Genomic DNA, 110847 nt, shown 5'->3' with positions numbered 1-110847 from the left:
CAGCCGGGAGATGATCCTCAACTACATCGCCATGCACACCCTGGGGCTCCCGAAGTCCTACTGATCCCGCACCAGAGAACAGAAACAGGGCCGGTCGCGTGAGCGACCGGCCCTGATGCGTACGTCTGCCTCTACTTCTTCGGCTCGATGATCACGATCGTGCTGAGGATCTTGTCGGCGAAGGTCTGGCGCTTGTCGTCCCACAGCGGCCACAGGTAGCCGATGTAGCAGGCGAGCTGGTCGAGGTAGTGAACGAAGAAGCGCCCGATCGAGAACCAGGTGCCGAGGACCTGGCCGTCGGCCTCCTTGACGACCTTGATGCCGAGGACGCCCTTGCCGATCGAGTAGCCCGTCTTGCCCTGCTTCAGGCCGTAGTTCCAGTACAGGAAGGCGAGAGACACGAGGAAGCCGATGAACATGAGGAGCCCGCCGATGGCCATGAGGGCCCCGTTGGGCTCGCCGGCGGACGTGTACATGCCGGTGTTCGGGTCATACTCCGAGACACCACCCGCGGCGGCTCCGCCGATGAGCAGGCCGTAGCCGATCCAGAACGGGATCATGGCCACCGCGCCGACGAGCCCGTCGATGATGAAGGCACCCGCACGTGCACCCCAGGAGGCGTACGGCGGGGTCGGGGCGCCATAGCCGTAGCCGGCCGGGGCGGCCCCGTAGCCGGTCGGAGCGGCGGGGGCGGCGCCGTAGCCGGGCGCGGGCGGAGGCGGCGGAGCGCTGGGCTGACCGTAGGCCGGCGCCGGCGGCGGAGTCGGCGGCAGGGGCTGGCCGGAGGGGTCCTGCGGGGCGCCAGGAGGCGGGCCGTAGTTAGACATGGGGCCGAGTATGGCCACATCGGAACGCAAATGTCAGCGCACACGCCTGAGACCGTCAGGTCTGCGACCGCGGCTCCACGACGACGAGGGTCCCGACGAGCTTGTCGGCGAGCGTCTGCCTCCGCTTGTCCCACAGGGGCCACATGTAGTTGACGAGGCAGATGGCGGCGCCGAAGAACAGGAAGGCGAAGCCTGCGTAGTACGTGAGGAAGATCAGCACCCAGCCGATCGCGTTCAAGGCCTGCCGGAACAGCGTCAGTGGAACGCCGGCTGTCGCACCGGGGTCCTTCCCGACGAGCTTGATGCGAAGTAGACCCTTGCCGATCGTGTGCCCGGTGCGGCCCTGCCGGATCACCTGGTTCCAGATCGCGAAGGCGAGGAAGCCGAACCATCCCGCCACGATGGCCAGGACCCCGAGCCCGGTGACGATGATGCCGGACTCACGAGCCAGGCCGCCGCCCACACTGGCGACGAGATAGAACGGCACCAGCAGCACGGCGTCCACGAGACCACTGGCGAAGCGCTGAACCCAGGGCGCGAGCGGCGGGCCGGAGGGGACGTACGCCTGCTGTGCCCAGGGTGGGGCCTGCGGCTGCGGTCCACGAGCGGGGTCCTGCGGTGCGCCTGGCGGCGGCCCCGGGGGCGGGCCGAAGTTGGACATCTGGTGGGTCATCTCCTCGAGTGTGCTGGCCTGCTGACCTGACCGAGGTTCAATCTATCGGGTCGCACAGGGGTTAGCCTGACCCTTATGGCTGGAGCGGCGACGGCAATGGATCGGGCTCAGCGCCGGTTCCCGCCGGTCGCGTTCCCGCTGGCTGTGATGTACAAGTTCTGGGACGACCAGGGCAACAACCTCGCCGCGATCATCACCTACTACGCCTTCGTGGCCGTCTTCCCGCTCCTGCTGCTCGCCTCCTCGATCCTCGGTTTCGTGCTCGAGGGCAACCCGACCCTGCAGGAGGCGGTGCTCGACACGGCGCTGGCGCAGTTCCCGATCATCGGCGACCAGCTCGGCCGCAAGGAGCTCACCGGCTCGACCGGGGCGATCATCATCGGTGGTATCACGGCCCTCTACGGTGCGCTCGGCCTCGGCCTCTCGTTGCAGAACGCGGTCAACACCGCCTGGTCCGTGCCGCGCAACAGCCGTCCCAACCCGATCCTGCTGAGGGTGCGGGCGCTGCTCATGCTCGCCGCCGGCGGTCTGGCCATCCTCTCGGTGACCGCGTTGTCGCTGGTGCTGAGCCGCACCGACTTCCTCGGGTTCAAGGCGGTCGACGTCGGCTACTGGCTGGTGATCCTCGGCACCGTCGTGATTGTCACCGGCATGCTCTGCGTCGTCTTCCGGATGGCGACCACGCGCGACCACGCGCTCGGGCACGCCCTCCCGGGGGCGTTCACGTTCGCGCTGCTGTGGCAGGTGCTGCAGTACTTCGGCGCGGAGTTCGTCCAGCATGTGCTCGCCGCCACCCGTGGCATGAACCAGACCTTCGCGCTGGTCCTCGGTCTGGTCGCGTTCCTCTATATCGCGGCGCTGATGGTGGTGATCTCGATCGAGGTCAACGTCGTCTACTCCCGTCACCTGTGGCCGCGCGCGCTGCTGACCCTCTTCACCGACGACGTCGAGCTGACCGAGGCCGACCGCCGCGCCTACGCGAGCTATGCCCTGATGCAGCGCCACAAGGGTTTCGAGACGGTCGCGGTCACCTTCGACGGGCCCGACGGCAACAGCCACGAGATCGTCATGGACCCCTCCTGGCTCCGCAAGACCGCTCGGCAGATCCGTCGCCGCGACGAGTTCAGCCAACCCCTGCCGCCGACCAAGCCGCCGCCCCCGGTGCCGCCGGGCCAGCTGCGCGCGCTGCCGCATCCCGACGACGACGAGCCGACGCGGCGTACTCCTTAGGGCTTCCTGCGCAGCGGCACGAAGCGATACCAGCCGTGGCTGCTGAGCCGCGCCGTGCCGGTCTCGTTCCGTTCGACCAGCATCATCAGGCCGGCGACCGGGACCACCATCCGACCGGGCGTGGCCAGCTGGTCCATCAGCTCGTTCGGCAGCGCATCGGCCTCGGCGGAGACGAGGATGCGGTCGTACGCAGCCTGCCGCGGCCACCCCAGGACCCCGGGCTTCGCCTTCTCGATGCGGGCCCACGGCTGGGCGGTCGCGGCCAGGTTCCGGCGGCCGAACCTGACCAGGGACGGCTCCAGCTCGACCCCGATGACACTGCCCTCGGGACCGGTCAGGTGGGCGAGCAGGGCGGTGGTCCAGCCCGACCCGGAGCCGACGTCGAGCACCTTGTCGCCCGGTTCCACCTGGAGAAGTCGCAGCATGTCGGCCACGGTTCGAGGCTGCGAGTTGGTCTGCCCGTGGCCGATCGGAAGCGGCTCGTCGAAGCCCGCGAAGTCGCGTTCCCCGGGAGGCAGGAAGCCCTCCCGGGGGATGGCGGAAAATGCATAGAGGACCGGGTCCACACGTCCAGTCAAGCACCGTAAGGTCTGCCCCATGACTGAGTCGCCCGAAACCCCCGCCGAGCTCGTTCACCTCGACGTCGCCGACGGTGTCGCCACCATCACCCTCGACTCCCCGGCCAACCGCAATGCGCTCTCCCGCCAGCTGGTCACCGAGCTGTTCGAGGCGCTGCACGCGTCCGACAAGGACGCCTCGGTCAAGGCGGTCGTGCTCCAGGCGACCGGCACCGTCTTCTGCTCCGGCGCCGACCTCTCCGAGGCTGCGACAGTGCCGATGGAGGAGGGCACCCGCGGGATCGTACGTCTCCAGCGCACCATCGTCGCCCTGACCAAGCCCGTCGTGGCGAAGGTCCAGGGCCCCGTGCGCGCCGGCGGCCTCGGGCTCGTCGCCGCCGCCGACATCGCGATCGCCGCCGACACCGTCTCCTTCGCGCTCACCGAGGTCCGGCTGGGTCTGGCTCCCGCCGCGATCTCCCTCTCGATCCTGCCCCGGATCGACGCCCGCGCCGCCTCCCGCTACTTCCTCACCGGCGACAAGTTCGACGCCGCCGAGGCCGCCCGGATCGGCATCCTGACCGCCGCCGTCCCGGCCGAGTCGCTCGACGACGAGGTCTCCGCCATCACCTCCTCGCTCCTCGAGGGCTCCCCCCAGGGCCTGCGCGAGACCAAACGCCTCATGGTCCGCGGCTTGGTCGAGCACATCGACGCCGGCGGTGAGGAGATGGCCGCCCTCTCCGCCCGCCTCTTCGGCTCCGACGAGGCCCGCGAGGCGATGACCGCCTTCCTGTCTCGCAAGAAGTAGCCCAAGAAACAAGAACAGCGTGGGGCAACCATTCTGGCCACCCACACGGTCAGGGTGGACATGACGACGGATGCCATCGCGCCGACCAGGCGCGAGCGTGAGGTGAGCGTCGCGGCGGTCGATTTCGACGACTTCGTGGCCGCGCGGTCGGGTGCGCTGCTGCGTACCGCCTATCTCCTCACGCGTGACCACGCGCTCGCCGAGGACCTGCTGCAGACTGCGCTGACCAAGGCGTGGTTCACCTGGGCAAAGATCGAGAGCCACGAGGCGTACGTCCGCAGGATCTTCGTCAACACCTACACCTCGTGGTGGCGACGGAAGTGGAACGGCGAGCAGCCCGTCCTGGAGTTGGTCGAGAGCTCCGTCGACCACCCCGAGGAGGGCGCCCACGACCTGTGGACGGCGCTCGGGAGGTTGCCCCGGCGGCAGCGTGCCGTCGTCGTGCTCCGCTACTTCGAGGACCTCACCGAGGTCCAGACGGCCGAGATCCTGGGCTGCTCGGTCGGCACCATCAAGTCCCAGACCTCCAAGGCCCTCGCCAAGCTCCGCATCGACCCTGCCCTCGCTCCGGCCCAGGAGGAGAACTGATGAACTCCATCGAGGATCTCCGTACGACGCTGGCGACCCATGCGGACCGGGCCGGTGATTCGGCGGCCGTTCGCAGCGGTTCCGTCCATCGACGGATTCGTAAGGTTCGTACGCTGCGGCGAGGGGTTGTCGCCGCTGTCGCTGCCGCAGTGATCGCGGGGGCCGGCCTGGTGGCACTGCTCCCGGGCCTCGGACGCCCACCCGTCGCTGGGCTGCCCGGCGAGGTGACGGCCCTGCACTTCACCTACGACCTGGCCGAGACCGAGGTGCTCGAGGTCGGTGCGGATCGGGATCAGATCAAGGTGGCTGCGCCGAGCGACGACGGCCATTGGGCGGTCGCCGCACGCGCGACGGGCCTGGAGACCGGCACCGCGACGGTCTACATCAACGACGAACCGGTGCTGCGGATCAGAGGCGAGGAGCGATCCGCGCTGTATCCGATTCCCTATCACGACCGCGGTCGCATCAGCGTGGAGGTGACCGATGCGCCCGACGGTGGGAAGGTGTCGCTGGGCCTCTACGAGAGGACCGGGTTGGTGGTCGGCGACGGAGTCAGTCGTGCAGGTCGGCTGTTTCCGACGACCTATGGGGGCGCGACGCTTCTCGGTGGGGAGTTCGGCGATCCGGACGACACCCTGGTCCGCTACTCGTTCAGGGCGAGCGGTCGGCCGATCGCGATTGCGCCTCTCTGTCAGGACCCCGCCGGCGCTTTCGAGTTCGGGTATCGGATCGACGGCAAGGAGATCGGCCGCGGCAACTGCAGCGACGAGTCGGTCGACCTGTCGGCGCCCGACCTGGCGATCAGCCAGATGTTGCAGCGACAGCTGTCCCGGGGCCGACACACGGTCACGCTGGTCGCCGAGCGCCAGGACGGATCGACCAATCCGCCTGAGGACGTCGCCGTGCACCTCGGGGTCGCCGTCTACGAGGTCGGTGAGCAGGTCGACCTCGGGGCCATGAAGACTGACCGGATCACCGAGCAGGACGGTCGCCGCTGGCAGGTGGACCGGGTCGTGCCGATCTCGAAGACTCGTACGTTCTCGACGATGGTGAGCACCGGGCGCCGACCCGCGCTGGTCGGATACCTGACCTGTGGCTGGTCGGTCACGGTCCGCGTGACGTCGCGGAACCTGGACCGGGGTACCGACCCTTTCACCTCGTCGGACAACACCGGCGGGTGCGGCTACACGGTAGGCAGCCATCTGCCGGCGTACGACACCTACAACGTCGCTCTCGAGACGACCAAGGACGAACTGGGGACGAGTGCCAAAGAGCAGAAGCCCTTCGAAGGAGCCGTGGTGGTCTACCGCCCGGTCGACTGATGGCACCCGTGCCCGCATAACACCACGTCGGGGGTAGAGTTACCTCCTTGCCGTGCGCCATGGGGGGCGCACGGCGGGTGTGGATCTTTGTGACGGGGGAACATCCAGTTGAACGACAAGCTGGCTGAGCGCGAGATCGCTCAGGAGCAGGGGTTCGTAGATCGTGTCTACCTCCAGCTGGGGGAGTCGGCGCGCGCTGCGCAGGAGTTGGCCAACGAGGGCCGCGAACGTGGGGCCCTGGGGCATGAGGGTGGTCTGGTCGAGCGCGACGCGTTCGCCTTCCAGGCGGCGCGACGGATCGCGCAGCTCGATGCCGCTCACGAGGGGCTCGTCTTCGGCCGCCTCGACCTCGACCCGTCGGTCGACCCGGAGCCGCGCTACGTCGGCCGCATCGGCCTGCGCGACGCCGAGCGTGACTCGCTGCTGATCGACTGGCGGGCGCCGGCGGCAGCGGTGTTCTACCAGGCCACCGCGGTCGAGCCGAGGTCGGTGATCCGGCGGCGGGTGCTCCGCTCCGAGGGACAGAGCGTGATCGGTGTCGAGGACGAGCTGCTCGACGCCGACGCGCTGGAGAGCTCCGGCGCCGACCTGCCGATCGTCGGAGAGGGCGCGCTGATCGCCCAGCTCAGCCGCGCCCGGGACCGCACGATGCACTCCATCGTCGCGACCATCCAGGCCGAGCAGGACAAGGCCATCCGCGCGCCCGGCAAGGGTGTCACGACCATCTCCGGCGGTCCGGGCGTGGGCAAGACCGTGGTCGCTCTCCACCGGGCCGCCTACCTGCTCTACACCGAACGTCGCCGCTACGAGTCCGGTGGCGTGCTCATCGTGGGGCCGTCGGGCGTCTTCATGCGCTACATCGAACGCGTCCTGCCGAGCCTCGGTGAGACCGCGGTGGCGCTGCGTTCGCTGGGTGAGGTCGTGGACGGCGTACGCGCGACGTGGCACAACGACCCCGCCGTCGCCGATGTGAAGGGCTCGGTCCGGATGGCCGAGGTGCTGCGCCGTGCCTCGCGCCAGCAGGCGCCCGGCTCCCCGCGCGAGTTCAAGGTCTTCTACCGCGACGACTCGCTGCGGCTGGACGGCAAGCGCCTCGGTGACCTGCGGCGCCAGCTGATGGGTCAGGGTCGGCGCAACCAGCAGCTGCGCCGCGTACCTCAGCTGCTTCTCGACATCCTCTGGCGTCAGGTACGCGGCGAGCGCGGCCGCGAGCGAGGCCGCGAGGTCTTCAACGACGAGATGCTCGACAACCCGGCCTTCCTCGAGTTCGCCGCCACCTGGTGGCCGGCGCTGGAGGCGCGCGAGGTGCTCGGCTGGCTCCGTGAGCCCGAGTTCCTCGCCCGTGTCTCCGAGGGGATCCTGACCCACGACGAGCAGCAGCTGCTCCTCAAGTCGTGGGCCGGTCGTGGCCTGACCGATGCCGACCTGGCGATCGAGGACATCCCGCTGCTCGACGAGCTCCGCTACGCGATCGGTGACATCCCCGAGCAGGTCGCCGACGAGCGGGACGCCGACCAGAGCGGCATCGACATCGCCGAGCTGATGACCGCCTCCGACCGCGAGTTCTCCTCGGGCCGGGGCTGGCGCCCGCCGACCTACCGGATCGACGACGACCCGTTCGCCCACATCCTCATCGACGAGGCCCAGGACCTCACCCCGATGCAGTGGCGGATGGTCGGTCGCCGGGGACGTACGGCCTCCTGGACCATCGTCGGCGACCCCGCCCAGTCCTCGTGGCCGGTGGCGGAGGAGGCCGAGGCCGTCCGGGCCAAGGCGCTCGAGGGCAAGCCGGTACACGCGTTCCACCTGTCCACGAACTACCGCAACTCTGCCGAGATCTACGGCTTCGCCGCCGCCTACGCCGAGCGGGTCGGGCTCGACGCCGACCTGCCCACCGCGGTCCGCTCCACCGGCGTCGAGCCGCAGGTCATCGAGCACGCGGCCGACCTGGAGAAGGCCACCCGGGAGGCAGTCGGCGAGATCGCGTCGCAGGTCGGAGGGACCGTCGGCATCGTGGTCCCGGTCGCGCGCCGCTCCGAGGTCAACTCATGGCTGGCGTCCTGGTCGGAGTTCGCAGCCGACGCTCCCTCGGCTGCTGCCTCCGCCGCCGATCCCACCTCGGTGCCCTCCGGTGAGGACCGCATCGTCGTCCTCACCGGCCTGGACACCAAGGGCCTCGAGTTCGACGGCATCATCGTGGTCAGCCCCGACGAGATCGAACGCGAGTCGGCCACCGGCCGCGCCACCCTCTACGTCGTCCTCACCCGCGCCACCCAGCTGCTGACCACCGTCTCCTGACGCAGAATCCCGCCGAGCCGGCGCGTCATAACGCGCCGACTCGGCAGGGTCCGCGGTAACGCGCCGACTCGGCTATGGCGGGTGTGACTAGAGGGCCACGGTCCAGCGGTGGCCGGGCAAGGTCTGCTCGAGCACGCGATGCAGCCAGCGTCGGCGTCGGTCATCGAGCAGCGGCAGCGTGTTGTCGAAGTCGAGCTGATCCTTCGAGCGGAGCCCCGGGGCCTTGTAGAGGAGCTGGATCTCGGGCTGGAGGTAGAGGATCCCGTCGCGCTCCCAGACCGCCTCGGACATCGGCATCCGGATTGACTCGTCCCGCCGGTAGACCCACTCATCGGCGGTGCCAGGGTTGAGCAGCAGGTCATACTCCCACGGATCATGAGCGCTCCGCCGCGTCCAGACCTGACCCTCGGTCTCCCAAAGGACATCGTCCGCGGCGCCGTCGGGATCGTCGTCCGGGAGCAGCGGACGCAGCGCCGTGGTGCCGGCCGCCCAAACGTCGAAGCGCTCCGCCAGATGCTTGCGCAGCGCGGCGAGCTCACTGCGGAGCACACAGGTGTCGGTGTCCTCGTGGTCGCGCCCGACGCCGGTGAACGCCTCGATCGCCCAACCGCCCGCGATCCACCAGGTGCCGGGATAGCCCTCGAAGAGGGCGGCCACGTCAGTCGGCGTGTGCGTCGCCCAGGGGCCGTAGAGCCGTTCGAAGTCGTCGTTGTTCAGATCGTTGACGCCCACCCGCGAAGCCTAGCGGCGCGGGTGGGCGTCGGGAGCAGGGTCAGCCGACGGAGGGCTTGGCGTCGGCGGTGACCTCGACGCCCTCGGCGAACTCGACGAGCTGCTCGTCGGTGAGGTGGATGGTGTTCCACATCTGGATGACGACGGTGAGGTCGCGGTAGGCGTACTTGAGCATCGTGGCGCCGTCGGGGGTGGTGACGAGGGTCGCGGGCTGGCCGTTGACGGTGGTGTCGCTGCCGCCCTCGGCGGGCGACGAGGCCGATTCGAGGGTGACCACGATCTTGTCCTGGAAGTCGCTGATGGACGACTTGTCGTCGGGGCGGGCGACGGCGAGGACGTAGTGGTCGGATCCTTGCAGCACGAACCCCTCGGGCACCTTCGCCACGGTGTAGCCGGGCATCTGGGTCCCGTTGTAGTCGACGAGGCGTACGTTGTCGGCAGCCTGGACCGTCGGCGTGCCCCCGTTGTCGGAGGTCAGGGCGATCCCGCCGAACGCGCCGCCGACGGCGAGGGTCAGGGTGGCCGCGCCGAGAGCGCCGCGCTTGATCCGGCGCCGGGAGAGCGCCTGGTGGCCGCGGCGGAGGTCGGCGGCGGCATCCTCGGTCGGGGCGGCCGGGGACGGGGTCAGGCGGGCGAGGCGGTCGATCACGTCGTTCATCGGGAGTCTCCTGTCAGTTGGGTGGGGGTGAGCAGCGCCCGGAGCTTGTCCAGGCCGCGAGCGGTCTGGGACTTCACGGTTCCGGTCGAGCAGCTGAGCGCGTCGGCGACCTCGTCGACCGAGAGGTCGTGGACGTGCCGGAGCACGACGGCGGCGCGCTGCCGCGGTGGGAGCTCGGCCAGCGCGGCGACCAGCTCGGGATCGACCATCGCCGGGTCCTCGACCGGAGCCTCGGGCAGCGAGACCGCGCCCTGCTCCCGCCGGAAGAACGGGCGCCTGCGGTGGTCGATCAAGCAGTTGACCAGGGTCCGGCGAGCGTACGCAGCGGGCTGCTGCGACGCTCGTCCCCAGGCCAGATAGACCTTGACCAGCGTTGTCTGGACCAGGTCTTCGGCCAGGTGGGCGTCGCCGGCGGTCAGCAGCCGGGCAGTGCCGACGAGCGGCGCGCGGTGGCGGCGTACGAAGGCCTCGAATTCGGCGTCTTGGAAACGTCTCACGCACTGTCAACGGTTCAGGGGCGTCGCGGGGTTGCACGGGCGCCGCTTTCACCATCCGAATCGAATGGGTCACGCGCGATCCTGCGGATTAGGCTCATCCCATGACGACCAACAGCCCTGCCCAGACCGCGATCCAGGAGATCACGGGGCACGAGGCGTGGGCGATCATCCGGCGCTCTTCGCGGGCGGGTGATCGCGACACGGTCGGCATGCTGGCGGGCACGCGATCGGTGGTCGAGTCGCTGCTCGACGTACCTCTCGAGGAGGGCACCCCGGAGCCGGGGAAGGTGGCCGACCGACTGCTCGCGGTGCCGTTCCGGCAGGTCAGCGAGCGGGGCTTCGAGGCCCACGACGACCGCACCCCGCTGGTCGTCGTCGACGTGGAGCGCGAGTGGGAGTTCTCCGTCGCCGAGGTGATCGAGGCGCTTCCCGACGTCCCCGTGGAGTTCGTGGACCGCGGCGGGTTCGACGTCGACGACGACACCTATGCCGACCTGGTCAAGACCGTCATCGAGGACGAGATCGGCCAGGGCGAGGGCGCCAACTTCGTGATCGGCCGCCACTACCGGGCCCAGCTCTCCGACTGGAACCACGAGCGCGCGCTCACGATCCTGCGTCGTCTCCTCGAGCGCGAGCGCGGGGCGTACTGGACCTACTGCTTCTTCACCGGCGACCGCTACCTCATCGGCGCCTCGCCGGAGCGACACGTGAGCGTCCACGGCGGCGACGTCCGGATGAACCCGATCTCCGGCACGTTCCGGCTGCCGCGCGATCTCGAGGGAACGCCGGAGAAGATCGCCCACGACCTCAAGGGGCAGCTGACCGACTTCCTGACGGATCAGAAGGAGGTCTACGAGCTCTTCATGGTGGTCGACGAGGAGCTCAAGATGATGTGCGACATCTGCGACCAGGGCGGCCAGGTGCTCGGGCCGTTCCTGAAGCCGATGTCGCGGCTGATCCACACCGAATACCTCCTCGCCGGTCGCTCGGCCCGCGACCCGCGCGAGATCCTGCGCGACACGATGTACGCCGCCACGGTCACCGGCTCGCCGGTCGAGAACGCGTGCCGCCTGATCAAGAAGTACGAGCCGGAGGGCCGTGGCTACTACGGCGCCGCCCTCGCGCTGCTCGGTCGTGACGAGTCCGGCGCGCCGACGGTGGACAGCCCGATCGTGATCCGCACCGCCGACGTGTCGCTGAGCGGCGAGCTCAAGGTGAGTGCCGGAGCGACCCTGGTGCGCGACTCCGACCCCGTCTACGAGGTCGCGGAGACGCACGCCAAGGCCGGCGGGATCCTGTCCGCCTTCGGGCTGGTGCCGGCCGCGCCTGCTTTGGCGCAGGATGTGTCCGAGCTGGTCAACGACGAGGACCTGCTGCTGACCCTGGCCGCCCGCAACCGCCGGCTGTCGTCGTTCTGGCTCACCGACCAGGCCGACGAGGAGCCCTCGGCCCACCTCGCCGGCAAGCACGCGGTGATCCTGGACGGCGAAGACGACTTCGTACGCATGCTGCGCCACGTCCTGCGGGTGCTCGGGATGACCTCGTCGGTGGTCCGGCACGAGGACTACGCCGATGGTGCCTTCGAGGGTGCTGATCTGGTGATCGTCGGGCCCGGGCCGGGCGACCCGCGCGACGGTTCCGACCCGAAGATGGCCAAGCTGCGTGCGGCCGTCGCGTCGCTGCTCGAGACCGAGCAGCCGTTCCTGGCGGTCTGCCTCGGCCACCAGGCGCTGTGTCACCAGCTCGGGATCGGGCTGCACTACAAGGACATCGTCTTCCAGGGCACCCAGACCCGCGTCGGTCTCGGGTTCGGTGGGCGGCCGCGCCGCGAGCGGGTCGGCTTCTACAACACCTTCGTCGGCCGGGTGGGATCCACCGAGCTGCCAACGGGGGTGTCGGTGGACGCCGATCCCGAGACGGGTGACATCCACGCCATCTCCGGGCCCCACTACGCCGGCATCCAGTTCCACGCGGAGTCGGTCCTCACCGAGCGCGGCTACGACCTCATCCACGACGTCGTCAGCGACCTGCTCGCACAATGAGCGCGCGGGTGGTGGTGGTCGATCACCACGACTCCTACGTGTGGAGCCTCGTCCACATGATCGCGCAGGTCAGCGGGGTCCTTCCGGACGTGGTGGAGCACGACGAGGTGAAGCTCGGTGACCTCGCCGGCTACACCCACGTGGTGCTCTCGCCCGGGCCCGGCCACCCTGCCGACCCGGCGGACTTCGCGGTCGGGCGGGACGTACTCCTGGACGCGGGGCGGCCCGTCCTCGGGGTCTGCCTGGGCATGCAAGGGCTGGTGACCGCCTACGGCGGCGTCGTCGACCGGATCGAGCCGGCACACGGAGAGGTCGCCCAGGTGACGCACGACGCGCGGGGAGTCTTCGCGGGCATCCCGTCGCCGCTCGAGGCGGTCCGCTACCACTCGCTCGCGGCCGTCTCGATCCCCGATGTCCTGGAGGTGACGGCCCGTTCCGAGGACGGGGTCGTGATGGGGGTACGTCATCGTGAGCTGCCGCTCGAGGGCGTCCAGTTCCACCCCGAGTCGGTGCTCTCCCAGCACGGGGCGGCGATGGTCGCGAACTTCTTGGGTCGACCGGAGCCACGATGAGCGTCGAGGACCTCTTCGCCGAGGTCGCCGCCGCCCACCCCCGCTGCGTCTGGCTCGACGGTGGCGGCGCCCGCGAGTGGTCGGGCACCCGGTCCCTGATCGGCTGGCTGGAGGACGACGACGTCTCGCTGACCTACTCTGCCGCGCGCCGCGAGGTGCTACGTCACGCCGGCGGCCGGTCCGCGGTGGTCGGCGACGACATCTGGCAGGTCCTGGAAAGCGAGGTCGGCCCAGGGGAGCAGTGGTTCGGCTACCTCGGCTACGCCTGCCGCGCGGACCTCCCCGCGACCCCGTCGGCGGACGTACCTGACGCTGTCTGGATGCGGCCTTCGCATGTGCGGCTGTTCGACCATGTCGGGGTAGTCCGGGAGCGAACTGCCCATATACCCGCCAGTAATAGGCAGTTCGCTACCGGACTACCCCGACGCTCCGCCTACGCCGCCGCCTTCGACGAGGTCCAGGAGGCACTCCGGGCCGGCGACACCTACGAGGCCAACCTGACCTACCGCACCACGGTCCACGCCGAGGCCGACCCGGTGGAGACCTATCTGCGGCTCCGGAGCATCAACCCCGCGCCGTACGCAGGGTTCCTCCAGCACGACGTCGCGAACCATCGAGCGTGGCTGCTGAGCTCGAGCCCCGAGCGATATGCGCTCATCGACGAGGACCGCACGATCGAGACGAGGCCGATCAAGGGCACGACCCCACGTGGCGCCACCGCGCAGGAGGATGCCGCCAACGCGGAGCTGCTGCGGACCGATCCGAAGCTCCGCAGCGAGAACCTGATGATCACCGACCTGCTCCGCAACGACCTGGCGATGGTCTGCGAGCCGGGGACGGTGGAGGTGCCGGGGCTGATGCAGGTGGAGTCCTACGAGACCGTGCACCAGCTGGTCACGACCGTCAGGGGCCGGCTCAGCGAAGAGATCACCACGATCGAGGCGCTGCGCAGGCTCTTCCCCGCCGGGTCGATGACCGGTGCGCCCAAGCTGCGCACGATGGATGTCATCGAGCGCGCCGAGCGCGAGCTGGGTGGCCCGAGGGCGGCGTACGCAGGTGCTTTCGGCTGGATCTCCGGCGACGGGCCGGCCGATCTCGGCGTCATCATCCGCACGCTGACGACCCACGACACCCACACCTGGCAGATCGGCACGGGCGGCGGGATCACGGTCAGATCCGACGTCGCCGAGGAGGCCGCAGAGGCACGCTTGAAGGCCGATCGGGTGCGCGCTTCCCTCGGCAGATGATCAAACGGGTGAAAAGACGGCGACACGTTGAGACGGCGGCCGTTGTCTATTGGATCGTTCATAAAACGAGGACTACCGTGGACTCATCATGGCGACCATCGATGACAAAGCCCTGCCACATGTGATCGTGCTCTTCGGTGCGACGGGTGATCTGGCGCGCCGCAAACTCCTTCCTGGCCTGCTCAGACTCAACGAGGCCGGGCTGATGACGGATGCCCAGATCGTCGGCACCTCGCTGGAGGATCTCTCCGACGAGCAGTTCATCGAGTTCGCTCGCGAGGCGTGCGAGGAGTTCGGCAAGGGCGACATCACCGACGAGCGCTGGGCGGCGTTCGGGGGGATGCTCTCCTACGTCTCGACCAAGGAGGGTCCGCACGCGCTCGCCGACGCGGTGAAGCTCGCCGAGAAGAAGCTCCAGGGGCTCGGCAGCGACGTGCGCCGCCTCCACTACCTCAGCGTGCCGCCGAAGGCCGCTCAGGACGTGATCCGTCAGCTCGAGGAGGCCGACCTCGTCGAGCGCGCTCGGATCATCATGGAGAAGCCCTTCGGCACCGACCTCGAGTCGGCCAAGGAGCTCAACGCGAAGATCCACGAGGTCTTCTCCGAGGAGCAGATCTTCCGGATCGACCACTTTCTCGGCAAGGAGGCCGCGCAGAACATCCTGGCCTTCCGCTTCGCCAACGGACTCTTCGAGCCGATCTGGAACCGCAACTTCATCGACCATGTCCAGATCGACATCCCCGAGACGCTGGGCCTGGAGGGACGCACCGCGTTCTACGAGAGCACCGGCGCCTACCGCGACATGGTCGTGACCCACCTGATGCAGGTGCTGGCGTTCATGGCGATGGAGCCGCCGACCTCGCTGGCCCCCGATCCGATCGGCGAGGAGAAGAACAAGGTCTTCCGGTCGATCCGGCCGCTGGACCCGCGCAACGTGGTGCGTGGTCAATACTCCGGCTACCGCGGCAAGAACGAGGTCGCCGACGACTCCGACACCGAGACCTTCATCGCGATGAAGGTGATCATCGACAACTGGCGATGGGCGGGCGTGCCGTTCTTCCTGCGCACCGGGAAGAAGCTGGCCGAGGGTGCGCGGATCATCTCGATCGCGTTCAAGGAGCCGCCGCTGACGATGTTCCCGGCCAACTCCGGCGCCGGCACCCAGGGCCCCGACCACCTCACCTTCGACCTCGCCGACCAGTCGAAGATGTCGCTGTCGTTCTACGGCAAGCGCCCCGGGCCCGGCATGAAGCTGGAGAAGCTCTCCATGCAGTTCGCCACCCAGGAGACGAGCTCCTCGACGGGCGTCCTCGAGGCGTACGAACGCCTCATCCACGACGCCATGCGTGGCGACCACACGCTCTTCACCACCGCCGAGGGCATCGAGACGCTCTGGGAGATCTCCCAGCCGCTGCTCGACAACCCTCCGCCCGTGCGCCTCTACGCCCCCGGCTCCTGGGGCCCCAACTCGATCCACCAGCTGATCGCCCCCCACGCCTGGCGCCTCCCCTTCGAGCGCTCCTGGCGCGAGACGAAGAAGCACTAGCCGAGAAGTCGCCAGCGTCGGCCGAAGCGTCGCTCCGGTCGGCCGAGTTGGCATGCGTACGCCATCTCGACCGACGCGCGTGACGCCTCGGCCGACGGGGCTGACGCCTCGGCTACGGGGCGTTGGCGCTCAGCTGCTCGAGGAGGGCTTGGGCGGCGCGGTCCATGGCGTCGCCGTCGTAGGGCTCCAGGTCGACGGAGTTGAAGCTCTGGATCAGGGTGCCGTTCTGGACGAAGCCGGTGACGGCGTACGAGTTGACGCCCTGCTGCTTGACCAGCCGGGCGTCCTCGGCGCCCTTGACCTCGGGCTCGCTGACGTCCCCGGACTTCACGTCCATGGTCTTCCACGCTTCCGCGAGGGTGCCGTCGAAGGGCAGGTAGTTCAGTTCGTACGCGGTCCCGCCCGACTCCTCGGGAAGCAATGCGCAGCGGGGTGCCGCCGAGGTGCCCTTCTCGACGCGGAGCTGGGCGCCGAGGGCCTTCTCGACGGGGGTGATGTCGAGCCCGTCGCACGGGTTGAACGTCTCCTTGGACGCATCCCCCGAGGCCGACGCGGAGGCGGAGGCCGCCGGATCGGCGGGCTCCTCGGCTCCGCAGGCAGCGAGGGAGAGCAGCGCCAGCAGAGCGGGCGCGAGGACGGCGTACTTCAAGAGTTCAACCCTCAATCGTTCAACACAGTCGTGGCCGTTTCGGTCGGCCGGGGAGAGGTCGAGCCGGGCAGTCGCATGGTCATCCGTGCGCCACCGTGCGGGGAACGGGCTGCGGAGACCGATCCGCCAGTGCGCTCGGCGACCTGCCGGACGATAGCGAGCCCGAGCCCGGAACCGGGCATCGAACGGGCCTCGGTAGAGCGGTAGAACCGGTCGAAGACGTAGGGGAGGTCGTCCTCGGCGATGCCCGGACCCTCGTCGTCGACGTTGAGCACCCCGTTGTGGAGCGAGACGTGCACCGTGCCCGACTCGGGTGACCACTTGGCGGCGTTGTCGAGCAGGTTGGTGACCGCACGCTCCAACGAGCTGGCGTCGCCCAGGACCCACCACGGCGCCATCTCCTCGGTGAAGGTCACCGAGGGTGCGCGCAGACGCACCCGGGAGATCGCCCGATCCACCACCTCGGAGAGGTCCACCGTCTCCAGCGTCGGCTCGGCCGGCGCGTCGCGGGCCAGCTCGACGAGATCTCCGATCAGGTTGGTGAGCTCCTCGATCTGGGCGCGGATGTCCCCGAGCAGGTCCGCCCGCTGCTCACCCGAGATGGAGGCGTCGGCCTGCGTGAGGAGCTCGACGTTGGTGCGGAGCGAGGTCAGCGGCGTACGCAGTTCGTGCGACGCGTCCGCCACCAGCTGCCGCTGCCGGTCCTGGGAGGCCGAGACCGCTGAGAGCAACCGGTTGAACGACGTCGCCAGCCGGGCGATCTCGTCGTCGCCCTCGACCGGGAGCGGTGTCAGGTCCTCGGTCGTCGCGATCCGGTCGACCGATGCCGTCAGCCGACGCACCGGACGCAGTCCGCCGGCCGCGACCACCCACCCGGCGAACGCTGCAGCGACGACACCGGCGGCGCCGAAGAAGAGCACGACGAGCCCGAGCCGCTTGTACATCTCCTGCTGCGGCCCCAGCGACTGCGCCAGCATCAGCGCCGAGTTGCTGTCGGGGATCGGGACGGTGACGACCCGGAAGACGCCGACCTTGGTGGAGACCGTCCGGACCGACTGCTTGGCCTCCCGCTTGGCCACCGCTTCCTCCGGCACCCCGGGCCGCGGGAACGTGCCGAGCGTCGGCGACCAGTAGTTGTGCGAGTCGTCGACCTCGGCGACCTGGATGTCGCCTGCGTTGAGCACCCAGGTGGGGAAGGCCGCGCCTGTTCGCGCGTCCTGGATCGACGCGGTGTTGGCTGCGGCGGAGGTGGCCCGCTTGAGCAGCGACTCATCCATGTTGGCCTGCAGCTGGATGCGTACGACGAAGTAGAGCCCGACCGCGATCAGGGCGATCGACCCGGCGACCGCGAGGGTCGTCAGCAGGGTGACTCGGCCCGCCAGGGAGCCGCGGTAGCGCGAGCTGGTTGCCGGCGTGGTCACGGCGCTGCTCACGGCTCCTTCAGGACGTAGCCGATGCCGCGTACGGTGTGGATCAGCCGGGTCTCACCCTCGGCCTCGGTCTTGCGGCGCAGGTAGCCGACGTAGACCTCGAGCGAGTTGGCGGTCGTCGGGAAGTCGTAGCCCCAGACCTCTTCGAGGATGAACGACCGATCGAGTACGCGGCGGGGCCGGCGCAGGAACATCTCCAGGAGCGTGAACTCGGTGCGGGTGAGCTCGATGGCGCGCTCGCCCCGGGTCACCTCGCGGGTGGTGGTGTTCATGGACAGGTCGGCGAAGTGCAGCGTCTCCTCGTCGTCCTCCCCGACCGGGGCCGCCCGGCGCAGCAGCGCGCGCAGCCGGGCAAGTAGCTCCTCGAGCGCGAATGGCTTGGTGAGGTAGTCGTCGGCTCCTGCGTCCAGTCCGTCGACCCGGTCACCGACGGCGTCGCGCGCGGTCAGCACCAGGATCGGTACGTCGTTGCCGGCGGCTCGGAGCGCCTTGGTGGCCTCGATGCCGTCGAGGCGGGGCATCATCACGTCCATCACGACCACGTCGGGGTCGTGGTTGGCGATGCCGGCAAGAGCCTCGGCGCCGTCGCCGGCCAGGGCGACCACGTAGCCGTTGAACTCCAACGACCGGCGCAGCGACTCACGCACGGCCTTGTCGTCGTCGACGACCAGCACGTGCGGCTTGTCGCCGGTGCTGTCGCTGGACCCATCACGAGGGGTGGCGGGGCTGTTCACACTCCTACCTTGCCACCCCTCGCTGAGTCGCTACTGAGAACGGCCCCGGCGTTTTGCTAAGCGTTCTCCTTGCGGAAGGTGGAGATGCCCCACCAGACCGCGAGACCGAACAGGGCGACGGTCCAGCCCAGGCCCCAGCCGATGTCGGTCATCCCCAGGTCACCGAAGAACGAGGCTCGCACCGCGTCGACGATGTGCTTGGTCGGGATGACGTCGGCCAGCGCCTCGAGCCACCCGGCACCGAAGCTCATCGGCAGGAAGATGCCCGACAGCAGCAGGATCGGCATCAGCAGCATGTTGGTCACCGGCGCCATGACGTCCTCGCTCTTGACGAGCAGCGCGAACGCGTTGGAGGCGGCGGCTCCGGCACCACCGATCATCACGGTGATCGCGATCCCGACGAGGATCCCCACCGGCCTGAAGTCCATGCCCATCACCAGGCCGAGGGCGACCAGGATGATCGCCTGCACCAGGATCTGCAGCAGGTCGCGGTAGAGACGCCCGAACAGCAGCGCACCGCGCGAGGCCGGGGTGACCCGTTCCGCCTCGATGACGCCCTCGCGCCACTCGCCGATCAGCGAGAAGCCGGCGAACATCGCGCCGAAGATGCCGAGCTGGACGAGCATGCCGGGGACGAACCAGTTGTAGGCGTTGCCGCCGAGCTCCTCGATGAGCGGCTCGAGCAGTGGGCCGAAGAGCAGCAGGTAGAGGATCGGCTGCATCACCCCGATCAGCACCCAGGCCGGGTTGCGGAGGTTCATCCGCAGCTGCCGGTTGAAGACGACCATCGACTCCCGGAAGAAGCCGGACTTGAGGACAGGCTGCTGGAACTCGGTCATTATTTGGCCTCCAGATTCTGCTCAACGGCCTCGTCGGCCTCGGGTGCACCTGCGTCGGCATCGCGCAGCGATCGTCCGGTCAGCGTCAGGAAGACGTCGTCCAGGGTGGGACGGGCGACCTCGATCGACTCCAGCGAGACGCCGTTGGCCTCCAGGTCACGCAGCAGCCCGGGGACGGCCTTCCCGGCCCGCGGCACCCGGCCGCTGACCAGTCGCTCGTCGACCTCGATGGTCTCCGAGATCGAGCCGAGCTTGTCGCGCGCGATCGCGACCTGCTCGTCGGTGGCGACCTCCAGGGAGACCAGGTCGCCGGAGACGGCGGCCTTGAGGTTCTCCGGGGTGTCGTTGGCGACGATGCGGCCCTGGTCGATGACGATGACCCGATCGGCGAGGGTGTCGGCCTCGTCGAGGTAGTGGGTGGTCAGGAAGACCGTCGCCCCGTGGTCGGTACGCAGCGAGGCGATGTGGTCCCACAGGTTGGCCCGTGCCTGCGGGTCGAGGCCCGTTGTCGGCTCGTCGAGGAAGACCAGCTTGGGGGCGTGGATCAGCGCCATCGCGATGTCGAGGCGGCGCTTCTGCCCGCCGGACATGTTGCGGGGCTTGCGGCGCCACAGCCCCTCGAGCTGAAGCCTCTCGAAGAGCGCCTGTCCGTGGGCGACGGCGTCCTTCTTGGACATCCCGTAGAGCATTCCGTGGTCGACGACCTCGTCGCCGGCGTAGGCGCCCGAGAAGGTCGATCCGACCTGGGAGCAGTAGCCGATGCTTCGCCTGACCTCGACGGACTGCCTGGCCACGTCGAAGCCCGCCACCGTGGCGGTGCCTGCCGTGGGCTTGAGGAGGGTGGTGAGGATGCGCAGGGTGGTGGTCTTTCCGGCGCCGTTCGGGCCCAGGAAGCCGACCACCTCGCCCTCTTCGACATCGAGGTCGACTCCGTCGACCGCGACGACTTCTCTCTTCTGCTTGCCATGGCCGGAGGCGAAGGTGTGCCTCAAGCCGCGTGCGTGAATCATGTGTCACTCCCTTGTGCGTGCAAGTCCCAGACAAGCACGGACCACCGACAACAATCACCCGGTTTTACCCGGTTGTTCAAAATTGAATACCGCGAGTGTTCAATTTTGAACCCGGGTTGTCAAACCAATTGGAGCGCGACCCGCGACGGCTCAGCCGCGCAGCATCTCCCGGTAGCGCTTCCGGTCCGCGTCCATCTGCCACCCCGGGTCGTCCGCGGCGGGTGCCCAGTCGGGAGTGTCGCCGGCGAAGAAGAGCTTGCCGCTGCGTACGTCGTCCAGGACCTCCACCAGCCACGCCCGCTCGGAGCGGAGCTTGTCGAGCTGGAGGTGGAGCGCGGCAACGGTGTGGGGCGGCACCATGCGGGCGTTCACACGGACCGCGGCGTCGAGCTCCTTGATCGTGCGCTCCAGGGTCTTCAGCCGGGCGCTCAGGTGCTGGATCACGGCCGGCCGCTCCAGCAGCGGCACGAGCGAGAACGCGGCGTAGAAGGAGACGCCGTTGTAGACGTCGACGGCCTGCAGCGAGCGGGTGACCAGCCGCTCCAGCTCGACGCGACCGCTCGCGCTGATCTCGTAGACCGCGACCGTTCGACCGTTGTCGACCAGATCGTGCCTGGTCAGATGGCCCTTCTCGGTCAGCGAGGTCAGCGCGTGGTAGATCGAGCCCGGGTTGATGTTGGCCCACTGGTCGACCTGCCACGACATCAGCTCGCGCCGGATCTGATAGCCGTTGACGGGCTCGAACAGCGCCACTGCTCCCAGCAGCAGCATCCGTGTGTCGTCTCCGGCCATAGGGAGATTCTAGGGGCGGCAAGACCGGACCTCAGCGGGACGTCAGCTGCCACAGGTGCCCGTCGGGATCCGCGACGATCGCGCGGTATTCACCCCACGGCGCCGACTCCGGCTCGATCACCCCGTGCCCTAGCGCCGTCGCGGCCGCGTAGCGGGCCTCGACATCGCCGCGCGAGCCGAGCTCGATGGTGACCAGGCACTGCTTCGTTCCCTCCGGCAGGGTCGCCGCGTCCATCGGCTCGTCCCCGAGCTGTCCGGTGACCCACTTGAACCCGCCGGTCGGGATCATCATCACCTCGCAGGAGTCCGACAGGGTCGCGCGAAGCGGCTCGGGGACCCCGTCGTCGGCGAGCTCCCCGGGGGTCTCGAGGCCGAGGCCGTCGCGGAGGAACACGTGGGACCGGGTGCGGTCCCGGGTGGGCAGGGCGATCGTCGTACGCATCCGGAGCTCCTCAGTGGCAGCAGTGGTCGGCGGTGGGGGCGGTGTCGGAGCCGAGGTCGTCGTTGCGTCCCGCGGTGAGCCGCGACCACTGCGCCGTCGGGCGACCGCTCACGCCGGTGCGATGGTTGGTCGTCGACGCCTCCTCGCTGCGGAACTGGCCACCGTCGACACCCGTGCGCTGCGGCCAGCCCTGCGGTGAGTCCTCCCAGGTCTCCTGCCGTCCGTAGACGGTCATGTCCAGGATCCCGTACGACGCCGACATCGGCTCCACGCCACGTCCGGTCGTGCGGTAGGTCTCGAAGACCCGGTCACCGTCGCGCAGGTAGCAGACCTTGCCCCCGAAGAACCCGCGGGCGTCGAGGACGTCCCACGACTCCTCGGGCACGGAGAACCACGGCATCTCCCACCCCATGAAGTCCCGGTAGCGGGAGCTCTCCGGATAGGGCCCCTGGCAGAAGACGGCGTACGTCACCCCGCGCGAGTGCAGGTAGCCGAGCTCGCTCACGCCGCCGCTGAAGAACGTGCACCCCTCGCACTGGTCCGCCGCGGCATGGCCGGTGTGCCACATGTGGTAGCTCGCGAAGAGCTGGTCGCGCCCCTCGAAGGCATCCAGCAGGCTCACCCGTCCGGCGGCGCCGACGAGCGGTGCGGCCGGGTCGACCTCGGTCATCGGGAGCCTTCGCCGGGCCGCGGCGATGGCGTCGCCGGCACGGGTGTGGGCCTTCTCGCGGTCGAGGAGCGCTTCGCGCTCGTGCAGATAGGTCGTCCGGTCGACGACCGGTGGCAGCGGGATGGTCGGCTTCAATGGGAACTACGTTAAACATAGTTGATACTCTTGTGAAGAGAGTTTGGAGGATCGATGCCGAAGAAGCAGACCTACGCCGACCTGGGTGATGCCTGCGCGACCGCGCACGCCATGGACGTCATCGGGGATCGCTGGAGCATGGTGATCGCGCGCGAGCTGCTGCTCGGTCCGCGCCGGTTCGCGGACCTGGCCTCGGCCGTCGTCGGGATCACGCCTGCCGTGCTGACCTCCAGGCTGAGGGCGATGCGGGAGACCGGCGTCGTCGAGCAGGCCCGGCTCGACGACCTCGGACAGACCCGCGTCTACCGGCTCACCGAGTGGGGGCAGGGGCTGGAGGACGTGATGCGGTCGCTCGGTCACTGGGCGCAGCGCTCGCCCGGCTTCCCGGTGCCGGAGGGGAGCATGACCCCCGACGGGGTGATCGTGGCGATGCGCACCATGGCCCCCTACGCCACGATGGCCGAGTGGGATGACGGCCCCGTCCGGATCGCGATCGAGCTGCACGACGAGCGGCGTCCCGCCGCAGGCGTACGCCGCTACCGGCTGCGCTGGGACGCGGACGGATTCGAGCTGACCGAGGGTGCGGACGATGCGCCCGCGGCGACCGTCTCCGGTGATTCCTCCGTTTGGGCAGGCGTGGTCTTTGCCGGGGCGCCGACCAACGCGGTCGGCATCGAGGGCGACCGGCGAGCCGTGGAGCGGGTCGCCGCTGCGTACGCCGCGATTGCGTAGCACCGGCATTTCACTGGCACGCCGGGACCTCTGGCACTGATGACGCGTAGTCCGGGATCACTACTCTCGATGGGTTCGAATGACTCGGAGAGGATCGACGTGACCCTGAACCTGACGTACGGGGACCTGGGAGACGCGTGCGCTGCCGCGCACGCCCTGGACCTGATCGGTGACCGGTGGAGCCTGATCGTGGTGCGCGAGCTGATGTTCGGGCCGCGTACGGCACGTGACCTGGAATCCTCGGTGATCGGGGTCAGCAACAACGAGCTCAAGGACCGGCTGCAGTTCCTCGAGCACGCCGGCGTCGTGGTCGAGACCGAGCTCGGCTACATCACCAAGACGACGGCCTACGCGCTCACCCCGTGGGGACGCGAGCTCGAGTCGATCCTCGGGGCGCTCGGCCGCTGGGCCCACGGCTCGACCCGCTTCCCGATCATGTCCGCCGGGATGACGCCCAGTGGTGTGATGGTGGCGATGCGCACGATGGTGCCCGCCGGCAGCGCGACGACCCCCGAGCCGATCAGCGTCACCTGGGAGCTAACCGACGCCCGCCGTCCTGACGCCGACCCGCAGCAGTTCCGGCTCGTGTGGCAGGGCAACCAGTTCGACCTCGCCGAGGGCACCCTCGAGGACGCCGACGTCACCATCGCCGGCGACTCGACGGCTTGGACCGGTGTCGTGTTCATGGGCTTCCCCGTGGATGCCGCGATCGCCGAGGCCGGGCTCGTGGTCGAGGGTGACCGCGCCGCGCTGGAGCGCGTGCTCGGGCTGTTCGCGGACACGCTCGCCGAGGCCAGCTGAGGTCTCTTCGGTCGGCCGTCTCGCGGACGGGGCGGCAGCGTCGCGTCCGACGTGGTTCACTGGACTCGACGGATCCGGCTGCTCGGAGAGGATCGACGTGACCCTGCACCTGTCCTACGGAGACCTGGGAGATGCGTGCGCGGCCGCGCACGCGTTGGACCTGATCGGTGATCGGTGGAGCCTGATCGTGGTGCGCGAGCTGATGTTCGGGCCGCGTACGGCTCCTGATCTGAGGTCGTCCCTGATCGGGGTCAGCACCGAGGAGCTCAACGACCGGCTGCAGTTCCTCGAGCGCGCGGGCGTCATCGTCGAGACCGAGCTCGGCTATCTCACCAAGACCACGGCGTACGCCCTGACCGACTGGGGCCGGGAGCTCGAGAAGGTCCTCAGCGTCTTGTCGCTGTGGGCCTTGGAAGGGTCGGCGCACTTCCCGGTCCCGTCGACGGGGATGACGCCCAGCGGGGTGATGGTCGCGATGCGCACGATGGTCCCGCCCCAGAGCCTGCCCACCCAGGCTCCGCTCCGGGCCACCTGGAAGCTGACCGACGCCCGCTGCCCCGACGTGGAGCCTCTGCAGTTCCGGCTGGACTGGAACGAGTACGGCTTCGATCTCGACGTCGGCGAGCTCGCCCGGGTGGACGTCACCATCTCCGGCGACTCGACGGCCTGGGCGGGCGTCGCGCTCCTCGGTCAGTCCCTCGAGGAGGCCTTGGCCAAGGGCGACCTCCACGTCGAGGGCGACCGGGAGGCGCTGGCGCGTGTGCTCCGGGTCTTCGCCGACGCGATGGCCGCGGTGGGCTGACCCTGCGCTTCTAGGGAGCCGGGTCGGCGCAGAAGGCGATCAGCTCGCCGCGGGCCTTGCCCTGCTCGATCCGCTGGCCGACGTCGAGCGGGACGTGCTTCAGCTCGCCGAGCGGGGAGCGGATGATGGCGCTCTGCCGGCGCCAGGGCGCGATCGTCGGAGGAGCCACGCAGTGGTGCTGCTCGAGCATCGCGGCGAGCTCGGGCTGCTCCCGCTTCGCCAGCGACCGAGGCTCGGACGGCGTGGTGACGGCGACCAGACAGAAGGCCGCCAGCGCGGTCAGCGCGCAGACCTTCATGGCGACGACGACCAACGTCATGAGTCGCGGGGTGTCCGAGTGCACGCCTGTCCAACGACCGATGAGCCCGACGGTGACGGGCTGCGCCGGGCAGTATGACGAAGGTCCCATCCGGACACCGGGGGCAGACCGGGTGCAGAGTCGCTAGTGTCGCGTCATGCCTTCGCGTACGTCTTCCTGGTTCTCCTCGCCCGCCGAGGCCGTCACCCGTCTCGGAGACGTCGGTTACCTCGCGGACGACTCCACCGCGTTGACGAGCTACCTCGCGGGGGCGCTGGAGAAGCCGGTGCTCATCGAAGGACCGGCCGGCGTGGGCAAGACCGAGCTCGCCAAGGCGATCACCCGCGCGACCGGGGCCGAGCTGGTCAGGCTGCAGTGCTACGAGGGCCTGGACGAGGCGCGAGCGCTCTACGAGTGGAACTACAAGAAGCAGCTCCTCCGCATCCAGGCGGCCAACGACGGCCAGGCGTGGGAGGAGACCCACGACGACATCTTCTCCGAAGAGTTCCTGCTGACCCGGCCCCTGCTGACCGCGATCCGCCGCGAGGAGCCGACGGTGCTGCTCATCGACGAGGTCGACAAGACCGACGTCGAGGTCGAAGGGCTGTTGCTCGAGGTGCTGTCCGACTTCCAGGTGACCATCCCCGAGCTCGGCACGATGACCTCGACCCGCCGTCCGCTGGTCGTGCTCACCTCCAACGCCACCCGCGAGCTCTCCGAGGCGCTCAAGCGACGCTGCCTCTACCTCCACCTCGACTACCCCGACGCCGACCGGGAGCGCGAGATCGTGCTCTCCCAGGTGCCCGGGCTCGACGACAAGGTCGCCCGCCAGCTGGTCTCGGTCGTCGGCCGGCTGCGAGAGCTGGAGCTCAAGAAGGCCCCGAGCATCGCCGAGTCGGTCGACTGGGCGCGCACCCTGATCGCGCTGGAGATCACCGACCTCTCCGACAAGGCCGTCGCCGACACCCTCGGCGTCGTCCTCAAGCACTCCTCCGACGTCGACCGTGCCGTCCGAGAGCTGCGGTTGAAGAGGTGACTCTCCTCGACCGGCACATCGAGTTCCTCGAAGCACTGCGGGGAGCGGGGCTGCCGGTGTCGCTCTCCGAGGGCCTCGACGCGGTCACCGCCCTCGGCCTGATCGGCTGGACCGACCGGACCCAGGTCAAGGAGGCGTACGCCGCGACCCTGGTCAAGCGCGCCAACCAGCGGGCCACCTTCGACGGGCTCTTCGAGCTCTACTTCCCGCGGATGGTCGGCTCCGGCATGGACGCTGAAGCAGCGGCTGCGGGCGTGGCGAAGGACGGGCCCGAGGCACTCTCCGAGTTCAGCTCACGGCTGGCCGAGGCGCTGGAGGCCGACGACGTCGAGATGCTCCGCCAGCTGGCCGCCGAGGCGGTGGCCCGCTTCGGCGCGATGCCCGGCCGCGGGCCCGGGCTCAGCTCCTGGTCGTCCTACACCGCGCTACGCCGGCTCTCGACCGACGAGCTCACCGCCCGGCTCATCGAAGGTCTCCAGCAGGGCGGCTGGACCGAGGAGGAGGCCGCTCGGGTCGGGGGTCGCCGGGTGGACCGGTTTGCCGGCCTGGTCGAAGCCGACGCCCGGCGAAGGATCGCGGAGGAGAAGGGCCCCGAGCAGATCGCCAAGATCGCCGTACGCCCGACCATCGAGAAGCTCGACTTCCTGCATGCGCGGCGGGCCGACCTGGAGGCGCTGCGGCGCGAGATCTACCCGTTGGCGCGCCGGCTGGCGACGCGGCTCACCCAGGAGCACCACGCGCGCCGGCGAGGAGCGGTGGACCTGCGGCGTACGCTCCGGTCCTCGATGTCCACCGGCGGCGTCCCCGTCGACCTGCGGTTCCGGCCCAAGCGGCCGCACCGCACCGAGCTGGTGATCCTGTGCGACGTGTCGGGCTCGGTGTCCAACTTCGCGACGTTCACGCTGATGCTCGTCTTCGCGCTGCGCGAGCAGTTCGGCAAGGTGCGCGCGTTCACCTTCGTCGACGAGATCCACGAGGTCACCTCCTACTTCCGTCCCGGCGCCGACCTGGTCGACACGATGACCGAGCTGACGAAGGCGACCGAGCACTCGGCCCGGATGGGGCGCACCAACTACGGTCGCGCCTTCTCCCTCTTCCAGGAGCGGCACGCCGACGCACTCGGCCCCAAGTCGTCGCTGCTGATCCTCGGCGACGCCCGGTCGAACTACTCCGACCTCGCCGTCGGCTCGCTGCGCGCGATGGTCGAGGGGAGCCGGCATGCGCACTGGCTCAACCCCGAGGTCCGTACGCAGTGGGACACCGGCGACTCGGAAGCGACCCGTTACGGATCGATCATCGAGATGCGGGAGTGCCGCAACCTCACTCAGCTCTCCGAGTTCGTCCACGATCTGGCCTGATCGCCCCCGCTGATCGCCCCCGCTGGTCGAGCCGCGAGGCCGCCCGCGGCCGAGCGTGTCGAGACCAACACATTCCCATCGAGCGCGACAGGGACCGTGTTGGTCTCGACACGCCTACGCCTAGAGGCTCCGGCGGCTCGACCAGCGGGGGTTCACTGAAGCTTGAGGTCCAGTCCGTAGACGATCCGGTCGGCGACCCCGACGGAGTCGGTGATGCAGACGACCCGGTCCTCGGCGAGGAACCGGCGCCGGTCGGAGAGGACCGGGGTGCCGTCGGGGATCTGCAGGTCGTAGGTCTCCTGCGGCGTCGGCATCCGCGACTCGATGTCCATCGCGACCGTGGTCACCTTCACGCCGACGGTGGCGAGCAGGTCCTTGATCGGAGGCTGCGGCCAGTCGTCGGTCGGGGTGGCCAGCGGGGTGTCGATGACCAGCGGATACGGGATGTAGGCCGTGGTGCGGTATTCGGCGGTGTCGTCGCCGCTGATGTAGAAGGTGTAGGTGGTGCTGAGGAGCTCGCTGCGGGGATCGATCTCGAAGGCCGCCCCCAGCTTCTCGCCGGCCGCGATCACCTCGTAGGCGTGCTCGATCGAGAGACCGTCGTCCGGGCCGCGCGGCGGCTGGTTGTAGGCCGCGTCCGGCTTCGCCGGGTGGCTCCGGTCGGTGATCAGCATGCTCATCAGGTCGTAGCGGGTCTTGGTGGCGTCGCGTACGAAGACGCCACGGCCCTGCTCGCTGGTGATCAGGCCTTCGTTGCGCAGCACCGCCAGACCCCGCCGGATCGTGGCGCGGTCGTAGGGGAAGGTGTCCATCAGCTCGGGTTCGGTCGGTAGACGCTCGCCGGGCTGGTAGGTGCCGTCGTCGATCTGGGCCCGCAGATAGTCGGCCACGTGGAGGTATTTCGGCAGGCCGCGCGGACGGGGGTTGCTCATGGGAGAACACGTTACTGAGGCGTACAGATCCCGAATAGCCGCATAGCCCCACCCTTTCAGCCTTGACCCATTGCAATGAGTGGACTTAGGGTCGAACAAGCCTCGGGGCGTTGGGCACCTGGCCCCCGCTGGAGACCGGCGTCTCGAGGCACTCAACGACGAGAGCCATCGACATTCCTTGGGGGGAATTCGTGTTCGTAGACGACAGACTCAGCATGCGATCCAGTGAGAGGCCGCCGGTCCTGTCCAAGGACCCGCTGGTCTACCGCACCGACCGAGGCAGCTTCTGGCACCTTCGCTCGGTCAAGAGGAGCAACGGGTACGTGATGACCATGTGCGGCCGCCGGCTGGGCACCTGGCACGTGCTGCCGCCACGAAGGCTCAGCAAGGTCGCGCCCCACCAGGTCTGCGTCGGCTGCCTGCGCAAGACGCCGATCGGTGAGGTGAAACGCCCGAGCGGGTCAGGCAACCTCGAGAAGGCTGAGGTCGGTGAGCCACTCGACCGGCGCGACGTCATCGGTGTAGACCGTCCCGCCCCGGACGCCCGGCTCGAGCCGGGCGGCGGAGTCGGTGAGGGTGCCGGCGAGGTCGGCGGGCTGCGACGTCGCGGTGGCGACGAGGCTGGCGGCGGGATCCGCATCCGGGTCGACGGTCGCGATCAGGTGGGTGTTGGTCGGGCCCGAGTCCGACCGCCACACGGCCTCGCCGAACGAGGTCCGCAGGGTTGCGGTGAGGACCTTCTCCAGCGCTGTCGAGCCCTCCGGGTGGGCTGAGTTCACGACGAGCACCCCGCCCGGGTTCAGGTGGTCCTTCGCCAGGGCGAAGAACTCCTTCGTGGTCAGGTAGAACGGGATGTAGGGCTGGTGGTAGGCGTCGACCATGATCGCGTCGTACTTCCGGGTCTGCTTCTGCAGCCACGGGCGCGCGTCGGCGGTGTGGAGGTGGAGGTTCGGCTGGTCCTGGAGGTCGAAGAGCTTCTGGCCGACCTCGGTGACGTCCTCGTCGATCTCGACGGCGTCGACCCGGGTCTCGGGGGCGTAGTGGCCGAACTGGCGCGCGGTCGTCCCGGCGGCCGAGCCCAGGATCGCCACCGACTTCGGGGCCTCCGCCCCGGCGTACGACAACGAGAGCATCTCGTCCCAGTAGGCGCCGGTGAGCCATTCACCCTCGTTGTAGACGGAGTGCACGGCGTGGCCCTCGTTGAGCTCGAGGTAGCGGCTGCCGTCGTCGTACTCGACCACGCGGGCGTACTGGTATTCCGTCTCCTTCTCCCAGATCACCTCGCCGCCGTTGCTGGTCAGCGTCTTGATCGACCCGGTCGGAAGCAGGATCAGCGCGAGGATCACCGCCGGCACGACCGAGGCCGGCAACCGGCGCTTGACCAGGTGCGGGATCGCGCAGATCGCCATCAGGAGAGCGAAGATCAGGAACGTACGCCGCGTCCCGACGACCGGGATGAGGAACAGCGAGGCGGCGAAGGTGCCGACCAGGGAGCCGACCGTCGAGATCGCATAGAGGCGCCCGGCCGCGTGGCCGGCATCCTCGACGGCTTCGACGCTCAGCCTGACGGCGTAGGGGCTGACGATGCCGAGCAGGAAGAGTGGGATCGCGAGCAGCACGCCGACCCCGACGAGCGAGCCGGCGAAGGTCGCGATGCTGAGCTGGTCGACCGCCCTGACCGCGAGCGGAAGGAACGGGTCGGCGACGAACGGCACCGCGGCCAGGAGGGCGGCGGCGGCGAGCACGATCTTGGCCAGGCCGGAGGGATGCGGGTTCCGGTCGGCGATCCTGCCGCCGACGGAGTAGCCGATCGCGAGTGCCACCAGCACCGTCGCGATCGTGTTGGCCCACACGATCGTCGAGTCGCCGAACCACGGAGCGAGCAGCCGAGCCGCGGCCATCTCTGACCCCAAGGTGCCGGCACCGACGGTGAAGACGAGAAGCTCAAGCGCACGCGCACGCAGTTTCATGGAGGTGAACCTATCCGGCTGCTCCAACGTCGGCACACGAGGCTGGTTCTGCTCGTCGTCCGGCCTTGATCCGGTCGAGCACCGCAGGCTGTCCGAGGAGTACGCCACCGAGCACCAACGCCATCCCGAGCCCGCTGGTCGGGGTGAGATGTTCTCCTGCGAAGGCGAGGCCGATGAGGATCCCGGCGACCGGGTTGAGCAGGCCGACCAGCGACACCGCGGCGGCGGGAAGGCGGCGGGCACCACGGAACCAGACCGCGTAGGCGACGACCGTGCCGACGACGCCGATGTAGGCGTAGCCCCCGATCGCCGGCATGTCGAGCGCGGGCGGTGGGCCTTCGACGAGGAGGGCCACGGGGGCGAGGGCGAGGCCGCCGAGGACGAGCTGCCAGGCGGTGAAGGTGAGCAGCTTGACCGGCGGCTGCCAGACCTTGACGAGGATGAAGCCGGTGGAGAAGACGGCGACCGAGGCGAAGGCGGCCAGGACCCCGATCAGGTCGAGGCTCGCGCCGCCGCGGAGCACCAGCAGGGCCACGCCGATGGCGCCGACGACGCCGGCCGCGAGCGATCCGGCCCGCGGCCGCTCGCCGGCGAAGGCCCAGGCCAGCAGCATCACCACGATCGGAGAGACCGCGGTCAGGGTGGCGGCGAGGCCGCCGGGGAGCCGGTAGGCGGCGACGAAGACGAGGGCGAAGAACGCTCCGAAGTTGAGCAGCCCGAGCGCTGCGGTCCGCCACCACCAGGAGCCGTGGAGCAGGCCGGGCCGGAGCGCCAGGAGCAGCAGGCCGAACGGCAGCGCCCGGATCACGGCGCCGAACAGCGGCCGGTCCGGCGGTAGGAACGTGGCGGTGACGAAGTAGCCCGATCCCCAGGCCACCGGGGCGATCGCGGTCAGCGCGAGGGTCGCGAATCTACTTTCCATGGAAGAGATAATATCTTCCGCGTCAGATATATTCCAGTGTCATGGCAGACCACGTCTCGACCGTGATGGCGCAGTGGGAGCGGGAGCGCCCCGACCTCGACATCACCCCGCAGGCCGTCATCGCCCGGCTGCACCGCCTCGCGCTGCGTCTCACCGACGATCTCGTCGAGGTCTATGCCCAGCACGGGCTCGGTGAAGGGGAGTTCGACGTGCTGGCCACGCTGAGACGGCAAGGCGCTCCGTACGCCCTGACTCCGAAGGAGCTCGGCGAGCAGACGATGGTCTCCTCGGGGGCGGTCACCAAGCGGGTCGACCGCTGCCTGGCCCAGGGGTGGGTCAGCCGTGACCGCCGCGACGAGGACGGTCGGGGGCGCCGGATCGCGCTGACCGAGAGCGGGCGGGAGCTCATCGACGCGGCCTTCACCGACCACATCGCCAACGAGCACCGCCTGCTCGCCGTCTTCACCGCGGCCGAGCGGCGTTCGCTCGCCCGGCTGCTCGAGAAGTGGGCCGAGCAGACCGGGGCTTGAGCTTTCCCCAGGGTCAGACACCAATCTGATGACACCGGTGACCATCACCGGGGAGGATGGTGAACATGAGCGAGCGTCAGCGAGCGACGACAAGCCTCAGGCGACCGCTCTCGTATTCTGGCGCTTGCGCCACGGGAGCGGTCGCATGAGCGGCCTGGAGGGGCTTGTGAACATCGGCGATTTCGCCCGGGCGACCGGGCTGACGCCGAAGGCGCTGAGGTTGTACGACGACCTCGGTCTGCTGCTGCCCGCCGAGGTGGACGCGGCTTCCGGCTATCGCCGCTACGCGCCTGACCAGGTGGAACGCGCTCGCCTGGTGGCCAAGCTGCGTCTGATCGGGATGCCGCTGGCCCGGATCCGGGAGGTCGTCGACATGCCCGCCGCACTCGCGGCGGTCGAGATCGAGACCTACTGGCGCCAGGTCGAGGCCGACACGTCCACGCGTCGCACCATGGTCTCCGTCCTCGTCCACCGATTGAGGAGCGAGGCACATCAGATGACTACGTCAACCGAGACCCTGCACGCCGAGTTCGGCGTCAGCCACGAGACCGGCGGCCGGTCGAGCCAGCAGGACGCCGTCCTGGTCACCTCCGAGCTGATCGCGGTCGCCGACGGTTTCGGCGACCGCGACGATCTCGCCGGGGCGGCCCTGACTGCGTACGCGGCCGGCGGGCTGAGATCGGCCATCCAGGAGGTGTTCGCGGAGGTGCCGAAGTCGGGCACCACCCTGACCGCCGTCGACCTGCACGGCTCCACTGCGCGGGTCACCCACATCGGCGACGCCAGGGTCTTCCTGGTGCGGGACGGAGCCGTACGCCAGGTCACCCACGACCACACGGTCGTCGCCGCGATGGTCGAGGCCGGCCAGCTGACCCCCGACGAGGCTCGTTCCCACGAGCACAGGGCACTGCTCAACCGTGCCCTCGTCCCCGGAGTCGTCGCCGACGAGATGTCGCTCGACCTGCTGCCCGGCGACAGGCTGGTGCTGACCACCGACGGCGTCCATTCCTACGTCGACGACCTGGACGCCCTGATCAGCGCCGAGGCCGGCCCGCAGGCCGTTGCCGATGCGGTGGCCGCCGCTGTCGTCGTCGCCGGAGAACCGGACAACCACACCATCGTGGTCGCCGACCTCTCATAGACGCTGGTTTCGACACGCCTCCGCCTAGCGGCTACGGCGGCTCAACCAACGGCGCTTCGGCCTTGCCGAAGCCTCCGTGTCGAGTGCGGCGGCCGCCCGGGCGAACGAGTCACGTAGGGAGGGGTAGACGAGCTCGATCTCGGGGTGCTCGTGAAGGGTCTGGGCGATCCGGCGGGTGAGCCGCTTGCCGACGGTGGCGATGTGCCTGACGACCGCGTCGACCTCGTCGTCGGTGAGCTGTTGCGGGTGGAAGGGCTTCTGCGGCTTCCGGCGCAACAGCTCCCGCATGGGCTCGAGGGAGTCGATGTCATACCGCAGTGCCAGCGCGCGCAGCTCGTCGTCGGCGACCTTCCGGAGCCGCTCGTGGTCGGCCGGCGGCATCAGCGTGTAGCTGGTCGGCCCGAGGGGGCAGGACTGGAGGTGGACGTCGAGGCGTTCCTGCAGCTGCGGCCCGAGCGGGAGGACGTTGAGCGCGCGCTTGATCTCGAGCGCGTGCAGCGAGTAGGAGAGGTTGACCTGCCTCAAGGACAGGTCGCCGAGCCCGGCGGTGTCGATCCCGGCGGTGTGGAGCAGGTCGGTGAGCAGGTTGTCGCCGACGAAGAGCTCGGGGAGGTAGGGCCGGAGGACGAGCCGGGAGCGCACCGCTTCGGAGTCGAGCGCGTTGTAGAGGTGCTGGTGACCCAGCCATCCGCCGTACGCATCAGGGGACGCCTCGAACGGATCGACGTGCCCCAGCCGCTTGACCCGCTGGTTGTAGTCGGACTCCAGGAAGGCGAGGGGATCGCGGACGTACAGGACGAACCGGGCGTGCGGCGGCAGCAGCTCGGTGATCCCGGGCAGCTCGGGCAGGAACGCCTCGGAGGAGAGCAGGAGGGTGTGGCATCCGCTGGCCTCGAACTCCCCGAGCGTCCTGGTCACCTCCCGAGCCGAAGCCACGAAGAGATGGCCCGAGCGCTCCATCAGCGAGCCGGCGTTCCCGGCGCTGATGCCGTTCTTGTCGACGCTGTGCCGAGGGTAGAAGATGCCAGCTCTGGCGAGCTTCTCCGTGTTGGTGTGGAAGAACGCCTGGACTGCGGAGGTGCCCGTCTTGGGCAGGCCGGCGTGGACGACGATGGACTTCACAGGGACCGATCCGGTAGGCGTCAGAGTGCCCTCCGCGATCGACCTACCGGTGTCCGAGCACCGGCGAGGTCGGGGATGGTGCCGAGGGCGTCTACACCGTATCGACTCACGTCATCGGGGCAAGCCCGCCGCTCAGCCGAGGTATCCCAGACTGCGGATCCGCCCGATCTCGTCGCGGAGCTCGCCGTGGGCGGCGTTGTCCGCAGCCCGCCCGCCGGCCACGTAGTGGCTCTCCTTCGCCGTGGTGCCGTCGTAGACGACCGTGAACCGGTGTCCGACACTCGCGTTGATGAGGCCACCGAGGAGCGCGACCGGGTCGGAGCGGTCCTCCAGCGACAACACCCGCGTGGTCTCCGGAACCCGCGGCGCTGCCGCGCCGGGAGCACCCACGGTGACCACCTGGTCCACGACGTACGCAGCCCCGGCCGTCGCCGCGATCGCGGCCGCCGCGGTGCCACCGGCCGCGGCACCGACCAGCATCACGTGCGAGCCGGCCTCGACCGCCTCCTCGATGGTCCGTGACGCGGTGGCGATGTAGTCGGAGAGGTCACCCGAGACGAGCCTCAGGCGTCGGCTGCCAGCGTACGGACCGGGCAGATAGGCGATGTAGCGGCCCGGCGCCGTGTTCTGGACCGCGACGCCGGTCTCGGTCGCTTCGAGAGTGCGGATCAGCTCCTCGATGGTGGCCGGGGTGGCGGCGGTGACGTCGCCGACCGGGGTGTCCTCCTCGGTGGCGGCCAGCGCCGCGCCGACGTCACGCAGGGCGTGCCCGGCGTCGGTCGTGAAGGCGTCGATGCCGGCGGCACGCAGCGCGCCCGCGGTGGCTGCCCCGGCCTCGTCGCCGCGCGGGAAGTCGGCGGTGAGCAGCGAGCGCAGCTCGAGCGACTCGAGCAGCCCGCCGCCGGTGGCGATGTGGTCCATCAGCTCGGGATGACCCTGGGCGAGCTCGCCGAGATATGCGGTGACGCCCTCACGGTCGAGCGCGTCGGTCTCGATCAGACCGGCGGACAGCAGCGACCCGCCGAGCTCGACCTCGGGGGCGAGGTAGTCGAGCGCGTTGGCCGCGATGGCGCCCAGCGTGCTGCGGGCGGCGGCCTGGAGCTCGTCGATCCAGCGGTAGGTCTGCACGGTCGCCCGCACCGAGAGCGCGTCGGCGTCGAGCGCCTGACCGAGCCCGAGGACGCCGCCCTTCTCGGAGGTCGCGGCCCGGATCTCCTCCTCCGCCGGCTCCCAGGTCTTCGTGGAGAGCTCTGCCGAGGAGGTGACGTCGTCGTCGGTCAGGATCGCAGGCCCGAGCTCGGCCCACTCGCGCAGCTGCGCGCCGGCGTCGCCGATGGAACCGGCCAGGCCGAGGATCTGCGCGTACTTGTCCTCCGGACCCGCGGGCGGAAGCACCGAGTCGGGGGCGCCGCTCGGGACCGGTCCCAGGCGGTTGATCGGATCATTGGACGAAGTCGGGCTCATCGGGCCACCTCCGCGAGAACAGGGGCAAGGTCTGCGGCGAGCTCGGACGGCTCCACGCTGGTGATCAGCAGTGTCAGCTCGCCATCGAGCGACACCGTTCGCATCGAACGCCAGCCGTCGTTGACCAGCGTCCAGGAGACCGTGCCGATCAGCGGGTTCTCCGGATCGACGGTCGTCGCGACGATGGCGCGCAGCCGACCGTGGGCCTCGGTGGACAGTGCCTCGAGGGCCCTCGAGACGACCACGTCGCCGTCGGTCAGCACCGGCACCAGGTCGCCGCGCCCGGTGCGCAGCGCCTCGAAGACGGCGTCAGCGGTCGCGAACGGGACCTCCAGCTGCTCGGGCACCGCCGAGGTCAGCCGGGCGGTTTCACCCGGTACCGTCGCGGTGCGGCCGAGCTCGGTCGACCAGGCCGCCGAGGGATACCAGGAGAGCTCGAAGACGAGCCCGTCCACGGTGGCGAGCGAGGCGGCTGCCTCCCCCTTCTGCCGGTGCCAGGCGCGGCCACGGAGGCCGTCGACGACGACATCGAGGTCGATGACCACCTCCGGGGTCGCCAGGAGCCCCAGCGCGCCGGCGATCCCGGCGTCGAGGGTCCCGTCGGCGTCGAGGAGCTCGCGGCGCCGCAGCGAGGTGCTGCCCTCGCCGAAGCCGGCGACGGCGTGGGTCAAGGCCTCGGCCTCGGCTGCCGAGCGGGTCTGTCCCAGGCGGGCGTCGAGCCCGTCATCGAGGTGCGTCGCCACCTCGAACGGCAGCGGAGCCCCGATGGTCTCGCAGGCGTGGGTGAGCTCGGGGAGGGTCAGGCCGACGCGGCGGGGCACCCCTGCCCACGGCTCGGTCGGCGCCGCCGGAGCGGGGCCCAGGTCGATCGTGGTCATCGGAAGGTGACCTCCAGCCAGTCCTTGTGGCCCGGCTCAGGGGCCTCGAATCCGTCGAGCGCGTTCTCTGCGATCAGCGCCTCGGCGCGAGCCTCGGCCTCCGCGATCTGCTCCTTGAACAGGTCGACCTGCTTGAGGTGCTTGGCCATGGCGTCGGCCGCGCGGTCATGCTTCTCGGCCGAGCTCCGCAGCGCGGTGGCACGCTCCTTCAGCCGCCCACGGAGGGACTCGGCAGCCCGACCGTGCCACGGCACGGCCTCGGCCTGGGTCACCAGCTTGTCGGCACTCGCGCGGATGTCGTCCGCCTGCTCTCGCAGACGGCTCACCCGACGACGGATCACGTCGCTGTCGCCGTACATATCCCTCCTTGGACAGGTCTCTGTGATGGTCCTACCCCGTTGGAGCGGTTCTAAACGTAAAATCGTGAACTTTCTCGAAATCGCCTCCTGTCGTGGACGGCGACCGTCGGTGTTCAGTAGATCGCGCCAGGTTCCTCGGTGACCTCTGGCAGGATCGCGCCGTTCTCCAGGGCGTTGGCGCCGGGGATCTCGTCGATGAAGATCGCCAGGCTCTCCTTGGCGTCTCCGGTGACTTCGGACCACGCGTCGGCGATTCCGTGGATGAGCTTCGCTCGCACCTCCTGCGAGCGGCCCGCGCGGATCAACCCGACCATCCGGGGCGCGTCGATCGCCTTGCCGGCCACGAAGAGGCTGCCACGCGGGACTTCGACGAACGAGCAGTAGACGTATGCCCCCGAGGCGCCGGTGACCTCGGTGTGCACCCTCGTCGTCGCCGCGGCGACCTCGGCCTTGTGCTGCAACGTCGCACCGCCGGCCGGGACCGTGAACTGGTAGTAGGGCACTGGGCCACCTCCGTGAGCCGCGCTGACCGAGCCCAGTTAGACTCGAATTGAGTCTGACTCTAGCGGCGTACGCGTTCCCTCATCAAGGTATGCAGGCGAAGGCGCACATCCCTGGCGGAGTTCCGCATGGGATGTACGCCTTCCGCTGCATACCTTTCGAGAGGCTCAGGGCATCACTTGCTGACGGGACCGCTCCCCGGTCCGCGCTGCTGTCACTACCAGGCGTCCGGCTCGAACTCGGCGGTCATCTCCCGCCAGGACACGGGCTCGGCGCAGTGCGTGCAGGTCAGCCGTGGGTCGGCTTCGTGGCCGCAGGCGCGATGGATCAGTCGCACCGGTGGGACGTCGTTCTTGTACTTGTCCCCCCAGGACATCAGGGCGACGAGCACCGGGTAGAGGTCGGCGCCCTTGTCGCTGATCCGGTACTCGTGCCGCGGAGGGTGTTCCTGGTACTGGACGCGATCCAGGATGCCCTCGTCCACCAGGACCCGGAGCCGGTCGTTGAGCACGTTGCTGCCGAGGCCCAGCTTGTAGCGGAAGTGGTCGTAGCGACGTTCGCCGCGGAAGCACTCGCGCAGGATCATCATCGTCCACCGCTCCCCGATCACCGACCAGGTGCGTGCGACGGAGCAGTACAGCTCCTGCAGGTCGTCGTGCTTCATGGCGCCAGTGTAGGACTCCTTTTGAATCCGATGGGTCCGTGCGTCCGCATAGTTGAACCTTTTTTGAGTCTTAGGTGATTGTGGCCGAAGTTGGCGTGGTCTATAGTCCGACTCAATTCGAGTCTTAGTGGAGAATGTTCTGACTGAGCAGACTCGATCGGATCTCGACCGCACTGAACAGGGAGAACTCTTTGTCTGCCATGAGTACGACCACCACCCCGGCCGATGTGGCCCGGCAGTGGGCCGATGCCTGGAGCTCGCCGACCCCGGAAGCCTTCGTCGACCTCTACGCCGAGGACGGCGAGTACTTCGACGTGACCTTTGGGGTGCGTCGCCGAGGACACGACCTGATCGCCACCCACCACCGTCTGTGGCGGGCAGCCGTCCCGGACTTCGTGATGTCGGTCGAGGACATCCACACCGGTGACGGGTTCGTGGTCGTGGAGGTGACCGGTCGAGGCACCTTCTCCGGTGACGACCTCGGTGGCGGAAAGATGAAGGCGACCGGTAAGCCCTTCAGCGGTCGTTCGGTCGCCGTCCTGGTGCTGGACCGAGACCTCAAGATCGTCTCGTGCCGGGAGTACTACGACCGGGCAGTGATGCCCGGCGGAGCCGCCACTCCGTTCGGGGAGTGAAGGCCAGGCGGAGCGGGGACTTCCTATCGCAGAACGGTGGAGAGGCGGTCTAGGCCCTGCTCGATCTCGGTCGCCGACCCGGCGAAGGAGAGACGTACGAAGCGGTGTCCGTCGACCGGGTCGAAGTCGACGCCGGGAGCCATCGCGACGCCCGTGCGGTCGAGGATCTGGTGGCACCAGGCCATGGTGTCGTCGGTCCAGCGGCTGACGTCGGCATAGACGTAGAACGCGCCGTCGGCAGGGGCCATCTCGGTGACCCCGAGCGAGCGGAGGCCGTCGAGGAGCACCCCGCGGTTCTTCGCGTAGCGGGTCACGTGACCGTCGAGCTCGGCGTACGCATCCGGGGTGAAGGCCGCCACCGCGGCATGCTGGGCGAGGGTCGGCGGGCAGATGGTGAAGTTGCCGACCAGGACGTCGATCGCGCGCCGCAGATGGGCGGGGGCGAGCAGCCAGCCGATGCGCCAGCCGGTCATCGAGAAGTACTTCGAGAACGAGCCGAACACGACGGCGTCGCGCGAGGTCTCCCAGGCGCTGCGGCCACGGCTGCTGTCGCCACCGTAGGTCAGCCCGTGGTAGATCTCGTCCGAGATCAGCTGGATCCCGGCCTCCTCGCAGTAGCGAGCCAGCGCGGCCAGCTCCTCGGGCAGCAGCATCGTGCCGGTCGGGTTGGCCGGGCTGGCCACCACGAGCCCCTTCAGTCCGACACGTTCGTGGAGCTCCCGCACCTGCTCCACCGTCGGCTGGAAGCGCTCGGCCGCACCGGTCGGGATCTCCACGACCTCGCACCCGAGGGCCGCCAGCACGTTGCGGTAGCAGGGGTAGGACGGCCGGGCCATCGCCACGCGGTCCCCGGTGTCGAAGGCCGCCAGGAACGTCGCCAGGAAGCCGCCGCTCGCGCCCGTGGTCACGACGACGTCGTCGGGGGAGACGTCGATCCCGTGCCACGCCCGATGGTGCCCCGCGATCGCCTGGCGCAGCTCCAGGATCCCCGTCGCCGGCGTATAGCCCAGCGGGTCACCGCTCTGCAGCAGCCGCACCGCCTCGGCGCTGACCGCCTGTGGCGCCCCTGTGGACGGCTGCCCCGAGGTGAGCGAGATGAGATCGCCGTACGTCCGCTGTCGCTGAGCCGCTCGTTCGAGCATGTCCATCACGTGAAAAGGAGGCACGTTCGCGCGTTGGGCGACAGTCAGGCGGTCCATAGGAGCAAACACTAGGATGCAGTCCCAGAGGTCGGAGGGGGGCCCGGCGCGCATGAGTTTCGACGTCCATCAGTTCGACCTGTTCGTGCTGGTCGGCTCCGTGGTCACGCTCCTGGCGATCCTCGCGGTGCGGATGTCGACGAAGGCCGGGCTCCCGTCGCTGCTGATCTACCTGCTGATGGGCGTCCTGCTCGGTGAGTCGGTGCTCGGGATCCGGTTCGACGACGCCGCCCTCGCGCACGCGGTCGGCTTCGGAGCGCTGGCGCTGATTCTGGCCGAAGGTGGTCTGACGACATCGTGGAAGGACGTACGTCCCGCCTTCGGCCTCGGGCTGATGCTGGCCACGGTCGGGGTCGTGATCTCGATCGGGATCGTCGCGGTGGGGGCGCACTACCTGCTCGGGCTGCCCTGGCAGCTGGCGTTCCTGCTGGGGGCGGTGACCTCGCCGACCGACGCGGCTGCGGTGTTCTCGGTGCTGCGGGTGGTGCCGCTGCCCAAGAGGCTGACCGGTGTCCTCGAGGCGGAGTCGGGGCTCAACGACGCCCCGACCGTGGTGATCGTGACGCTGATCGCCAGCGGTGCGATCGCCGAGCAGCATCCGGTCGTCGTCGCCGGGATCGTGCTGGGCGAGCTCTTGCTGGGCCTCATGGTCGGCCTGGTCGTCGGCTTCGGTGGGGCGTGGCTGATGCGGAGGGCCGCGCTGCCCTCCTCCGGGCTCTACCCGCTGGCGGTGATGACGCTGGCCTTCCTGGCCTACGGCGGAGCGACGTGGCTGCACGGGTCCGGGTTCGCGGCGATCTACGTGGCCGCGCTCATTCTCGGCAACTCCGAGCTCCCGCACCGCGGTGCCACCAGGTCCTTCGCCGAGGGTGTCGCCTGGCTGGCCCAGATCGGGCTCTTCGTGATGCTCGGGCTGCTGCTGTCCCCGGGGCGCATCGACCTCCAGACGATCGGCCTCGCGCTCGTCGCCGGCCTGATCCTGACCTTCATCGCCCGGCCCGCCTCCGTGCTGGTCAGCACCGTGGTCTCCCGGATGACGTGGCGCGAGACCGCCTTCGTCTCCTGGGCGGGGTTGCGCGGCGCGGTGCCGGTCGTGCTCACCACCATCCCGCTCGCCGAGGGCGTCGACGGGGCCGAGGAGCTCTTCGACCTGGTCTTCGTGATGGTCGTCGTCTACACGCTGCTGACCGGCCCGACCCTGCCGTGGGTCGCCCGGGTGCTCGGGGTCGCCCGCCCCAACGACCCGCGCTCGCTCGACCTCGACGTCGCTCCGCTGGAGCAGATCGCGGCAGACCTGATCCAGCTCCGGATCCCGCCCGAGTCCCGCCTGCACGGCGTCGAGGTCAGTGAGCTCCGACTGCCCACGGGGTCGTCGGTGTCGCTGCTGATCCGCGACGGACGGACCATGGTTCCGGAGAGCACCACGGTCCTCCGCTCCCGCGACGTCGTCCTGGTCGTCGTACCCCGCCACCAGCGTGAGCTCGCCGAACGGCGCCTCGAGCTGGTCAGCCGGAAGGGACGGCTCGCAGGCTGGCTGCGCTGATCTGGGCTCGCCCTACTCGACCGGTGGGCTGCAGATCGTGGCGTCCGCCTTGGCGGTGACGGTCTTGTCGCCGCCGGTGACCTCGGGGAAGTTCTCGCCGGTGACGACCACGATGCCCGGGCGGTCGGACTTGGTCTCGACGATCTTCGCGTCGCCGAGCCAGCTCGCGACGAGTGCGGCGGAGGGAGCGTTCTTGTCGGGCGTCCACACCTCGACGGTCCTCAGCTTGGTGCCGCTGGGCGCGTTGCCGGTGGACCCCTTGACGAAGCCCGCGTCGACGAGGTCCGTCATCGCCCGGGTGGCCAGCCCGGACCGCGTGCTCGCGTTGAGCACGGTCACGACCACCTGCGACGGGTAGACCTCGGAGCCCTTCTTGACCGGCGCGTCCACGCACGGCCCGACATCGACCTTCTGCGGGAAGGGTGCGGTCATCGCCTTCCATCCCCAGGCCCCGGCCAGAGCGACCGCGGCGGCGAGGATGGCGAGGATGATGAACGTACGAAGTCCCGTGAGGGCCGAATCGAGCATGACGCCGAGCCTAACCGCTCAGAACTCCCTAGCCGAGGCTGTGCACGCGGGCGTGCAGCACGTTGCGCTGCTGGAGCGCCGCGCGGAGCGCCCGGTGGAGCCCGTCTTCGAGATAGAGCTCGCCGTTCCACTCCACGACGTGGGCGAAGAGGTCGCCGAAGAACGTCGAGTCCTCGTTGAGCAGCGCCACCAGCTGGAGGGTGTCCTTCGTGGTCACCAACTCGTCGAGGCGGACCGTCCGAGGAGGCAGCGCGGCCCACCCCTTGGTCGTCAGACCATGGTCAGGGTAGGGGCGAGAGTCGCCGACACGCTTGAAGATCACCCTCGTGACTGTATCGCCCTCGGGGCAAAACCCAACATAGAGTCGGCCCATGACGGATGCTGCTGCTCTCTCAGAAGCGGTCGGGCCCGGCTACCAATTCGAGGGTTCCGCCCTCGAGCTCGGGGGCCTGATGGCGGACGCTGAGACGTTGTTGGAGACGCCGATTCGCATTCCACTGGGGATGTTGAACCGGCATGGGCTGGTCGCCGGCGCGACCGGCACGGGAAAGACGAAGACCCTGCAGCTGCTGGCCGAGCAGCTCTCCGCAGCGGGGGTCCCGGTGTTCGCGGCCGACATCAAGGGCGACCTCTCCGGTCTGGCCGCGCCGGGTGCGTCGAGCGAGAAGCTGACCGCGCGGGCAGCCTCCGTCGGGCAGGCCTGGCAGGCGCGCGGGTTCCCGGTCGAATACTTCGCGCTGGGCGGCGAGGGCACCGGCATCCCGGTCCGGGTCACGGTCGACGCCTTCGGTCCGACGCTCCTCTCCAAGGTCCTGGATCTCAACGAGACCCAGGAGTCCTCGCTCGGTCTCGTCTTCCACTACGCCGAGAAGGCCGGCCTGAAGCTGGTCGGGCTCGACGACCTGCGGGCGGTGCTGCAGTGGCTGGTCTCCGACGAGGGCAAGGCCGATCTCAAGGGCCTGGGCGGTCTCTCGTCGGCGACGACAGGGGTGATCCTGCGTACGCTCATCGCCTTCGCCGACCAGGGCGCGGACGAGTTCTTCGGCGAGCCGGCGTTCGCCGTCACGGACTTCGTCCGCAACGAGGGGGACGCCGGGATCATCTCGCTGCTTGAGCTGCCCAACCTGCAGGACCGGCCGGCGATCTTCTCGACCTTCCTGATGTGGCTGCTCGCCGAGCTGTTCCGGGCGCTGCCCGAGGTCGGTGACGTCGACAAGCCCAAGCTGGTCTTCTTCTTCGACGAGGCGCACCTGCTCTTCAACGACGCCTCCGACGCGTTCCTCGACCAGATCACCAACACGGTCCGGCTGATCCGCTCCAAGGGCGTCGGAGTCTTCTTCGTCACCCAGAAGCCGACCGACGTCCCCGACGACGTGCTCGGTCAGCTCGGCTCGCGCATCCAGCACCAGCTGCGGGTCGCCACGCCCAACGACGCCAAGGCGCTCAAGGCCAGCGTCAACACCTACCCGACCTCCTCCTACGACGACCTCGGGGCGGTCATCCAGACGCTCGGGATCGGCGAGGCGATCGTGACCGTCATGAACGAGCGCGGCGCACCGACGCCGGTCGCCTGGACGCGGCTGCGCGCACCCGAGTCGCTGATGGGTCCGGCGGAGGCGGCGGCCATGACGGCTGCCGTGGCGGCCTCCCCGCTGGCGGCGAAGTACACCGCGGCCGTCGACGTCGAGTCCGCCGCCGACCAGCTCAAGGCGAAGACGGACGCTGCGGCGGCCGCCGCGAAGGCCGAGGCCGAGGAGAAGGCCGCGCAGAAGGCTGCCCAGAAGACCGCTCAGAAGACCGCCCCGAAGAAGTCCTCGGGTTCGCGATCGCGGTCGAAGGACGACGACGACTCGGTGATCGAGACCGTGGTGAAGTCGACGGCCTTCAAGCAGGCCGCGCGCACCGCCGCCAGGGAGCTCGTCAGGGGAATCTTCAAGCGCCGCTGAGCCCGGCCGGTTTCTGATTGGCTCGGGCATGGGCAGAATCCTTATCGTCTGCTCATGCCCGACCTTCTCCTCCGGAACGTACGCATCGTTCCCCTCTCACCTCGGGCGGACGTGCCCGCCGAGGTGGTCGACGTGCTCGTCGTCGACGGTGTCGTCTCGGCGGTCGGAGAGCGCCTGTCCCGACCGGATGGTGTCGAGGCGTACGACGCGGGCGGCCGCTGGGTCATGCCGGGTCTGTGGGACGCCCACACCCACCTCGCTCAGTGGACCCTGCGGGCCAGCAGGCTGGACCTGCACGGCACCCGTTCGCCCGCCGAGGCGCTGGCGCGCGTCGCCGCGGCCGCGCGCGCCCTCGATGAGCAGGGTGAGCCGGGCGAGGCGATCGTCGGGATGGGCCACTCGGCCGGCACCTGGGACCGCTGGGGCACCGTCTCCGAGCTCGACTCGGTCACCGGAGGCATCCCCGCGATCCTGGTCAACCACGACTTCCACCACGCCTGGCTGAACACCGCCGCGCTCGACGCCGTGGGCCTGCCGCGCCGCGAGGACATGGTGCAGGAGACGGAGTGGTACCAGGCCTATCCGCGCGTCGCTGAGCTCTTCGAGACCAGCGGGAGCACCCCGGCGGCCTACCGCCGGATGCTGACCCGGACCGCCGCTCTCGGCGTGGTCGGGATGACCGACTTCGAGGTCGGCGTCCGGCTCGAGGACTGGCGGTGGAGGTGGGCCTACGGCTGCGACCTTCTGCGGGTCCGGGTCGCGACGTACGCCGACCAGCTGGACGAGGCGATCGCCGAGGGGCGGCGCACGGGGGACCCGCTGATCGCGGGTGAGGACCGGCTGACGATGGGACCGCTCAAGATCATCAGCGACGGCTCGCTGGGCACACGGACGGCGTGGTGCTGTGACCCGTACGCCGACGACCCGGACAGCTGCGGAGCGCCGAACCAGTCACCGGACGAGCTGCACGGGCTCCTGAGGAAGGCGCACGCCGCCGGCCTCGAGGTGGCCACGCACGCGATCGGTGACCGGGCGGTGTCGGAGGCACTGGCGGCGTACGAGATGACGGGGGCGCGCGGGAGCATCGAGCACGCCCAGCTCGTACGACGCGAGGATCTGCCGCTGATGGCGCGGCTCGGGATCACCGCATCCGTGCAGCCGGCGCACATCCTCGACGACCGCGAGATGACCGAGAACCTCTGGCCCGGGCGGGAGGACCGCTGCTTCGCGACCCGCTGGATGCTCGACGAGGGAGTGCGGATCGCGCTCGGGTCGGATGCTCCGGTTGCGCCCCTCGACCCGTGGCTGGCCATCGCTGCCGCCGTCGGTCGCTCGCGCGACGGCAAGGAGCCGTGGCACCCGGAGCAGGCACTCACCGTCCAGGAGGCGTTGGCGGCGTCGGTCGACGGTCAGCCCACGGTCGCTCCGGGATCACGCGGCGACCTCGCCGTGCTCGACATCGACCCGCTCCGCGCCTCGGTCGGGGATCTCGCCGCGATCGCCCACGGCGGGGTCGTGCTGACTACGGTCGGTGGCCGGATCGTCCACCGCAGCGCCTAGGGCCGGAGAACAAGCGGAGGCCCGGCCGTCATCGGCCGGGCCTCGCGCAACGGGATCAGTGGATCCCCCCATTTAGCTGCTGGTCACGCGGACCAGCGCACCGAGTCGTCGACGAAGTCGGCGAACACGTGAACTCCGCGCAGGTCCTGGCGCTCGTCCATGAGCTTCGTCAGGGCACTGGCGTGACGGAACTTGAGGCTGTGCTGCTTCGCGGCAATCTTTGCCTCAGGCTGGGTGGCGGTGAGTGTTTCCATCGAGGTCCCCCCTACAACGGATAGATGGTGTGCATCGTGGTTTGTCCTGCGCATCAAGCATCCCGCCCCCAAGTCGCGAGCAGGTTGTTTGAACGTTACAAGCCGGTTTCGGTAAAAGAAATGGCTGTCGATGCCTGATGCGGTATCTGCCGAGCGATAGGGCCGAATCTCGCTAGACAAAGACGATGACGGTCAGTCCGCGGCGGATCTGAGCGTGTCGACCGCCTGGCGGGCCTGCTCGAGGAGCCGCAGCGCGGCGCTCGCGTCAGGAAGGTTCGGCTCCGGGGACCAGAGCTGGTCGGCATCGCTGATCGGATCTGCTCCGTCGATGATCGGGTCGAGGTCGGTCACCAGGGCGCCCTTCGACGGGTCGCCGGTGAGCGAGGCGCGGATCACGCCGTGGTCGATCGGGGACGCCGAGGCGATCAGCGTGGCGTTGCCGAACCTCGCTCCCGCGAGCGCAGACCCCTGCACGATCATCGCGACATGCCCGAAGACCGTACGCAACGTGGCGAGCTCACGACGGGTGAAGAGCAGCTCGGGGCCGGCGACGGAGTTCAGCACGAGCCGGCCCTCCTCGCTCAGCGCGCTGCGTGCCGCGGTGATGCATTCCAGCGACGTGAAGGCGGGCGGGATCCGGTTGCCGACGAAGACGTCGATGACGATGGCGTCATGTTCCGAGCCCGGGTGAGCCTCGAGCCACGAGCGTGCCTCGGCGGTCTCCATGGTGATCCCAGGAGGAAGCGGGAACCGTGACCTGGTCAGCTCGACCAGCGCGGGCTCCAGCTCCACGACCGTCTGCGTGGCCGCGGGCCACCGGTGGGCGACCGCACGGGGGAGGGCGAGCAGCGCCCCGCCGAGGTGGGCGGCGCTGCGAGGTGCCTGGTCCCCGAGCGCAGCCAGCATCCACCGGATCGAGGCGAGCTTCGGCGGCTGCGCCGGGTCTTCGCCGAGATGGGACTGCGCGACGCCGTCGATCTGGATGGCCCAGCCGTCCTCCTTGCGTACGAGATCGGCGGTGCTGCCGTCCGAGAAGACGATGCGCTCGAGGCTCCCCGATGGCCCGGAGGGTGTTGACATACCTCGATCCTGCCAGACACCATCGCGCCCGAGCCGGGACATTCCGGTAACCTGCTGGCGTCGTTGGTCAGCGCCGCAGTTCTCGGACGTCGGGACTCGGATATCGGGCGTGAGGGAGTTCTTGCGGTGGAGATATGGGAGGTCGCCGAACATGACGACCGGATCGAGGGTCTCACCGCCGACGGGAAGCCGGATCCGGCCTACGCCGCCTCGCTCGGCCTGAAGGACGCGCCGCTGGGCCGCCGTGCGGTCGCGGCCGCCGTCGACATCGTCTGCTACCTGCTCCTGCAGGTCCCCTTTCTCGTCTTCACGTTCCCGCTGCTGCTGAAGCTGATGCAGGGCAAGTTCGGCTTCGCCCGGTTCCTGAGCCACCCCGACTTCATGCTGGCGGCGATCGCGGGCGGCGCGACCGTGCTGCTGAGCCTGGTCTACGTCATCGTCCAGATCGTCTTCCACGGCCGCCGCGGGGTCACGCTGGGCAAGTCCCTCGCCGGAATCCGCTCGATCAACGTCAAGACGCTCGAGCGACCGGGCGTCGGCCGCGCCTTCCTCCGTGCCCTGGTGCTCTGGGGCTCCGGGATCATCCCGATCGCGCCGATCGCCTTCCTCGCCTCGCCGCTGTTCGACAAGGAGAACCGGAGCCGCGGCTGGCACGACAAGGTCGCCGAGACCTGGATGGTCGACGTCCGCGAGGGTCTCGACCCCTACGACGAGAAGCGGATGCGCATCGCCCGCAAGACGGTCGCGGCCGCGCCCGTTGCGCAGCGGAAGTCGCTGCCCTCGCTCACCACCCCCAACGACCACGACGCCGGGAGCTACCGGCCCTCGGGGCGGGTCAGCGCCGGCGTGCTCGGCGTCTCCCGCCCGAAGGCGAGGCACGACGAGCCGGGCGCCGCTCCCGGTGGCGCGCTCGCGACCCCGCCGTCGGGACCGGTGGCACCGAAGCCGGTGACCCCGTCGATCCCGCCCTCGCGCGCGGTGACGCCCAACCAGGGCCAGACAGTTCCCCCGCCGCCTCCGACCCCGACGCCTACGCCCTACCCGACCCCGCCCCCGGCGCCGACCCCAGCGCCGGCTCCCACGCCCGCGCCCACCCCGACGCCGGCTCCCACGCCGGCACCCGCTCCCACGCCGCTGCCCACATCCGGCGGCCAGCAGCCTCCGGCGCAGCCGCGCGAGCGGGGCATCATGCTCAAGGTCGACTCCGGCGAGCGGATCCCGGTGACCGGCCTGGTGCTGGTCGGCCGCGACCCCGCCCTGACGGAGAACACGCTGGGGGCGCGTACGGTCTCGATCATCGACGTGTCGGTCTCGAAGACCCACCTGTCCCTGCGCCCCAGTGGCGACGGCGTCGAGGTCACCGACCGAGGCTCGACCAACGGCACCGTGGTGACCCACGAGGGTGCCACCCGACGGCTGAACGCCTGGGAGCCGGTGCTGGCACCGGTCGGCGCGATGATCCGCTTCGGCGACCGCTCTGCCCTGGTGCGTCGCGGGTGACCGCCGCCCCAGCCGCACGATCTCTGAGGAACGTTGACGAGGGGAACGAAGAATGAAGGTCAAGCTCACACTCCACCGGCCCGGTGTCGCGCCTGCGGATGTGATCGTCACGGCCGACTCGACCGCGACTGCGGGTGACGTCGCTCGGCACATCGCCGACGCGGACCCGGCTCGTTCGATCATCGCGGGGGAGCACGACGTCTTGACCCTGGCGGTCGCCCCGCCGACCGCGGAGCGGATGGAGCCGCTCCAGCACGACATCCCCATCGGTGAGGCTCCGATCGGGTCGGGCTTCGCCGCTGCGGTGGTCAACTTGGGACCGGATAGCGAGGCGACCGGCTCACGGCGCAAGAGCGTCGGTGTGCTGCGAGCGATCGACGGGCCCGTGCGCGGTCAAGCGTTCCCGCTGGTCACCGGTCACGCCTCCATCGGTCGTGGGCCCGAGAACGAGATCGTGCTCGCCGACCCGATGGTCTCCAAGCGTCACGCCCGCATCGAGGTGGACCGCTCGGTCGAGCTGGTCGACCTCAACTCGGCCAACGGCGTCGTCGTCGACGGCACCCAGGTCTCCCGCGTACGTCTGGCGCCGGACACGCCCGTCGTCATCGGCAGCACCACGCTGGTCATGCAGCTCTCGGCCGACTTCCTCTCCGCCGTCGAGGACCCGGTGCTCGAGCGCGGTGGCGGCCTGCTCTTCAACCGCAGCCCGCGGGTCGACGTCCGCTACCCCGGCACCGAGCACCCGCCGCCGTGGATGCCGACCGAGATGCAGAAGAAGCTGTTCCCGTGGTTCGTGCTGATCGCGCCGATCATCATGGCGCTCTCGATCTACGCGATGACCGGCCGCGCCCGGGCGCTGCTGCTGGTCGTGATGACGCCGATGATGGCAGTCGGCAACTTCATCAACCAGAGCCGTCAGGCCGGCGCGAAGCAGGACCACGAGATCCAGCTCTTCGAGCGGCAGTTCGAGAAGCTGGAGGAGACCTTCTACCGCAGCAAGCCGGAGGAGGAGCTCGCCCGCAACGAGGAGGTCCCGCCGGTCGCGGAGGTCTTCGAGCAGGCGATGCAGCTCGGCCCGCGGCTGTGGACCCGCCGCCCCGAGCACTGGAACTTCCTGGCCGTACGTCTCGGCACGACCCGCGCCCCGTCGCGCAACTCGATCGCCGAGCGTGACACCCAGAACGGCCTGCCCGACTTCATCGAGCGCATCGACCGCCTCCAGGAGCGCTACAAGTACGTCGACGACGTACCGCTGCTCGAGTCGCTCCCGGCGGTGGGCTCCGTGGGTGTCGCCGGACCGGCCGGTCCGGCCGCCGACGCGATGCGTGGGCTCGCGGTGCAGCTCTTCGGTCTGCACGCGCCCAACGAGGTCGTCACCGTCGCCTTCGCCGACCCGGACTGGGTCGAGGAGTTCGAGTGGCTCAAGTGGCTGCCGCACACCACCTCGGAGACCAACCGGTTCAAGGACATGCCGCTGGCCGACTCCGCGCCGACGGCCAACGCCCTGCTCAGCGCGCTTGAGGAATACATCATGCGCGCCGGCCGGACCGCGGAGCACCGCGGCCCGTTCGCCGAGAAGTGGAACCCGATGCAGTACGGCACCGACGTCGCCCGCGCCGGGGAGGAGACCAACGCCCGGGTGCAGGTCTCGATCGTCGTCTTCGTCACCAACGACGCTCCGGTGGACCGCGCCCGGCTGGTCCAGGTCCTCGAGCGTGGTGCCGATGTCGGCGTACATGCCGTCTTCATGTCCTCCACCGTCGAGGCGCTGCCGGCTGTGTGCCGCAGCTTCCTGGACGTGAGCAACGGCCTGGAGCGCGCCACCGTCGGACTGGTCCGTAACGGCGACCTCCACGAGGGCGTCACGGTGGAGGGTGTCTCCAACGCCTACATGGAGATGTTCGCCAAGCGGCTCGCGCCGGTGGTGGACGCCAGCACGGTCGTCCACGACTCCTCCGACCTGCCCAACTCGGTCGGGTTCCTGTCGTTGGTCGGCAACGAGGTGGCCGAGGACCCGCACTCCGTGGTGGAGCGCTGGCGGCAGAACAACTCGGTCATCGACCGCTCCGACCGCCCGCGGCCGCGGCTGAAGAAGGCGGGCAACCTGCGCGCCATCATCGGCCAGGGAGCCTCGGACGCGATGACGCTGGACCTGCGTACGCAGGGTCCGCACGCCCTCGTCGGAGGCACCACCGGTGCCGGTAAGTCAGAGTTCCTGCAGGCGTGGGTGCTCGGCATCGCCTCGGCCCACTCGCCCGACCGGGTGACGTTCCTCTTCGTCGACTACAAGGGCGGCTCGGCCTTCGCCGACTGCATCGAGCTGCCGCACTGTGTCGGTCTGGTGACCGACCTGAGCCCCCACCTCGTACGCCGTGCACTGACCAGCCTCAAGGCCGAGCTGCACTACCGCGAGCACCTCTTCAACCGGAAGAAGGCCAAGGACCTCCTCGAGCTGGAGAAGCGACAGGACCCGGAGTGCCCGCCCGCGCTGGTGCTCGTCATCGACGAGTTCGCCGCGCTGGCCGGTGAGGTGCCGGAGTTCGTCGACGGCGTCGTCGACATCGCCCAGCGAGGTCGTTCGCTCGGCATCCACCTGATCATGGCGACCCAGCGCCCGGCCGGTGTCATCAAGGACAACCTGCGGGCCAACACCAACCTCCGCGTCGCGCTGCGTATGGCCGACGAGAGCGACTCCAAGGACGTCGTCGACGACCCGATCGCCGGGACCTTCCCGCCGTCCCTGCCGGGGCGCGGCATCGCGAAGACCGGACCCGGCCGCCTGACCCCGTTCCAGTCGGCCTACGCGGGTGGTTGGACGAGCGACGACGAGGTCGTCACCGCCGACGTGAAGGTGGCCGAGCTCAAGTTCGGTTCGATCACGGAGTGGGAGCCGGAGCGTCCGCCGGAGAGCGACTCGCACGACGAGGACCTCGGCCCCAACGACCAGAAGCGGATCGTGGCCAACCTGATCAAGGCCTCAGCCACCGCTGGTCTGATGACCCCGCGGCGACCGTGGCTCGACGACCTGGCGTCCGTGGTCGACATGCGCGACCTGCCGCTGGAGGGTGACGGACAGATCCTGCTGGGTCTCGCCGACATCCCGGAGCGTCAGCAGCAGAACGCGATCTACTTCTCTCCCGACCGCGACGGGTCGCTGCTCATCTTCGGGTCCTCCGGTTCCGGAAAGTCGACCCTGTTGAAGACGATCGCGACCGCTGCCGGCGCTCGGCCGGAGCTCGGCCGGGTCCAGGTCTACGGCCTCGACTTCGCCTCCGGTGCGCTGGGTGCGATCGAGCGCCTCCCGCACGTCGGCTCGATCATCGACGGCGACGACGCCGAGCGTCTGCAGCGGCTGATGCGCACCCTCGAGCGGGAGATGGACCGCCGCTCCGAGCTGTTCTCCAAGGCCGCGGCCGCGAACCTCACCGAATACCGGGAGATCGCCGACCAGTCGATGCCGCGCATCCTGCTCCTGATCGACAACTACCCCGAGTTCAAGAAGGAGTGGGAGATCGCCGCCGGTCGCGCGCCGTTCTACCAGTCCTTCATGCGGGTCCTCGGTGAGGGCCGCCCGCTCGGCATCCACGCGGTGATCACCGCCGACCGCAGCGGCTCGGTGCCGACCGCGGTCTTCGCGAACATCCCGCGCCGTGTCGTCATGCGGCTCTCCGACCCGAGCCAGTACGTCCTGGTCGGAGCACCCAAGGACGTACTCAACGAGCAGTCGGTGCCCGGGCGCGCCGTCGTCGACAAGGCCGAGGTGCAGCTCGCTGTCCTGGGCGGCACGACCAACGTCGCCGAGCAGACCAAGGCCCTCGACGAGCTGGTCTCGCAGCTGCGTGCGCTGGGTGTTCCCGAGGTCGGCGAGATCGGCGCCCTGCCGACGAAGATCTCCAGCAGCGCCATGCCGGCGCAGGCCAACGGGCAGCCCGTCTTCGGTATCTCCGACGACACCCTGTCCGCGCGTGGCTTCGACCCGATCGGCTCGTTCATCATCACCGGCCCGCCGCAGTCCGGTAAGACGAACGCACTCAAGGCGCTCATCGAGTCCGTCGAACGCTTCGACCCCGAGGTGAAGCTGTTCCACCTCGGCAGCCGTCGCGCCCTGCTCGGCGACTTCCGACCTTGGGTACGCAGCGCCACCCGCCCCGACGACGAGAAGGCGCTCGTCACCGAGCTCGCCGAGATCGTCGCCGACGAGTCCTTCCCCGGCCGCATCATGATCGTCGCCGAGGACATGACCCACCTGGCCGACGGTCCCGCCGACCGTCCGATGCGCGCCCTGCTGCAGGCGATCAACAACTCCGACCACCTCTTCGTCGGCGACGCCGACGTCACTCGCGCCGGCGGCGGCTCGGGTGTGATGGGTGAATGGAAGGCAGCCCGCCAGGGCATCGTGCTCAAGCCGGACACCTACGACGGCGACACGCTGTTCAAGGTTCCGTTCGGCAAGCTCAAGCGCACCGACTTCCCCACGGGCCGCGGAATCTTCGTCCAGGCCGGGCGCATGGTGACCATGCAGATGCCCTTGGCGAGCGACTCCGAGAACTCTGCATGAATCTGACAACGAGGTCGTTTTTACCCTTCACATCCTTGTGACGGGTGGCCTACGGTGGCCAGCGGCGTTCTCAGAGGCGTCACCTCATGAAAATCCCGGGAAAGGCAATGATCGATGAGTGACTTCGGCGCAACATACGACGAGATGACCGGCACTGCCGACAAGCTCGACCAGGGCAAGGACACGATCGAGTCGGCGCTGGATGAGTGCCAGGGCTACGTGGACGAGCTGGTTCAGGACGGGTTCAAGACGGAGAAGGCGTCGGGCAAGTTCCAGGACGGCTACTCGGAGATGACCACGGGTCTGAAGGACGCCATTGCTGGTGTCGAGGACATGGCTCAGGCTCTGCGTGACATGGCCACGGCGATCCAGGACCTGGACTCGCAGCTCGCCGGCGGCTGAGCAACAACGTGGGTCACGATGGTGGGCTTGCTTCATGGGGCCCACCATCACCCGTCTCGGCCAGATGCCGCCGCGGTGTCGACTCCCGCTGGCGCTGTTGCAACCTCCTAACCGAGGTGAGCAGAATCCTTTACCTTCGGAGATGTTTAGAACCGGACGTAGCGGGTAGAACTACCTCGACGACGTTGATCGCCTGGATCTCGGACCACGCCCGGGAAAACGGTGTCGGCTCGTCGGGTTCACGCTTCTCGACCATGTGATGCGTGAGTGATGGTGACGAACGGCGCCGCAACGCGGTGACGTGTAATGAAAATTGCGGAAAGGCAATGATCGATGAGTGACTTCGGGGCAACCTACGACGAGATGACCGGCACCGCCGACAAGCTCGACCAGGGCAAGGACACGATCGAGTCGGCGCTGGACGAGTGCCAGGGCTACGTGGACGAGCTGGTTCAGGACGGGTTCAAGACGGAGAAGGCGTCGGGCAAGTTCCAGGACGGCTACTCGGAGATGACCACGGGTCTGAAGGACGCCATTGCTGGTGTCGAGGACATGGCTCAGGCTCTGCGTGACATGGCCACGGCGATCCAGGACCTGGACTCCCAGCTCGCCGGCGGCTGATCAACAACGCTTGCCAGATGGTGGGCTGGCGTCTGCTGGCCCACCATCTCTCCATTTTCTCTCGATCACGCGCTGCGATGACCACACTCGACCGCGTGCTCAGTAACCACGTGAAAGGTGCACAGTCATGGCGGATATCTTGATCAAGATCTCTGAGCTCGAGAAGGTCAAGACGTCATTGGACTCGATCGTCGACGAGTTCGAGAACGCCACTGACAGCTCCGAGGATCTCGAGGCTGACATCGGCGACCCGTTCGACATCAGCGATCTGCGCGATAAGGCCTGTGACTTCGAGGAGCGCTGGGACGACAAGCGCAACGACCTCAAAGACAGCCTGAAGAAGGTCAGTGAGCACATCAAGGGCGTTATCGACGGGATCGAGCAGTGGGACAGCGAGACCGCCCTCCAGTTCGAGCCCAAGAAGAAGTAGAACCCCAAGCCTTTAAACGCTCCTGACGGAAAGGACAACCCCCACATGTTCGGTGGCATGCAGGATTCCCCGAAGGGGCGCGAGATCAAGTCGGTCGAGGGTTCGCCCTCAGGGATCATCGCGCGAGGGTCCGCGATCGAGCGGCTCGGCAAGATGATGGATGCCTCGGCTGACACGCTGCGCGACATCAAGGAGAACACCTTCGCCGGCGGCGAGCAGCAGGGTAAGGCCATCGAGAAGCTTCAGGAGACCATCGGTGACTCCTACAAGGTCCTCGAAGAAGCGGCCGACCTCTACAAGCCTGTTGGTCCGGTGCTCGTCACCTACGGCGAGATGCTGGAGACCTACAAACCGCTGATCGACCGCACCGCGAACTCGTGCAGCGACCTCTGGGACATCTACGACGCCCTGCCCGGCGACAAGGACGACAGCACGACCGAGGACGACGGCGGTTTCCTCGGCATCGGCGACACCGACAAGGAAGAGGCCGCCGACAACAAGGCCAAGAAGGAAGCCTACGACAACTGGGAGACCGAGGCCGAAGTCTTCGACACCTGGTACGACGTGTGGGAGGACGGCTTCGACGCAGCCGTCAGCGGGATCTCCGACGGCCTGTCCGGATCCATCGAGGACGGCTTCTGGGACAACTACGGCGACTTCATCGACGCGGTCTACGAGGTCTTGACCTGGGCCGCTCTGATCATCGCCGTGGTCGCGATCTTCTGCACCGGTTTCGGTGCGCTGGCCGCCATCCTCGCGCTCGCTGCCTTTGCGGTTTCCGCCATCAAGTTCGCCTGCGGGCAGCAGAGTCTGGGTCAGTTGGCCCTAGATGCCTTGGCCATCATTCCGATCGGGAAGCTGTCGAACCTTTCCAAGCTCGGCCATCTGGCCAATATGGCGAAGGGCGGCAAGATGACCGCTCTGTCCAGGACCTGGGGTGCCATGAGCAAGGGCCCGATCGGTGACCTGACCAAGGCAGCTCGACTCAAGGACGCCTTCAAGGTGAAGAGCGGCGCGGAGGTTCTCGAGGGCGTGATCGGTAAGCCCTTCAAGGCCTTCCGGACCGACAACCTGAAGATGTACATGGGCAACCTCGATGCGCTCAAGGGTGGTCTGGGCGCGTTCCGGGGCATGACGAAGATCGAGTTCGGGGTTGCCCGCTTCGGTGCGACGCTCGGCACCCTCGGCAATGCCGGAAAGCTCACGCAGGGGACGGATCACTTCGACCCCATCCCGATCGACATCCCTGAGATCAAGGTCCCGGGCATGCCTGCCTGGCTTGGTTTCTAGGTTCGGTTCAAGCGCAACAAACGTCTGAGGTGCAGAGTGGCGAAGTGGGCAGTAGAGCTGGTTGACGACCTGGATGTTCCAGGTTGGCTCCCTGTTCCTGAAGGGTTGACGCCCGCTCAGTGTGAACGGTGGGTCGACGAGACTTCGAGCATGCTCGATGAGCTGGTCGGTACGCCGCGTTGGGATGGCGAGGCGACGACGATCGAAGACATCCGCGGGCTGCTGCAGATGGCCCTCGACGAGCGTAAGACCTCTGAGGCGTACGCCCTGTTCCAGGTGTGGCCGGTCATGTCGGCGGCTGCGGTGATGTGCCACCTCCATGTGGTCGAGAGCGAGTCGGTCCCGGACATGTCCCAATGGGACGGCGTCGTGCACGCGGCCGACGCCGATCACATCGGACCTGGCGCTCAGCTGTCCTCGCGCAAGGAGCTGAACTTCGAGGGTGGATCGGTCGTCATCGAGTCGGTGAACTTCGCGTTCAGCGATGGCGAGGCCCTCCTGCTGGTCGGCGTGGACGAGTGCATTCCGCAGTTGACGACCTCGGTCGTTCGCGGGCTGGTGGCGCTCAAGGACATACTTCGGATGGTCCGCGAGGACGGGAACGTGTTCAAGTCGGTTCCTCTGCCCGGAGTGCCGGTGGACGAGTCTTGGCCGATCGCGACGGATGGGGCGACGCTGTGAACCTGCGTGAGCAACTTGGCGTGCGTAAGACCGTGGACTTCGAGATCGACCTCCCGCGAGGGTGGGCTCGTTTCGACATCGATGGTGGACACGATGAGCTCCTCAATGGGATGAAGAAGCGGTTCATGGAGGCTCACCGCCCGGACCTGTTCGTCGAGGCGAAGGCCATGTTCGACAAGGCGTTCGACGGGATGCGGAAGAACGACGTCTTCGCCTTCTTCGCGCCGGCAGGCGAGCAGCCGGACGACGCCATCGTCCTGCCGGCCTCGATCAACGCCTCGATCCGCACGGGCGAGCCCGGTCAGTCATTGGACAAGATGGCCCACAACGCCATCCAGAAGTACGGCGCGAAGCCGTTGTTCGGCGACCCGCGCACCCTGCGATTCGAGCGGGAGCGCACGATCGACCTCGATGGCGAGTCGATCATCAACCACTCCCTGATCTACTTCACCCCGATCCCCGGCACCCAACGGCGTAGGGCGCTGCAGCTGGTGGCAGCCTTCGCGCGTACGCCGGACGTCGAACCTGACGCACCCGCTTTGGTCGCGACCCGGGCGGTCCTCGACGCATGCGTCGCTACGCTTCGGTGGAACCGCGGTAGCGCGTGAACCGGGACTGATTCCTAATCGATTGTGGAAGGCCTGAACTTGCTGTCCTTTGACAAGGGCCCGTCGGCACATGAGTGGGCACGGTCGGCCAACGTCGCCACCCCGATCAAGTGGGGTGACCTCGAGGAGCAGATCATCTCGGAGCGGCTCACCCCGAGCGGAGACGACGGTGGACCGAACTGGCTCCTCGGCGTGATCATGGTTGCGATGATGATGGCGCTCGGTGCGTTCCTGCTGGCGCCGGCGCTCGCGGCCGGTCTGGTCGCCTGGGCAACCACGACGGAGGACGCTTCCACCCAGGATGATCTGACGCTGATCGCGACCTTCCTGTTCATCATCTCGATCGTCGTCTCGGCGACCTGGCTCAGCATGTGGTGGCAGACACGTTCCCGGTCGATGATCGCGATCGTTTCCGGTCTTGTGGCGACGGTGTCGGTCGTGGTCACCTTCGTCGTCGGGAAGTCCTACGACGGCGATCTTCCCGGGGACTGGCTCGAGTGGTCGGCGTTGGTCGCCGGCGTACTCGGTCTCGCCCTGACGATCCTCCAGCTCGTGTCGAAGTCGGAGCATCGTGCAGGAGTGCCGAAGAGCGATCGTGCGCAGCGGCGCTACAGTGCCGCGCGCGAGGAAGTTCTCGACGTGCTCAGCGAGCGCGGGATCGTAGAACTGACCGCGGACCAGCGTCACCGGATGCAGCGAATGCGCGTCGGAACGTGGCACAAGTTCGATGCTCAGGGTCGCGTCTAACCTCACGGCTTTCATCCATCTATGTAGCAAAGGGTTCACGTGGGATCGGAACGAGCGAGAAGTGCTGACCTCGACGTCACCCCAGAGGCGGCCTTCCAGGCTGCTCTCGGGGTTGCGCAGCACGAGAAGAAGTACGAGATCAGGGCCGTGCACAATGAGGGCCAGGCCTTGATCATCAGGCAGAAGACCAAGGCCCTGTCGTGGCCGAAGGTCATCATGCTTCGAGTCCACCAGAACGGGTCGGGGTCGTCGGTCAACGTCTTTGTCCAGAACATCCCGGGCGGACCGAGTGCCCTGCTCGACGGTGTCTTCAACGGAAAGATCGCGGAGAAGTACCTCACCGGCATTCAGGGCACGTTGGACGGAACCGTCACCGCTCCGGCGACCGCAGTGACCTCCCACTTCGTTCGTGATGACGGCTCCGAGTCCCCCTGGGATGACCCGGACGAACTCCCCGAGTTCTGAGGGCACCCAGCTCCCTGACTCGGGACGCGACACATTGGCCTGTCGCGCGATCGATGTGCGGTTGCGTAGGTAAGGTGAGCGGCTGGTTCTGGTCGCCCTTATCCCGTGTTCTTGTGTGCTTTGCGGGATATCTCGGTCGGGTCGCGACGGTCTCATCGGTGACCCTGCGGATGCTGCTGGCGGGCGGGAACGAGAACTGTGTATGAAGACGACAACGAATCCGTTATTGCGCTTCACAAGTTTGTGAAGCGTGGCCTACGGTGACCAGCGGCTGCCCAATGGGGCACCGTGTAATGAAATCGCGGGAAAGGCAATGATCGATGAGTGACTTCGGGGCAACATACGACGAGATGACCGGCACCGCCGACAAGCTCGACCAGGGCAAGGACACGATCGAGTCCGCGCTGGACGAGTGCCAGGGCTACGTTGATGAGCTTGTTCAGGACGGGTTCAAGACGGAGAAGGCGTCCGGTAAGTTCCAGGACGGCTACACGGAGATGACCACGGGCCTCAAGGACGCCATTGCCGGCGTCGAGGACATGGCTCAGGCTCTGCGCGACATGGCCACGGCGATCCAGGACCTGGACTCGCAGCTCGCCGGCGGCTGAGTCACAGCGTTGGTCAAGGTGATGGGCCAGCATCTGCGGGCCCATCACCTATCCATCTCGGGCGTCGGTCAGGCGCCGCGGTGTGTCGACTCCCGCTGGTGCCCTGCTACGACCTCTTCACGGGGCCAGCAGAACTTTACTTTCGAAGATGTTTAGAACTCGACGTAGCGGGTAGGACTACCGTGACTACGTCGATCGCCCTGATCTCGGACCGCGTCCGCGATGACGGCATCGGCTCGTCGGGTTCACGCTTCACGACCGTGTGACGCGTGAGTGATGGTGACGAACGGCCCCGCAACGGGTGTCGTGCAATGGAAATCGCGGGAAGGCAATGATCGATGAGTGACTTCGGGGCAACCTACGACGAGATGACCGGCACTGCCGACAAGCTCGACCAGGGCAAGGACACGATCGAGTCGGCGCTGGACGAGTGCCAGGGCTACGTGGATGAGCTGGTTCAGGACGGGTTCAAGACGGAGAAGGCGTCGGGCAAGTTCCAGGACGGCTACTCGGAGATGACCACGGGTCTGAAGGACGCCATTGCTGGTGTCGAGGACATGGCTCAGGCTCTGCGTGACATGGCCACGGCGATCCAGGACCTGGACTCCCAGCTCGCCGGCGGCTGATCGACATCTTTCGTGGGTGGGACGAGCGACTCGTTCGTCCCGCCCCGTGTGTCAGATCTGACTCGGGCTTGACCGCATATGGAAGGGGAAGCGGGCAGTGGCGGACGTTAAAATCAAAGTCGAAACGTTGGCGCGGATCTCAGCACAGCTCGAGGCGATCGTCGGCGAGTTCGAGAACGCGACGGACAATTCAGAGGCACTAGAAGCGGATATCGGAAATCCCTTCGACAAGAGTGAGCTTCGCGAGAAGGCGCAGGACTTCGAAGAGCGCTGGGATGATAAGCGAAGCGACCTCAAGGACAGCCTCAAAGACGTTCATGAACATGTCAAGGGTGTCGTTGAGGGATTCGAGAACTGGGACAGCGAAACCGCTCTCCAGTTTCAGACGAAATAGGTCTATTCAACTCCGTTAGGAACCGCCGTCCGACTCGACCGAGTAAAGACGGTGACCTTGTGAAATGTAGATCCGGCGAAGGAGCGCATAAGCCATGGATCCATCCCCTCGGGGCAGGGAAATCAGGACGGTCGAGGGAAATCCCTCGGGAATCATCTCGCGTGGGAACTGGATGGAGACCCTCGGCCAGATGATGAAAGACTGCCATGACACGTTGAAGGACATCGCGGAGCACGACCTCGCCAACGGCGAGATGGACGGCAAAGCGGTCGAGAAACTTCAAGACGTCATCGGTGACTCCTATGACAAACTCGACGAGGCCGCCGAGCTATACACGCCGGTGGGTCCGTTGATCGCGAAGTACGGCGAAGACCTGCAGCACTGGCAACCCTTGATTCTGTCGCAGACCGAGGCATGCGAGGACGCTTGGGCCAAGCTCGAATCGATGCCTGATTCGCCAACCCGCCTCCCTGGCACTGAGCCGGAGGAGGGCAGCCCTGAGGCCCAACAGGAAGAAGCCGACGCTCAGGCGCGCGAAGAGGCGCAGCGCGAATGGGACGACGCTTCGGGAACCTGGGATGCCTACTATGACTCGTGGGAGGACGCCTACGATGAGGCCGTTAGCGGGATCGGTCACGAGATGTCGGGCAAGATCAAGGATGGATTCTGGGAAGTCCTTGACGACATCATCGCTGTGCTTGAGTTCATCGGATTCGTGTTGTTCGTCGTCGGCATGTTCGTGGCAGGTCCGATTGCTGCCATCGCATTGATCGTTTCGGCACTCGTCTTCATCGGTAAACTCGCGCAAGCCCTCGGAAATGGTGGGGGCTGGGACGACGTGGCTTGGGCGGCTTTGGATCTGATTCCCTTCGGAAAGTTCGGAAAGATCGGCGACGCTGTAGGTGCTCTGGACGATACCGCCAAGTTCGGCCAGAAATTTGCGGCCGGATTCAAGGTCGCCGGCGGGCTTGATAGTGCCTGGGAGTTCAAGAAGTTCGGTGATGTCATTACCAGCCTTCACACTGGCATGGACATTGCTGATTTCGAGCGCCTCGGCTCATACGGAAAGGTCGCTCTCGCCGGATTGGAAGTTCAGGGTGCGCTGGCCAAGACCGGTGGTGCCTACAAGAGCGCCGTTGAAGCTGCCAGTGGAACGTTGGACACGTTCACCGACAACCCGTTCGGCTAAATTAGGCTGCAGGTCGGGCCGAAGATCGGCGCGGCATACCGTGGAGGCGAAGATGAGTACGTCATGGCAAGTCTCGGGCGTCTACGCAGGAGAGCGTTGGACTGTCGTCCAGTCGCCAAGTGTGGCTCCTGACGGTTGGCTGAGCGACGAGGTCAGCCGACTGGAGGAGTTGTGGACTGGAACGGACAAGGATGAGGCCGCCCGTGAGGTCACGGAGATTCTCAACGACACCGCCGAGTTGCTAGCGGATCCCAGTATGGTCCTGGCGCTGGTTCATTGGCCCATGTCCGTCCCTGTACCGTGCCGTGTTCGCGTCGCGGTGGCTGATGCGGATGCGCTTGGCCTGGAGGAGTGGCGCGGCCTGGGGTACGAGGTCGACGAATACCCGGGATCGTCCCTTGGGCCGGGAATTCACTGTCACGCCACGCGCGATGAGGTCGTCCACGGGTGGCCAGTGCATGTCTCGACTTCGATCTTTGCTTTCACAAACGCCATCGGGAGCGTAATGCTCATCGTTGAATCAGGCGTCCGAGATGCATATCTGGCTACGTTGCTGGAGATTCCGCGTTTGCTTTCAGGATTGGCAGTATCGCGTGAAGACGGAGAGGCCTTCGTTGCCAATCCTGTTGCTGGCGTAAGCAGGAATCAGGCGGACGAGTGGGGGTCTGTGTCGAATGCCTAAATCTGCCGCACCAAGTCCCGCTCAGTGGGCGACGACGCACCCGAATTTCTCTGGCTTCAGTATCGATGAGTTGAACCGTGTAGTCCTTGATTACGCGCAGATCGAACTCGAAGCTGCCGAACGGCGGGCACGTCGGCCTGTGCTGGTTCGCCTCGTCGTCAAACTGTTGTTCTTCGTCGCTGTGATTGGTCTCGCCGGGCCTCTTTTCGCAGCGGTCGTATTCATTGCGGGCAGCAACAGTGGCGAGATGTCAAACGATCCCTCGGTCGTCGGATTTGTTGTCTGCGTCTATGTCGGCTGTGGGCTGGGTTGTATTTCGCTTCTTTATCGGTTTATTCCTTGGGTGCGATCATCGCACCGCCAATGGGACCGTTCTCTATTTGGATTCTCAGTAATTGTCCTGGTGCCCACGGTGGCACTACTGGTGGCTGTTACTGTCAGTGATCCAGCCGTATTCAATCGGTCCATCTTTCTGGTTGCGCCTCTGATCACGTTGCTCCTGAGTGTTGGGGCGATGGTCGCTGAGTTCCGTCTATATTCTCGGCAGAAGCCTCCGGCGGTTGATGTTTCGGGACTGTCTGAGCGTGAAATTCAGGTGCTTCTCGACCTACGCCACAAGGCATTGGAGACGCTACGATCACGCTCGATCGTTTCTTACGACGACTTCGATAACTTCGACCATCATCCGCTTGTTTCGGTCAACTGAAGAGGAATACCAAGTGCCTGGAAGTGACTCGGGTTCGCTGCGTGAGGCTCTCGGCGCGACGCGCGATCCAGAATTCGAACTGAAGTTGCCGGACGGCTGGGAGCGTCACGTTCCAGATGATGCTGACAAAGCGTCGTTGGATGCGTCGCTGAAAAGGCGCCTGATGGCGGTGAATCGTCCTGACCTGCATGCCTCCTTGCGTGTGCAACTGGATCAGGCGTTCGCCAACATGAAGGAGCAGAGCGTCGTAGCGTACTTCGCGGCGACGAAGGAATCGGAATCGGGTGCTTACCTTCCAGGATCCATTGTTGCGACAATCCGTAGGTCCCCTTCGGGAGAGAGCCTCGATGAGTACGTTACGCACGCAATTCGTGAGTATGGGGCCGAACCGTTGTTCGGCGACAAGAGGTTCATTCGCTTTGAGCGAGAGTCGACCAAAACGGTCGACGGTGGTCCGCTCGATGTGACAACGATCGTGTATGTCACGCCTATCCCTGGGTCGAACCGCCGGCGGGGGCTTCAGTTGAGCGCGACCATTGTTCGTGATCCCGAGACTTCTGCGGACGACCGCAACTTCGTCACGTGGAAGACTGCTCTTGATATTTGTGTCTCCACGCTTCGCTGGACTTCTCCGGTATTGTAAACTTCGTGTCGCGATTCCCGTGACTGATCGATGACGTCGACAGCGTGACGCCGGCCCAGTGGAATGTGGACGAGTTTGTGACCCGAGATCTCCCGAAGCTTCAGCGTGTGATCGGGTTGAGTTTGTCGGCCTGGTGTCTCGTATTCGGCCTCATTCACCTGGTGTCGCCGCGGACCTTCTTGGTGACCGTTGTTCCAATGAGTTCGGGGTTCGAAGAACCTGAGGGGTCCATTCCACTCTATGGTGTTGTCTTTGCCGTCTACCTGTTGCTCTCTGCTGGTTTGATCGCGCAACTTTCTGACGAAAGGCCGTCGGTCGTGGTCGGGCGCCATGCCGCGATGAAGAGAATGTCATTGTTGATCCTGTCGTGCGCGGCCCTTGTGCGTGCTGTCCTGGGATTGCGAGGTATAGCGGAGCGCGATGTCGCGGTCGTGGCCGTCTTTGCGGAGGTGTGGTTCGCGATGGCTGGCATCGCGGGGATCCTCTTATGGACGACGTTGCTTGCGAGAAAGAGGGACCTCGAAAGATAGGCGAACGGGCCGGAATTAGATGGGCTCGACGACGTCGCCGGCCTTCGGGTCTGCCAGGTGCTCCACCTCACCGATGTGCTGGATCCCGGCAGCGTCACGGTATTCGTAGCGCGTGGGTGGACGTCTCCGACGAGGTGTTCCCGGTGGCCGACGACTGACGCTTCTTCTTCCAGACGTGGCGGATCGTTGCCTGCGTACGCGTCCAGGTGGCCAGGCGTCGCTGGCGGCGTACGAGATGAATCGTCAGCCATGCCGGGAGGGTCAGCATCGCGATGCCGATCAGCAGGGCGACAGAACCCAAGCTCATTTGCTCCACTTGCCCGAGGTCGAGGACCCCTACACCCTCTGCGGCGTTCAGCGATGTCGGCGAGAGGTCGGGGCCGGCGATCGCTAGCCTGTCCGCGTCGTACCTATCTATTGATGACGGAGTGTGAGCGGTGGCTCGGGGAATCGCGGCGATGACGGTGGCGACGGCTGCCTTGGTCTCTGGTTGCAGTGTTGGCCCGCCGCCGAAGGACTTCGCGATCGAAGACGCGGTGGTGGCGTTTCGGGTGACGGAGGGCGGGGAGGACTCCAGCTACCTCGTGCTGGTCTCGCCGGAGGGGAAGACTCGGGCGATCGAGCTCGAGGAGGTCGAAGGCGCTGGGATCTCCTGGACGGAGCACGGGATCACGACGTCCGACACGGCGCACGACTACGTGATCGACAAGTCGGGGCTCACCGACAACAAGCGCACGAGCGATGACAAGTCCCTCGAGACGATGCATGAGTGGTACCGCGTGCAGGTCGGTCAGGGGACGTTGGTCGGGTTCAGCCCCGCGGATTCGTCCGAGGATCCGTTCGTGACCTACATCGACGGGGACAGTGGCAAGGCGACCACCCGGGTTACTCCGTATGGTCAGACGACGACGGCCGCGGTGTGCGGTGAGCGTGTGTTCGCGCCGGGGAGGGGCACCAGCACCAAGGCCTTCGAGGAGGACAGCGAGTCGATCCCGGAGGACCAATGGGACCTTGCGGCGTTGACCTCGGCCTATCCGCATGACGGTACGGACATCCTGAGCACCTTGGAGCCCACCAGCCCGGGCAGCACGTCGCCCTGTGCCGACGGCATCGTCTACGAAGGGTGGGAGAACGACGACGACCAGCACTTCTTCCGCACCTGGACCACTGCGAAGGGGACGTCGGCGGATGAGGCTGCTGTTGACCACGAGATCGTCTATCCGAAGGAGGCCTCCTCGCAGATCGGTGCACCCTCGGCGGTGACGATCGCGGACGGCCAGCTCGTCTGGGTCGTCGAGAACACGATGTGGAGCGCTCCGCTTCCGACCAGCGCGGAAGCACCGGTTCAGGCGCGCGAGGTCGGTTGGGTGGAGGGATACATCGGGCTCGATGCGGAGGTGCTCACCTACTCCTCCGACGCCGCGTACACGATGACCAACGAGACCGACCTGCACAAGCGGTTCACCAAGCGCCGGAGCGACCGCGTGTGGACCGAGCTGACAGCGCTGAGCCTCGTACGCACGGACCTCGCGACCGGCAAGCCTTCGATCGCCTTGGAGATCGATGTGGAGGACGTCGACTTCCCGACCAAGGACGCGTCTGTGACGGCTCTGGCCGTCAACCCGGAGTGGGTGGCTAAGCAGGGTGAGTAGGCAAGCGCAGGAGTCGCCATGGGTTCGTTGAACCTGATGGGGACGGGTGTCTGCCTGGCACTCATCCTTCCGATCGCGCTCATCATGACGGTCCGTACGTGGATGCGTCGGCGTACCTGGACGCACACCGAAGCTACGGTCACGTCGGTCAAGACGAAGCGACGGAACAATGGTGAGACGTCCACCACCGTGCACTATCGATTCGTCGATTCGTCAGGGCAAGAACGATCTGGGACTGACACGCCCTGGCTCCGAGCGCCGAAACGGAACTCACGCATCGCGGTGATGTACGACCCGGAGAGGGAGGGCGTCAGCGAAGCGTCGTCCATGGTGTGGCTGTACGTCCTGTTGGTCTTTGCGCTCGCTCTCTTCGGCCTCGGCGCGGTGCTGATAGTCACAGGGCTTCGAGCCTGATCTCCGTGAGCACTCGCCCCGAGCACTGCCGTTCGCCTCAGGTACGCTGCCCGCGGGCCTAGGCGCCTCGCTCCTTCGCTCGGCACCTGCCCCGCCTTTCGTTCTCGGGAACGTTCACTGTTGAAAGGGATTTCTCATGCGCAACACCACCGTCCGAACCTGCCGACTGGCCGCCGTCGGCCTCAGCCTCGGCCTCGCGCTCGCGTTGACCGGGTGCGGCTCCGAGGAGGCCGACTCGGACGCTGACGCGGCGGTCGAGTCCAGCGCGCCGGCCTCCGAGTCTCCGTCCGCAGCACCGGCGGGTGAGGAGAAGGAGGTCAAGATCGGGAAGACGATCAAGGACCCCGACATGGGCGACACGATCGAGGTCGTCTCGGCCGTCCGTGACTTCCCGTCGACGCAGGAGGCCGACCTCATCGCCGAGGGTGGCGAGGTCGTGCTGCTGCAGGTGAAGATCAAGCCCGGCACGGAGTACGGCGGCCGCATCTCGGAGGGGAACTTCGAGATCTCCTGGGACCAGGGCGCCGACTTCGAGGGCTCGGACACCCGCCTGATGACCGAGGAGCTGACCGCCGCGAAGCGTACGCCGCTCGAGGACGTGCAGCGGCGCGACGGCGGCGAGCACACCGGCTGGATCGCCTTCCAGGTGGAGGAGAAGGCCGACACGTACCTCGTCGAGTACGAGCGCGACGGCGCAAAGGTGATCGGCTCGGACAAGACCATCGCCGAATTCACGGAGCAGGTGGAGATCCCCGCCTCATGAGGTGAGGACAGCCCGTCGGCGGAGACCGGCTACGTCGGTAGCAGGTCTCCGCCGAGGCTCGTTAGGATCTGGGGCGTCCGTTGTCTCGGAGAGGGGACTTGAAGGTGCATCCTGGGGCACGTCGTCGAGCGGGAGTCGTTTCCGTTGCCAGTCTGGCGCTAGTTGCAACCGCTTGCTCGGGTGATCTCCCGGCCTCGGTGGAGGAAGGGTCTCAGGTCGCCGTCGCGTGGACGGAGACGTTGACGAGCACCAACCCGGCGAGCGCGGCGAGCGTGACCGATGGAAACCTCGACATCGCCTCGCTGACCCGTGGAGCCTTCGGCACGCTGGTCAACGACACCGTCGAGATGGACGAGACCTTCGGCGAGGTCACCATGGAGGGCGGCGAGCAGGCCCGGGTGCGCTACGACCTGGCCGAGCCGTCCTGGTCCGACGGCGTGCCGATCGACACGGCCGACCTCATGCTCGCCTGGGCGGCATCGTCGGGCTACTTCCGCACCCCGAAGGAGGGGAGCCCGGATGGCGGGGTCGAGTTCGGCGGGGTGCCGACCGGGCTGACCAAGAGCGCCTACATCCCTGAGGTCGACGAGGGCGCACGCGCCATCGAGGTCCCGCTCGTGGTGCCGGTGGTCGACTGGCGTACGGCCCTGGACGTCGCCGTGCCGGCGCACGTCGTCGGGCAGAAGGCGCTGAAGATCGAGGACCCGATCGAGGCCAAGGAGGTCGTCGAGACCGCGATCGAGGAGTCCGACACCGCGAAGCTCACCAAGATCGCGGAGGCGTGGAGCTCGTCCTTCGCGGTCGCCGAGAACGGCAAGGCCTCTGAGGAGGCGCTGCTCTCCAGCGGGCCCTACCGCGTCTCGAAGATCTCGGCCGGCGAGGGCGGCCAGGAGGTCGACCTGGAGGCCAACCCGGAATACGCGGGCGAGGCCAGGCCGACCTACGAGCAGGTACGCCTCACCCCGGCCGGCGCCGACGCGCTGGACAGCCTGGGGGAGAAGGTCGACGTCGTCCAGGTCACCCCGACCAAGGCCAACCGGAAGCAGGTGCGCGACCTCGAACGCCGCGACTACGGCGTCGCGAACGCCAACGACGGCACCATGTGGGCGCTGATCCTCCGCACCGACCGTGGCCTGTTCAAGCGCAAGGACACCCGCACGGCCTATCTGCGGGCCGTACCCCGCGGCGACATCGCCGAGGGCGGCGCGGGCGAGTGGGCCGAGGCGTACGAGGCCACCGACGTCGTGCTGTTCCCGCCGGGTGGTGAGGGCTACCAGATCGCGACCGAGGACTCCGGGTTCTCCACGAAGTTCAAGGCCTCGGAGGACGCGACGGCCCCGCGCGGTGCCAAGGTGTGCATCTCCTACGACAAGTCGAGCGCGTTCGCCGCAGGCGCCTACGACACCATCGCGAACGTCGTCGACGACGAGGGCTGGGGCACCACCGACTGTGGCGTGTCCTCGGCCGACAAGGTGCTCTCCGGCAACAGGTGGGACGCCGTGCTCGCCCGGATCCCGGTCCCGCAGACGCCGGCGGAGATCTCGGCACAGTGGGGTGGCAAGGGCAGCCAGAACGCGACCGGCGGCGGCGACCGCGAGCGTGACCGCCTCATCGGCGAGCTGGCCCGCACCGCGGATCCCTACGAGGCCCGCGACGTACGAGTCCAGATCGAGAAGACGCTGGTGCGGGACTCGATCGTCGTACCGATCGTGATGAACCCGACGGTGACCGTGATCGACAAGAAGGTCGACAGCGTACGTCCTCGCTCCGGACAGGTCGCACCGCTCGTCTCGACCATCGTCGAGTGGTCGCCGACGAAGAAGTAGGCGACTTTTAGCGCATTGGAGTGGTTGGGTTCCGCCACCCTTGAATAGGGTGCGGGCATGACGACGCTTCATCCCGGGGCAGTGTTCGGCCACTACCGCCTGGATCGCATTCTTGGCGAGGGTGGAATGGGCGTGGTCTATGACGCCTTCGACACCAAGCTCGAACGGCAGGTCGCCCTCAAGATGGTGCATGCCCACCTGGCCGACCGGCAGTTCATCGACATGTTCATCCGCGAGGGGCAGACCCTGGCGCAGATCAGGTCGCCCCACATCATCGCGATCTACGACATCGGTGAGCAGCAGGGCAGCCCGTTCATCGTCACCCAGTTCATCAAGGGCGGTGATGTGACCGGACTCGTACGCGGCAACGGACCGTTGGCGCCGCACCTGGCGTGCCTGGTGAACGCCCAGGTGGCGGGGGCGCTGCACGACGCCCACCAGGCGGGGATCATCCACCAGGACGTCAAGCCGTCGAACGTGCTCGTACGCAACCCGGCGAGCCCGCTGGACCCGTTCGCGTTCCTGTGCGACTTCGGGATCGCGACCTCGTCCTCCGACTCGCCCGCCGGCGGGATCACCGGCACGTGGAACTACCTGGCGCCCGAATACATCCGCGACGAGCATGACGCGCAGGGCCGGCCGATCTCGCCGGAGCCGTCACGAGACATCTACGCGGCCGGCTGCATGCTGTGGTTCACGCTGACCGGCAAGATCCCCTACTCGGGTGCGGCGGTGCAGGTGGCGATGGCCCACCAGAACGCGCCGATCCCGCAGTTCGTCGGCTCCGACGACTGGACCAAGGCGGCCAACCGGATCCTGCAGCTCTCGATGGCGAAGGACCGCCGGAGCCGCTACCAGAGCGCCGCCGTCTTCAAGGACGACCTGCTGAAGCTGCGCGAGATCACCGCGCCCGCTCAGCTGGTGCCCGCGCCGTCGATGACCGACCCCAACCCGGCGCCGATCCCGGTCGCGGCCGTGCGGGCGCCTTCCGAGAGCGAAGCCATCCTGATCGAGGAGGCGCAGCGGCCGTCCAAGATCACTCCGCTCCGGGTCGGGGCGGCGATGGTCGGGGTGGCTGCCCTCGGGGTCGGCGGTGCCCTGGCGATCACCCAGCCCTGGGTCGAGCACGGGCCCGAGCCCATCGTGCCGACCGTGAAGGGGGCTGCGTACGCGGATGTGAACGGGGACAAGTTCGGGGACGTGATCACCAACGTCCAGAACCCCGACGGCGAGGGGGTGGATGTCGTCACCTGGACGTCGGACGGCCGCACGTTGACCCCGTCGAAGCCGGTCACCTACAACGACCCTGCGCTTCCGGCCGACAACGACGGGGGCGAGGTATTTCCGCTCTGCGGTGACTTCACCGGCGATGGGAAGAACACGCTCGTCACGCTCGTGCGGAGCGAGAAGGGCTTCGAGTTCCACGGGGACCTGGAGGGATCCCTCAAGGCTCCCGCGGGCGTCGTCGAGCAGGGCAAGAAGATGGCGGGCTCGAACTTCTACTACGACCTCGGCACCGACGACTTCGACGGTGACGGTGTCGCCGATCTGTTCATGAGTACGCACTTCGGCAACCCGGACCCCGACCTCGACAGGCAGGGGAGAAGGGCCGGGGACGGCTCGATCTGGGTCTACCGAGGAACCGGGTCGGGGTTCGAGGAGCCGACGCTCTTCGCGTCCTATCCGGCCGTACCGGTGGAGCAGATCGCGGTGGGCGAGTTCACCGGCGACGAGAAGGCCGATCTGGCCGTCCTGAACCGGGTCGAAGGCAGCCCGGAGGACATGACCCTCACGTCCGGAACCTCCAGCCTGGACCTCTACCAGGGAGAGGGAACGACCGCCGCTGCTGCGAAGCCGTTCGAGTTCAAGCATCAGTCGATCAGCTCGTTCCTCGCCGGTGACGTCAACGGCGACGGTCGCGACGAGATCATCGCCGCGGAGTCCGGTCGTGGTGAGGGCCAGTCGATCACCGTCGGCACGTTCAGCGAGGACCTGACCCAGTTCTCGATCGCCAACCGCGGGAAGCTGCCCAAGCCCCGCAACACCCTCAAGACCACCAGCAGGTATCCCGTGACCGTCGCCGACGTCAACGGCGACGGACGCACCGACATCGTCGCGGCTACGCAGGACACCAGCGAGAGCCCCTACGCCTTCTACGTGGCGCTGGCCTCGAAGACCGGGACGTTTCCCGGTCACATGATGGCGACGTGGAAGAAGTCGCCCGACGATGTCCGCCGCTACAACCTGATGGGAGGAACCCTCGGATGAGCGATTCCGCCGGAAATCCTGACAACGCACCGCGCGGGCCGCAGCCCTCGTTCGAGCGTCCCCCGGTCGACGACCCTGACAAGACCACGATCAGGCCACGGGTCGCCCGGCCCGGCGGACCTTCCGGTACGCCGCCGCCCCCGCCGGCTCCCGCGCCGACACCACCGCCTCCCCCTCCCGCCCAGCAGCCGGCGGCGGCGCAGACTCCGCCGCCTCCGCCCCCGCCTGTGCAGACCCCGCTACCGGCGACCGTGCTGAAGGCGGACGCCCCCGGCATGATCGGGCCCTACCGGCTCGAGCAGCAGGTGGCGTCCAACGAGATGGCGGTCGTCTACAGGGCCACCGACACCCGGCTCAACCGAGCGGTCGCTCTCAAGGTGCTCCTCGGGCGCGGCGCCCGGGACCCAGAGTTCGTGTCCCGGTTCGACAAGCAGGCCACGCTGATGGCCAAGCTGGACTCGCCCCACATCATGGGCGTCTACACCAACGGCCGGACCCACGACGGTGCCCCCTACCTGGTCTCCCAGTTCGCCGACGGCGGCGACCTCGGCTCGCTGCTGAAGGCCCGTGGCCGTCTCCCCGGCCCGCTGGCCGCCGACATCTGCGCCCAGATCGCCGACGGTCTGGCAGCGATCCATTCGCCCGAGGTCGGTGTCGTGCACGGCGACGTGAAACCGTCGAACATCCTGCTCCGCGACGGCAACAGTCCGCCGTACGCCTACCTGTCCGACTTCGCCGCGGCGCGCGCTGATGACTCCGCGACCGCCAGGCCCGGGATCCACTCCGGTGCGTGGAACTATCTGGCGCCCGAGCGCGCGATGGGTGCGCCGGCGACTCCGGCGAGCGACCTCTACTCGCTGGGCTGCCTGTTCTACGAGCTCGTCACCGGCACCGTTCCCTTCACCGGGGCGAACGACGTCGAGACCGCGATGGCCCACGGGTCACAGCCGATCCCGACGCTGCCGGGCCGCGGTGACTTCACCCTGCAGGCCAACGACCTGCTCTCCGGCGAGCGCGGTCTGCTCGTCAAGGATCCTGCCCAGCGTACGAACGAGGCGGTTCGGGTCAGGGACCGTTTCGCCGCGATGGCCGGGCGACAGATGGGCTTCGCGTCCGGAGCCACCGTCACCCTCAAACGTGCCAAGGCCACGTGGTGGATCGCCAGCGCGGCGGCCCTCGCGGTCCTCGTTGCGGGCGGCACCGCGGTGGGTGTCACCCTCGCGACGACGGAGAACACCCCTGCGAAGCCGAAGCCGGCGGTGACTGGTGACATCGACGGGGACCGGCTGGGCGACCTGGTCCTCGGTGCGCCGTTCGGTGACGTCAACTACAACTGGGACGGCAATGCCGCGACCCTCTTCGCCTCCACCGGCAAGGGGTTCGAGTCCGGCACCACCGAGGGTCTCAAGTTCGGCAACCTGCTCGGGGACCTGGACGCCGACGGGCGGGTCGACGTGGTGCAGGTCTCCGGCATCGGATCCTCGTTCAACGTCGACTCCAACGCCAAGGATCAACCCGACGGTGCCATCCAGGTTCCGGCATCGGGCAAGCGCCTGGCCATGTTCTGCGCCGACTTCAACGGCGACGGGCGTGACGACATCGGCATGATCTCCGTCGGCAACGGGACCAAGCTGCCCAAGGAGGACGCCGACCTGGCCAAGCTCAAGGACCTCGAGTTCCACATGACGGTCATGCTGAGCAAGGCCGACAACACCTGGGCGAAGAGCGCCGAGTGGTACACCGGTCCCTGGCAGGGCCCCACGTTCGACATCAACTTCGACGTCGGTGACTTCGACGGCGACAAGCGTGCCGACGTCATCATGGGTGCCAGGGAGACTTCCCCGGCCGCAGTGCTCCTGCTGATGAGCAATGGCTCGAAGCTCACCAAGACCGACCTCGAGGTGCCCGGACCCGACGGCGATCGGGTCGCCGGATCGTCGAACTTCGCCGATGTCACCGGTGACGGGAAGGACGAGCTGATCACCCAGGAGATCGTGGACCAGAAGTGGGCCATCCGCGTCTACTCCTACGATCCCGAGGGCAAGAAGTTCGTTCCCGAGCCGTCGTGGGACATCGACGACCCGGTCAAGAACGACGACGCCGTCAGCGGGTCTCAGATCCCTGGGGTCGCCGACGTCAACGGTGACGGTAGGGATGACCTGGTCAACCCGTTGCGCGCCGGCGACGGGGACTACGAGTACCTCAACAAGGCGTCGGTCCTGATCTCCGGCAAGGACGGGTTCACCGCCGAGACGTGGGAGATGCCCGGAGCCGACCAGTTCGAGACCCACCCACCGTTGCGCAAGGCATCCAACAACAACGGCACCGGGACACTCTGACCACGGGCGAACGACAGACGGCCCGCGACCTGGATCAGGTCGCGGGCCGTTGCGTTGTTCGTGACGGGCGAGCTACACCGAGGACTCGCTCCAAGCCAGCTGGATGACCTCGATACCGCGGTCGCGGGTGACCAGGCGCCCACGACCCGGGAGGGTCGGGACCGGCTTCAGGTTGCCGATGAGCGGGCCCTCGTCCGGGTTGCCGGAGAGCAGCAGGCCCGGCATCGCCAGGTCACGCATCGATTGGATGACCGACTCGTAGAGGGAGCGCGACGCACCACCCGAGCGGCGGGCGAGGATGACATGCAGGCCGACGTCGCCGGCCTGGGCCATCAGCGGCTGCAACGGAGCCAGCGGTGAGCCCTGCTGCGTCGAGACGAGGTCGTAGTCGTCGACGAGCACGAACAGCTCCGCGCCCGACCACCACGACCGGCTGCGCAGCTCCTCGGGCGTGACGTCCGGGCCCGGGATCCGCTTGGTCAGGTACGCCGCCAGGTCGCTCAGCGTCGGGTTGGCCTGCGTCGCCGAGGTGAGATAGCCGACCAGGTAGTCCTCGGGGATCTCGCCGAGCAGCGACCGCCGGTAGTCGACGACCGCGATCTGCGCTTCCTTGGGCGTGTGCGTCCGCATGATCTCGCGGGCGATGCTGCGCAGCATCGAGGACTTGCCGGACTGGCCGTCGCCGAAGACGAGCAGGTGGGGCTCGGTGTCGGGGTTGAGACCGACCGGGGCCAGCTCCTTCTCGTTGATGCCCAGAAGCAGTCGCTTGCCGGGCTTCTCCGTGGTGACCCCGGCCTGCTCGCGGATCCGCTCGATCGTGATCCGCTCGGGCAGGAGCCGCAGCTTCGGTCCGGCAGGGCCCTCCCAGGCCGCGGAGATCCGGGAGATCAGGTCGTCGACGCCATCGCCCAGCGTCGCCGCCGAGCCGTCGCCGTCCATGCGGGGCAGGGCACTGAGGAAGTGGAGCTTCTCCTTCACGATGCCTCGACCCGGGCGCCCGGTCGGCACCAGGGCGGCGAGCTTGCGGTCGAGCTCGGAGTCCATCGGGTCGCCCAGACGCAGCTCGAGCTTGGTGCCGAAGACGTCGCGCATCGAGGAGCGGAACTCGGCCCAGCGGCCGGCCGCCGCGACGATGTGGACGCCGAAGGTCAGGCCGCGCGGAGCGATCTCCTGGATGGCGTACTCGAGGTCGTCGAAGTCGGCCCGCAGCGTGCCCCACCCGTCGATGACGAGGAAGACGTCGCCCCAGCCGTCGTCGGCCTGGCCGCGAGCGCGGCGGGTGCGGTAGGTCTCGATCGAGTCGATGCCCTGTGCCCGGAAGTAGGCCTCGCGGCGGTCGATGATGCCGGAGATCTCGGCCAGGACGCGGCGTACGACATCGGGCTCGGAACGAGTGCCGACACCGGCGACGTGCGGGAGCTTGGCCAGCGGTGCGAACGTGCCGCCACCGAAGTCGAGGACGAAGAACTGCACCTCCTGCGGCGTCATGGTCAGCGACATCGAGGTGACGATGGTGCGGAGCGTGGTCGACTTACCGGTGCGAGGTGCACCGATGACCGCGACGTGACCCGCGGCTCCGCGCAGGTCGACGGTGAGGGTGTCGCGCAGCTGCTCACGCGGCTTGTCGACGATGCCGAGCGGCACGACCAGTCCACCGAGCCGCTTCCAGGCCGGCGAGTGCAGACCGAGCTCGGGCGAGGTGGTCAGGTCGGGCATCAGCGTGTCGAGCGTGTCGGGGATGTCGAGCGGCGGCAGCCAGACCTGGTGGGCCGGGGCACCATGGCCGGTCATCCGGTCGACGGCGATGTCGAGCATCGACTTCTCGACGCCGTCCGCGCCCACGACCGGGGTGGCCGGACGCTCGTCCTCCTCGACCGGCATCGCCAGCTGCTTCACCTCGGCGATCGAGAACGGGAAGATGCCCTGCAGCTTGCCGCCCTCGTCGCGGCGGATCCGCGAACCCGCGGCCGGCGGCCCCGAGACGTACGCGGCCCGGAACCGCTGCATGTTCGTCGGGTCGGGCTTCAGGTAACCGAGGCCGGGAACAGCCGGAAGCTCGTACGCGTCCGGCACTCCGAGCACGGTCCGCGACTCCTGCGCGGAGAAGGTGCGCAGGCCGACGCGGTAGGAGAGGTGCGAGTCGAGACCGCGCAGGCGGCCCTCCTCGAGGCGCTGCGAGGCGAGCAGCAGGTGGATGCCGAGGGATCGGCCCAGACGACCGATCGCGACGAACAGGTCGATGAACTCGGGCTTGGCCGAGAGCATCTCGGAGAACTCGTCGACCACGATGAACAGCGACGGCAGCGGATCCATCGAGGGATCCTGCGTACGGGCCTTCTCGTAGTCCTTCAGCGAGGAGAAGTTGCCGGCTTCGCGCAGGAGCTCCTGGCGGCGGGTCATCTCGCCGGAGAGCGCGTCCTGCATACGGTCGACCAGGGTGAGCTCGCCCTCGAGGTTGGTGATCACCGCGGAGACGTGCGGCATGCCCGCCATCCCGGCGAACGTCGCACCACCCTTGAAGTCGACCAGCACCAGGTTGAGGACCTCCGGCGGGTGGGTGAGCACCAGACCGAGGACGAGGGTGCGGAGGAACTCCGACTTACCGGAACCGGTGGCGCCGATGACGAGGCCGTGCGGCCCCATTCCCTGCTGTGCCGACTCCTTGATGTCCATGTAGATCTGCTGGCCGGCCTCACCGACGCCGACCGGCACACGCAGCCGGTCGCGGTTGGCGCGGGGACGCCAGGCGACGTCCGGGTCGAAGGAGCGTACGTCGCCCAGACCGAGCAGCGCCATGTAGTCCTTCGGGGCCGCGATCTCGGTGTCCTGCGGGGTCTCGGCGGCGGCGTCGGAGCCCTCCGGAGCCACGGTGTAGAGCGCGGTCAGGCGGCGGGCGTAGGCCTCGGCGTCGGCCATGCTCATCTGGTCCACCCGCAGGCGGACCGGGTCCATGCGTACGCGCACCTGGTAGCCGGAGACCGTGTTGTTCTCGTCGGTCTCCTCGTCGTCGATCAGGAACCGCACCCGGCTCGAGTCGAACAGCTCGTCCCAGTGGGTCGGCAGGTCGATGACCGTGACGCCCTGGATGCCGTCGTCCGGGAGCACGTGGTTGCCCGGCGGGACGGAGCCGCCGTCGACGATGACCACGACCTGCGGCGACGGGATCCGGTCGTCGGTGCCCCAGCGGGCGCGCTCGCCGACCTCGGTCGGAAGCAGGGCGCCGAGGTCGTTGATGTTGGTGACCACCATGCGGCGCGGCCCGACGGCGTCGACCTCGCGGCCGCTCTGCGCGTGCGGGAGCCACTTGACCCAGTCCCACTCGGCCAGGTTGCGCTCGGAGGTGAGTACGGCGACGATCAGCTGCTCCGGCGAGTGGAAGGCCGTCATCCCGCAGATCAGGGCGCGGGCGAGCGCCCGGGCCTGGTCCTCGTTGCCGCAGATCTCCATCTTGTCGAAGCCGCGCAGGTTGGTCGCGGCCGGCAGGTCGGGCTGGACCCTGTGGACCGTCAGCAGCCGGTGCAGCGCGCTCGCCGAGGCGGGGTCGACCTGGTCGATCGGGGTCTGCTGGGGCGGCACCAGGGTCAGCGCGAGGGGCTGGTGCGCGACGCCGTAGCGGACGTCGAGGTAGCGCTTGTGGGTGTTCGAGCGCTCCCACAGCCGGCTGCGCTCCTCGGCGATCGCGGGCAGCGAGGACGGCGCGGGATAGTGCCAGGTGAGCGCCTTGCGCTGCTGCTCACCGGCCTTGCGCGCCGACTGCCGGACGCCGGCCAGGTAGCGGAGGTAGTCGGTGCGCTGCCCGCCGACCTGCTTCTGCTTCTGCTTCCGCTGCCGGTCGATCTGCACGAAGATGAAGCCGAGCGTGGCGAAGAGGAACATGCCGGCAGCGATGTAGCGCTGGATCGGCGGGGAACCCCCCGCGCCCGACTGCATCGTCGCGATGAGCACGATCGATCCGAGGCCACCGAGCATGGGGATGGCGTTCATCAGGATGCCACCGACGCCCTCGCCCTCTTCGATAGCCGGCGGAGCATTCAGAGCCAGCTCCCCCTCGGGGACCTCCGGCTCCTCGGTGCGGGTACCGCCGGCTGTCGCAGCGATGGTCACGTGTCCCCCTGAGACTGGTTCAGTGCCCCGCGGGCCCGGATGCCGCAGGTGGTCAGGATCTTAGAGTGCCCGCCACCCGGCTACTACCCTTAACCGTGCCGGTCGGGTAAAACGGGCGGTGGAGCTTCCGATGTGGAACTCTGTCACAGGGTCTTCACGCATCCGGGAGGTGTCATGCCCACTCAGACGGCCGATGCCGTTGAGCCGGCGCTCGCAGCAGGCGGCCTGGCGGTCACGGTCCACGGCACCGCCGGAGTGGTCGACATCGTCGTTCCCTCCGATGCGCACGCCTCGGACCTGGCGCGGGAGTACGCGACGGCCGTCGGTCTGCCCGCGGCCCCGGTGCTGCGGGACCGTCGTGGCGAGGTGATCCAACCGGACGCATCGCTCGCCTCGCGCGGCATCACCTCGGGCGCCCTGCTCGCCGCCGACTCGCCGCCGACGCAGGCCTATGCGCGGCGCGAGGTCGTCGAGACGGCCGCCGCGGTCCAGGCGGGCAGCTTCTCGTTCTACTGGGTCGGTCTGGCCACCCTCCTGGCGGTCGCCGCGGCCGGGTTCGGTGCCCAGGCCGACGGCTGGCAGCGACTGGCCATCGCCGGTCTGCTCGCGCTGGGTGCCTTGATCGGCATCATCCCCGCCGGGCCGTACGCAGCGCGCCGAGCGATCGCCGCCCCGGCCTTCGCCGCCGGCGCCGCCTTCGTCATCACCGTCGACCCGGTGCCCGAGACGCTGCCGATGGCGGTCGGGGTGGCCGGGTTGAGTGCCGCGGTCGTCGCGACGATCTCGCGGTCCCTCGTCGACACCGTCGACGAGGGCCTGAAGATCTGGACCACGACCGGCGTCATCGTCTTCGTCGTGACCGCGCTGTGCGCCCTGCTCGGCACCTCGCCGCAGGTGCCGTGGTCGATCCTGTTCGCCGCCGCCGCGCTGGCGGCGCGGATCGTCCCGTCGTACGCCGTCGACGTCCCGGACTCCTATCTCCTCGATGTCTCCAAGCTCTCGGTGACCGCTTGGTCGGCACGGGCCAGGACGACCTCCGGCAAGGCGACGGTCCCGATCGACGAGGTCACCGAGGTGGCCGAGCGCGGCTCCCGCACGCTGGCGGCGGCCTCCTGGGCGGTCCTCGCCGTGGTCGCGGTGAGCGGACCGGGGCTGGTGGCGACGGCGACGGACGACCTGGATCGGGTCGGTGGCTGGCTGATCCTGCTGGCCGGTGCCTTCGTGATCCTGCTCGCGGCGCGCAGCTATCGCTACTGGCTGCCTCGTGGCGTACTCCGGGTTGCCGGGGTTATTGCGCTGGCGGTCGGGGTCCGTGCCTTCGTAGGCTGGGCCGACCCGGAGCTGGTCTCCTGGTTCGGTCTGGGAGTCGTGGTGATCGGGTTCGCCGTCATCATCGCGGCGATCGCGACCGGCCGGGGCTGGCGCTCGGCGAAATGGGCGTCTCGGGCCGACTGGGCGGAGTCGCTGTGCGGCGCCGCGGTCATCGCTTCGTTCGTGGTTTCCTCAGGCTTCTTCCGTCACCTGTGGGAATCGGGTTTCAACAGCTAGGCAGCAGGGCTGAAAAAGTTCAGAGATTTGTGTTTAGAACTCCGGAGACGGGGTAAGAACACATTGTCCGGACCTCGGGGGAGCCCATCGGGAGCCGGGCTCCAACAGGTATCAAACCTAGGAAAACCGGTTCCGCCGGTGGAAGGACAGCACCATGAGCAGTGAGATCAAGCAAGGCCAGGCGATCAACACCGCCGTCAACTTCATCAACGAGACCAAGGCCAAGCTGCAGAGCGTCAACAGCCGCACCGTCTCGGAGGCCCAGGCGGAGGGCGCATCGGGCTGGAAGGGTGCCGGCGGCACCTCGTTCCAGCAGCTGATGAACACCTACAACGAGAAGTCGCGCGAGATCACCAACGCGCTCGACGAGCTCACCGCGGGTCTCGAGAACGCCCGCAAGGTCGGTAGCCAGGCCGACGAGGATGTTGCCGGGCAGTCCAGCTCCGTCACCTCCAGCATGGACAGCATCTCGTACAAGATGGGTGGCTGACCACCCGGTCAGGCCGCATTTCAAGCAGAGGACTGGAAGGAACTGACATGGGTGAAGAGATTGTCGTAAACCACGGGAAGATGGGCTCCGTCGCCGACGTCCTGCTCAAGGGCGTGGCTGACATGGACCGCGAGCTCGACGAGCTCGAGCGTCACATCCTCGGCCTCCAGGAGAACTTCACCGGACAGGCGGCTGACGCCTACAACCGGGCCCAGGCCAAGTGGAACCAGAGCATCCGCGAGCTCGGCATGGCGCTGGACCGCGGCAGCAAGTTCGTCAACGAGGCCAACGCTGACATGCACCGCGCGGACCAGCGCGGCGCCAGCGGCTTCGGTGGCTGAGTTCTTCAGCACACAGGCAACACGGGGGGATCGGTGCGGGGCACCGGTCCCCTCGTCGCTGGTTTTATGGCAAAGTCAGCGCTGATGTTCGCTGTCTGATTCAGCGAGCGCGAGGTAGGTCTAGCTCTCGGGACATTCGGTCGGTTCGTCCCGGGCACAGGCACGACGCGAGGAGTTCGTGAAATGACGCAGGCGCAGGTGGCGCCCACTGGGCTGGTCCGGGTCACGGTCGCCTCCGGCACACGTCGGATGGATCTGGTGCTGCCGGGCTCGGTGCCGGTGGCGGAGCTCGTGCCGGAGCTTGCGCGAAGCGTCGGGTTGCTCGACCCGCAGACGGCCTACGCCGGCTACCGCGTGGTGCTCGCCGACGGCCGCAAGCTCGCCGGTGACCTCGGTCTGATCCCGCAGGGCGTCGAGGACGGCGGCGTGCTCACCGTGAGCGCCGGGATCGACGACAAGCCGCCGCGGGTCTACGACGACGTGGTCGAGGCGATGACCGACGTCGTCGAGAGCGAGATGGCCCCCTGGAAGCCGGAAGCAGGACGACGTACGTCGCTGCTGGCCGCCGCGCTGCTGCTGCTCCTCGGTGCCGGTGCGCTGTGGACGCAGGCGCCGTCGATGCTCGCCGGCGTAGCTGCCGGGGTGATCGGAATGGTCCTCGCCGGAGGCGCGATCGTGCTCTCCCGGCTCGAGGCCGAGAACGATGCCGCGATCGCCGCGGTGTGGATCGGTGAGGTCTACGGCGCGGTCGCCGGCTTCCTGATCGGCTCGGCCTCGCTCGGCCCCGAGGGCGGCGTCGGGATGCCGCTGGCCTTCGCCGGCGCGGGCGCGATGCTCGCCGCCGCGATCGGCTTCCTGGGGCTCGGCGAGGCCCGGATGCTGGCGATGCCGGGCGCCCTCGTGGGTGGCGTCTTCCTGGTGGCCGGCATGCTGCTGAGCATGACCGGCTGGAAGGCCGGTGTGGTGCTCGGGATCGTGCTGGTGGTCGTCGTCCTGGCCGGCAGCTTCTTCCCGTGGCTCGCGCTGAGCACGACCAAGACCGACGTCCCGCAGCTCTACTCCGACGAGGACATCAACCTCGACCCCGACGAGATCCGCCAGGACCAGGTCCGGGTCGACGCCAAGGTCGCCCACGAGATCCTGGTCGCGATCTCGCTCTCCGTCGGCGTCCTGGTCGTGCTGACCGCGCCGTTCGTGGTGCGGCTCGGGCTCTTCGGCACGCTGCTGGCTCTGGCCGCGTGTGTCGTGCTGATGCTGCGTACGCGGCAGTACCGGACGGGTTCGGAGGTGCTCGTCGGCCTGGTCTCCGGGATCGCCGGCCTGCTCGCGATCGGTGCCGCGCTGCTGGTCTACCACGAGTCGTGGCGGCCGACGACCGCCGTCGTGCTGGCGGCCGCGGGTGGCGTACTCCTGGTGCTGACGCTGGTCCCCGACGTCGGGTCGATCCGTCGTGGCCGGCTGGCCGACGTCGCCGAGACGATCTGCCTGCTCGCGATGCTGCCGCTGATGGTGCTCGCTTCGGGCCTCTTCGGCGCCGCGGTGGCTGGTTTCTGATGGCCAGCAAGAAGGACCTCGTAGAGGCGCATGCCTTCAGCCGTCGCCGACTGGTCTCCGCGTTCCTCTCCGGTGCCCCCGGTGGGCGCGAGGTGGAGCCCGCTCGCCCCGGCCGCTCCGTCTTCGGCGGCCTCGTGCTCGCGGTGCTGCTCATCGCCGGCGGCGCGGTCGCCCACTTCCTTGCTCCCCGGCCCGCGACCGGATGGGCCGACACCGACGGCCTGATCGTCACCAAGGGCGGTGCGCGCTACGTCGTCACCGGCCCCGACAAGGACAAGGAGCTGCACCCGGTCGTCAACCTGGCCAGCGCGCAGCTCATCCTCGGCCTCGACCTGGAGAAGAGGTCCAAGGTCATCGACCAGGAGGAGATCGACAAGGAGTTCCCCAAGGGGACGATCGGCCTCGGCGGGCCAGACGTCCCTGAGGAGCTGCCGCTGACGTCCGACTTCATCAACACCGGCTGGACGGCGTGCACCGCCAATGCTGCAGGTACGCACCTGAACATCTCTGCGAAGCCTGACGTACAGCCGGCCACCAACACCGGCTTCCTGGTGCAGACCGAAGATGGCACCTACCTCATCGCCGAGCACGAGCGCGAGGGCTACGCACAGGCCTACAGCTACAAGGTCGAGGGCGACGCGGAGACCTATGCGGACCGCATCTTCAACGACCCTGTCTCGACACCCACGGTGCCCCAAGCATGGGTCAACCTCTTCCCGGCCGGCGCGCCGCTGTCGGGTGATTCCTTCGGAGGAGCGTTCACCAAGGCCGGTGGCACGGTCGAGGGCGAGGATTACCCGATCGGCACCAAGGCCAACTACGTGGCCAACAACTACCTGATGACGGAGTCCGGCTGGATCCGGATGGACGAGTTCACTAGCGAGGTCTATGACGTCGTCTTCGGCAGCAAGGGCAACCAGCAGTCGCTGGAATCGCAGCCGAATATCAACGGCGAGCGGCTCGAGACCTCGTGGCCCGCCTCGACCCTCGAGCCCGGAACCGGAAGCGTCTGCGCCAAGCTCGAGACCGAGGACAAGACGACGGTACGCCTCGGTGTCGACCCGGGCGAGAAGGCCTGGCCGTCGTCGGAGCCTCCCGCGGCGACCGACTTCACCTCGGCCCGGGTCGACCCCGGCAAGGGCGCCTTCGTCTTCGCCGCCAACGGCGAGGAGCTCCAGAAGGAGAGCGCGACGCCCTACCTGATCGACGCCCGCGGCACCGCCAACACCCTCGACGGCAAGCTCACTGTCGAGCGGCTCGGCCTGTCGAACGACTCGGGCCCGATCGTGCCCGGCACGTGGCTGAGGCTGCTTCCGGCCGGCGCTGCGCTCTCGACCGAGCTGGCGTTGTGCCCGCCGACCACCGGAGAGGTTCAGGAGAGCAAGTGCGTGGCGACCGAGTGACGCTGGTGCGTACTGGCATCGCGCTCGCGGCCGCCGTCGGTGGGCTGACTCTGCTCGGCGGCCCGAGCCCTGCGTACGCAGCGGAGGAACGGCCTGTCTGCAAGGCGTACGAGAAGAACACCGGTGGTGGCGCACCGCAGAAGGCGGAGACCCAGGCTGCGCCGGTGCCGGAGACGGTGGCTCCGTTCGCGATCATGCGGATCGACGAAGCGCAGAAGGTGAGCAAGCAGGGTCAGGGGATCCGTGTCGCCGTGGTCGATTCCGGCTACAGCGCCAAGGCGCAGGACTATCACGGCACCGTCGCGGCTGGTCTGATCACCGGGATCGCGCCCAAGGCGACGCTCAGCGACCACCCGGTCCTCAAGGTCGGCCAGGAGAAGTCCACGATCGACGCCAAGCGGATGGTGGCCGAGCTCAACTCGCTGGCCAAAGGCAACGCGAAGGGGCTGATCGTCGACATCGGCCTGCCGGCGACGGAGAACGCCGCGGGCCTGGAAACAGCGGTCGACACGCTCACCAAGAAGGGGGCCATCGTCGTGATGGCCGCGGACTGGTCCGGAATCGCCAGCGGCACCGACCGGGACATGGGCCCCAAGGTCTTCCCGAACGCCAACGACTCCGTCGTGACGGTCAGCGCCTCCGGCACCTCGGCCTCCGACCCCGACTTCACGGTGTTGCCGAACTCCAACACCGACGTCGCCGCTCCGACCTACGGAGCGCCGTCGAAGACACTCTTCGGCCAGCCGTGCTGGGTCGACACGATCTCGACGTCCTTCGCCTCCGCCGAGGTCTCGGCGGTGCTCGCCCTGATCTGGTCGACCAATCGAGGCTGGACCGCCGACCAGGTCATCGACCGTCTCTACAGCACCACCTCGGGCCGCGAGGGCCAGGGCGGCCGCTTCTGGGGTGCCGGCGTGGTGAATGCGTACGACGCCCTCACCCGTCCCGCCGTCGAGGAGGCCGCCGAGCCCCCGGAGGTCGAGCAGGCGCCGATGGCCCGGGAGAAGGTCGACCCGCTGGCCACCGTCCGCGAGAACGCGATCTGGTGGGCCATCGGTGGCGGCGGAGCGCTCGGGCTCGCGCTGGTCCTGCGACCGTTGTTCTCGCGGCGCAAGGGCTCGATGTAGCTCTCAGGTTGCGCTGTCGAAGGCCTCACGCGCGGCTTCGACCTCGGGCAGGGTCGTGGTCGTCCAGTGGTAGAGCCGGTCGATGAGGTCCTGCAGCGTGCTGCCCAGCGGGGTGATCCGGTACTCCACCGCGACCGGACGGGTGCTCAGCACGATCCGGGCGACCATGCCGTTGCGCTCCAGGCGACGCAACGCGGTGGTGAGCGACTTCTGGGTCACCGCCGGGATCGCCTGACGCAGCTCGTTGAACCGTCGCGGCCGCTCGCACAGTGTGTCGAGCACCTGCAGCGACCACTTGTCGAGGAGCTGGTCGAGGAGCTCGCGGTGCTCCTGGGTGAGTCGCAGCGGCTCGGGGACGGTATCGGCCATGACACCTAGTCTCGTTGAAGTATCCTCTGGATACCAAGTACACATGAGAAACCTTTACGATTGGAAGGAATCTCATCGTGCCCGTCGATCTGCTCACCCCCGAAGGCATGTTCCAGCCCGTGCCCTATCACCACGTCTCCGTCGCCACCGGCAGCCGCCACGTCCACGTCGCCGGACAGATCGCCCGGGACGAGCTCGGTCGCGGTGTGGCGCCGGGCGACCTCGCCGGCCAGCTCGCCCACGCGCTCCGCAGCACCGCCCGTGGCCTGGCCGGCGCCGGTGCCACCTTCGCCGACGTCGTACGCCTCCGGTTCTTCGTCACTGGCTGGACCCCGGACAAGTACGACGCGTTCGTCGCGGGTCTCGAGAGCGTCGTCGACGAGCTCGGCATCCCGCAACCCCTGCCGCCGCTGTCCGCCATCGGCGTGGACTACCTCTTCGAGCCTGACGTGCTCGTCGAGGTCGAGGCGTACGCCATCCTGGACTGAGCCGCGCGGGACCGAGGTTGCGGAAATGAAGAACGCCGATCCGGCGCTTGCGCTGTCCGGATCGGCGTTCTTGCAGGTGAACCAAGGTTTCCTGCTGGCGGATCTGGGGGGATTCGAACCCCCGAGGGCGTTAACCCAACACGGATTCCAGCCGTGCGCCATAGGCCACTAGGCGACAGATCCGTGAGGGATCCTACGCGGCTCCGTGAGCATGGGGGAAATCGGCGGGTGTGCTTTGGGATCGGCGAGGGGACTCGTCTAGACTCTCTGACAACCCCCCATGTGGTGACATCTTGTCGAACCTCCCCAGGGCCGGAAGGCAGCAAGGATAAGCGAGCTCTGTTGGGTACGTGGGGGGCCTTTTCTATTTCCTGACCCGGTCGGGCGGCGAGGATGAGCGAGGCTCTGCGGGATGTACGTGGGGGGCCTTTTCTATTTCCTGACCCGGTCGGGCGGCGAGGATGAGCGAGGCTCTGCGGGCCGTACGTGGGGAGCCTTTTCTTTTCTCCTCGAGCGCGCACGCGCGGTCGCAAACTGTCGGTGCGGGCGGATAGGGTCTACCGGGTGGACGCACCGCTAGCTCTCTATCGCCGCTACCGGCCGGAGACGTTTGCCGAGGTCATCGGCCAAGATCACGTCACCGGCCCGCTGCGCAATGCGCTGGCGGGCAATCGGGTCAACCATGCGTACCTCTTCTCCGGGCCACGTGGCTGCGGCAAGACGACCTCGGCGCGGATCCTGGCGCGGGCGCTGAACTGCGAGAAGGCGCCGATCGCGGATCCGTGCGGAGAGTGCGAGTCGTGCCGGGACCTGGCGCGCGGCGGGCCGGGCAGCATCGACGTGATCGAGATCGACGCGGCGTCGCACGGTGGTGTGGACGATGCCCGTGATCTGCGGGAGAAGGCGTTCTTCGCGCCGGTGAAGAGCCGCTACAAGGTCTACATCATCGACGAGGCCCACATGGTCTCGACGCAGGGCTTCAACGCGCTGCTCAAGCTCGTCGAGGAGCCGCCGGAGCACCTGCGGTTCATCTTTGCGACGACCGAGCCGGAGAAGGTCATCCCGACGATCCGGTCGCGCACCCATCACTATCCGTTCCGGCTCTTCCCGCCGAAGCTGGTCTCCGACTACATCTCGACGCTGTGCGAGAAGGAGGGCATCGACGTCGCGCCGGCCGCGCTGCCGCTGGTCGCGCGCGCCGGTGCCGGGTCGATGCGCGACAGCCTCTCGGTGATGGACCAGCTGCTCGGTGGCGCGGGGCCTGAGGGAGTGACGTACGAGCTGGCCGCCGGGCTGCTCGGCTACACCCCCGACGCGCTGCTGGACGAGGTCGTCGACGCCTTCGCGGCCCACGACGGCGCCGCGGTCTTCGGCGTGATCGACAAGATCATCGAGACCGGCCAGGACCCGCGGCGCTTCACCGAGGACCTGCTGCGACGGCTGCGTGACCTGGTCATCGTCAAGGCGGTCCCGGACGCACCCGCGACCGGGCTCATCGACGTCTCCCAGGACGGCGGTGAGCGGCTGGTCGCCCAGGCCGGACGCTTCGGACCACACGATCTTTCGCGAGCCGCCGATGCGGTCGCGACCGGTCTGACCGAGATGCGCGGCGCCACCGCGCCCCGGCTTCTGCTCGAGCTGATCTGTGCCCGGGTGCTGCTGCCGGCGGCCGACGGTGCCGACGGTCTCGCGGCCCGGCTGGACCGTCTGGAGAGGCGGATCGAGATCAGTGGTACGCCGACGGTGGCCGCTCCTCCGGCGGCGGCCGCCCCCGCTCAGGACCGGCCGGTGCTCAAGCCTTCCGTCGGTGCGCCGGGGCACGAGACGGTCGCTCCCGCGTCACCTCAGCCCGAACCCGTCCAGGCGTACGCCCCCACCCCCGAGCCGGCCCGCGAACCGGCCTCAGAACCGACCCGCGAGCCCGCTCCGGCCGCGGAGATGCCTCCCCAGCAGACGCCGGCCGCTCCGGAGCCGCCGAGCCAGCCTCAGCCGCAACCTCAGGCTCAGTCGCCGGGCGGTATGGGCAACGTGGACGTCCGCCGCCTGTGGGACGACGTGATCGCCCAGACCAAGGGCCTGCGTCGGGCGACCTGGTCGCTGGTCGGCCAGAACGCCCAGGTGGTCGACTTCCGCGACGGCGTGCTCACCCTCGGGTTCGCCTCCCCGGGACTCCGCGACCGGTTCGCGACCGGCGGACACGAGCCGATCCTCGGGCAGGCGCTGGTCAACGTGATCGGCATCCAGCCGAAGATCGAGGCGATCGTCGCGGGTGGTGGCCAAGGGGCCCCGCAGCGGCAGGCCTCGCCGCCGCCGCAGCCGAGCGCGCCCCAGGAGCCCACCCAGCCGCAGCAGTCGCCGGAGCCATCCTGGAACGAGCAGGCGCCACCGCCCGATTGGGCCGCCGAGCCGCCGCCCCCCGACCAACCACCGGCTCCGCCGGAGCCGCCCGCGACGTCCGGGACGCAGCCAGCCGACCCAGGAGCGATCGCGCTGGCTCGGGAGGCGATCCGGCCGACGCGGGACGCGGACTACGAGCGTCCGGTCGACGACTCCGTGGCCCGTTTGGCGGAGGCGGACGCCGCGGTCAACCCCGACGACCAGGCGTACGACGGGCCGGCCGCGATGGGTGCTGAAGCCCTGCTCGCTCAGGAGCTGGGTGCAACGATGATCGAAGAGATTCCTCACAACTAGGACGGCACAGATGACGAACCCACTCGAAGGCCTCGGCGGCGAGGGCGGCTTCGACCTCAACTCGATCATGCAGCAGGCCCAGGCGCTGCAGAGCCAGATCGTCGACGCCCAGGAGAAGCTCGCCGAGACGATCGTCGACGGCACCGTCGCCGGGGGTGCGGTGACGGTCAAGCTCACCGGCACCGGCGAGCTGGTCGGCGTGGAGATCAAGCAGGGCGAGTTCGACGGCAACGACCCCGACGACCTCGAGGACCTCGGCGCCGTGATCGTCGCTGCCTACCGCGAGGCGAAGGGCAAGGCCGACGCCCTCGCCGGTGAGGCGATGGGCCCGCTCGCGGGCGGCCTCGGTGGTGCCCCCGGCGGCGGCGAGCCGCCGTTCAAGCTCGGGTTCTGAGATAAGCACAGCTAGAGACAGGCGATAACCAAGTTGTACGAGGGTGTGGTCCAAGACCTCATCGACGAGCTGGGACGGCTGCCGGGCGTAGGTCCGAAGAGTGCCCAGCGGATCGCGTTCCATCTGCTCCAGGCTGATCCCGCCGACGTACATCGGCTGGCCTCGATCCTCAACGAGGTCAAGGCGAAGGTGAAGTTCTGCTCCGTCTGCTTCAACGTCTCCGAGGAGGAGACCTGCCGGATCTGTCGCGACCCACGTCGCGAGCAGTCGGTGCTGTGCGTGGTCGAGGAATACAAGGACGTCGTCGCGATCGAGCGCACCCGCGAGTTCCGCGGGCGCTATCACGTGCTCGGCGGCGCGATCAGCCCGATCGACGGGATCGGTCCCGACCAGCTGCGCATCCGTGAGCTCGTCCAGCGGCTCAACGACCCCGGGATCACCGAGGTGATCCTCGCCACGGACCCCAACCTCGAGGGCGAGGCGACGGCGACCTATCTGACCCGTCAGCTGAGCCCGCTCGGACTGAAGGTCACCCGTCTGGCCAGCGGTCTCCCGGTCGGTGGCGATCTGGAGTACGCCGACGAGGTCACCCTCGGCCGTGCGTTCGCCGGACGCCGGGCGGCTGAGTAGTCCCTAAGAGCCGAGTCTTTACCCTCGTCAGACCGCGACTTCGGCGGTAGCCTGACGATTCAAGGGACCTCGGGAAGGGGGCCGTCATGACGAACGACTTGACCGGCAAGGACTTCGCCACCAGCATCGCCGACTCGGTGGAGAGCTTCCTGCTCTCGGTGCGCGCGATCGCTGCGGACGGCGACGGTGGCAGCGCTGTCCCGATGCTGCTGCTGGAGGTGAGCCAGATCCTGCTGGCGGGCGCGCGACTGGGTGCCCAGCAGGACTTCGAGCCTCGGGAGGAGTTCCAGCCCGACGTGGGCATGGAGGCCGACGTCGACGAGCTCCGGATGGGGCTCGCCGAGATGTTCGGGGACATCGACACCTACAGCTTCGTCTTCGATCCCTACACCCCGGACGTGGTCGACAGTCAGATCTCCGACGACGTCGCCAGCCTGGTGACCGATCTGGAGTACGGCCTGCGTCACTACCGTCTCGGCGACGTCGACGAGGCGCTGTGGTGGTGGCAGTTCAGCTACGTCAACAACTGGGGCAACCTGGCCGGTGCCGTGCTCAACGCGCTGCTCACCGTGGTCGCTCACGACCGCCTCGACTCCGAGCCGTTCACCGGTGAGGACGAGGACCTGGCTGCCGCTGATGAGATGCTGGAGAAGACGGCCGCATCGGCAACGTAGACTTTCCCGCCGTGGGAATCGTCGTTCAGAAGTACGGTGGCAGCTCGGTCGCGGACGCTGCAGGCATCAAGCGCGTCGCTCAGCGAGTGGTCGCGACCAAAGAGCAGGGCCACGACGTGGTCGTGGCCGTCTCCGCCATGGGCGACACCACCGATGAGCTGATCGACCTGGCCAACAAGGTCTCGCCGGACGCGACCGCGCACGCGCGTGAGTTCGACATGCTGCTCACCTCCGGCGAGCGGCAGTCGATGGCGCTGCTCGCGATGGCGATCAACGACGTCGCGAACGAGCGCGGGCTGGCGTACGAGGCTCGGTCGTTCACCGGGTCGCAGGCCGGTCTGATCACCGATGCGCAGCACGGGCGCGCCAAGATCCTCAGCATCACCCCGGAGCGGATCCAGGCGGCGCTCGGCGACGGTGCGATCGCGATCGTGGCCGGGTTCCAGGGCGTCTCCAGGGACACCAAGGACATCACCACGCTGGGTCGTGGCGGCACCGACACCACCGCGGTCGCGCTGGCGGTCGCGCTGAACGCGGACGTCTGCGAGATCTACACCGACGTTGACGGCGTCTTCACCGCCGACCCGCGGATCGTCCCGACCGCACGCAAGCTGAGCTCGGTCGCCTTCGAGGAGATGCTCGAGCTGGCGGCCTCCGGGGCGAAGGTGCTTCACCTGCGCTCGGTGGAGTTCGCCCGCCGCCACAGCCTCCCGATCCACGTACGCTCCTCCTTCTCCACCCTCACCGGCACGGTGGTCAAGGGCAGCATCGACGCGGTCTCGCCGACTGTCGACGAGCCTGGAGACGGCGTCGGGATGGAGGCGCCGATCGTCGCCGCCATCGCCTCCGACCGCAGCCAGGCCAAGATCACCGTCGTCAACGCGCCCGACAAGATCGGCGCGGCCGCGAAGGTCTTCGAGATCATCGCCGGCGTCGGGATCAACGTCGACATGGTGGTTCAGGACGCGTCACCGTCCGGCACGGAGCGTACGGACATCACCTTCACCCTCCCGCGCGACGACGTCGAGCGTGCCGTGAAGGCGCTGGAGCCGGCGCAGGCCGAGCTCGGCTTCGAGCGGGTCAGCAGCGAGCCGCTGATGGGCAAGGTCTCGTTGATCGGTGCCGGACTGCGCACGCAGCCGAAGAAGATCGCCGACTTCTTCTCCGCGATCGCTCAGGCCGGGGTCAACATCCAGATGATCTCCACCTCCGAGGTGCGGGTCTCGGTCGTCGTCGCCGACGACGAGGTCGACCGGGCGGCGCAGGCCGCGGCGGAGAAGTTCAGCGACGTGGACGTCGAGAAGGTCTCCTACGGGGCCGAGCCCAACGGCGACGTCCCGGAGATCGTCGGCATCGCCCACGACCGCAGCGAAGCCAAGATCACCCTGGTCGGCGTCATCGACGAGCCGGGCGAGGCGGCCCGCGTCTTCGACACCCTCGCCGATGCCGGCATCCACATCGACATGATCGTCCAGAACGTGTCGGCCGAGGAGACGCGGCGCACCGACATCTCCTTCACCCTGCCGCGCAGCGACGTCAAGCTCGCGCGCGCGGCCCTCGGCGACATCCAGAGCGAGATCGGCTTCGCGGACCCGATCGCCGACGAGCAGATCGGCAAGCTCTCGATCGTCGGTGCCGGGATGCGTACGCATCCGGGGATCACCTCGCGATTCTTCGCCGCGCTCGCCGCCGAGGGGGTCTTCATCCGGATGGTGTCGACCTCGGAGATCAGGGTCTCGGTGCTCGTCAGCGCCGACGACCTCGACCGCGCCGTGCGCGCCACACACAGAGCATTCGGCCTCGACAGCGACGTAGAGGCCATCGTCTACGGAGGGACCGGCCGATGAGCATCAATCTGGGAATCGTGGGAGCGACCGGACAGGTGGGCGTCGCCGTACGCCAGATCCTGCTCGAGCGTGGCTTCCCGCTCGGCGAGGTCCGTTTCTTCGCCTCGGCGCGCTCGGCCGGCAAGACCATCGAGTTCGGTGGCCGTTCGGTCGTCGTCGAGGACGCCGCGGTTGCGGACCCGGCCGGCCTCGACATCGCGATCTTCTCCGCCGGCGGCGCCACCTCGAAGGCGCTGGCGCCGAAGTTCGCCGAGGCCGGCGTGATCGTCATCGACAACTCCTCGGCCTGGCGCAAGGACCCGTCGATCCCGCTGGTCGTCTCCGAGGTCAACCCCTCGGCGATGGACGGCGTCATCGCGGCCCGCCAGGGCATCATCGCCAACCCCAACTGCACCACGATGGCCGCGATGCCGGCCCTCAAGGCGCTCCACGACGAAGCCGGCCTCGAGCGGCTCGTCGTCTCGACCTACCAGGCCGTCTCGGGTTCCGGCGTTGCCGGCGTCGAGGAGCTGGTCAGCGAGGTCGCGGCTGCCGGCGACAAGGCCCGCGAGCTCGCGTACGACGGGTCCGCGATCGCGTTCCCGGAGCCGGACAAGTACGTCGAGACGATCGCCTACAACGTCCTTCCCTACGCCGGTTCGCTGGTCGAGGACGGGCTCAACGAGACCGACGAGGAGCAGAAGCTCCGCAACGAGTCCCGCAAGATCCTCTCGCTGCCCGACCTGCGAGTCTCCGGCATCTGCGTCCGCGTCCCGGTCGTCACCGGTCACTCGCTCGCGGTCAACGCCGAGTTCTCCTCGCCCCTGACCCCTGAGCGCGCCACCGCGATCCTCTCGAACGCCCCGGGCGTCGAGCTCCGCGGCGTACCCACGCCTCTGTACGCCGCCGGCAAGGACCCCTCCTACGTCGGCCGCATCCGTCAGGACGAGGGTGTTCCCGACAACCGCGGCCTCGCGCTGTTCATCTCTAACGACAACCTCCGTAAGGGCGCCGCGCTCAACACCGTCCAGCTCGCCGAGCTGGTCGCCGCCGCCCTCTGACGAGACGTCACCTACGTCGGCCGAGACGGCACCGTGGTGGCCTCTAGGCCGGCGGCGGTGTCGCATAGGGCGACCGGGGGGTCGCCGCGGGCGGGGTGGTCAGTCGATGTAGTTGGTGGTGACCCAGTAGGCGAGGGCGTACGCGGCGGCGGAGAGGATCACGACGATGATCACTCCCCAGGCGTGGACGAAGACGTCGGTGAGGAAGAGCATCGAGAGTACGGCGACGAGCGCTGAGCCGAGGAAGCTGATCGTGAACGGAGAACGGGCGCCGGCCAGGCGGAGGAGATAGCCGCCGACGATGATCGCGAGGGCGAAGACGGCGATCAGGATGATCGCTCCCTTGTCGCCGAGCGACGAGGTGCCTCGCGTCCACTGGCTCACGGTGCCGCTGAACCAGACGGCCAGGGCCATGAACGCGCCGACGATGGCGCCGATCATGACCGCCGCGGACAGGCCCGACGGGGTGCCGAGGTTGATCCGTCGTCGGCTCGGGTCCTTGGGCGGCTTGGGCGCCCGCGGTTCCTTCGCCGGCTTGGGCGGCTTCTGTGCCTTCTGCTTCTTGGCAGGCTTCTCGGCGGGCTTCTCCGCAGGCGGCTCGGGCGCGATGACGGGTGGTGCCGTCTTCTCGAGCACCTGGGTCTTCTCCCGCGAGGCAGCCTCGACCGGAGCGGTCTCCACCGGTGTCTTCTCGACCCGAGCCTTCGGGGCCTGGGTCTTCGGGGCCTGGGTCTTCGGTGGCTGGGTCTTCTCAGGCTTGGCGTTCGCCGGCTTCGTGCCCCCACGCTTCTTCTTGAAACCGAACGACGGCGCTGCGAGCTTGTCGGCGGGGTCGTTGCTCATGAGGGGCAGTTTCGCATGCTGCGCGTCACATGTGTACTCAGGCGCGGGTGAGACGGATGACCGGAATCTCGCGGTCGGTCTTCTCCTCGTAGCTTCCGAAGTTGGCGGATGACTCGACGATTGCGGCCCACGCGCGGGCACGGTCCTCGCCGTGCAGCTGTTCGGCGACCACCGGGATGGTCTCGCCGCCGAGCTCGATGGTCACCCGGTCGGGGGTGGCCGCGAGGTTGTAGTACCACGCTGGGTTCTTCGCCCCGCCGGCCGCCGAGGCGGCGATCAGCCAGGTGCTGTCGTCGCCCGGGAACCAGGCGAGCGGTGTAGAGCGGGGCTCGCCGCTCTTCTTTCCGATCGTCGTGAGCACGAGCAGCCGCATCCCGGCCATGGTGCCGTTGCTCTTGCGGGCCCGGCTCATCATCAGCTTGTTGCCCAGCTTGAGGAAGAGGTTGGCCGAGGGCTGCTTGGCGCCACGGGTGCCGTTGCGAGTGTCGAAGCTCATGGCGTCGACATTACTCGGCCAGAAAGAGGTTCAGGCTCGGAGATCTTGCGATCTCCGAGCCTGAACTCGATGTCGGGTTGACAGGATTTGAACCTGCGGCCCCCTCGTCCCGAACGAGGTGCGCTACCAAGCTGCGCTACAACCCGAATGCTGCACCGAACAAACGGTCCAACGAGGAATGAGCATAGCCCAGAGACTCCCCGGAGCCGTAATCGGGCCCTACCGACCTGACGCTCCGCGCGGGGTGAGCGTCAGGAGGGTCGCCTCGGGGCGGCAGGCGATGCGGATCCGGGTGTAGGGCGAGGTGCCGAGGCCGGCCGAGACGTGCATCCAGGCCTGCCGTCCGCCGTGGGTATGCGTGTGCAGGCCGCGTACCCGGGCGGGGTCGAGGTCGCAGTTCGTGGCCAGGGCTCGCCCTCCCGGCAGACAGATCTGACCGCCGTGGGTGTGGCCGGCCAGGATCGCGTCGTAGCCGTCGGCGGTGAACTGGTCCAGGACCCGCAGATAGGGAGCGTGCGCGACCCCGAGGCGTACGTCCGCGGACGGGTCCGCGGGGCCGGCGACCGCAGACAGGTCGTCGAGGCGCAGGTGGGGGTCGTCGACGCCGGCGAAGGCGAACTCGACGCCCTTGACGGTCAGCGTCGAGCGCGTGTTGGTGAGATCGAGCCAGCCCGACTTGGTGAACGACGCGGACAGGTCACGCCAGGGGAGCTCGGGCACGTTCGTCTGCCGCTTGCCGTTGTCCGGCAGCAGGTAGCCGATCGGGTTGCGCAGCCGCGGCTCGTAGTAGTCGTTGGACCCGTGCACGAAGACCCCCGGTACGTCGAGCAACGTGCCGAGAGCGTTGACGATCGATGGCACCGCCCGCTGGTGAGCCAGGTTGTCACCGGTGTCGATGACCAGGTCCGGCTTCAAGGCGGCCAGGGACGCGATCCAGTCGAGCTTCTTGTGCTGCGACGGGACCACGTGCATGTCGGAGAGGTGCAGCACCCGCAGCGGGTCCGCGCCCTCGGGGAGCACCGGCAGTCCGACATGGCGCAGCGTGTATTGACGGGCCTCCCACAGGGCGTACGCCGTCATGGCCGCGCCGGTGGCGATCCCGGTGCCGAGGGTTGCACCGATTACTGAGGCGAGCCGCATGGCACAACCCTGCCACAATGGGTCTCATGAGCACTCTGAAGGACCAGCTGAGGACCGACCTGACCTCTGCGATGAAGGCCCGCGACAAGCACCGCGCCGGGACGCTGCGCATGGTCATGGCCTCGATCACCGAGGCGGAGGTCGCCGGCAAGGAGGCCAAGGAGCTCACCGACGACGAGATCATCACGATCCTCACCCGTGAGGCCAAGAAGCGCCGCGAGGCGGCCACCGCCTTCGCCGACGGCGGTCGCGCCGAGCAGGCGGAGAAGGAGACCGCGGAGGCTGCGGTGATCACCGAGTACCTGCCCGCTCAGCTGAGCGCCGAGGAGATCTCCGACCTGGTCAGCAAGGCCATCGCCCAGACCGGTGCGGCCGATCTCGGGATGAAGGGCATGGGCAAGGTGATGGGCGTCCTGACCCCGCAGACCAAGGGCAAGGCCGACGGCGGTGCCGTGGCGGCCGAGGTGCGAAAGCAGCTTGCCTGACGGCGATCCGAGAACGACTGTGGCCCCACCGGATTCGGTGGGGCCACAGTCGTTTGGTGCTCTCGGCGTCAGCCGGTCGGCCACTCCCAACCGAAGTCGGGCTCTTCCTCGACCACTGCCGGCTTCTCGTTGCCGGGCTTCTTCTCGGGCTGCTGCTTCTTCTTCTTGGGCTTGGGATCGGGCTTCGGCTCCGGGCCCATCGAGGTGTAGATCGTCACCGGCGACCCCTCGGCGGCCTCACCGGACGGAGTGGTGAAGGCGACCAGACCGGGGTCGTACTCCGAGTACGCCTCCGGGCCGACCTGGACCTGGAAGCCCGCGGCCCGCAGGACCTTCGTGGCCTTCTCGACGGTCATGCCGCCGGTCCAGGGGACGTCGACCGTGTTGCCCGCGATCACGTTCGGGTCGGGCTCCTTGAAGTCCACCCACTTGAGGTACTTGTCGATCACCTGCATCGCGTCGCCCCACATCGGGCCGGCGAAACCCGATCCCGATGCGGTGGCGATGTAGTCGCCACCGATGTATTGGCCCTGGAGACCCAGTGGCGTGCCCGCCGAGTTGGCTCCGGCGATCATCGCCGCGGTCGCGAGCCGCGGCGTGTAGCCCATCAGCCACACCGCCTTGTTGTCCTGCGTGGTGCCGGTCTTGCCGGCGCTCGGCACCGACAGGGCCAGGTTCTGGCCGAAACCGCCGGGCTCCATCACACCGCGGAGGATGTCGTTGACCGCGTCGGCGGTGCCCTTGGCCATCGCCTGCTCGCAGGTCGGCTCGTACTGCTTGATCACCTTGCCGTTGGCGTCGAGGATCTCGTTGACCGGCACCGAGTCGCAGTGCTTGCCACGGGCGCCGAACGTCGCGTACGCCTCCGCCATCTCGAGCGGGCTGACGTCGACGACGCCGAGGGTGAAGGTCGGCACGCGCTCTGCACCCCGGCAGTCCGCGACCTCCCCGGCCTTGCAGATGTGGCCGTCCTCGGGCGCAATTCCGAACGGGGCGGTGAGCTTGACGCCCATCTTCTGCGCCATCTTGTAGGGCGTGCACATCCCGGTGAGCTGGAAGAGCTGGGCGTAGAAGGTGTTCACCGACTCCCGCGTGCCGGTGTAGGCGTCCTTGCTGCCCGAGGTCGTGGAGTTGTGGAAGGTGTGGGAACCGACCCGGTTGCCGTCACCCGGGCAGCCGGCGAAGGTGGACTCGTTGAGGGTCAGCTCCTCGGGGGAGTTGATCTTCTGCTTGAGCGGGAAGCCCTGCTCGATCGCGGCGGCCAGCGTGAACGCCTTGAAGGTCGACCCGGCCTGGAAGCCGTTGGAGTCGCCCGACTTCTCCTTCGGGACCAGGTAGTTGAGGTAGGACTGGCCCTTCTTCTTGTTGTCACCCATCGGTCGGGACTGGGCGAGCGCCCGGACCCGACCGGTGCCAGGCTCGACCATGGCCAGAGCGCCGATGGCCTGGTCGGTGGCGTGGACGTGATCCTCGACGGACTCCTGAGCGGCGTCCTGGAACCGCTGGTCGAGCGTGGTCTTGATGGTCAGACCGCCCGACTTGATCAGCGCGAGCCGGTCGGTCTCGTTCTCGCCGAAGGCCGGGTCCTTGAGCAGCCACTTGATCACGTAGTCGCAGAAGAACTCCGCGGAGGAGCCGAGGCAGCCGTTGCGCTGCTTCTGGACGTCCAGGCCGAGGTCGGCGTCCTTCAGCTTCTCCGCCTCGGGGCGGGAGACGACGTTGAGCGCGGCCATCCGGTCGAGGACGACGTTGCGGCGGGCGATGGTGGCGTCGGGGTAGTTGGTCGGGTCGTAGCCGGTGGGGTTCTTCACCATCCCGGCCAGCATCGCCGACTGCTGCCAGTTGAGCTCGGAGGCGTTGACGTTGAAGTAGTGTTTGGCGGCGGCCTGGACGCCGTAGGCGCCGTCGCCGAAGTAGGCCGCGTTGAGGTAGCGCTCCAGGATCCAGTCCTTGGAGTGCTTCTCCTCCAGCGCGATCGCGTAGCGCAGCTCGCGGATCTTGCGGGCCGTCGACTTCTCGATGGCCGCCTTGCGCTCGGCCTCGGTCTTCGCCGAGTAGACCAAGGTGGTCTTGACCAGCTGCTGGGTGATCGAGGAACCACCCTGCACCGAGTCGCTCGCCTGGTTGGTGATCAGCGCACGCAGCGTTCCTTTGAGGTCCATCGCGCCGTGCTGGTAGAAGCGGTAGTCCTCGATCGCCAGGAGCGCCTTCGTCATGTTGGACGAGATCTGGTCGAGAGGACGGTAGACGCGGTTCTGGTCGTAGAGCGTCGTGATCACGTTGCCCTTGCGGTCGACGATCTTGGTCGTCTGGGACATGTCGTCGACCTCGAAGGCCTGCGGCAGCGAGTCCATCTTCTCGGCGGTCTCCTTGGCCGCGATCCCGGCCACACCGGCGAAGGGGATGGCGAGACCTGCGGCGACGACTCCGAGGACGGCTGCCACGCCGCACATGACGGCGAGATGCTTGAGCACGGTCTGCGGGCGCAGCGACGGCGAGGACATGCTGGTCATCGTAGGTGATCGCGGCTAATAGCACATGATTCGCAAATGTAGCCGGACAGGGAGGCCACAAAGGGGTCCTAGGACCCCTACTAGTCATTTAGAACTACGTACTTTGGGTCAGAAGGGTGTGTCACTCGACAGGCTCGGGTCCTTAACCTTTAGTCCGCACGGGCGCCCACGCCGTCAAATTGGGGAGGGCGAAGCGCTCCGACGAAGGGATGGCACACAATGTGGGTTGATGAATGGTCGCTGCAGGCCGCTTGTCGTGAGAACGAGCCCGACGAGCTCTTCGTGCGTGGAGCCGAGCAGAACAAGGCCAAGATGGTCTGTTCCGGCTGCGTCGTCCGCACCGAGTGCCTCGCCGAGGCGCTTGACAACCAGATCGAGTGGGGTGTCTGGGGCGGCATGACCGAGCGCGAGCGTCGTGCGCTGCTCCGTCGCAGCCCGAACGCCTCCTGGCGCGCCGTGCTCGAGGCCGCGCGCACCCGTGCCTCGGTGGAGTGACCTCTCGTCCCCTACTCGAGTGGATCGCTGAAGATCTTGGTCTGAGCCAGGACGTACGTTGCGTACGTCCTGGCTCGACCCTTTTCCAGGTGCTCAGCCCTGGGCCAGCAACCGGGCGATCTCGCGGAGCCCGTCGAGATCGTGTACGTCACCGGGCAGCGCCGGCACGACGGCGGTCGGCACCTGGGGATGAGCGACCGCGAAGCGCTCGCGCAGCTGATCCTGGCGCTCGACCAGGAGCGCGCGGTCGGCATGGAGCCGCAGCAGTCCGGCGGTGAGGGGCGCATCGGGGAGGCGCTCGGAGGCAGCTCCCGCCGCGGCCGCGGTGAGCGCTGCATCGTCGGGCAGGGTGGCTCGGTTGACGACCAGGCCCTGGAGCGGCATCCGGTCACCGGAGAGCCGCTCGACGAAGTAGGCGGCCTCCCGGAGCGCGTCGGGCTCGGGGGCGGCGATGACGAGGAAGGCGGTCTCGTCGGCCTGAAGCAGGGCGTACGTCTCCTGGGCCCGTTGCCGGAAACCACCGAAGACGGTGTCGAGTGCGGTCACGAAGGTCTGCAGGTCGGTGAGCATCTGCCCGCCGAGCACCTTCTTGAGCGCGTTGGTGACGATGTTGATCCCGGCAGACATCAGCCTGACCGGCCCCTTGGCCGGGGCCAGCATCAGGCGCAGGAACCGCCCGTCGAGGAAGCTGGAGAGGCGCTCGGGGGCGTCGAGGAAGTCCAGGGCGCTTCGGCTCGGGGGTGTGTCGACGACGATCAGGTCGTAGTCGCCGTTGCCGCCGTTGTGAGCGAAGGAGTCGCGGTAGAGCTGGCCGAGCTTCTCCATCGCCATGTATTCCTGTGTGCCCGCGAAGCTGGAGCTCAGCGCGATGTAGAACTGGTTGCTCAGGATCTGCTGCGCCTTCTCGGGGCTGGCCTGGGACTCGACCACCTCGTCGAAGGTGCGCTTCATGTCGAGCATCATCGCGTCGAGCCGGCCCGGGCCGATCCCGGGAACGGGGCGGGGCGTGTTGTCGAGCTGGGCGATGCCCATCGACTGGGCGAGCCTGCGTGCGGGATCGATCGTCAGCACCACGACCTTGCGTCCGCGTTCCGCGGCCCGCAGCGCGAGCGCTGCCGATGTGGTCGTCTTGCCCACGCCGCCGCTGCCGCAGCAGACGATGATGTGGGTGTTGCGGTCGTCGAGCAGTCGGTCGACGTCGAGGGCCAGGGTGCGGTCGGCGTGGGCGGCCAGCGGGCCGACGCGTGGGCGTGCCGTCATGCCGCCGCCTCCGTAGGGCAGTGCAAAGAATACGGAACCGGCGGCACGACCCATGTTGTCGCTCGCTTGCGCTCGCTCATGCCAGCCCCTGATCCTTCAGCTCGGCCGCGAGCTCGTAGAGCCCGCCGATGTCGATCCCGCCGGCGATCCGGTTGAGCTCGTAGGTCGGGACCCCGAGGCCGGCGACGAGGTCGCGTTGGGCGTCCTCGAGGGCTCGGCGCTCGGCGTACTCCTTCGCCTCGTGGGTGAGGGCGGAGATCAGGGCGGGGTCGGGTTCGACGCCGGCGCGCTTGAGGTCCTCGGCGATCTGCTCGCTGTCGAGAGTGCCGGCGAGGGCGGGGGTGAGCGACTCGTCCGGGAGGTCGCGGGGGCGCATCTGGTTGACGATGACCCCACCCACGGGGAGGCCGGCGGCGCGCAGGTCGCTGATGCCGTCGGAGGTCTCCTGGACCGGCATCTCCTCCAGCAGCGTGACCAGATGGACGGCGGTGCGGCGGGAGCGGAACAGGGTCATCATGGTGTCGGCCTGGTTCTTGATCGGGCCGACCTTGGCCAGACCCGCGACCGACTCGGACACGTTGAGGAAGGTGGTGATCCGGCCGGTCGGGGGAGCGTCGAGAACGACGGCGTCGTAGGTCCGCGCGCCCTTGTTGCGGCTGTTGCGCTGGACGGCCTCGAAGAGCTTGCCGGTGAGGAGGACGTCTCTGACCCCGGGCGCGATCGTGGTCGCGAACTCGACGACGCCGAACCGATCGAGGGCACGGCCGGCCGGGCCGAGCTTGTAGTACATCTTGAGGTATTCGAGGAGCGCTTCCTCCGGGGCGATGTGCAGCGCGTAGACGTTGCCCGGCTCGGCGTCGGCACCCGACCGCGATCGCAGCCGCAGCCCGGTCGCGATGCGGGTCTCGGCGTAGGGCAGCGGGTCGACGTCGAACATCCGCGCCACCCCCTGGCGGCCCTCGACCTCGCAGAGCAGGACGTTCTTCCCGTGGGAGGCCAGCCCGAGCGCGAGAGCCGCAGCCACCGTCGACTTGCCCGTGCCGCCCTTGCCGGTCACCACATGCAGCTGCACGTGGGGCCAGTCGGAACTCATGGACCCGACTTTATCCGGGCCGAGGGGGTTGTGAACCCGAGAGTGACCTATAGATCACTCTCAGCTTCACAACTCAGGTTCACGACTCAGGGGGTGATGTTGAGGTTCTCGACGATCTTGGTGCCGAGCACGGTGTCGCCGGCGATCTCGACCTTGCCGGGGTCGCCAGAGGCTCGGCCGCCGGCGAGGAGGACGTACGTCTCCCGGTCGGTGCTGAGGGTGACGGTGGGCGCGGTCACCGGGTCGGCCACCGGGACGCCCTTGCCCTCCTTGGTGACGGTGAACGCGTAGGGCGCGTGGCCCTCGACCTCGACGACGACAGTGGCGCCAGGGGCACCGCCGGCCTTCTTCGCGAGCACGAAGCCGACGCCTTCGAGCAGATAGTCGGCGGTGTGGAGGGCGCCGGGGCTGTCGAGGTTGCCGGGGCGGCCGGTGGCGCGGCGGATGTCCTGCTCGTGCAGCCAGACGTCGAGCGGCCGGTTGCGGAGCAGCTTGCCGGTCGTCCACCCGAGCGCGCCGAAGACGCCGGACGCCGGCGCCGCGGGGTCCTCGGGCGGGGAGGCGAGCAGCTCGTCGTGACGTACGGCGGTGTGGCGGCGGATCTCGTCGATGATGCTCGCCGGTGAGGCCTCGCGGCGGGTGAGCACGCCGATCTCGGTGAACTGGCCCATCGGCGACTTGATGTGGGCGGACTCGGGCACGGTGGCGTCCTCGCGGGGCGCGCCGGCGGTGAGGCCCTCGAGATGAGCGACGTGGGAGGCGACGGCGCGTACGTCCCAGCCGGGGAGATCGGTGGGCCGGTCCCAGTCGGGCTCGGAGAGCTCCTCGAGGAGCGTGAGGAGGTCCTGGACGGAGGACCACCAGGAGTCGATGTACGTCTTCAGCTGTTCTGCGGAAGTCACGGACCTGACGATAGTGGGCAGGGGCCTCAGTTGGAAGGTCAAACCATGTCGTCGGGAGACCTGTCCGACGGTCCGCGAAGTAGGGTGCCGATATGACCAAGTGGGAGTACCAGGTAGCGCCGATCCTCAACCACGCTGCGGCGCAGATCCTCAACAACTTCGGTGCCGACGGGTGGGAGCTCGTCTCCATCCTCGACAACGGCACCGGCAACTACGTCGGCTTCTTCAAGCGGGCGGTCTCGGAGTGAGCTCGCCCGAGGAGGTCCTCGCCGAGCTCGGGCTGTCGGTGCCGGAGGTGGTTCCTCCGGTAGCGGCCTACATCCCGGCGCTTCGCACTGGCGACTACGTCTTCACCTCCGGCCAGCTGCCGATGAAGGACGGCGCGCTGCTGTCCACCGGCAAGCTCGGTGGCGACGTCTCGCCCGAGGAGGGTGTGGCAGCCGCGCAGCAGTGCGCGCTCAACGCGCTCGCCGCGGTGAAGGCCGAGATCGGCGACCTGTCGCTGGTCACACGGGTCGTCAAGGTGACCTGCTTCGTCGCCTCCACTCCCGATTTCACCGCCCAGCCGAGCATCGCCAACGGTGCCTCCGAGCTGCTCGGCAAGGTCTTCGGTGACGCCGGCCGCCACACGCGTTCCGCCGTCGGCGTGTCCGTCCTGCCGCTCGACGCTCCGGTCGAGGTGGAGATCATCGTCGAGATCTGAGCCTCGGTCTGAGTCTCGGATGGGGGTAGGGCGCCGGCGTCGGCGTCGCTACAGTGACGAGCGTGCGTATTCCGATCCCTCCTGTCCGGCTTGGTGACGACATCGTGGCGTTGGCCGGGGAGTACGCCCAGGGCGTACGCACCCCGGTCGAGCCGCGGGACGCGGCGACGGTGCTGCTGTTGCGGCCCGGCTCGGTCGCCGGCCCCGAGGTCTATCTGCTCCGTCGCCAGCTGACGATGGGGTTCGCCGCCGGGATGGCTGTTTTCCCCGGCGGCGGCGTGGACGTACGCGACGCCGAGCTGCCCGACTCCTGCTGGGCCGGGCCGTCCGCCGCTGAGTGGGCACGCCGGCTCGGGGTCGATGAGTCCCGCGCCCGGGCGCTGGTTGCCGCGGCGGTGCGGGAGACGTTCGAGGAGTGCGGGGTGCTGCTCGCGGGAGCGTCGGGCGATGAGGTCGTCTCCGATGTGTCGGGTGAGGAATGGGAGGCGGACCGGGGCGCTCTGGAGTCGCGCTCGCTGTCGTTGACCGAGCTGCTGACCCGGCGCGGGCTGGTGCTGCGTACGGATCTGCTGGCGCCGTGGGCCGCGTGGACGACGCCCGTCTTCGAGCCGAAGCGCTTCGCGACCTGGTTCTTCGTCGCGCGCCTGCCCGAGGGACAGGTCACGCGCGACGTGTCGAGCGAGTCCTCCTCGGTGCTCTGGCTGGGGGTCGCCGATGCGGTGGCCCAGGTCGAGGCCGGCGAGCTGGCGATGATGCCGCCGACCTATCTCAACTGTCTCGAGGTCTCCTCGGTCGGCTCGGAGGACGAGGTCCTCGCCGCCGCCGCGGAGCGTGAGCTGACGATGTTCACGCCGACCGTCGCGGAGGTCGACGGCGGTCACACCCTGTCGATGATGCCGCTGCACGCGTCGCTGGTCGCCGGGAGGGGGCGCTGATGAGCGAGTCCTGGTCAGGCGGTGTCTTCGGGGAGCGAGGTCAGTGCATCCTCGCGCCCAACCCCGGGATCATGTCGCTCGACGGCACCAACACCTGGGTGCTGCGCGAGCCGGGTGCGCGCCGGTCGGTCGTGATCGACCCCGGCCCTCTCGACGAGGGGCACCTCGATACCGTCGCGGAGGCCGCCGGCGAGGTCGCGACGGTGCTGCTGACCCATCATCACTACGACCACTCCGAGGCGGCACGGGCCTTCGCGGAGCGGGTCGGGGCAGGCGTACGCGCTCTTGATCCTGAATACCGGCTCGGGACCGAGGGGCTCGGCGACGGCGACGTCATCGAGGTCGACGGGCTGGAGATCCGCGTCGTCGGGACTCCTGGGCACACCTCGGACTCGCTGTCCTTCTGGCTGCCTGCCGACGGGGCTGTGCTGACCGGCGACACCGTTCTCGGGCGGGGGACGACCGTTGTCGCCCATCCAGACGGCGAGCTGGGTGCCTACCTCGACTCGCTCGACCGTCTCCACGCGCTCGCCTCCGAGCACGGTGTCGGCAGCGTGTGGCCCGGCCACGGCCCGGTCATCGGTGACGCGCTGGCCGCGCTGGACTACTACATCTCCCACCGCCGCGAACGCCTCGGCCAGGTCGAGGGCGCCGTCTCGGCGTTGGGAACCACGCCCGCCGAGGCGGACCCGCGGGCGATCGTCGAGACCGTGTACGCCGACGTCGACCAGGTTCTCTGGGGTGCCGCCGAGCTGTCGGTCAGAGCGCAATTGGCTTACCTCGCTGAGCGCTGAGGCCTACTGTTCGGCTCATGGCCATCCTGCCCGGAGCCGAGCTCCTGCTTCCCGACCCGCCCGCGTGGCGGGCCTGGCTGGAGGAGCACCATGCCGACACGCCCGCGGTCTGGCTGGTGCTGACGAAGAAGGGCGGCACGCTCACCACGTTGGCCTGGCAGACCGCGCTTGACGAAGCGCTCTGTTTCGGCTGGATCGACGGCCAGGCCCGGCGCCGCGACGAGCAGTCGTCGTTCCAGCGGTTCACCCCGCGTGGGCCGAAGAGCCGCTGGTCCCTGAGGAACGTCGAGCACATCGGCCGCCTCGAGGCCGAGGGCCGGATGACTGCGGCCGGGCGGGCCGCCGTGGAGGCGGCGAAGGCGGATGGGCGGTGGGAGGCGGCGTACGCGGGTCCGGCGACTGCCGAGACCCCGCCCGACCTCCTCGCTGCGATCGCCGCGGTGCCCGAGGCGCAGGCGATGTACGACGTCCTCACCTCTCAGAACCGCTTCGCCCTCTACCACCGCATCACCGCCCTGAAGACCGAGGCCGCTCGGGTGCGCAAGATCGAGGAGTTCGTCGCCATGCTCGCCCGCCACGAGACGATCCATCCCCAGAAGCGCCGGCCTCAGTAGCCCGCTCGCCGAGCGCGCCTGACCCAACGCCACACGAAGAACCCGGTGGCCGCGACGATGCCCGCGATCACCAGAATCGGCCAGAGTGGAATGGGCTTCCCCCACGTCGGGTGCGGTGGCGTGACAACAGTGTCGGCGGGAAGCGCGGTCGCGACGCTCAGCCCAGCCACGTAGCTGTCGACGCGGGCCACCTTGTGTGTCGAGCCGTCTGGGTCGACGGTGCGAAGGTCGATGTCATCCTCACCTTGGGTCGTGATGATCGGCGTACCGTCGCTCAGCCATCCCGCCACGCCGAGGAGGTGACGGCCATCGACATCGACTCCCCGGACCTTCGGCGAACGGCCGATGGCGAGCTCGGCCTCGCCCTGCTGACGAGACCCGACCGAACGGACCGCGCTCGCGTCGGGGCCGACCCAGATTGATGCGACTGGAGACTCCGTCCCGGGCAGCACGGCCGCACCGTCGGGCCACATCCGAGTGCCGGACTCGGTGCGTACGGCGACCGTGCCGTCGTTGCCGATGCCCGCGTTCTCCCAGTGGTCGTCGGGAAGCGGCTCGGCGGTGCCATCGGGCGCGATGCGGCCGGCGGCCCGGTGCTCGTAGTCGGAGTCCCAGACCAACCAGCCAGAGTTCGGGGACCAGGCGAAGCTGGTAACCCTGCCGCGGGTGAGATCGAGGTCGTGCTCGGCGACCTTGCCGGTCTCCAGGTCTACGACGTTCAGGCCTTCTCCGGTGACGTACGCCAGGCGTGCTCCGTCGGGGGAGAGCTGGACGGCCGCCCATCCGCCCCCGATGATGCTGGCCTCGTCGATGTCCGGCAGGTCCAGGCGGCGATAGTCGCCGTCGACTGTGATCACCGCCGCGGATCCCCTATCGCCGCCCATGAGGCCGGCATCGTCGGCGAACGCGAGCGTCGCACGACCGACCGCGAGTGACTCGGAGACGGGGACATGCTTCTCCGGGTTATCGGTCCAGCGGATCTCCCAGGGGATCTCCGCCCGGGCGGGACTGGGAGCGTCGGTGGAGACGGTCGGCGAGACCTTGACCAGCCTGTCGGTGTCGTCCTGCCCGTCGCTGCCAGAGGTGAAAGCCGAACGATCGATGAGCATTACGCCCGCTACACCGAACACCAAAGCCACCACCGCGACCACGGCGAACATGCGGGCGGCGGCGCGCCGCCGCCACATGATCGCAGCGACCAGCCCGCCCACGAACAGCCAGAACGCCGCTGTGCTCGCCCAGGGAGGTCGGAAGAACGGCTTGCTCCGGTGCACCGTCGGATGCTTGATCGACCCGGTGTCGATGAGGTCATAGGCGATGCTGGTCGTGTCGGCGACGGTCGAGCCGGCATCGTCGCCGAGACTGATCAGGGAGCTTCCGCCCGCCGACTCGTTGTCAGGTGTCGGCCCAACCTCCCAGACCTGACCGAAGTAGATGTCGTCGGACCCGTAGAGCTCGAGGAGGGGCCCGTCTCCCACCCAGCCGACAGCTCGCCACATGGTGTCGTCAGGCGTGGCGTACGTCGCGCCGCTTCCGTCGACGCGGATCAGTCCGTCCTCGGAGCTGATGTAGAGGTCGTTGCCGCGATAGAGGATCGGTTCACCGATGGATGCCAACTCGGGACGTACGAGGGTGCTCGGCTTGCCATCGGGGCCTTGGAGATGGAGATCGGGCCCGGGATCACCGTTGAACGCGATCGCACCGTCGTCTGAGACGGCCCAGGTGGAGAGCTCACCCTGATTGTCGATCCCGCCCTGGTAGGGAGTCATGGAGGCAGACGCGAGGTGGATGACACCGGCGACCCGCGCGCCCGGAACGTACGCCTGGGCGTCCCATTGGTCCATCCGCGAGCCGGTCCAGAGCAACTGTCGCCCGCCCTCGGACCACTTCAGGTCGGATACGTAGGTGCCGCGGTCGTCACAGCCCGTCGCAGGACACGCCGCCGTCGCCAGGTCCCACTCGACGACCTCGCCGGTGGTCAGATCGGCGACACGCACCCCACCGGGCGTCGCGCCGTCGGGTCCCGCGTCGCGGCCCATCCCCCAGGCCCAGGCCAGGTGCTGGCCGTCCGGGGAGAGGGCGAGCGGTTGGTGCTCGACATCGCCGTTGGTCCCGTTCCTCCAGTAGGGATCGAGAGCGATGAAGTCCGGAAGAAACAAGGGATGGTAGTCGCCATCGTCTGCGTCGATCACGACCGCGACTCCAGCGCTCGCGTCATCTGCGGGTCGGACGTACGCGATGGCGCCGACGCCGATGGCCAGGTCCTGCTCGAGCTCGTCGATGTGGGTGTAGCGGCCGTCCTCCGTCTCAGCGAGCCAGGTCGGGGCGGCGTAGATCGTGTCGGGGACGGCCAGGTCGGCTCGGCTTCGGGCGGGGTCGACCTCGGCCGAGTCGCGGGTCGGGGCCAAGGCGACCGCGCCGGCGATCAGAGCGACCGCGGCAGCGACCGACGCGGCGACGATGGTGAGCGAGCGCCGGTGGGCGCGACGGCCACGAGCGAAGAGATCGGCGGGGACGTACGCGCTGGGGGCGCTGTCGGCGATGCGGTGGAGCTCTTCGCGGAGCTGCTGGTCAGTCATGGAGAAGCTCCTCGAGGTGAGGTGCGAGGGTGCGCAGGCGGTCGAGAGCCTTGCGGGTCGTGGACTTGACCGTGCCGGAGTGGATCCCGAGGACGTGGGCGGTCTGGACCTCGGTCAGGTCTTCGAAGAATCGGAGCACGAGGATCGTGCGCTGGCGGGCCGTGAGCTGCGCCAGGGCGGCATCGAGGCTGAGCCGCAGCTCTGTGTCGCCGGACGAGACCTCCGGCGCCTCGTATGTCTCGGTCGGGGTCTCGACCAGCCGGCGGCGGCGCCACCAGGAGATGTTCTGGGTGTAGAGGATGCGACGGACGTACGGCTCGGGGTCGCCGTGGATGCGATGCCACGACTTCGCAGCTGAGAAGAGAGCCTGCTGGACGAGGTCTTCGGCGAGGTGTGCATCGCCGGTGAGCAGATACGCGGTGCGGGAGAGCGCGGGCACGCGCAGGCGTACGAACTGCTCGAACGCTTCTCGATCGAGATCTGTGGGGGACAAAGGCACGGCCTCCTTCACCGGCTACTACGCCGGATGAAAGGAGGCCGGGTGCCTACATAAAGTAAAGAATCAGCGGGCGCGGCGGGCCATGCGCTCGATGTCCATGATGACCACGCTGCGCGGCTCGAGGCGGAGCCAGCCGCGGCTGGCGAAGTCGGCCAGTGCCTTGTTGACCGTCTCGCGGGAGGCGCCGACGAGCTGGGCGAGCTCCTCCTGGGTGAGGTCGTGGTGGACGTGGACGCCGTCGTCGGCGGTGCGGCCGAAGCGGTCGGCGAGGTCGAGCAGGGCCTTCGCGACACGGCCGGGGACGTCGGAGAAGACGAGGTCGGCGACGACGTCGTTAGCCTTGCGGAGGCGGCCGGCCAGCTGGGCGAGCAGGCCGCGGGCGACGACCGGGCGGCCCTCGAGCCACTTGAGGAGGTCCTCGTGGGACAGGCTCGCGAAGGCGGAGTCGGTGACCGCGGTGACGGTGGCCGAGCGGGGGCCGGGGTCGAAGAGCGAGAGCTCACCGAACATCTGGCCGGGGCCCATGATGGCGAGCAGGTTCTCGCGGCCGTCGGACGAGGTGCGGCCGAGCTTCACCTTGCCGTCGATCACGACGTACAGCTTGTCGCCGGAGTCGCCCTCGTGAAAGAGCACCTCTCCGCGGCGGAGCTTCGACTCTGCCATCGAGGCGTGCAGGGCCGTCATCGACTCGTCGTCGAGTGCGCTGAAGAGCGGTGCCTGACGGAGTACGTCGTTGTCCATTGCGGCCATTCCTCCTGGATTTTCCCCACATCCGCGGGTATTACACCGGGAATCCTATCTGTGGAACGTCTCACAAGTGCACATCCCCCACCGATAAGCGCAGAAAGTGCATGTGTTGAGCGGTGTTTGTGCTAGCAGCCCTCCGGGCCGGATCGGGATTGTCGGTGCGGCCGCGTAGCCTTGCTGCGTGCCTGCCCAGAAGTTTGCGACTGAGACGCGCCTGGGTCTGGTGCGTCGTGCCCGTCGGATCGACCGCGTCCTCGGTGAGACCTACCCGGATGCGAAGGCCGAGCTCGACTTCACCAACCCGTTCGAGTGCCTGGTCGTGACCGTGCTGAGTGCACAGACCACGGACAAGCGGGTCAACCTGGCCTCGCCCGCCCTGTTCGCGGCCTACCCGTCGGCGAAGGAGATGGCGGCGGCGCCCCGAGAGCACCTCGAGCAGCTCGTCGGGCCGCTCGGCTTCTTCCGTGCCAAGACCGAGGCGCTGCTGAAGCTGAGCGCCGTGCTGGTGGAGGAGTACGACGGTGAGGTGCCCTCGCGCCTGGAGCAGCTGGTGAAGCTGCCCGGTGTCGGGCGCAAGACCGCCAACGTGGTGCTCGGCAACGCCTTCGGCAAGCCGGGGATCACCGTCGACACGCACTTCGGACGGCTCTCGCGGCGCTTCGGGTGGACGACCGAGAAGGACCCGGTCAAGGTCGAGCACGAGGTAGGCGCGCTGTTCGAGAAGCGGGACTGGACGATGCTGTCCCACCACGTGATCTGGCACGGGCGGCGGATCTGTCACGCCCAGAAGCCGGCGTGCGGTGCCTGTCCGGTGTCACAGCTGTGCCCTGCGTACGGGGAGGGGCCGACCGACCCTGACGTCGCGGCGAAGCTGGTCCGCACGGAGGGCCGCAACTGATGGTGCGTGCCCTGGGGAGACGAGCCCGGGTCGTTTCGGCAGCTGCCCTGCTGCTGGCCGTCCTGGCCGGTTGCGGCACCGACTCCTCGAACGGGGGCGGACAGTCCGGCGCGCCCCTGGCCAATGAACCGTCCTCCAAGGTGAACGTCGCCACCGCGGAGATGGTCGCGGCCAAGAAGGCGTCGAAGGTGGAGGCCTGCCAGGAGGGTCCCGCGAGCGACGGTGGACTGCCGTCGATCGTGCTGGCCTGCCTCGGCGGTGGCGAGTCCGCCGACCTCGCGACGTTCGAGGGGCCGATGGTGATCAACCTCTTCCAGGGCTTCTGCGCGCCCTGCAAGGAGGAGATGCCTGCGCTGCAGAGCTTCTACGAGACCTACGGCGACGAGGTGCCGGTGATCGGCATCGACGTCATGGACACCGTCCCCGGGGTCGCGCTCGAAGAAGCGATCTCGCGCGGGGTGACCTTCCCGATGTACGCCGATCCGGGCGGCGAGCTGCAGGGCGGGCCGCTCACCGCGCGCTCGGTGCCGGCGACGTACGTCCTGTCCTCCTCCGGCGACGTGGAGCTGCTGCAGATGGGCGGCATGACCAGTGCGACCCAGGTGAAAGAGCTCGTCGAGAAGAAGTTGGGGATCACGCTGTGAGCGAGCTTCAGGCGGCCAACGGGACTCGGCCGGAGTGGTTCGACGAGATCGTCGAGGCCGCCCGGCAGATCCAGGGCGAGGACATCTCACAGTTCCTGCCACCGGCAGACGGCAGCGCGCGCGAGTCGGCCGTGCTGATGCTGTTCGGCGAAGGTCCCTCGGGTCCCGATCTGTTGCTGACAGAGCGCTCGCACACGATGCGTTCGCACCCCGGTCAGGTCTCGTTCCCCGGCGGCCGGCTCGATCCCGGCGAGACCGTCGAGGAGGCGGCGCTGCGTGAGGCTTGGGAGGAGACCGGCCTCGACCCGGCCGGCGTCGACGTCGTCGGCCGCCTACCGGCGCTGTGGATCCCGTTCTCCAACCACGCGGTCGTGCCGATCATCGCGTGGTGGCGAGAGCCGTCTCCGGTCACGGCCCGCTCGCTCGAAGAGGTGCATGCCGTCTACCGGGTGCCGTTGTCGGATCTCATGGATCCTGCCCACCGGATCCAGGTCGGCGCGCCGGGCCGCAGCGAATGGCTGATGCCCGCGTTCTTGATCGGGCCGGAGAAGGATGTCATCCTCTGGGGCTTCACAGGTGGAATCATCAGCCGCTTCTTCACCTATCTCGGGTGGATCACGGAGATTCCGGACGCGCCGATCAAGGAGTTGCCCGAATACATGTTCCAGGGACGCGAACGGAATCGGCCGTGAACTTTCTTGACTGGATCCTGATCATTCTCGTCGGGGCCTACGCGCTCTCGGGTTATTGGCAGGGTTTCATCACCGGCGCCTTCGCGACCGGCGGACTGCTGCTCGGTGGCTTCATCGGCATCTGGCTGGCGCCGAAGGTGCTCGGCAGCGCGGCTCCTTCGTTGTGGGTCTCGCTCGGCGCCCTGTTCGTCGTGATCGCGTGCGCGTCCATCGGGCAGGCGGTGCTGCAATACGGCGGTGTACGCGTGCGGGACGAGATCACCTGGCAGCCGGCCCGGGTCGTCGATGCGCTCGGCGGGTCGTTGCTCAGCGCGGCGGCCGTGCTGGTGGTCGCCTGGGCTCTCGGCGTCGCGGTCTCGGGGGCACAGATCAACGGGCTCACGCCCGCGGTGCGTGGGTCGGCGATCCTGGCCAAGGTCGACTCGATCATGCCGTCGCCTGCCGACCGTGCGCTGAGCGCGTTCAACGACGTCGTCGGCACCTCGTTCTTCCCGCGCTACCTGGAGCCGTTCGCCAATGAGCGGATCGTCGAGGTCGGCCCCGGTCCGCGGCGGATGCTCACCGACCCCGACGTCGTGCGTGCGGGCGAGTCGGTCCTCAAGATCCGCGGCGCCAACGAGTGCGGCAAGGGTGTCGAGGGCACTGGGTTCGTCATCGGGCGCGGCTATCTGATGACCAACGCCCACGTCGTCGCCGGTGTCGACGACCCCAACGTCATCGTCGGTGATGGAGCCAACGACGCCAAGGTCGTCCATTACGACCCGAAGATCGACATCGCGGTCCTGAAGTTCGAGGGCGGCGGCAACCTCGAGCGCCTCGATTTCGACCGCACCGCCGGTGCCGAGGATCCGATCGCTGTCCTGGGCTATCCGCAGGACGGCCCCTTCGACGTACAGCCCGGTCGTATCCGTGCCGAGCAGCGCCTCCGCTCGCCCGACATCTACGGCGTCGGCACCGTCATCCGAGACGTCTACTCCGTACGCAGCCTCATCCGCCCCGGCAACTCCGGCGGTCCCATCGTCGACTCCGAGGGTGACGTCGTCGGCGTCGTCTTCGCCGCCTCGGTCACCGACTCCGAGACCGGCTACGCCCTCACCACCGACCAGGTCATCGACATCGCCCGCGAGGCGCGCACCCAGACCGCTGCGGTCGACACCGGAGCCTGCGCCGGCTGATTCTCGCCGAGTCTGTAGAAACGGCGGCCGACTCCGTAGTTTCGGACGTCGAAAATGTATATTTTTGGGGGGGGGGCGGCGGTCATTTTGGACAGCAAAAAAAAAGAAAAAGATACAACAAAAATAATAAAGTAAGATGGGATGG

Annotated in this window: 111 protein-coding genes, 2 tRNA genes, 1 other RNA gene and 1 pseudogene (1 of these 115 only partly in view); 71 read left to right on the top strand and 44 right to left on the bottom strand. The window is 68.2% G+C overall.

Features of this window, described 5'->3' with window-relative positions; genetic code table 11:
- Positions 1–64: the 3' end of an acyl-CoA dehydrogenase family protein gene (locus ACFV9G_RS05400; RefSeq protein WP_378725558.1), read on the top strand. The gene continues 1106 nt to the left of window position 1, outside the view; 64 of the gene's 1170 nt are visible here — the last part of the coding sequence; the start codon falls outside the window, past its left edge; its stop codon occupies positions 62–64.
- A 67-nt stretch (positions 65–131) separates the two neighbouring features.
- Here ACFV9G_RS05400 and ACFV9G_RS05395 read toward each other — a convergent pair whose 3' ends face one another.
- Together ACFV9G_RS05395 and ACFV9G_RS05390 are read right to left on the bottom strand one after the other, a co-directional pair.
- Positions 132–827 (bottom strand): RDD family protein, encoded by a 696-nt coding sequence (locus ACFV9G_RS05395; RefSeq protein WP_378725556.1) that lies wholly within the window; start codon positions 825–827, stop codon positions 132–134.
- A gap of 55 nt (positions 828–882) precedes the next feature.
- Positions 883–1500 (bottom strand): RDD family protein, encoded by a 618-nt coding sequence (locus ACFV9G_RS05390; protein ID WP_378725554.1) that lies wholly within the window; start codon positions 1498–1500, stop codon positions 883–885.
- 96 nt (positions 1501–1596) lie between these two features.
- Here ACFV9G_RS05390 and ACFV9G_RS05385 point away from each other — a divergent pair, with 96 nt between their 5' ends.
- Positions 1597–2730, top strand: coding sequence for a YihY/virulence factor BrkB family protein (locus ACFV9G_RS05385; protein ID WP_378725552.1), 1134 nt, complete (start codon positions 1597–1599; stop codon positions 2728–2730).
- On the opposite strand, the gene ACFV9G_RS05380 is transcribed toward ACFV9G_RS05385, so the two are convergent.
- Positions 2727–3308 (bottom strand): protein-L-isoaspartate O-methyltransferase, encoded by a 582-nt coding sequence (locus ACFV9G_RS05380; protein ID WP_378725550.1) that lies wholly within the window; start codon positions 3306–3308, stop codon positions 2727–2729. The two genes, ACFV9G_RS05385 and ACFV9G_RS05380, sit on opposite strands and share 4 nt — an antisense overlap.
- Positions 3309–3327: 19 nt before the next feature.
- Here ACFV9G_RS05380 and ACFV9G_RS05375 point away from each other — a divergent pair, with 19 nt between their 5' ends.
- The 4 genes from ACFV9G_RS05375 to ACFV9G_RS05360 all read left to right on the top strand — a co-directional run bounded on the left by ACFV9G_RS05375 (position 3328) and on the right by ACFV9G_RS05360 (position 8303).
- Entirely contained in the window at positions 3328–4095 is a 768-nt protein-coding gene (locus tag ACFV9G_RS05375) for an enoyl-CoA hydratase family protein (protein ID WP_378725548.1), read from the top strand.
- A gap of 60 nt (positions 4096–4155) precedes the next feature.
- Positions 4156–4683, top strand: a complete 528-nt coding sequence (locus ACFV9G_RS05370) for a SigE family RNA polymerase sigma factor (protein WP_378725546.1) — start codon at positions 4156–4158, stop codon at positions 4681–4683.
- Positions 4683–6005 (top strand): hypothetical protein, encoded by a 1323-nt coding sequence (locus ACFV9G_RS05365; RefSeq protein WP_378725545.1) that lies wholly within the window; start codon positions 4683–4685, stop codon positions 6003–6005. Before ACFV9G_RS05370 ends, ACFV9G_RS05365 begins: the two co-directional genes overlap by 1 nt.
- A gap of 108 nt (positions 6006–6113) precedes the next feature.
- The gene (locus ACFV9G_RS05360) at positions 6114–8303 is read left to right on the top strand and encodes a HelD family protein (protein WP_378725543.1); all 2190 of its coding nucleotides are present in this window, start codon (positions 6114–6116) and stop codon (positions 8301–8303) included.
- An 87-nt stretch (positions 8304–8390) separates the two neighbouring features.
- Here the strand turns inward: ACFV9G_RS05360 and ACFV9G_RS05355 are convergent, their stop codons facing one another.
- From ACFV9G_RS05355 to ACFV9G_RS05345, 3 genes are read right to left on the bottom strand one after another with little or no spacing between them, the layout of a single operon-like run.
- Positions 8391–9035 (bottom strand): hypothetical protein, encoded by a 645-nt coding sequence (locus tag ACFV9G_RS05355; protein WP_378725541.1) that lies wholly within the window; start codon positions 9033–9035, stop codon positions 8391–8393.
- A gap of 40 nt (positions 9036–9075) precedes the next feature.
- A complete protein-coding gene (locus ACFV9G_RS05350; RefSeq protein WP_378725539.1) occupies positions 9076–9693 on the bottom strand; it encodes a hypothetical protein in 618 nt (205 codons plus the stop codon).
- The gene (locus ACFV9G_RS05345) at positions 9690–10190 is read right to left on the bottom strand and encodes a SigE family RNA polymerase sigma factor (protein ID WP_378725537.1); all 501 of its coding nucleotides are present in this window, start codon (positions 10188–10190) and stop codon (positions 9690–9692) included. Before ACFV9G_RS05345 ends, ACFV9G_RS05350 begins: the two co-directional genes overlap by 4 nt.
- A 101-nt stretch (positions 10191–10291) precedes the next feature.
- On the opposite strand from ACFV9G_RS05345, the gene ACFV9G_RS05340 reads away from it, so the two are divergent.
- From ACFV9G_RS05340 to zwf, 4 genes are all read left to right on the top strand, one after another.
- Entirely contained in the window at positions 10292–12232 is a 1941-nt protein-coding gene (locus ACFV9G_RS05340; protein WP_378725535.1) for an anthranilate synthase family protein, read from the top strand.
- On the top strand, positions 12229–12804 hold the full coding sequence (locus tag ACFV9G_RS05335) for an anthranilate synthase component II (RefSeq protein WP_378725533.1): 576 nt from the start codon (positions 12229–12231) through the stop codon (positions 12802–12804). Before ACFV9G_RS05340 ends, ACFV9G_RS05335 begins: the two co-directional genes overlap by 4 nt.
- Positions 12801–14051 carry an anthranilate synthase component I family protein gene (locus ACFV9G_RS05330; protein ID WP_378725531.1) on the top strand — a complete coding sequence of 417 codons (1251 nt, stop codon included), beginning with the start codon at positions 12801–12803 and terminating at the stop codon, positions 14049–14051. Before ACFV9G_RS05335 ends, ACFV9G_RS05330 begins: the two co-directional genes overlap by 4 nt.
- A gap of 88 nt (positions 14052–14139) precedes the next feature.
- Positions 14140–15597, top strand: a complete 1458-nt coding sequence (gene zwf, locus ACFV9G_RS05325; protein WP_160025843.1) for a glucose-6-phosphate dehydrogenase — start codon at positions 14140–14142, stop codon at positions 15595–15597.
- Between the two features lie 112 nt (positions 15598–15709).
- Here zwf and ACFV9G_RS05320 read toward each other — a convergent pair whose 3' ends face one another.
- From ACFV9G_RS05320 to ACFV9G_RS05285, 8 genes are all read right to left on the bottom strand, one after another.
- The gene (locus ACFV9G_RS05320; protein WP_378725529.1) at positions 15710–16246 is read right to left on the bottom strand and encodes a hypothetical protein; all 537 of its coding nucleotides are present in this window, start codon (positions 16244–16246) and stop codon (positions 15710–15712) included.
- Between the two features lie 11 nt (positions 16247–16257).
- On the bottom strand, positions 16258–17679 hold the full coding sequence (locus ACFV9G_RS05315) for a sensor histidine kinase (protein ID WP_378725527.1): 1422 nt from the start codon (positions 17677–17679) through the stop codon (positions 16258–16260).
- Entirely contained in the window at positions 17676–18350 is a 675-nt protein-coding gene (locus ACFV9G_RS05310; protein ID WP_091044290.1) for a response regulator transcription factor, read from the bottom strand. Before ACFV9G_RS05310 ends, ACFV9G_RS05315 begins: the two co-directional genes overlap by 4 nt.
- Positions 18351–18466: 116 nt before the next feature.
- Positions 18467–19249 carry an ABC transporter permease gene (locus ACFV9G_RS05305; protein WP_378725525.1) on the bottom strand — a complete coding sequence of 261 codons (783 nt, stop codon included), beginning with the start codon at positions 19247–19249 and terminating at the stop codon, positions 18467–18469.
- Positions 19249–20259, bottom strand: a complete 1011-nt coding sequence (locus ACFV9G_RS05300; protein WP_378725523.1) for an ATP-binding cassette domain-containing protein — start codon at positions 20257–20259, stop codon at positions 19249–19251. Before ACFV9G_RS05300 ends, ACFV9G_RS05305 begins: the two co-directional genes overlap by 1 nt.
- Positions 20260–20409: 150 nt before the next feature.
- Positions 20410–21051, bottom strand: coding sequence for a PadR family transcriptional regulator (locus ACFV9G_RS05295; RefSeq protein ID WP_378725521.1), 642 nt, complete (start codon positions 21049–21051; stop codon positions 20410–20412).
- 31 nt (positions 21052–21082) lie between these two features.
- Positions 21083–21493: a VOC family protein gene (locus ACFV9G_RS05290; protein ID WP_378725519.1), complete on the bottom strand. Its 411-nt coding sequence runs from the start codon at positions 21491–21493 to the stop codon at positions 21083–21085.
- Positions 21494–21503: 10 nt separating this feature from the next.
- A complete protein-coding gene (locus ACFV9G_RS05285; protein ID WP_378725517.1) occupies positions 21504–22298 on the bottom strand; it encodes a DUF899 family protein in 795 nt (264 codons plus the stop codon).
- 54 nt (positions 22299–22352) lie between these two features.
- Between ACFV9G_RS05285 and ACFV9G_RS05280 the strand changes: the two genes are divergently transcribed.
- From ACFV9G_RS05280 to ACFV9G_RS05270, 3 genes are all read left to right on the top strand, one after another.
- A complete protein-coding gene (locus tag ACFV9G_RS05280; protein ID WP_378725515.1) occupies positions 22353–23030 on the top strand; it encodes a winged helix-turn-helix transcriptional regulator in 678 nt (225 codons plus the stop codon).
- Positions 23031–23129: 99 nt separating this feature from the next.
- Complete coding sequence (locus tag ACFV9G_RS05275; RefSeq protein ID WP_378725513.1) at positions 23130–23831, top strand: winged helix-turn-helix transcriptional regulator; 702 nt, start codon at positions 23130–23132, stop codon at positions 23829–23831.
- Positions 23832–23928: 97 nt separating this feature from the next.
- Positions 23929–24633: a winged helix-turn-helix transcriptional regulator gene (locus ACFV9G_RS05270; protein ID WP_378725512.1), complete on the top strand. Its 705-nt coding sequence runs from the start codon at positions 23929–23931 to the stop codon at positions 24631–24633.
- A 10-nt stretch (positions 24634–24643) separates the two neighbouring features.
- Here the strand turns inward: ACFV9G_RS05270 and ACFV9G_RS05265 are convergent, their stop codons facing one another.
- A complete protein-coding gene (locus ACFV9G_RS05265) occupies positions 24644–25042 on the bottom strand; it encodes a hypothetical protein (protein WP_378725511.1) in 399 nt (132 codons plus the stop codon).
- Between the two features lie 46 nt (positions 25043–25088).
- On the opposite strand from ACFV9G_RS05265, the gene ACFV9G_RS05260 reads away from it, so the two are divergent.
- The gene (locus tag ACFV9G_RS05260; RefSeq protein WP_091043344.1) at positions 25089–25967 is read left to right on the top strand and encodes a MoxR family ATPase; all 879 of its coding nucleotides are present in this window, start codon (positions 25089–25091) and stop codon (positions 25965–25967) included.
- Positions 25964–27325, top strand: a complete 1362-nt coding sequence (locus ACFV9G_RS05255) for a VWA domain-containing protein (RefSeq protein WP_378725510.1) — start codon at positions 25964–25966, stop codon at positions 27323–27325. The genes ACFV9G_RS05260 and ACFV9G_RS05255 overlap by 4 nt, the downstream gene beginning before the upstream one ends.
- Before the next feature lie 152 nt (positions 27326–27477).
- Here ACFV9G_RS05255 and ACFV9G_RS05250 read toward each other — a convergent pair whose 3' ends face one another.
- The 3 genes from ACFV9G_RS05250 to ACFV9G_RS05240 form a co-directional block, all read right to left on the bottom strand.
- Positions 27478–28257, bottom strand: a complete 780-nt coding sequence (locus ACFV9G_RS05250; protein ID WP_378725509.1) for a GntR family transcriptional regulator — start codon at positions 28255–28257, stop codon at positions 27478–27480.
- Positions 28258–28718: 461 nt separating this feature from the next.
- Positions 28719–30227, bottom strand: a complete 1509-nt coding sequence (locus ACFV9G_RS05245; RefSeq protein ID WP_378725507.1) for a spermidine synthase — start codon at positions 30225–30227, stop codon at positions 28719–28721.
- Positions 30228–30237: 10 nt separating this feature from the next.
- Complete coding sequence (locus tag ACFV9G_RS05240) at positions 30238–31149, bottom strand: DMT family transporter (protein WP_378725505.1); 912 nt, start codon at positions 31147–31149, stop codon at positions 30238–30240.
- 41 nt (positions 31150–31190) lie between these two features.
- Here ACFV9G_RS05240 and ACFV9G_RS05235 point away from each other — a divergent pair, with 41 nt between their 5' ends.
- Both ACFV9G_RS05235 and ACFV9G_RS05230 read left to right on the top strand, forming a co-directional pair.
- Positions 31191–31679: a MarR family winged helix-turn-helix transcriptional regulator gene (locus tag ACFV9G_RS05235; protein ID WP_378725503.1), complete on the top strand. Its 489-nt coding sequence runs from the start codon at positions 31191–31193 to the stop codon at positions 31677–31679.
- A gap of 145 nt (positions 31680–31824) precedes the next feature.
- Positions 31825–32820 carry a MerR family transcriptional regulator gene (locus ACFV9G_RS05230; protein WP_378725501.1) on the top strand — a complete coding sequence of 332 codons (996 nt, stop codon included), beginning with the start codon at positions 31825–31827 and terminating at the stop codon, positions 32818–32820.
- Positions 32821–32844: 24 nt separating this feature from the next.
- Here the strand turns inward: ACFV9G_RS05230 and ACFV9G_RS05225 are convergent, their stop codons facing one another.
- The 6 genes from ACFV9G_RS05225 to ACFV9G_RS05200 all read right to left on the bottom strand — a co-directional run bounded on the left by ACFV9G_RS05225 (position 32845) and on the right by ACFV9G_RS05200 (position 37808).
- A complete protein-coding gene (locus ACFV9G_RS05225; RefSeq protein WP_378725499.1) occupies positions 32845–33942 on the bottom strand; it encodes a hypothetical protein in 1098 nt (365 codons plus the stop codon).
- Positions 33943–34074: 132 nt separating this feature from the next.
- Positions 34075–35406 (bottom strand): hypothetical protein, encoded by a 1332-nt coding sequence (locus ACFV9G_RS05220; RefSeq protein WP_378725497.1) that lies wholly within the window; start codon positions 35404–35406, stop codon positions 34075–34077.
- On the bottom strand, positions 35403–36284 hold the full coding sequence (locus ACFV9G_RS05215; RefSeq protein WP_378725495.1) for a hypothetical protein: 882 nt from the start codon (positions 36282–36284) through the stop codon (positions 35403–35405). The genes ACFV9G_RS05220 and ACFV9G_RS05215 overlap by 4 nt, the downstream gene beginning before the upstream one ends.
- Complete coding sequence (locus ACFV9G_RS05210) at positions 36281–36643, bottom strand: hypothetical protein (protein WP_378725493.1); 363 nt, start codon at positions 36641–36643, stop codon at positions 36281–36283. The genes ACFV9G_RS05215 and ACFV9G_RS05210 overlap by 4 nt, the downstream gene beginning before the upstream one ends.
- A gap of 113 nt (positions 36644–36756) precedes the next feature.
- Complete coding sequence (locus ACFV9G_RS05205) at positions 36757–37146, bottom strand: tautomerase family protein (protein WP_378725491.1); 390 nt, start codon at positions 37144–37146, stop codon at positions 36757–36759.
- A gap of 215 nt (positions 37147–37361) precedes the next feature.
- Positions 37362–37808, bottom strand: coding sequence for a winged helix-turn-helix transcriptional regulator (locus ACFV9G_RS05200; RefSeq protein WP_378725489.1), 447 nt, complete (start codon positions 37806–37808; stop codon positions 37362–37364).
- Positions 37809–38008: 200 nt separating this feature from the next.
- Between ACFV9G_RS05200 and ACFV9G_RS05195 the strand changes: the two genes are divergently transcribed.
- On the top strand, positions 38009–38443 hold the full coding sequence (locus tag ACFV9G_RS05195; protein ID WP_378725487.1) for a nuclear transport factor 2 family protein: 435 nt from the start codon (positions 38009–38011) through the stop codon (positions 38441–38443).
- 23 nt (positions 38444–38466) lie between these two features.
- On the opposite strand, the gene ACFV9G_RS05190 is transcribed toward ACFV9G_RS05195, so the two are convergent.
- Positions 38467–39642 (bottom strand): pyridoxal phosphate-dependent aminotransferase, encoded by a 1176-nt coding sequence (locus ACFV9G_RS05190; protein WP_378725485.1) that lies wholly within the window; start codon positions 39640–39642, stop codon positions 38467–38469.
- Positions 39643–39694: 52 nt separating this feature from the next.
- Between ACFV9G_RS05190 and ACFV9G_RS05185 the strand changes: the two genes are divergently transcribed.
- Positions 39695–41185 (top strand): potassium/proton antiporter, encoded by a 1491-nt coding sequence (locus tag ACFV9G_RS05185; RefSeq protein WP_378725483.1) that lies wholly within the window; start codon positions 39695–39697, stop codon positions 41183–41185.
- A gap of 12 nt (positions 41186–41197) precedes the next feature.
- Here the strand turns inward: ACFV9G_RS05185 and ACFV9G_RS05180 are convergent, their stop codons facing one another.
- Positions 41198–41713: a LytR C-terminal domain-containing protein gene (locus ACFV9G_RS05180; RefSeq protein WP_378725481.1), complete on the bottom strand. Its 516-nt coding sequence runs from the start codon at positions 41711–41713 to the stop codon at positions 41198–41200.
- A 28-nt stretch (positions 41714–41741) separates the two neighbouring features.
- Entirely contained in the window at positions 41742–42035 is a 294-nt protein-coding gene (locus ACFV9G_RS05175) for a type II toxin-antitoxin system VapB family antitoxin (protein WP_045551249.1), read from the bottom strand.
- A gap of 49 nt (positions 42036–42084) precedes the next feature.
- On the opposite strand from ACFV9G_RS05175, the gene ACFV9G_RS05170 reads away from it, so the two are divergent.
- A complete protein-coding gene (locus ACFV9G_RS05170; protein ID WP_378725479.1) occupies positions 42085–43659 on the top strand; it encodes a helicase HerA-like domain-containing protein in 1575 nt (524 codons plus the stop codon).
- Positions 43660–43713: 54 nt separating this feature from the next.
- The gene (locus ACFV9G_RS05165) at positions 43714–45219 is read left to right on the top strand and encodes an amidohydrolase family protein (protein ID WP_378725477.1); all 1506 of its coding nucleotides are present in this window, start codon (positions 43714–43716) and stop codon (positions 45217–45219) included.
- Positions 45220–45302: 83 nt separating this feature from the next.
- On the opposite strand, the gene ACFV9G_RS05160 is transcribed toward ACFV9G_RS05165, so the two are convergent.
- Together ACFV9G_RS05160 and ACFV9G_RS05155 are read right to left on the bottom strand one after the other, a co-directional pair.
- Positions 45303–45473: a hypothetical protein gene (locus ACFV9G_RS05160; RefSeq protein WP_378725475.1), complete on the bottom strand. Its 171-nt coding sequence runs from the start codon at positions 45471–45473 to the stop codon at positions 45303–45305.
- 192 nt (positions 45474–45665) lie between these two features.
- Positions 45666–46553, bottom strand: a complete 888-nt coding sequence (locus tag ACFV9G_RS05155; protein ID WP_378725473.1) for a spermidine synthase — start codon at positions 46551–46553, stop codon at positions 45666–45668.
- A gap of 126 nt (positions 46554–46679) precedes the next feature.
- Here ACFV9G_RS05155 and ACFV9G_RS05150 point away from each other — a divergent pair, with 126 nt between their 5' ends.
- The 18 genes from ACFV9G_RS05150 to ACFV9G_RS05065 all read left to right on the top strand — a co-directional run bounded on the left by ACFV9G_RS05150 (position 46680) and on the right by ACFV9G_RS05065 (position 63233).
- A complete protein-coding gene (locus ACFV9G_RS05150; protein WP_378725471.1) occupies positions 46680–48053 on the top strand; it encodes an RDD family protein in 1374 nt (457 codons plus the stop codon).
- 52 nt (positions 48054–48105) lie between these two features.
- Complete coding sequence (locus ACFV9G_RS05145) at positions 48106–52611, top strand: FtsK/SpoIIIE domain-containing protein (RefSeq protein WP_378725470.1); 4506 nt, start codon at positions 48106–48108, stop codon at positions 52609–52611.
- A 114-nt stretch (positions 52612–52725) separates the two neighbouring features.
- Positions 52726–53013 carry a WXG100 family type VII secretion target gene (locus ACFV9G_RS05140; RefSeq protein ID WP_141791345.1) on the top strand — a complete coding sequence of 96 codons (288 nt, stop codon included), beginning with the start codon at positions 52726–52728 and terminating at the stop codon, positions 53011–53013.
- 333 nt (positions 53014–53346) lie between these two features.
- Positions 53347–53634 (top strand): WXG100 family type VII secretion target, encoded by a 288-nt coding sequence (locus ACFV9G_RS05135; RefSeq protein WP_141791345.1) that lies wholly within the window; start codon positions 53347–53349, stop codon positions 53632–53634.
- A 127-nt stretch (positions 53635–53761) separates the two neighbouring features.
- The gene (locus ACFV9G_RS05130) at positions 53762–54064 is read left to right on the top strand and encodes a flagellar protein FlgN (RefSeq protein WP_378725468.1); all 303 of its coding nucleotides are present in this window, start codon (positions 53762–53764) and stop codon (positions 54062–54064) included.
- A 57-nt stretch (positions 54065–54121) separates the two neighbouring features.
- Complete coding sequence (locus tag ACFV9G_RS05125; protein ID WP_378725467.1) at positions 54122–55354, top strand: hypothetical protein; 1233 nt, start codon at positions 54122–54124, stop codon at positions 55352–55354.
- A gap of 150 nt (positions 55355–55504) precedes the next feature.
- A complete protein-coding gene (locus ACFV9G_RS05120; RefSeq protein ID WP_378725465.1) occupies positions 55505–56035 on the top strand; it encodes a hypothetical protein in 531 nt (176 codons plus the stop codon).
- 20 nt (positions 56036–56055) lie between these two features.
- A complete protein-coding gene (locus ACFV9G_RS05115; RefSeq protein WP_378725463.1) occupies positions 56056–56643 on the top strand; it encodes a protein TPRXL in 588 nt (195 codons plus the stop codon).
- Between the two features lie 39 nt (positions 56644–56682).
- Positions 56683–57390: a hypothetical protein gene (locus tag ACFV9G_RS05110; protein ID WP_378725461.1), complete on the top strand. Its 708-nt coding sequence runs from the start codon at positions 56683–56685 to the stop codon at positions 57388–57390.
- Between the two features lie 39 nt (positions 57391–57429).
- Entirely contained in the window at positions 57430–57855 is a 426-nt protein-coding gene (locus tag ACFV9G_RS05105; RefSeq protein WP_378725459.1) for a hypothetical protein, read from the top strand.
- A 320-nt stretch (positions 57856–58175) separates the two neighbouring features.
- On the top strand, positions 58176–58463 hold the full coding sequence (locus ACFV9G_RS05100) for a WXG100 family type VII secretion target (RefSeq protein ID WP_008356172.1): 288 nt from the start codon (positions 58176–58178) through the stop codon (positions 58461–58463).
- A 338-nt stretch (positions 58464–58801) separates the two neighbouring features.
- A complete protein-coding gene (locus tag ACFV9G_RS05095) occupies positions 58802–59089 on the top strand; it encodes a WXG100 family type VII secretion target (RefSeq protein WP_141791345.1) in 288 nt (95 codons plus the stop codon).
- A 97-nt stretch (positions 59090–59186) separates the two neighbouring features.
- On the top strand, positions 59187–59483 hold the full coding sequence (locus tag ACFV9G_RS05090) for a flagellar protein FlgN (RefSeq protein ID WP_378725457.1): 297 nt from the start codon (positions 59187–59189) through the stop codon (positions 59481–59483).
- A 94-nt stretch (positions 59484–59577) separates the two neighbouring features.
- On the top strand, positions 59578–60672 hold the full coding sequence (locus tag ACFV9G_RS05085) for a hypothetical protein (RefSeq protein WP_378725455.1): 1095 nt from the start codon (positions 59578–59580) through the stop codon (positions 60670–60672).
- Between the two features lie 52 nt (positions 60673–60724).
- A complete protein-coding gene (locus ACFV9G_RS05080) occupies positions 60725–61354 on the top strand; it encodes a hypothetical protein (RefSeq protein ID WP_378725454.1) in 630 nt (209 codons plus the stop codon).
- 70 nt (positions 61355–61424) lie between these two features.
- The gene (locus tag ACFV9G_RS05075) at positions 61425–62060 is read left to right on the top strand and encodes a hypothetical protein (RefSeq protein WP_378725452.1); all 636 of its coding nucleotides are present in this window, start codon (positions 61425–61427) and stop codon (positions 62058–62060) included.
- 13 nt (positions 62061–62073) lie between these two features.
- On the top strand, positions 62074–62703 hold the full coding sequence (locus ACFV9G_RS05070) for a protein TPRXL (protein ID WP_378725451.1): 630 nt from the start codon (positions 62074–62076) through the stop codon (positions 62701–62703).
- Between the two features lie 44 nt (positions 62704–62747).
- Positions 62748–63233, top strand: a complete 486-nt coding sequence (locus tag ACFV9G_RS05065) for a hypothetical protein (protein WP_378725449.1) — start codon at positions 62748–62750, stop codon at positions 63231–63233.
- 94 nt (positions 63234–63327) lie between these two features.
- On the opposite strand, the gene ACFV9G_RS05060 is transcribed toward ACFV9G_RS05065, so the two are convergent.
- Positions 63328–63540, bottom strand: coding sequence for a hypothetical protein (locus tag ACFV9G_RS05060; RefSeq protein ID WP_378725447.1), 213 nt, complete (start codon positions 63538–63540; stop codon positions 63328–63330).
- 130 nt (positions 63541–63670) lie between these two features.
- Here ACFV9G_RS05060 and ACFV9G_RS05055 point away from each other — a divergent pair, with 130 nt between their 5' ends.
- The 6 genes from ACFV9G_RS05055 (at position 63671) to ACFV9G_RS05030 (ending at position 72495) form a co-directional block, all read left to right on the top strand.
- Positions 63671–64885, top strand: a complete 1215-nt coding sequence (locus tag ACFV9G_RS05055) for a hypothetical protein (RefSeq protein WP_378725445.1) — start codon at positions 63671–63673, stop codon at positions 64883–64885.
- 18 nt (positions 64886–64903) lie between these two features.
- Complete coding sequence (locus ACFV9G_RS05050; RefSeq protein ID WP_378725443.1) at positions 64904–65299, top strand: DUF3592 domain-containing protein; 396 nt, start codon at positions 64904–64906, stop codon at positions 65297–65299.
- 136 nt (positions 65300–65435) lie between these two features.
- The gene (locus ACFV9G_RS05045; protein WP_378725441.1) at positions 65436–66062 is read left to right on the top strand and encodes a transcriptional regulator; all 627 of its coding nucleotides are present in this window, start codon (positions 65436–65438) and stop codon (positions 66060–66062) included.
- Between the two features lie 239 nt (positions 66063–66301).
- On the top strand, positions 66302–67888 hold the full coding sequence (locus tag ACFV9G_RS05040) for an ABC transporter substrate-binding protein (RefSeq protein WP_378725439.1): 1587 nt from the start codon (positions 66302–66304) through the stop codon (positions 67886–67888).
- 57 nt (positions 67889–67945) lie between these two features.
- A complete protein-coding gene (locus tag ACFV9G_RS05035) occupies positions 67946–70156 on the top strand; it encodes a protein kinase (RefSeq protein WP_378725437.1) in 2211 nt (736 codons plus the stop codon).
- Positions 70153–72495, top strand: a complete 2343-nt coding sequence (locus ACFV9G_RS05030) for a protein kinase (RefSeq protein ID WP_378725434.1) — start codon at positions 70153–70155, stop codon at positions 72493–72495. Before ACFV9G_RS05035 ends, ACFV9G_RS05030 begins: the two co-directional genes overlap by 4 nt.
- 72 nt (positions 72496–72567) lie before the next feature.
- Here ACFV9G_RS05030 and eccCa read toward each other — a convergent pair whose 3' ends face one another.
- Positions 72568–76599: a type VII secretion protein EccCa gene (gene eccCa, locus ACFV9G_RS05025; protein WP_378725432.1), complete on the bottom strand. Its 4032-nt coding sequence runs from the start codon at positions 76597–76599 to the stop codon at positions 72568–72570.
- A gap of 174 nt (positions 76600–76773) precedes the next feature.
- Here eccCa and ACFV9G_RS05020 point away from each other — a divergent pair, with 174 nt between their 5' ends.
- The 6 genes from ACFV9G_RS05020 to ACFV9G_RS04995 all read left to right on the top strand — a co-directional run bounded on the left by ACFV9G_RS05020 (position 76774) and on the right by ACFV9G_RS04995 (position 83062).
- Complete coding sequence (locus tag ACFV9G_RS05020; RefSeq protein WP_378725431.1) at positions 76774–78147, top strand: hypothetical protein; 1374 nt, start codon at positions 76774–76776, stop codon at positions 78145–78147.
- Positions 78148–78301: 154 nt separating this feature from the next.
- Complete coding sequence (locus ACFV9G_RS05015; protein ID WP_091043262.1) at positions 78302–78637, top strand: WXG100 family type VII secretion target; 336 nt, start codon at positions 78302–78304, stop codon at positions 78635–78637.
- 47 nt (positions 78638–78684) lie between these two features.
- Positions 78685–78978: a WXG100 family type VII secretion target gene (locus ACFV9G_RS05010; RefSeq protein WP_378725428.1), complete on the top strand. Its 294-nt coding sequence runs from the start codon at positions 78685–78687 to the stop codon at positions 78976–78978.
- A gap of 183 nt (positions 78979–79161) precedes the next feature.
- Positions 79162–80532 carry a type VII secretion integral membrane protein EccD gene (gene eccD / locus ACFV9G_RS05005; RefSeq protein WP_378725426.1) on the top strand — a complete coding sequence of 457 codons (1371 nt, stop codon included), beginning with the start codon at positions 79162–79164 and terminating at the stop codon, positions 80530–80532.
- Positions 80532–81935 carry a type VII secretion protein EccB gene (locus ACFV9G_RS05000; protein WP_378725424.1) on the top strand — a complete coding sequence of 468 codons (1404 nt, stop codon included), beginning with the start codon at positions 80532–80534 and terminating at the stop codon, positions 81933–81935. The genes eccD and ACFV9G_RS05000 overlap by 1 nt, the downstream gene beginning before the upstream one ends.
- A complete protein-coding gene (locus tag ACFV9G_RS04995) occupies positions 81917–83062 on the top strand; it encodes a S8/S53 family peptidase (protein ID WP_378725422.1) in 1146 nt (381 codons plus the stop codon). Before ACFV9G_RS05000 ends, ACFV9G_RS04995 begins: the two co-directional genes overlap by 19 nt.
- Before the next feature lie 3 nt (positions 83063–83065).
- Here ACFV9G_RS04995 and ACFV9G_RS04990 read toward each other — a convergent pair whose 3' ends face one another.
- Entirely contained in the window at positions 83066–83431 is a 366-nt protein-coding gene (locus tag ACFV9G_RS04990) for a winged helix-turn-helix transcriptional regulator (protein ID WP_378725420.1), read from the bottom strand.
- 77 nt (positions 83432–83508) lie between these two features.
- Between ACFV9G_RS04990 and ACFV9G_RS04985 the strand changes: the two genes are divergently transcribed.
- Positions 83509–83919 carry a RidA family protein gene (locus tag ACFV9G_RS04985; RefSeq protein ID WP_378725418.1) on the top strand — a complete coding sequence of 137 codons (411 nt, stop codon included), beginning with the start codon at positions 83509–83511 and terminating at the stop codon, positions 83917–83919.
- A 95-nt stretch (positions 83920–84014) separates the two neighbouring features.
- Here ACFV9G_RS04985 and ACFV9G_RS04980 read toward each other — a convergent pair.
- Positions 84015–84102: transfer RNA gene (locus ACFV9G_RS04980), tRNA-Ser, on the bottom strand.
- 89 nt (positions 84103–84191) lie between these two features.
- Here ACFV9G_RS04980 and ffs point away from each other — a divergent pair.
- The 8 genes and pseudogenes from ffs (at position 84192) to ACFV9G_RS04940 (ending at position 91195) form a co-directional block, all read left to right on the top strand.
- Positions 84192–84282, top strand: an RNA gene (gene ffs / locus ACFV9G_RS04975) — signal recognition particle sRNA small type.
- Between the two features lie 201 nt (positions 84283–84483).
- On the top strand, positions 84484–86610 hold the full coding sequence (locus ACFV9G_RS04970) for a DNA polymerase III subunit gamma and tau (protein WP_378725416.1): 2127 nt from the start codon (positions 84484–84486) through the stop codon (positions 86608–86610).
- Between the two features lie 10 nt (positions 86611–86620).
- Positions 86621–87004: a YbaB/EbfC family nucleoid-associated protein gene (locus ACFV9G_RS04965; protein WP_378725414.1), complete on the top strand. Its 384-nt coding sequence runs from the start codon at positions 86621–86623 to the stop codon at positions 87002–87004.
- A gap of 33 nt (positions 87005–87037) precedes the next feature.
- Positions 87038–87634 carry a recombination mediator RecR gene (gene recR / locus ACFV9G_RS04960; protein ID WP_008356228.1) on the top strand — a complete coding sequence of 199 codons (597 nt, stop codon included), beginning with the start codon at positions 87038–87040 and terminating at the stop codon, positions 87632–87634.
- Positions 87635–87720: 86 nt separating this feature from the next.
- On the top strand, positions 87721–88308 hold the full coding sequence (locus ACFV9G_RS04955; RefSeq protein ID WP_378725412.1) for a DUF5063 domain-containing protein: 588 nt from the start codon (positions 87721–87723) through the stop codon (positions 88306–88308).
- Positions 88309–88319: 11 nt separating this feature from the next.
- Positions 88320–89621, top strand: a pseudogene (locus ACFV9G_RS04950) (aspartate kinase); the annotation flags it as partial.
- Positions 89598–90155, top strand: a complete 558-nt coding sequence (locus ACFV9G_RS04945) for an ACT domain-containing protein (protein ID WP_371113327.1) — start codon at positions 89598–89600, stop codon at positions 90153–90155. The pseudogene ACFV9G_RS04950 and the gene ACFV9G_RS04945, both read left to right, overlap by 24 nt.
- Complete coding sequence (locus tag ACFV9G_RS04940; RefSeq protein ID WP_378725410.1) at positions 90152–91195, top strand: aspartate-semialdehyde dehydrogenase; 1044 nt, start codon at positions 90152–90154, stop codon at positions 91193–91195. The genes ACFV9G_RS04945 and ACFV9G_RS04940 overlap by 4 nt, the downstream gene beginning before the upstream one ends.
- Before the next feature lie 99 nt (positions 91196–91294).
- Here ACFV9G_RS04940 and ACFV9G_RS04935 read toward each other — a convergent pair whose 3' ends face one another.
- From ACFV9G_RS04935 to ACFV9G_RS04920, 4 genes are all read right to left on the bottom strand, one after another.
- Complete coding sequence (locus tag ACFV9G_RS04935) at positions 91295–92038, bottom strand: hypothetical protein (protein WP_378725408.1); 744 nt, start codon at positions 92036–92038, stop codon at positions 91295–91297.
- Between the two features lie 37 nt (positions 92039–92075).
- The gene (locus ACFV9G_RS04930) at positions 92076–92534 is read right to left on the bottom strand and encodes a nitroreductase family deazaflavin-dependent oxidoreductase (RefSeq protein ID WP_378725406.1); all 459 of its coding nucleotides are present in this window, start codon (positions 92532–92534) and stop codon (positions 92076–92078) included.
- Between the two features lie 72 nt (positions 92535–92606).
- Positions 92607–92680: transfer RNA gene (locus ACFV9G_RS04925), tRNA-Pro, on the bottom strand.
- 73 nt (positions 92681–92753) lie between these two features.
- Entirely contained in the window at positions 92754–93674 is a 921-nt protein-coding gene (locus ACFV9G_RS04920) for a metallophosphoesterase (RefSeq protein ID WP_378725404.1), read from the bottom strand.
- Positions 93675–93700: 26 nt separating this feature from the next.
- Between ACFV9G_RS04920 and ACFV9G_RS04915 the strand changes: the two genes are divergently transcribed.
- Positions 93701–94159, top strand: a complete 459-nt coding sequence (locus ACFV9G_RS04915) for a GatB/YqeY domain-containing protein (RefSeq protein WP_378725402.1) — start codon at positions 93701–93703, stop codon at positions 94157–94159.
- Between the two features lie 68 nt (positions 94160–94227).
- Here ACFV9G_RS04915 and ACFV9G_RS04910 read toward each other — a convergent pair whose 3' ends face one another.
- Positions 94228–96663 (bottom strand): penicillin-binding protein, encoded by a 2436-nt coding sequence (locus tag ACFV9G_RS04910; protein WP_378725400.1) that lies wholly within the window; start codon positions 96661–96663, stop codon positions 94228–94230.
- A gap of 228 nt (positions 96664–96891) precedes the next feature.
- Here ACFV9G_RS04910 and ACFV9G_RS04905 point away from each other — a divergent pair, with 228 nt between their 5' ends.
- Complete coding sequence (locus ACFV9G_RS04905; protein ID WP_045548985.1) at positions 96892–97167, top strand: WhiB family transcriptional regulator; 276 nt, start codon at positions 96892–96894, stop codon at positions 97165–97167.
- 93 nt (positions 97168–97260) lie between these two features.
- Here ACFV9G_RS04905 and ACFV9G_RS04900 read toward each other — a convergent pair whose 3' ends face one another.
- The 3 genes from ACFV9G_RS04900 to ACFV9G_RS04890 all read right to left on the bottom strand — a co-directional run bounded on the left by ACFV9G_RS04900 (position 97261) and on the right by ACFV9G_RS04890 (position 100422).
- Positions 97261–98427, bottom strand: a complete 1167-nt coding sequence (locus ACFV9G_RS04900) for an ArsA family ATPase (protein WP_378725399.1) — start codon at positions 98425–98427, stop codon at positions 97261–97263.
- A gap of 76 nt (positions 98428–98503) precedes the next feature.
- A complete protein-coding gene (locus ACFV9G_RS04895; protein WP_378725397.1) occupies positions 98504–99520 on the bottom strand; it encodes an ArsA-related P-loop ATPase in 1017 nt (338 codons plus the stop codon).
- A gap of 86 nt (positions 99521–99606) precedes the next feature.
- Entirely contained in the window at positions 99607–100422 is an 816-nt protein-coding gene (locus tag ACFV9G_RS04890; RefSeq protein WP_378725395.1) for a maleylpyruvate isomerase family mycothiol-dependent enzyme, read from the bottom strand.
- Between the two features lie 92 nt (positions 100423–100514).
- On the opposite strand from ACFV9G_RS04890, the gene ACFV9G_RS04885 reads away from it, so the two are divergent.
- The 5 genes from ACFV9G_RS04885 (at position 100515) to ACFV9G_RS04865 (ending at position 103468) form a co-directional block, all read left to right on the top strand.
- On the top strand, positions 100515–100670 hold the full coding sequence (locus ACFV9G_RS04885; protein ID WP_141791386.1) for a DUF4177 domain-containing protein: 156 nt from the start codon (positions 100515–100517) through the stop codon (positions 100668–100670).
- Complete coding sequence (locus tag ACFV9G_RS04880; RefSeq protein ID WP_378725393.1) at positions 100667–101125, top strand: RidA family protein; 459 nt, start codon at positions 100667–100669, stop codon at positions 101123–101125. Before ACFV9G_RS04885 ends, ACFV9G_RS04880 begins: the two co-directional genes overlap by 4 nt.
- Before the next feature lie 62 nt (positions 101126–101187).
- The gene (locus tag ACFV9G_RS04875; protein WP_378725391.1) at positions 101188–102060 is read left to right on the top strand and encodes an NUDIX hydrolase; all 873 of its coding nucleotides are present in this window, start codon (positions 101188–101190) and stop codon (positions 102058–102060) included.
- Entirely contained in the window at positions 102060–102854 is a 795-nt protein-coding gene (locus tag ACFV9G_RS04870; protein WP_378725389.1) for an MBL fold metallo-hydrolase, read from the top strand. The genes ACFV9G_RS04875 and ACFV9G_RS04870 overlap by 1 nt, the downstream gene beginning before the upstream one ends.
- Before the next feature lie 17 nt (positions 102855–102871).
- Complete coding sequence (locus ACFV9G_RS04865; protein ID WP_378725387.1) at positions 102872–103468, top strand: YdeI family protein; 597 nt, start codon at positions 102872–102874, stop codon at positions 103466–103468.
- Here ACFV9G_RS04865 and ACFV9G_RS04860 read toward each other — a convergent pair.
- The 3 genes from ACFV9G_RS04860 to ACFV9G_RS04850 all read right to left on the bottom strand — a co-directional run bounded on the left by ACFV9G_RS04860 (position 103462) and on the right by ACFV9G_RS04850 (position 107287).
- Positions 103462–106047 (bottom strand): hypothetical protein, encoded by a 2586-nt coding sequence (locus ACFV9G_RS04860; protein ID WP_378725386.1) that lies wholly within the window; start codon positions 106045–106047, stop codon positions 103462–103464. The two genes, ACFV9G_RS04865 and ACFV9G_RS04860, sit on opposite strands and share 7 nt — an antisense overlap.
- On the bottom strand, positions 106040–106540 hold the full coding sequence (locus ACFV9G_RS04855) for a SigE family RNA polymerase sigma factor (protein WP_378725384.1): 501 nt from the start codon (positions 106538–106540) through the stop codon (positions 106040–106042). The genes ACFV9G_RS04860 and ACFV9G_RS04855 overlap by 8 nt, the downstream gene beginning before the upstream one ends.
- A gap of 69 nt (positions 106541–106609) precedes the next feature.
- Positions 106610–107287: a Crp/Fnr family transcriptional regulator gene (locus tag ACFV9G_RS04850; protein ID WP_008356269.1), complete on the bottom strand. Its 678-nt coding sequence runs from the start codon at positions 107285–107287 to the stop codon at positions 106610–106612.
- A gap of 187 nt (positions 107288–107474) precedes the next feature.
- Between ACFV9G_RS04850 and nth the strand changes: the two genes are divergently transcribed.
- From nth to ACFV9G_RS04830, 4 genes are read left to right on the top strand one after another with little or no spacing between them, the layout of a single operon-like run.
- Positions 107475–108191 (top strand): endonuclease III, encoded by a 717-nt coding sequence (gene nth, locus ACFV9G_RS04845; protein WP_378725382.1) that lies wholly within the window; start codon positions 107475–107477, stop codon positions 108189–108191.
- Entirely contained in the window at positions 108191–108835 is a 645-nt protein-coding gene (locus tag ACFV9G_RS04840; RefSeq protein WP_378725381.1) for a TlpA family protein disulfide reductase, read from the top strand. The genes nth and ACFV9G_RS04840 overlap by 1 nt, the downstream gene beginning before the upstream one ends.
- Positions 108832–109527, top strand: a complete 696-nt coding sequence (locus ACFV9G_RS04835) for an NUDIX hydrolase (protein WP_378725379.1) — start codon at positions 108832–108834, stop codon at positions 109525–109527. The genes ACFV9G_RS04840 and ACFV9G_RS04835 overlap by 4 nt, the downstream gene beginning before the upstream one ends.
- Complete coding sequence (locus ACFV9G_RS04830; protein WP_378725377.1) at positions 109524–110702, top strand: MarP family serine protease; 1179 nt, start codon at positions 109524–109526, stop codon at positions 110700–110702. Before ACFV9G_RS04835 ends, ACFV9G_RS04830 begins: the two co-directional genes overlap by 4 nt.
- Positions 110703–110847 lie beyond the last annotated feature (145 nt).

This window comes from Nocardioides sp. NPDC059952 (genome assembly GCF_042730435.1).
GTDB lineage: Bacteria > Actinomycetota > Actinomycetes > Propionibacteriales > Nocardioidaceae > Nocardioides.
This window is presented reverse-complemented; position numbering and strand designations above follow the sequence as displayed.

What these genes read in the sequence shown, in the direction of transcription:
- ACFV9G_RS05395 (WP_378725556.1), bottom strand. Translation starts at nt 827, where the DNA reads ATGTCTAACTACGGCCCGCCTCCTGGCGCCCCGCAGGACCCCTCCGGC.
- ACFV9G_RS05390 (WP_378725554.1), bottom strand. Translation starts at nt 1,500, where the DNA reads ATGACCCACCAGATGTCCAACTTCGGCCCGCCCCCGGGGCCGCCGCCA.
- ACFV9G_RS05385 (WP_378725552.1), top strand. Translation starts at nt 1,597, where the DNA reads ATGGATCGGGCTCAGCGCCGGTTCCCGCCGGTCGCGTTCCCGCTGGCT.
- ACFV9G_RS05375 (WP_378725548.1), top strand. Translation starts at nt 3,328, where the DNA reads ATGACTGAGTCGCCCGAAACCCCCGCCGAGCTCGTTCACCTCGACGTC.
- ACFV9G_RS05370 (WP_378725546.1), top strand. Translation starts at nt 4,156, where the DNA reads ATGACGACGGATGCCATCGCGCCGACCAGGCGCGAGCGTGAGGTGAGC.
- ACFV9G_RS05365 (WP_378725545.1), top strand. Translation starts at nt 4,683, where the DNA reads ATGAACTCCATCGAGGATCTCCGTACGACGCTGGCGACCCATGCGGAC.
- ACFV9G_RS05350 (WP_378725539.1), bottom strand. Translation starts at nt 9,693, where the DNA reads ATGAACGACGTGATCGACCGCCTCGCCCGCCTGACCCCGTCCCCGGCC.
- ACFV9G_RS05340 (WP_378725535.1), top strand. Translation starts at nt 10,292, where the DNA reads ATGACGACCAACAGCCCTGCCCAGACCGCGATCCAGGAGATCACGGGG.
- ACFV9G_RS05335 (WP_378725533.1), top strand. Translation starts at nt 12,229, where the DNA reads ATGAGCGCGCGGGTGGTGGTGGTCGATCACCACGACTCCTACGTGTGG.
- ACFV9G_RS05330 (WP_378725531.1), top strand. Translation starts at nt 12,801, where the DNA reads ATGAGCGTCGAGGACCTCTTCGCCGAGGTCGCCGCCGCCCACCCCCGC.
- zwf (WP_160025843.1), top strand. Translation starts at nt 14,140, where the DNA reads ATGGCGACCATCGATGACAAAGCCCTGCCACATGTGATCGTGCTCTTC.
- ACFV9G_RS05305 (WP_378725525.1), bottom strand. Translation starts at nt 19,249, where the DNA reads ATGACCGAGTTCCAGCAGCCTGTCCTCAAGTCCGGCTTCTTCCGGGAG.
- ACFV9G_RS05300 (WP_378725523.1), bottom strand. Translation starts at nt 20,259, where the DNA reads ATGATTCACGCACGCGGCTTGAGGCACACCTTCGCCTCCGGCCATGGC.
- ACFV9G_RS05295 (WP_378725521.1), bottom strand. Translation starts at nt 21,051, where the DNA reads ATGGCCGGAGACGACACACGGATGCTGCTGCTGGGAGCAGTGGCGCTG.
- ACFV9G_RS05290 (WP_378725519.1), bottom strand. Translation starts at nt 21,493, where the DNA reads ATGCGTACGACGATCGCCCTGCCCACCCGGGACCGCACCCGGTCCCAC.
- ACFV9G_RS05280 (WP_378725515.1), top strand. Translation starts at nt 22,353, where the DNA reads ATGCCGAAGAAGCAGACCTACGCCGACCTGGGTGATGCCTGCGCGACC.
- ACFV9G_RS05265 (WP_378725511.1), bottom strand. Translation starts at nt 25,042, where the DNA reads ATGGGACCTTCGTCATACTGCCCGGCGCAGCCCGTCACCGTCGGGCTC.
- ACFV9G_RS05260 (WP_091043344.1), top strand. Translation starts at nt 25,089, where the DNA reads ATGCCTTCGCGTACGTCTTCCTGGTTCTCCTCGCCCGCCGAGGCCGTC.
- ACFV9G_RS05250 (WP_378725509.1), bottom strand. Translation starts at nt 28,257, where the DNA reads ATGAGCAACCCCCGTCCGCGCGGCCTGCCGAAATACCTCCACGTGGCC.
- ACFV9G_RS05245 (WP_378725507.1), bottom strand. Translation starts at nt 30,227, where the DNA reads ATGAAACTGCGTGCGCGTGCGCTTGAGCTTCTCGTCTTCACCGTCGGT.
- ACFV9G_RS05240 (WP_378725505.1), bottom strand. Translation starts at nt 31,149, where the DNA reads ATGGAAAGTAGATTCGCGACCCTCGCGCTGACCGCGATCGCCCCGGTG.
- ACFV9G_RS05235 (WP_378725503.1), top strand. Translation starts at nt 31,191, where the DNA reads ATGGCAGACCACGTCTCGACCGTGATGGCGCAGTGGGAGCGGGAGCGC.
- ACFV9G_RS05230 (WP_378725501.1), top strand. Translation starts at nt 31,825, where the DNA reads ATGAGCGGCCTGGAGGGGCTTGTGAACATCGGCGATTTCGCCCGGGCG.
- ACFV9G_RS05220 (WP_378725497.1), bottom strand. Translation starts at nt 35,406, where the DNA reads ATGAGCCCGACTTCGTCCAATGATCCGATCAACCGCCTGGGACCGGTC.
- ACFV9G_RS05215 (WP_378725495.1), bottom strand. Translation starts at nt 36,284, where the DNA reads ATGACCACGATCGACCTGGGCCCCGCTCCGGCGGCGCCGACCGAGCCG.
- ACFV9G_RS05210 (WP_378725493.1), bottom strand. Translation starts at nt 36,643, where the DNA reads ATGTACGGCGACAGCGACGTGATCCGTCGTCGGGTGAGCCGTCTGCGA.
- ACFV9G_RS05200 (WP_378725489.1), bottom strand. Translation starts at nt 37,808, where the DNA reads ATGAAGCACGACGACCTGCAGGAGCTGTACTGCTCCGTCGCACGCACC.
- ACFV9G_RS05195 (WP_378725487.1), top strand. Translation starts at nt 38,009, where the DNA reads ATGAGTACGACCACCACCCCGGCCGATGTGGCCCGGCAGTGGGCCGAT.
- ACFV9G_RS05190 (WP_378725485.1), bottom strand. Translation starts at nt 39,642, where the DNA reads ATGGACCGCCTGACTGTCGCCCAACGCGCGAACGTGCCTCCTTTTCAC.
- ACFV9G_RS05185 (WP_378725483.1), top strand. Translation starts at nt 39,695, where the DNA reads ATGAGTTTCGACGTCCATCAGTTCGACCTGTTCGTGCTGGTCGGCTCC.
- ACFV9G_RS05180 (WP_378725481.1), bottom strand. Translation starts at nt 41,713, where the DNA reads ATGCTCGATTCGGCCCTCACGGGACTTCGTACGTTCATCATCCTCGCC.
- ACFV9G_RS05170 (WP_378725479.1), top strand. Translation starts at nt 42,085, where the DNA reads ATGACGGATGCTGCTGCTCTCTCAGAAGCGGTCGGGCCCGGCTACCAA.
- ACFV9G_RS05165 (WP_378725477.1), top strand. Translation starts at nt 43,714, where the DNA reads ATGCCCGACCTTCTCCTCCGGAACGTACGCATCGTTCCCCTCTCACCT.
- ACFV9G_RS05160 (WP_378725475.1), bottom strand. Translation starts at nt 45,473, where the DNA reads ATGGAAACACTCACCGCCACCCAGCCTGAGGCAAAGATTGCCGCGAAG.
- ACFV9G_RS05155 (WP_378725473.1), bottom strand. Translation starts at nt 46,553, where the DNA reads ATGTCAACACCCTCCGGGCCATCGGGGAGCCTCGAGCGCATCGTCTTC.
- ACFV9G_RS05145 (WP_378725470.1), top strand. Translation starts at nt 48,106, where the DNA reads ATGAAGGTCAAGCTCACACTCCACCGGCCCGGTGTCGCGCCTGCGGAT.
- ACFV9G_RS05140 (WP_141791345.1), top strand. Translation starts at nt 52,726, where the DNA reads ATGAGTGACTTCGGCGCAACATACGACGAGATGACCGGCACTGCCGAC.
- ACFV9G_RS05135 (WP_141791345.1), top strand. Translation starts at nt 53,347, where the DNA reads ATGAGTGACTTCGGGGCAACCTACGACGAGATGACCGGCACCGCCGAC.
- ACFV9G_RS05130 (WP_378725468.1), top strand. Translation starts at nt 53,762, where the DNA reads ATGGCGGATATCTTGATCAAGATCTCTGAGCTCGAGAAGGTCAAGACG.
- ACFV9G_RS05125 (WP_378725467.1), top strand. Translation starts at nt 54,122, where the DNA reads ATGCAGGATTCCCCGAAGGGGCGCGAGATCAAGTCGGTCGAGGGTTCG.
- ACFV9G_RS05120 (WP_378725465.1), top strand. Translation starts at nt 55,505, where the DNA reads ATGCTCGATGAGCTGGTCGGTACGCCGCGTTGGGATGGCGAGGCGACG.
- ACFV9G_RS05100 (WP_008356172.1), top strand. Translation starts at nt 58,176, where the DNA reads ATGAGTGACTTCGGGGCAACATACGACGAGATGACCGGCACCGCCGAC.
- ACFV9G_RS05095 (WP_141791345.1), top strand. Translation starts at nt 58,802, where the DNA reads ATGAGTGACTTCGGGGCAACCTACGACGAGATGACCGGCACTGCCGAC.
- ACFV9G_RS05085 (WP_378725455.1), top strand. Translation starts at nt 59,578, where the DNA reads ATGGATCCATCCCCTCGGGGCAGGGAAATCAGGACGGTCGAGGGAAAT.
- ACFV9G_RS05080 (WP_378725454.1), top strand. Translation starts at nt 60,725, where the DNA reads ATGAGTACGTCATGGCAAGTCTCGGGCGTCTACGCAGGAGAGCGTTGG.
- ACFV9G_RS05060 (WP_378725447.1), bottom strand. Translation starts at nt 63,540, where the DNA reads ATGAGCTTGGGTTCTGTCGCCCTGCTGATCGGCATCGCGATGCTGACC.
- ACFV9G_RS05050 (WP_378725443.1), top strand. Translation starts at nt 64,904, where the DNA reads ATGGGTTCGTTGAACCTGATGGGGACGGGTGTCTGCCTGGCACTCATC.
- ACFV9G_RS05045 (WP_378725441.1), top strand. Translation starts at nt 65,436, where the DNA reads ATGCGCAACACCACCGTCCGAACCTGCCGACTGGCCGCCGTCGGCCTC.
- ACFV9G_RS05035 (WP_378725437.1), top strand. Translation starts at nt 67,946, where the DNA reads ATGACGACGCTTCATCCCGGGGCAGTGTTCGGCCACTACCGCCTGGAT.
- ACFV9G_RS05030 (WP_378725434.1), top strand. Translation starts at nt 70,153, where the DNA reads ATGAGCGATTCCGCCGGAAATCCTGACAACGCACCGCGCGGGCCGCAG.
- ACFV9G_RS05020 (WP_378725431.1), top strand. Translation starts at nt 76,774, where the DNA reads ATGCCCACTCAGACGGCCGATGCCGTTGAGCCGGCGCTCGCAGCAGGC.
- ACFV9G_RS05015 (WP_091043262.1), top strand. Translation starts at nt 78,302, where the DNA reads ATGAGCAGTGAGATCAAGCAAGGCCAGGCGATCAACACCGCCGTCAAC.
- ACFV9G_RS05010 (WP_378725428.1), top strand. Translation starts at nt 78,685, where the DNA reads ATGGGTGAAGAGATTGTCGTAAACCACGGGAAGATGGGCTCCGTCGCC.
- eccD (WP_378725426.1), top strand. Translation starts at nt 79,162, where the DNA reads ATGACGCAGGCGCAGGTGGCGCCCACTGGGCTGGTCCGGGTCACGGTC.
- ACFV9G_RS05000 (WP_378725424.1), top strand. Translation starts at nt 80,532, where the DNA reads ATGGCCAGCAAGAAGGACCTCGTAGAGGCGCATGCCTTCAGCCGTCGC.
- ACFV9G_RS04990 (WP_378725420.1), bottom strand. Translation starts at nt 83,431, where the DNA reads ATGGCCGATACCGTCCCCGAGCCGCTGCGACTCACCCAGGAGCACCGC.
- ACFV9G_RS04965 (WP_378725414.1), top strand. Translation starts at nt 86,621, where the DNA reads ATGACGAACCCACTCGAAGGCCTCGGCGGCGAGGGCGGCTTCGACCTC.
- ACFV9G_RS04955 (WP_378725412.1), top strand. Translation starts at nt 87,721, where the DNA reads ATGACGAACGACTTGACCGGCAAGGACTTCGCCACCAGCATCGCCGAC.
- ACFV9G_RS04940 (WP_378725410.1), top strand. Translation starts at nt 90,152, where the DNA reads ATGAGCATCAATCTGGGAATCGTGGGAGCGACCGGACAGGTGGGCGTC.
- ACFV9G_RS04935 (WP_378725408.1), bottom strand. Translation starts at nt 92,038, where the DNA reads ATGAGCAACGACCCCGCCGACAAGCTCGCAGCGCCGTCGTTCGGTTTC.
- ACFV9G_RS04930 (WP_378725406.1), bottom strand. Translation starts at nt 92,534, where the DNA reads ATGAGCTTCGACACTCGCAACGGCACCCGTGGCGCCAAGCAGCCCTCG.
- ACFV9G_RS04920 (WP_378725404.1), bottom strand. Translation starts at nt 93,674, where the DNA reads ATGCGGCTCGCCTCAGTAATCGGTGCAACCCTCGGCACCGGGATCGCC.
- ACFV9G_RS04915 (WP_378725402.1), top strand. Translation starts at nt 93,701, where the DNA reads ATGAGCACTCTGAAGGACCAGCTGAGGACCGACCTGACCTCTGCGATG.
- ACFV9G_RS04910 (WP_378725400.1), bottom strand. Translation starts at nt 96,663, where the DNA reads ATGTCCTCGCCGTCGCTGCGCCCGCAGACCGTGCTCAAGCATCTCGCC.
- ACFV9G_RS04905 (WP_045548985.1), top strand. Translation starts at nt 96,892, where the DNA reads ATGTGGGTTGATGAATGGTCGCTGCAGGCCGCTTGTCGTGAGAACGAG.
- ACFV9G_RS04900 (WP_378725399.1), bottom strand. Translation starts at nt 98,427, where the DNA reads ATGACGGCACGCCCACGCGTCGGCCCGCTGGCCGCCCACGCCGACCGC.
- ACFV9G_RS04895 (WP_378725397.1), bottom strand. Translation starts at nt 99,520, where the DNA reads ATGAGTTCCGACTGGCCCCACGTGCAGCTGCATGTGGTGACCGGCAAG.
- ACFV9G_RS04885 (WP_141791386.1), top strand. Translation starts at nt 100,515, where the DNA reads ATGACCAAGTGGGAGTACCAGGTAGCGCCGATCCTCAACCACGCTGCG.
- ACFV9G_RS04870 (WP_378725389.1), top strand. Translation starts at nt 102,060, where the DNA reads ATGAGCGAGTCCTGGTCAGGCGGTGTCTTCGGGGAGCGAGGTCAGTGC.
- ACFV9G_RS04865 (WP_378725387.1), top strand. Translation starts at nt 102,872, where the DNA reads ATGGCCATCCTGCCCGGAGCCGAGCTCCTGCTTCCCGACCCGCCCGCG.
- ACFV9G_RS04860 (WP_378725386.1), bottom strand. Translation starts at nt 106,047, where the DNA reads ATGACTGACCAGCAGCTCCGCGAAGAGCTCCACCGCATCGCCGACAGC.
- ACFV9G_RS04850 (WP_008356269.1), bottom strand. Translation starts at nt 107,287, where the DNA reads ATGGACAACGACGTACTCCGTCAGGCACCGCTCTTCAGCGCACTCGAC.
- ACFV9G_RS04840 (WP_378725381.1), top strand. Translation starts at nt 108,191, where the DNA reads ATGGTGCGTGCCCTGGGGAGACGAGCCCGGGTCGTTTCGGCAGCTGCC.